Raw genomic sequence first — 113,930 nt, 5'->3', positions numbered from 1 at the left:
CATCCTTTATCCAAAGAAGAGTTCGAAAAGTTTCCACCCAAAGCACTTTTTTATAAACGGAAATTTTTTGAATTTCAGAAAGAATATCGTTTTATTCTTACTCAACCACAAGACAAAGATATATTACTAAACGTAGGGAATATTAGAGATATATCGTATAATTTGGGTGAAATAAAATCTAAGAAATTACCGATTGAATTTAAATATGCACCAGATGTTACTAGTTGATGTCTAAAATAAAAATGGGAGCTCATTTTAGAGCTCCCATTGATAATTTGTTACTTAGCTCTTGCTTTTAAATATGCTTTACCAAGTTCATCATTGTATTTCGTTTCAAGTTGTTTTGCTAACATCATAATAATCAAATTAGAATTGTTAATGACAATTTTTTGAGCTTCAATTGACTCGTCTTGATTTTTGATAATTTTATCTTGTCGTTCAAGGTCAAACTTGCTACCAAGAATATCGTCTTCAAGACAAGTAGCAACTTCTTCAATAAAATTTTCATCAAATATTCCATTGAAATCTCGTTGGATATCAACATTGGCATACGTTCCCATTTCAATTATCCACTCTGATAAATTTTTAATTGATTTTTCACGAGTTTCAAGTTTCGCTTTCAATTCTTCATTTTCCGTTTTAAGTGATACTACCATTTCTTTTGTTGTTTTTTTAATTTTAGTTGTCATAATAAATCAGTCTCCATTTCGTTTTTGTTTTTCATTACACCACTATTATATTGATTGACTTCGTTATGTAAGGAAGCCAAATAGACTTTCTTCATTTTTATTTTTTCTTCATATAATGTATCGTTTAAATGTTTGTTTTTCATTACACCGCTATTATATTGAGACTGATTTAATCGTAAAGTGGAAAATGTGGCGAAATTGTGAATAAGTATGCGCTATTCACTTTGAGACGAGTTTCTTCATATATAAATAAAAAATAAGTATTTTTGAATATTAATATTCAAAAATTAAATTTTTAAAATATCCTTTCGGCAATTGGAAGGTATTGGTTGCTTCGTGTGGTAATAAATAAACATGCCATATAAAGGAGTGATATATATGTTATCCGAAGAGGATTATGAAAATATGAGTATTTCTGAGGGGTTGGAACATTACAGTCGTTTGATGCGAATGTTCAAAAAGAAAGGTGTCATACGAACAAATAATTTTGTTGGTGATGTGGGCGAATATGTCGCAATCGAACATTATAATGCTACGCCACATTTGCCTAATTTACGTTTGGTCGAAATAGGAGCACAGGATATAGATGCCGTTAGTGATACTAATGAACGATATAGCATAAAAGCATCAAGTGGAAGTGCTACGGGAATATTTAGAGGATTAAACCCGCCAAATTCCAATTTGCCTGAAAAAAAGAAATTTGAATATGTAATTGTTGTGCTTTTCAATGATGATATGAAGCTAAGAGCCATGTATGAATTTGATTGGGAATCGTTTTTAGAGGTTAAATTACGGAGTAATACTCATGACGGATGGTATATAAATATAAGTGAAAAATCGAAACGTAAATCCAGAATAATATACGAACGATAACATACATAAAAAAGGTACTCGGTGTTTTACCGAGTACCTATTATTTCATTTCTTTTATCATTTCCAGACGTTCTAGCCGTCGAGTTTCCCGTTCCTGTTCTTGCCTTATCGTTTCATCATCTTTATGAAACAAATCGTCCCACACCGTCATAGCGAACATTAGCATCATTATTATGACCGATACGAATAACAATATCGTTTTCACACGCTCAAAATCTACTCGTTTTTTCACCATTGGTATACCTCTCATTTGGATATTCGTCTAAAGCGTGGTCCAATCTTTCATCATGCAAAAACATATAACATTGCCATTCTGGTTTACTTCGGTTACGTGTGGAATACAGGAATTGACAGTCGTTCTTCACCAAGTATTGAAACAAGCTGTATTTGTATATGACTTTTACAGGCTCTTTTTTCTTCACTTGTATCCCTCCCAAATTGGTAATTTTAATATTCGTATGGGCGGTATTTTTTTCGTAACTCGATGAGTTCTTTTCTTTTAGCGAATAAATCAGATTTTAAAAACAAGCTAACACATCCCAGTTTTTTAACAGGTATTATCTTGCCATTTTTTATCATATGAGAAAGTCTAGCTCGGGATATTCCTAAATATTCAATTGCTTCTGGAGTAGTTAAAACATTATCACGTACCCACTGACGTATGTTTTCAGGCTGTAACATATATAGGCCATTCACATTAACTACTCCTTTTTGAATATTTATTTTCAATCCGCATTTGATACGAATAAGGATATTTATATTCATCGCATAGCGCATACAAAATTTTCGCTACTTTCCAATCAATATTGGAAATCAAATCAATTAAGAATGTAACGCCTCGTTCCATTAACATCTCAGCGGTCATTTCTAAATCGTTTACAAGATTGAATTTTTCGTTTGGGTCTAGATACCATTTTAAGTATGTGTGCACCATTGGTACATTCCGATTACTGTATTCCGCCATTAACATATTTATCATCGTCATTGTTAAACGTCTGTTCATATCAATAGCCCCGTAGAATGCTTTCGATATAATCTGCGGTTGGCATGTCCAATAACTTCAATATATGAATCAAGTCGAAACATCTTTTCTCTTCGATTACTCCCGCTACCAAACTAGCATCCTTTAGCAATCCGATTTCCACATAATATTCAAATGTCATCATTCCTACGTACTGGTCTTTATGTACGTAAAACAAACTTGTTAATACATCAATTGCCGATGATATGTTTTTTTGGTTCATTATCATTAACCTCCTAAATATTGTTAATTTAATTATATTAGCATTAAAAGTTGCTCTCAAACCTTAATAACGCTGAAGGACATATTAATAAATCAACAATACTCACAAGGGGAGCGTTCGCGACATGAAAGTAGCGAATGTAGTGGGCGACACAGCTTGTCTGTATCGTCTGGTTTTTCGTAGCCAATGTAACCATCAACTCGCTTTATGTGTTCAAAAAAATTTTTCAATACATCTTTTGTTATTAGTGCCATGTTTCATTCCTCCATCAAATTATAATTTTTCATTAGTAATTGGAGGTATTATGTAATTTGTCAATTTTTGTAACATTGATTGACGTATCTTTATATTATCAATGAAAGCGAATTATGTCTAGGTATTTTTGTATATTTTACACCTAAACACGAACTTATGGAAGTTATTTATTATTAATGTTCGTTTTTGTTCGAGGGCTAAATGTAGTTTTAGCATGTGTGGCAAATTGATTTGCCGCTATGTAAAAATGACGTTGTTATGATGATTAATGGGAGATACAGGGGAAGGGGTAAAAACGATTGTAGGGGTATGCAAATGCGAATTATAAAATTTGAAAAAATTAAAGTTGAAAAGGTAGTAACTGTATTGCTGCCTTTTATCATTGCTACTGATTATATATTGGTTACTATTGTTACTAAAAACCATGGACGGGACAGGCAAGCTGTCCCGTCACCTTTCGTGCTACGCACTCAGGTATCGCTGTTTTTGCCTTCGGCGCTTTTTGTAAAACTGGCACATTTATATATATTTTGTTTAAAGAGGTACTCGCTCTAACGGTGGTCCTAATGACTTTTCTCACTACGTTCTCACACTTTTTAATGATTTTTGTTAAAACGATATTTTTCATATGGCTTCCTTACAAACCATCTATTTTACCTATAATAGTTGTATAGATATTTGGGAGGTAAATCTTATGCGACAAACAGAAATTTTTGGTATGACTCGTACAATCAATGTAGTAGATGCCATTTGTGGAGCTGGGAAAACATCTTGGGCGATTCAATATATAAATGAAAGCAATAAACGAATGAAGCAATTAGCTTTTGGGGAAGAACATGAAAAGTTTATTTATGTGACACCATTTCTTAATGAAGTTGAACGTGTTAAAGATAGCACCAACATTGGTTTTGTTGACCCTGAAGTTATCAATGGTAAAGGTTCAAAAATGAAACATTTCCGAGCTTTGATAAATGCTGGTCAATCAATCGTAACAACTCATGCGTTGTTCAAAAAACTAGATTTAGATACTTTAGAAATGATTGAAGATGCTGGCTACACATTAATCATGGACGAAGTTGCAAACGTAATGGAACAGTACAACATTGACGACGATGATTTTAAAGTGCTAATACGAGATGGCATGATTAAAGTTGAAGATGATGGTACGGTGGTTTGGCTCGATGATGATTATAATGGAAGTAGATTTTACGATATTAGGATTTTAGCAGAAAGCGAGAATTTAACGTACATTGACGGAGTTGCTTTGTATTGGACGATGAACACAAGAGCTTTTGAAGCTTTTGAAACGGTTTTTGTTTTAACTTATATGTTTGATGGGCAACAACAATGCGGTTACTATAAAGCCAATGACATTAAATTCAAAAAGTTCAGCGTTGATAATCAGGATGGTCGTTATGAACTCGTTGATTATAATCCGAAAGTTGAACCAAGAAAAGAAATGTATGACTTGCTGAACATTTATGAAGATTACCAGAAGGGGAAATCTGTCAGCGTGATGAACAGCAATTTTGATTTTCGAGAAAAATTAACATTACAACAAAACCAAGCTTTGCTTTCATCAGGTTGGTTTGATAAAGCATCTGACGAAGAACTGAAAAAATTAAAAAACAATTTAAACAACTACTTCAGAAATCAGGTGCCAACAGACAACGACAATTTGTATTGGACAACAAAAAAATCAACAGCTTCAACATTGAAAAATCCAAAATGCAAATTCAATAAAAAAGATAACCGAAGCAAAGATAATTATTTGCCATTTAATGCTCGAGCTACAAATGATTATGCGAATTGTACAGCTATGGCATTTGTTTACAATCGTTTTATGAATCCGATGGAGAAACGATTTTTCAAAAATTACGGCGTTGAAATTGATGAAAATGCGTTAGCTGTATCCGATTTAATTCAGTTCATGTTCCGTGGTTGCATTCGCAAAGGCCAACCGATGAATTGTTACATACCATCCGAACGAATGCGAAATCTATTGAAGGATTGGGCGGAATACAAGATTTAGAAGGAGACGGGCTATGTAGCTCGTTATTTTTTTGAAGAAATCGTATCTTTTTCGAGATATTAGTTTACTTCCATACGAGTACTGTATATATATTTTGTAGACAAAAATAGACAAAAGGAGACATTGAAATGGAGAAAAAATATGATAAAAAATCGGTATTACGTTTACCAGAAGACGCCGATAAATATTTTGAAACGCATGCTAAACGCTTAGGAACTAAAGCAAATACATTAAAGACAATTGTGTTAGTTCAGCAAGCTCGAAAGGATGAAAAATTGAATATTAATATTCAATAAATATTGTTGAGTAGTTTTCTTACCAATTAAACATTATCAACTTAACATCTTAAAATTATGCTAAATAAATTAATGGAGGATTAGATTATGGGGTTTAAGGCAAATAGAATATGTGTTTTTTGTGGGCAGTTAGCAAAAAGCAAAGAAAGATGTGTTTGTCAGAAGTATAGAGCTAAGCCCAAAAGTGGATATCATCCAAGTACCACAAGAAAATTTCAGAGGTTACGTAAGCAGATTATATTAAGAGATGATGGACATTGTGTGCGGTGTAGAATTAAATTTGGATTATTTATCACTGATAACCTACAATGCCATCATATCCAGTCCTGGCGTGATTATCCAGAATTAGCTTACGAAGAAAGTAATTTGATTACATTGTGTAAACATTGCAACTTAGAATTAGGAAATAGAAATAAACTGGATTTTAATTATGAAGTCAAAAAAATAACTCCATTCATTGCTTTATAAATGAATTATTGAATAGCAGATTAATAGCCCCCTGTCCAAAAAGAAAAAACAGTAGGCGATGAATGGACATAGCGGTGACAAATAAGGAAAAAATTTTTCCCCATAACTTATTTTTTTGAGTATGTTTAATGCTATCCTGTATAGAAAATTGTGAATAAATGGGGATATTGAAGAGATAAATAAGAAAGGAATACAATACTATGACTAGACCTACTAAATCTGTAAGTCAAATGACAAGGAAAATATCAAAAGCTGAAAAACAGGCACGGGAAGAAATGGAAAGAAAACTTGTAAGAAATCTACAATCAAAACCTGAAGCATGGTTATCTATGAACGAGAAAGAACTAGCAATTTTCAATAAGTTAGCAAAGCTAAATGAAAATTTTACTGAAGCAGATTCTATTAGTTTATCAATGTTAGCAAAGAGTATGTATCGTTATCATTTACTAAATAATAAGTTGGAAGAATTAGATGAGGTACATGAATGTTCAATGGAATTTGAGAAACGCATTCAGGCTTATGAAAAATCAATTACAACACATATGACTGCGTTATGTATTCCACTTAGCCAACGTTTGCGATTAAGTAATGAAATGGCTAAATTAATGATTGAAGAAAAGAAACTAGAACAAATGAATACAAAAAATAAACAGGAAGTCAATCCATTACTGGCTCTATTGGAGGAAGATGATGATGAATAAATCTGTGCAGATTATCGCTTCAAATCAGCTTGAAAAACCTTGCATTAATTTCTTCCATGAGTTCGATGTTTTACAGTATTAAAAAGACTATGGATATATATAGAATTACTAATAAATAAGATAAGTCCTTCTTGAAAATGAGACCTATCTTATTTATTAAGTGAATTTCTGTTTTACAAAGTTTGTTTTAAAATATTAATCTCTTAAGAATATATGATGTTATACAGTTCTCGGATTTCATCTTGTGCAGCTGTGTCATATACCCCATTAATATTTGACTCATCTTGCAATTTAAAAGAATATTCAGGAGTGAAGATATTCCCAGCCAGTCTGTAATCTTGTTTGTAATATTCAATACCTGAATTTCTTCTGAATTTTCCTAAGGAAACAAAAATAACTTTTTTTACTTTTGCATGCATTAACAAATTCCTTATTGTTTCAAATGATGTGCCGTTGTTTAAATAATCATCTAAAATACATACGGTTTTTCCTTTTAGTTTCTTCAAATAATCGGGATTGATATTCATACTTGGGAAATGTCTTTCGCAGTATAATCTGTCATCATTGTTTGTAAAAGAATGACTTTTTTTGATTTTTGTATGCCTAATAAAAAGGGGGTCTGTTAATCTTTTTCCCATTAATATTCGTGCTCGTTCTTTCAATGCCCAAATGTCTTCATTAATATCAGTTCCAGAAGATGGCATGAATGACCAAATATCAACGTCTTTAAATATTGGATTATGTATAATTGATGCTAAAAAATGCAACTGTAATACTTTGAAGTATTTTTTATTACCATGTTTCAGTAGGTTTCTAAAACCATCAACAATTTCTTTTTCTGTCTGTGGTACATTTCCTTTGGAATTGGCACTAGTTAATGAATACACTGTAGCATTTTCATCAATATTTACTTTGTAGAACCAAACTTTTTGATTTTTGATAATTTGAATAACTTTATGCAAAGCTTTAATTGTTGGGATTTCTATGCCGTACTTTACAGCCTTTTCGTCTTGAATATCGGACCATTTAGGAGTAAGAAGTGCAGTTTTGGTGCTAGCGGCTATTTTCAAATCATCATCGTTACTCCCAACTAATATATAAGTGCCATTATTATCATTTTTTAGTAATTCTCTCACTTGCCATCTGTAACAAAACTCTATGAAATCAAATTCTTCTAATAGGTCAGCTACCTTAGCACGGTTATGTGACATTATAATGATTTTATCTCCGGCATTATTTAATTGCAGTATTAGTTCCCTCATACCATCATAAACAAGATTTCTTTTATTTTTTAATGTAGATGTTGGAAAAACAATTGTTTTACTCATAGTTTCTTTCCCCCTCAATATATCTTGTAATTATTTCATTTATTAATTCATCGATTGAAAATCCTGTGATTTTGGACATGTGTTCAAGTTCTTTAAATGATGAAGTTTTTAGATTAATATTTACAGATGATGTTTGAGTTTCAAATGTATGATACATTACATCACTAGAGTTTTTTATAGGATATGCATTCCCAGTTGTAAGCAATTTTTTTACACCAGATGAAAGTTTTTCTGGTTCTTGAATTATATTAGGACAGAATATTTTTTTCCCTTGTTTATATGCAAACCGTGACGTATGCATTGTGCCACTTTTTTCGTCTGCTTCGAATATAATTACTCCTTGTGATAAGGCAGATATAATTCGATTACGGGCTACAAAATTATGTTTTTTTATATTTGTTTCTATGGGATACTCTGATAACAATAGTCCATCATTATTTAAAATTGATTCAGCTAAATCTATATTTCCTTTAGGATAGATTGTATCTAACCCATGAGCTAGAACAGCAATAGTTTTCCCTCTATTATATAAGCAGGATTGATGAGATTCGGTATCAATCCCTTTGGCTAAACCACTGACTATTACCACATTTTCTTTAACAAGTCCTTGAACTATATCATGGACGGCTTCGACAATATGTTTGCTTGGTTTTCTTGTCCCAACACAAGCTATTGATTTTGGAGAATTTAGTAATTCAACATTTCCTTTCGCGTATAGGAATAGAGGTTTTTTATCAAGAGCTTTTAAGCTTGTGGGATATTCACTATCATAATAGGATAGTATCCTTATGTTTTGTTTTTTATTGTTAGTTATAAAAACATCTGTCGACTCTTCAACTTTCTTTATATTATCAATATTGTAAAAAATATCAAGTTCTTTGTCGCTAAAGATGTTGTATTTAAATTGTAATTCGACAACACTACCTTCAAACAATAAAGAAAAATCTTTTTTTGAAAAATTCCTAGCTGCATAATCTATAAAACCACCGTTTATACCAAGCTTTTGTAACATTAATAGATTTTTAAGCATCTTCACTCCCCCATAATGTATTTCATCCTTAAGTTTTAAGCGTTTTAAAGTCAAAAGAAAGTGAAAATCTTCTTTTTACTTTGCAATCTCATAAATTCTGTTAGAAAAAAATATTTATATCAAACAATAGTTCTCATTTTATTATAACCGTTAAATGAAAATAAATAACATATGAATTCTTGTCTTTTTACTCTGTGTTATTTATCTTTTTGAAAATTATTTTGTGAATAAGATAAATGAAGAACAATTATCTTATTATTTTAGTGAATCTTGAGGTGCTCAAATATATTATTATGTAAATCTTACATTTAAATTAAAGTGAGAAAGCCAGTAAAATAGTCATTTTACTGGCTAACACTTATACTCTCAATTGATGATGAGTGTATTTTCTTTTTTTTTCAAAATTCCTTTATAATTGTCTTTATTAATAATAAGAATGGGGGAGTACCATGAGGGTTTATCATGAAGGAGATAATATTTATTTTCATGACCAAGAACAAAACGTTTTTGGGTATACAAATTATGTGGAAGAATTGTGGCATAAAATGCAGTCTGTAAACTGGAAAGTTATATGGGGAAGACCAAATTCAAAAGGGGAAAGAAAAGGATATATTGGTACATATTCAAAAAAGCTTGGGCAATACAATAAGTTACATCAAATTGTAATGATACACTGGTATGGACTTGATGTGCTTAAGGAAGCTTATGAAAAAGATTTTATAGTTGAACATATGGACAATAATTCTTTTGACTGTACTATTGAAAATCTTAGCTTTGCTCCAAATAATGTGAACATTGCCAAGGGACAAACTTATGACATTGAACGAGTTGAGGCAATGCCTATAGCTGCCATAAATATGTACAAAGACTTTGAAACACAGAAATATCAAATTACAGTAGGTTTCAATGAATTTGTGGTCAAGAAAACCGAAGAAGGTTTAATCGGCATAAATGCACTTCGGTTTGTTTACGAAAATGACTATAGGAGAACCTTAATGGACGCGCAAGATATTTTATATGAACTTGTAACTAATGGAATTATAGACCCTAAGAAGCTAAACCATATTTATATGGAAGAAGAGCCAGCTGTATTTTATGAATTAAAAGATGGAGAAGAAAGTCCTGGGGTAGTAGAGATAGATGGTAAAGCACATTTAATATTGAATGAACATACACGTCTTATAAAAGTTGCTCCTAAAAAGGCATTATATAAAAAATAAGATTAATATATTTTCATATCAACTGGTTAAAGAAATGTACAACTATAAGATAAATTAAATAAATCCTACCTTGCTTCATGCAAGGTAGGATTTATTTTAATCCTCATAGTCTTCTTTGCGTGGGGCACCTGGATAGTGTCGTGATTCAAGTGCTTCCCAAAATTTGTTTTCTACCTCAGTACCCATATTGTGAAACCAATCGCTATGCAAAGAATCTTCTAAAGCTTGATAAAGCTTACCGTTAGCTGCAGAAAGCATATAATCTTTGTGTTTTTGTTCTTCCATTTTCTTTTTATTAATTAGGAGAACCCATATAATTGTAAAATTAAAAACACCAATTGCTATGATATCATTCCACATCGAAATGTCATCATCTGACAAGGGTAAAAATTGAAGTGCAGCAAAAATGAAGCCACCTAAAATAATGAGAAGGCTAAGGTATTTTGCATTCCAAGTAGTTACTACAACAAATAAAGCACTTAAAATGGCTAAAGTTGTCATAAAATAACCGTTGGTAGGAGAATAAAATAATTTTAATAATACTATTATTATAGAAATTAAAAAATATAGTCCGATAACACAATATGGATGAAAAATGTCTAAACGTTTGTTTTCTTCCGGATTTTGTTTTTCCATATTTAATTCCTCCTAACTTTTCGAAATCTGGATTATCATACCAAATAATAGATAAGTAGGAAAGAAAAATTTTATTAGAACCCTACATTTCAAAAAATGAGCCATCTGAAAAGGCGGTTAAAGATATTGCGGACTATTTAACAAAAGTTGCTCTGAAAAATGAGTAGCTTTTTTATTTATTAAAGTTTGTCACTAATTTCTTTTCATACAAGGCCTGTATTTTGGGGTGATTTTGAAAATTAAGTATATCTATACAAAATTATGATATCTATTTCAAGGACAGCAGACGGAAATTGTTCGAGTAAGAGTTAATAAGTGTTTGAAATCTATACTGTTTCGTGTCCGACATCATTCAACCAAGCATAAAACAATTGACTCATTGGATTTTCATATGTTTGTGTTCCATTACGGAATGATATGTGTTTGATTATGTTATTAATCGCTCCACGTATGTATGCTCCTATATTACTAATTCCCTTTTTATTTTTCATTTCATCAATTACCTTGAAGAACAACTTTTTACTAATTCCATTTTTACGTGCAAATACATATTCGTCATGTATTACATCATTGTTAACAGTATTGTTTAATGTATTATGTTTATCGTTTTTTATTTCTTTAGAAATAATATTTTGATGTTCAGAAGGATGCTCTACAGGCTGTTCATGTTGTGGTTCGTCGCATTGTTGCTCCACGATATACACATTAGCGGATTGTTGTTCATTTTTTCGTTTCGCTTCGTTGATTGATAACAGACCGATTTTCTTCATTAAAGCGAAGAAACGTCTAACAGTTGATAACGATATTTTCATGCTAAAGCGTTGTGCAAACATCTTTTGAAATGTGCCATATGCGATACTGAACACCCCACAACCTTTCTTTGCTAAGTCGGATATTAAATACACACATCGTATCTGTAAATCACTGTATTCCCATAGTTCATGCGCTTTTTGAATGAATAATTTTGCATCATATTTTAATTTCGAATAACGTGTCAATTCTTCTGGTTTATCATTTAACAACATGGCTCATTCTCCTTTTCATGGAGAAGAAACTTTGCTACAATTAAAATACATAGCAAGTCCTTCACGGATTTGTGGTGAACCGTTTAATCCCAAACTTTGGTCGGTGGGGGAGTAGACGGTTTTATTTTTATTTCCTTCTATTATTTCGTTTACGATTGATTACATTTTCACTTCCAAAAAATCCATGAGTAGCATGTTTTTCTTGAATTGTAGTATCTGCTAAATGGCTATATCTGAGCACTGTTCGTAAGTCAGCATGTCCAAGGATTTTCCTCAACGATTCAACGTCACCAGAAGATGATAAATAATGAGTAGCCGCTGAATGACGTATTAAATGTAAATAAAAGCGTTTTTTAATTTTGGCTTCAATAGCGTATTTACGGAAATCACGTAGGACATTATTTTTGCTTAACATACGTCCGCTCAATGATAGAAAAATTAAATCATCAACATCATCTTCAAATGCTTCATTTTCTTCGAGCAATTGCATAAGCAAACGATATGTTTTGTTGGATAGCGGTACACCACGAGATTTTCTTGATTTGGCATTCTTGGATTGTATAATTACCGCTCGATTCGTATGGTCAATGTCTGATAGTGATAACAATAATGTTTCGGTTATACGAAACATGCCATCAATGAGAAGGTGTAACAATACGTAATCACGAAAATGTTTGAAACTCTTATTAGAATACGATTTCGCCACTTTCAATAAGTTATTTAATTCATCAACTGAGAGAATATCAATTTGCGTGTTATCTTTACGAAATCCCTCGAATTTATTGAATGGAGTTTTGCTGATGATTTCTTGGCGTAAACACCAATTGATGAATGTTTTCAAACGCTTGATTCTACTGGAAATTGTTTCGTCCGCTAATCCAACAGTTTGAGCACTTTCAGGCACGTAAGCATGACCATCAAAGCGTACATATTCATTTTTTAACCAGTAGACCCAGTCAGAAATGAAGTTTGTTGTAATGTCGGTCATATAAAATGTATGAGCATTTTGTGTTTCATGAAATGCTTTAATGCTGTTAAACATAAGAAGGAATTGATTTAATGATTTGGGACGTAAATTCTGTTTTACTTTACTATCAATAAACCTTTCGAATACACGTTCAACAGAATCTTCTTTTGAAATTTTGCTAGTTTTTCGTTTGTGGGGTTGTCGTTTTTTTACGATTTCTTTTTCAGTGAAGTATGTTAAAGACATAAAAAAACCTCCTTCAGTCTCATTTAGAGTTAAAGGAGGAGTTTCAATCAAAACTTGAGCGGTACTCACCGATAGTTTTGGTCAAAATATGAAATTATCAACAGTTGATACAAAAGGATATGACCCCGGAGAGGCTCGAACTCACGACCTCCACCCTGTCAAGGTGGCGCTCTCCCTGCTGAGCTACGGGATCTTCAAAAATGCTTATGTAATAGCATCTTTAATAATTATGCTAAAGCAATTATATATAATTAACTGAAATTTTACAATATTTTTATAGTAATCTGTTAAAGGTAAAGTATTTGGAATCACGCTAGTAGTGTATTAAGGAATATATAAGAGGAGCATTTAATTGAAAGTGGATTTTGAATAAACCGGTTATGTTATGATTTTCGATACCAATCCAAAGGAATTTTATCACTTAAATCAACAAGAAAAGGGAATAAGAAGTGTAAAGGTAAGCTTATAAATTCTGGCATAGCGCTCAATGTTTTCTTTGATAGATATTGCCGCCCGAAACAATACGGACAATCTTTTTCAAATGTCACGAGTATCGACCATATATCTTTTACTTTTCACTTCGTTTTACAATACGTACAACGCGCCATAGAGTTCCTCCTCATGTTATTTTTTCTAGTATATTCCATTTTATTATAAGAAAATCATTTGTATTTGGTGTAATAAAATGTAAATTGTTTTGTTTTTATGTGGATCTATTGAGTAATTTATGATCAATTACATATTGTTTGCTATTTTTGCAGGGTGATAGATTTTCAGTTTCAATATGCAAATTGGCCAATATATCCTTTTTACAATTTACTTAAAATCATGTATAACAGAGATACAAGATTATTTTATAAATATTCAGGAGTAGAGGGAGAAGTATTGTAATGGTAAGGAAAACGTTCAAGATGCGCGTATCTAGAAATAGAACGATTTCGATTAATGGCTCGATTCTTGATGTGGATGTTACACATGATGAGTTTTTACAAGAGTTTGTTGAGTGGGTCGATTCTAAAGGCTGGTCGTTTATGGGGATAACAGATGAGATTACACCTGAGGAAGCTAGTCAAAATTTAATAGATTCATTGATTGATGAGAAGGATAAGAAAGAATAATTCCTTCTTATTTTTTGCTGTATATTTATGTTCTTCATCGTAAAAGTATGATATAGTAAAAAACAGTGAATAATCTTCCAATTTAATACAAATTACATATGGATTGGTAGATTCAGTTTTTAAGCTGTGAGAGTATAGTGAAAAGGGAGAGTCATATGGTAAATTTTAAGAAAATTTTGGCTTTTATTACCGTTATTTGTTTATTTTTTTTGACACCTATGACGTTACGTGCTGAGACGAATGTTGGAGTGAATCCAGAACAAGTGCCACCACCACCTAAGGAAGGGCCAAATGTTTTTAGTCATTTTGCAACTGCGATTGACGCGAAAACAGGAGATGTTTTGTATGACAAAAACGCACATCATCGTGCATTTCCAGCTAGTATGACGAAAGTGTTAACAGCAATTTTACTTATGGAGCATACGAAGCCAGAGGATCAATTTACGTTTTCACAATTAGCATTAGATCAAGAGAAGAGTAATTATCAAATTGAGTTTCAACCTGGTGAGACGATTAATAGAAATACTGCGCTTATGATTTTAATGGTGCTGAGTGCGAATGATGTGTCGTATGCGATTGCGGAGCGGATTGGCGGAAGTGTTGAGAATTTCGCTCATATGATGAATGAGAGAGCGAAGCAATTAGGGGCTACAGAAAGTCACTTTGTCACGCCAAATGGATTGCATGATCCGAACCATTATACAACACCATTTGATATGGCTATGATTACGAGAGGTGTGCAAAAGTATCCTGAAATTTTGCAAGCGATGAATACGAAAAGAACGACAGTTACGACATCTAGACAGACGGTGTCTATTTTTAACAAATCTACTTATTTTGAAAACCCATATAGCATTGGCGGTAAGACGGGTTTTACAAATGAAGCGCGCAATACGCTCGTTTTATTAAATGAGAAGGATGGAAATCGTATTATAAATGTAGTAATGGCTTCTCAAAGACCTGAAATTTATGAAGACTTGAAGCAGATGGCGGAATATTCTTTCGGTCAATTTGTGAAGCAAACTGTACTAGATAAACATAGTTGGCACCAAAAGACAACGTATTTAAATAAAGATATTGATAGCGAACTTGAGCAAAGTGCAGAACTTATGCTTAAGAAAGATGAAGGGAAAAACGTGAGGACGATTTTCCGTGCGGCTGCATTAGATAAAGATTCTTTGTATCATAAAGGAATTCATCGTGGTGAGGTAGTTGGTGCAGTTGATATTACGAAGAATAATCAAACAATTGCGACGATAAATGTTCTTTCTAAAGAAGATGTCACTTTTGCGATGCCTAAAAAAGATACGGCTACGCCTGAAGTAAAGGAATCAAACGTGAAAATAATAAGCATTGGAGTAGGTGCTGCTGTATTATTTGGAGCCATTCTATTTGTAGTGCTACGCCGAAATACAACAGGAATGAAATCAGAAGAAAAATAAATTACTAGTTAAAAGGCTGTGGAGAGACTTTATCGCAGTCTTTTTTATATATTAGAAATAACTAATAATTGTAAATTTTCTTATTGCATTTCCGCTATGTTCGTTATATTATTTACTTGTGTTCTTGTTAAAGAACGATGGTGAATATTGTATACTTCAAATAATATAAAACAACGGAGAGGGAGAGAAACGATGAAATTAATTTGGAAGGTGATTAGCAACGTTATCTCATTTGTTTTATTTGCATTGATGGTTTGTTTAGCTTTTGTAGTTATTTCTTCAAAAGCGAGTGGCGGAGATCCAACAGTGATGGGATATCAATTTAAATCAGTGTTATCAGGATCGATGGAACCGACATTTTTAACAGGATCAATCATTGCGATAGAGCCGACGAAAGATGGTTCTAAATATCAAAAAGGTGATGTTATTACCTTTAAAGAGAAAGATGAAAAAATTATCACTCACCGTATTATCGGTGTGAAAGATACAAATGGAAAAGTAATGTATGAAACAAAAGGGGATAACAACAATGGTGCTGATTTAGAACCAGTACTTGCGGAGAATGTAATTGGAAAATATGCGGATATTACAGTTCCCTATGCAGGGTATGCATTAAATTATGCGAATTCAAAAGCTGGAGCTGCTTTACTTCTTATTGTTCCAGGAATATTTTTACTAGGCTATTCTGCGATTTCTATTTTTAGTGCGATTCGTAGCATTGACGGAGAAAAGAAAGAGAAAAAAGTAGAACAATCCGTCTAGTTCGATTGGTTATACTTTCCGATTAGGAAGTTGACAAATACATAAATTAAGGGGATATGGACATGACTTTAAAGAAAAAATTAGGGATGGGTATCGCATCAGCAGTATTAGGAGCAGCATTAGTTGGTGGAGGAACATTTGCATACTTTAGTGATAAAGAAGTGTCAAATAATACCTTTGCATCTGGAACACTGGATTTAGCACTGAACCCATCAACAATTGTGAAAGTGGATAATTTAAAACCAGGTGATACAATTGAAAAAGAGTTTAAATTAGAGAATAAAGGTACATTAGATATTAAAAAAGTATTATTAAATACAGAGTATGATGTAGAAGATGTGAAGAAGGATAATAAGAAAGACTTTGGCGAAGATATTGAAGTAGTTTTCTTGAAAAATATTGATAAAAAAGATGAAGTAATTAAGAGAACGACATTGAAAGATTTGAAGAGTAAAACAGTGACTGCTGCAGAAAATGATTTAGTAAGTTGGTTATGGCCTGAGAAAGGTATTAAAGCAGGAACTAATGATTCATTTAAAGTGAAATTCCACTTTATTAATAAAAATGAACCTCAAAATGAATTCCAAGGCGACAAACTTCAATTAAAATGGACATTTGAAGCACAACAAGGTGACGGAGTGGAGAAAAAATAAGCAGAAAAAGAGACTATCAAAAATGATAGTCTCCTTTTCTATTAAAAGAGAAATGTAAAAAGAAAGATAATTTTTTATATCATTTTATAATTCACTTTATTATAATAAAGGTATGGTTCTTGATAAAGAACAAGTTGTTCGATAGGAGAGATTAAAATGCTGAAGCCACCTCGCAATTTCAAAAAGATGCTTATATTGCCATGTTTGTGTTCTATTACTTTTTATTTAGGCTCTCAAATAATGACTTATACAGAAGCAGCTTTCATTCATGAAACGAAAGTAGCGGCTACCATTTCTACAGCAAGTGTTTTTCCAAAAACAGTTGATCAGTTAACAGAACAAGCTAAGAAACATAAGGAAGTTATTTTGCATGAGTATGAAGAGATGAAATCAAAAGTAACTGTCACTTCTACTCAAGAGTTAGAGCAGGCGCTTGTTACGTGGAAGCAAGGGCGTGAGAAAATTGTTGCTGAGAGAGAATTGTTACAAAAAGTATTTGTATCAATAGAAAATCCTTTTAATCAAGTACAAGAAGAGTTAAAAGAAAATAAAAGTGAATCGAATAAGCAAGTATTCTCGTATGTGAATGCTGGTTTTCATATAGTGAAAGAAAACTGTGAGTCTGTTGATAAAGAAGTTAATTTACAAGTGATTGATAAACAAATTCAAGATTTTGAGAAGTTATTAGTAGATGAAACAGCAAAACTAGAAGAGGGTAAGAAGCAAGAAGAAGCGAAAAAACTAGAAGAGGATAAGAAGCAAGAAGAAGCGAAAAAGCTAGAAGAGAGTAAGAAACAAGAAGAAGCGAAAAAGCTAGAAGAGAGTAAGAAGCAAGAAGAAGCGAAAAAGCTAGAAGAGAGTAAGAAGCAAGAAGAAGCGAGAAAGCTAGAGGAGAGTAAGAAGCAAGAAGAAGCGAAAAAATTAGAAGAGAGTAAGAAACAGGATGAAGCAAAAAAGCTAGAAGAGAGTAAGAAATAAGAATAGCAAGTAAATACAGCAACATTTCAGAGCGAATAGAGGTTATAAAGCCGAATAGGTGAGAGAGCATTGCGACTCACCTATTCAGCGTGTCTTTTTTATTTTAACAAAACACGTCAATATCTAGCAGATACGAGAAAACTAGTTAGTATAGATAGGGAAAATTAATTGACGTTTTTCTTTATTTCTCAACATTTTTTTGAAAATTTAAAATAATATTGAGAAATGAAAATAACTGAAAATACTAATAAAAAGTTGTTGTATTTATATAGTCATGTTCGTTATAATGAACATAAGGTTTTTAAAAAAGAACAAATATTAGCTAAGCTAATATAGTTTTAGTTACATTTCTTATTTTAAATAAGAGATGGCAATAAAAATATAAAAAACAGCTAGGGGGAATTGATTGTGAGTCTGAAAAAGAAATTAGGTATGGGAGTTGCATCAGCAGCATTGGGGTTATCTTTAATTGGTGGAGGAACATTCGCTTACTTTAGCGATAAAGAAGTATCTAACAATACATTTGCAGCTGGGACGTTAGATCTTACATTAGACCCTAAAACGCTTGTAGATATTAAAGATTTAAAACCAGGGGATTCTATTAAGAAAGAGTTCTTATTAAAGAATAGCGGTACATTAACAATTAAAGACGTTAAACTAGCAACAAAGTATACTGTGAAAGATGCAAAAGGCGATAATGCTGGTGAAGACTTTGGTAAGCACGTTAAAGTGAAATTCCTTTGGAACTGGGATAAACAAAGTGAGCCTGTATATGAAACAACTTTAGCAGATTTACAAAATGCTGATCCAGATCTTTTAGCTAAAGACATCTTTGCTCCTGAGTGGGGAGAAAAGGGTGGATTAGAAGCAGGCACAGAGGATTATCTGTGGGTACAATTTGAATTTGTAGATAATGGGAAAGAACAAAATATCTTCCAAGGTGATTCATTGGATTTAGAATGGACATTCAATGCTAACCAAGAAGCTGGCGAAGAAAAATAATTAAAAAGCGGGGATTCCCCGCTTTTTTTATAAAGAAAAAAGAAGTGCTGGTTGTAAGCACTTCTTTCTATTTATTATTTTTGATCGTGCTTCCATTTTGTAAATTCAAGAAATTCACGAAATTGTTCTTTGGAGACACCTGAGCTCATTGCATCTTTAACGAGTTGTGTCCATTCGGAGTCTAAGTGATTTTCCTTTGCTGTTTCATCATGAAGTAGAGTATCAACTGGAATTTGTAGAACTGCTGCAATTTTTTCAAGAAACTGAATGGAAGGGTTTTTTTGTAAATTTCGTTCTATAGAACTAATGTAAGATTTAGCAACACCAGCTTTTTCGGCAAGTTCAGTTAATGAAATACCTTTTTGTAAGCGAAGGCGTTTTATACGTTCTCCAATCATATTTGCGCACCTTTCTATCAATATGTAGTCGTCTTATGATGTCATTATTATAACATAAACTTCGTTAAAAAGAACAAGCCTATTGAGCCTGACTGGATGGCTTCATACGTTGGAAAAAATGTTCGATATCTTGCAGGGCGATACCAGCATCTAGAGCTTCAAGTATTAAATCAATCCATTCTTGGTCCAGTGCGTCAGTCTTATCTTTGTACAAATGTAATTCCTCCCTAATTATCGGTCATAACTGCTGCTACAGAATATATGATAATGCAATCGCATTTTGTGTTTTATATAGTGAATTATCAAATATTTTGTAGATAAAACAAAGATAAAATCCCCATTAAATTCCCTCTATGGAAATTATAAAGTTTTTGACAAGTATTTTCAATATTTTCAGAAAACATTGTTGAATTGTGATATATTCGTATGCTAACTATGGAATTTTTACAAATATATTAAAAACATTACATAATATGACTAAATATTGAAAAAATATTGAATTTTTAATAAAATTCAATTTGTAATACATATTATTTATTAGGGGAGGAAATAAGGGATGAACAAGAAACCATTCAAAGTTTTGTCATCAATCGCTTTGACAGCTGTATTAGGTCTTTCGTTCGGAGCGGGTGGCCAGTCTGCATATGCTGAAACGCCTGTTAATAAGACAGCTACGAGCCCAGTTGATGATCATTTAATTCCGGAAGAACGTTTAGCAGATGCGCTAAAAAAACGTGGGGTAATTGATTCGAAAGCTTCAGAGAAAGAAACAAAGAAAGCTGTCGAAAAATACGTAGAGAACAAAAAGGGTGAAAATCCTGGGAAAGAAGTAACAAATGGGGACCCACTTACGAAAGAAGCATCTGACTTTTTAAAGAAAGTGAAAGATGCGAAAGCAGATACGAAAGAAAAGTTAGACAAACCAGCAACAGGAACACCTGCAGCGACAGGCCCAGTTAAGGGTGGTCTAAATGGTAAAGTACCAACATCTCCAGCAAAGGGAAAAGAATATAACGGTGAAGTTCGTAAAGATAAAGTACTCGTTTTACTTGTAGAGTACGCTGACTTTAAACATAACAATATCGATAAAGAGCCTGGCTATATGTATTCGGAAGACTTTAACAAAGAACATTATGAAAAAATGTTATTCGGTGATGAGCCATTTGCGTTAGAGGATGGAAGCAAAATCGAAACGTTTAAACAATATTATGAAGAGCAATCTGGTGGTAGTTACACAGTAGACGGAACAGTTACAAAATGGTTAACAGTTCCTGGTAAAGCTGCTGATTACGGTGCGGATGCTGCTACAGGTCATGATAATAAAGGACCAAAAGGACCACGTGATTTAGTAAAAGATGCATTAAAAGCAGCTGTAGATAGCGGCCTTGATTTATCAGAGTTTGACCAATTCGACCAATACGATGTAAATGGTGATGGAAATCAAAAGCAACCGGACGGTTTAATTGATCACTTAATGATTATTCATGCAGGTGTTGGACAAGAAGCGGGCGGTGGTAAATTAGGTGATGATGCAATTTGGTCACATCGCTGGACAGTTGGACCAAAACCATTCCCAATTGAAGGTACACAAGCGAAAGTTCCATATTGGGGCGGAAAGATAGCGGCATTCGACTACACAATTGAGCCAGAAGATGGCGCAGTTGGTGTATTCGCACATGAATATGGTCATGATTTAGGCCTTCCAGATGAGTATGATACAGACTATACTGGTCATGGTGAGCCAATTCAAGCTTGGTCTGTTATGAGTGGCGGAAGCTGGGCTGGTAAGATTGCAGGAACAACGCCAACGAGTTTCTCACCACAAAATAAAGAGTTTTTCCAAAAAACAATTGGTGGTAACTGGGCGAATATCGTAGAAGTAGATTACGAGAAATTAAATAAAGGTATCGGTCTAGCAACATATTTAGATCAAAGTGTTACGAAAACGAACCGTCCAGGTATGATTCGTGTAAACTTACCTGATAAAGATATAAAAACGATTGCTCCAGCATTTGGTAAGCAGTACTACTACAGCACAAAAGGTGACAATCTTCATACAACGTTAGAAACACCATTGTTTGATTTAACGAATGCAACGAATGCGAAATTTGATTTCAAATCGTTATATGAAATCGAAGCAGAGTATGATTTCCTTGAAGTACATGCTGTAACAGAAGATGGGCAAAAAACGCTAATTGAAAAACTTGGTGAGAAAGCAAATAGTGGAAATGCACATTCGACAAATGGAAAATGGGTTGATAAATCATATGATTTAAGCCAATTCAAAGGTAAGAAAGTAAAATTAACATTTGAATACATTACAGATGGTGGTTTAGCATTAAACGGTTTCCTACTTGATAATGCTTCATTAACAGTAGATGGCAAAGTAGTATTCTCTGATGATGCAGAAGGTACACCACAATTTAAATTAGATGGTTTCGCAGTTTCTAACGGAACTGAGAAGAAAAAACATAACTACTATGTAGAGTGGAGAAATCATACTGGATCAGATAGCGCATTGAAATTTGCTCGCGGTCCAGAATATAACTCTGGTATGGTTGTATGGTATGCAGACTCAGCTTACACAGATAACTGGGTTGGTTTACATCCAGGACATGGTTTCCTTGGTGTAGTTGACTCTCATCCAGAAGCAATTGTAGGAACTTTAAATGGTAAACCGACAATTGAGAGTAGTACACGATTCCAAATCGCTGATGCGGCGTTCTCATTCGATAAAACGCCAGCATGGAAAGTTGTATCTCCAACTCGTGGAACGTATACGTATAACGGCTTAGCAGGTGTGTCGAAGTTTGATGATTCGAAAACGTATATTAATAAACAGATTCCAGATGCAGGACGTATTTTACCGAACCTTGGCCTAAAGTTTGAAGTAGTAGGACAAGCTGATGATAATTCTGCAGGTGCTGTTCGCTTATATCGTTAATACAGTAAAACTACCGAGAGAGTTTCTTTCGGTAGTTTTTTTGTGAGCAATGAATTTTATATAAAAGAAGAAATTATATATAATGTAACTTTACAAATAGAAATTTATTATATATGAAGTCTATATAAATAATGAAAGAATTGGATAAAAATAGTGGGAGAAGGTGAATGAATGAGTGTTTCTTCTATTGTAAATAAACAAAAAGTATATTTTTATAATGGCCATACGAGAAGTGTAGAAGTGAGAAAGAATAATTTGAAGAAGCTTTATGAAGGCATTCAGCGTTTTGAAGAAGAAATATTTCAGGCATTGAAATTAGATTTAAATAAGTCAGTTCATGAGTCGTTTACAACGGAAGTTGGATATGTATTAAAAGAAATTTCCTTTCAACTGAAGCATATTTCATCGTGGAGTAAACCGAAGCGTGTTCGAACAGCACTCACTCATTTTGGATCGAAGGGGAAAGTAGTGCCTGAACCGTACGGTGTGACGCTTATTATTGCACCGTGGAACTATCCATTTCAATTAGCAATTGCACCTCTTGTAGGAGCGTTGGCGGCTGGAAATACAATCGTTTTAAAGCCGTCAGAGCTAACGCCAAACGTTTCTAAAGTGCTTACGAGAATGTTAGAGGAATTATTCCAAGAAGAGCTTGTAGCAGTAGTAGAAGGCGGTGTAGAAGAGAGTACGGAATTGTTAAAGGAACCGTTTGATTATATGTTCTTTACAGGTAGTGTCGGTGTTGGAAAAGTTGTCATGGAGGCAGCAGCGAAACGGTTGACACCACTTACGTTAGAACTTGGCGGAAAAAGCCCATGTATTGTACATAAAGATGCAAAAATAGATGTAACAGCAAGAAGAATTGTGTGGGGTAAGTTTTTAAATGCAGGGCAGACGTGTGTAGCGCCTGATTATATGTATGTGCATGCTTCGGTGAAAGAACAGTTAATCGAGGCGATACGACATGAAATTGCGGAGCAGTATGGAAAAGATCCACTGAACAATGACAATTATGTACGAATTGTGACTGAACGTCATTTTGAACGTTTATGTACATTTTTGAAAGATGGTAAAACGGTAATCGGCGGGAACTATAAAAAAGAAACTTTACATATAGAACCAACAGTGTTAACAAATGTTACATGGCAAAGTACGGTTATGGAAGATGAAATTTTTGGTCCGATTTTACCAATTGTAGAATACGACAACATAGAAGAGGTAATTGGCACAATTCAGCAACATCCGAAGCCGTTAGCGTTATATGTATTTTCTGAAGATAAAGAAGTGCAAAAGAAAGTGACGAGTAATATTTCATATGGCGGAGGGTGTATTAATGATGTTGTCTATCATCTTGCAACGCCATATTTACCTTTTGGTGGCGTCGGAAGTAGTGGATTAGGTAGTTATCATGGGGAAGAAAGTTTTCGGACTTTTTCACATTATAAAAGCATTTTAGCCCAATCTACGGCATTCGATATGAAAATTCGTTACTCTTCTACAAAAAGTGCTTTAAAATTCATACGAAAGTTGTTAAAATGATGATGGTGTTTATCAGTAGGCGTAGCCGTATGATAATAACCCCTTCGCAATGGAAGGGGTTTTTCTGTTCGACATATGTATCATGCGAAAATGAATCAAACATACTACATAAAGAATAGAAGAGAACGCTGCTAAACAACCATTTTTGTTTGGATCGAAACAAAAAATAGTCTATAGAACATAAATATTTATTCATGAATATAAAAATTAAAATTTAAGGTAGATAGGACGGGAAAATGAAAAAGATTATTAAAGTTGAAGCAGTAGAAAAACATTTTGGAAATCAAGTGATTATCCCACCTCTTTCTTTAGACATTAAAGAAGGGGAATTTTTAACGATTTTAGGGCCGAGTGGTTGCGGGAAAACAACGTTACTTCGCATGATCGCAGGATTTGAAACGCCAACTAAAGGGAATCTTTTATTAGATGATGAAAAGATTAACGATTTGCCACCATATAAGCGTCATATGAACTTAGTGTTCCAACATTATGCGCTATTCCCACATATGAATGTGGAGAAAAATATTTGTTTCGGTATGAAAATGCAGAAAGTACCGGCAGCAGAGCAGAAAGAGCGTGCTGAAGAGGCAATGCGTTTAACGCAGTTACTTGAGTTCCGTAATCGTAAACCTGCAAAGCTTTCTGGTGGACAGCAGCAGCGTGTAGCAATTGCGAGAGCGATTGTAAATAACCCGCGTGTATTATTACTAGATGAGCCACTTGGGGCGTTAGACTTTAAATTAAGAAAAGATTTGCAACGTGAATTGAAAAACTTACAACGTAATTTAGGAATTACGTTCATCTACGTAACGCACGATCAAGAAGAAGCGATGAGCATGAGTGATCGTATTGTCGTTATGAATAAAGGACATATTGAACAAATTGGAACGCCGAAAGAAATTTACAATAAGCCGAAAACGATGTTCGTTGCGACATTTATCGGTGAAAATAATATTGTGAAAAACGGGGAAGGCTATGTAGCAATTCGCCCTGAAAACGTAAAGGTACGTTCGGTTGAAGAGCCGATTTTAAAAGAATACCATCTTGGACATATTGAAGACGTTGAGTTTGTTGGAAATATGGAAAAGCTGTATGTACGTGACGAGAAAACATCAGAATTACTAATGGCATATCAAACTGCTGAAGAAGCAATGCAGTGGAGCATTGGAGATAATGTATACGTAGGCTGGGAGCAAGAGGACGAGGTGACCTTAAATTGAAAAAAGGGAAATTACTCGCACTACCTACAGTCGCGTGGCTGTTAATCTTCTTCCTAATTCCCCTTCTGTTTGTATTGGCATTTGCCTTCATGCAGCGCGGAGCATACGGAACAGTGGAAATGCAATTTACGTTAGAGAATATAGCTCGTGTGTTTGATCCACTATACATGGGAACGTTATGGGAAACTGTTAAGATTGCAGTTATTACAACAGTAATCTGTTTAGTAATTGGTTATCCATTTGCTTATACAATTACAATTGTTGATCGTAAATACCGTTCCATTCTTTTATTATTGGCAACGATCCCGTTTTGGATTAACTTCCTTGTTCGTTCATACGCATGGATTGTTATTTTACGTTCACAAGGTCTTGTAAACACATTGCTATTGAAACTAGGTATTATTAGTGAACCGTTAAATTTACTATATAACACACCTTCTGTAATACTCGGAATGGTCTATTCTTTATTACCATTTATGATTTTACCGGTGTATGCAGCAATTGAGCAGCTTGATAAGCGTAAGCTAGAAGCAGCTTATGATTTAGGAGCAACACCAGCGAAAGCATTTTGGAATGTAACAGTACCAATGACAATGTCAGGGATTGCTACTGGTTCTATTTTAGTGTTTGTTTCTTCTATCGGAATGTTTGTTGTATCAGACGTTATGGGTGGATCGAAAGTAGCGTTAATCGGAAACGTAATTCAAAATCAATTCTTAGGAGCGCGTGACTGGCCGTTTGGGTCTGCGTTGTCTATGATTGTTGTTCTATTCTCTGTTCTGTTAATTTACTTATATTATCGTGCAACGAAAGTATATAAATATGATGGGAACGGAGGGGAATAGAGAAAGATGAAGAAGTTTTTAGTTTCTTATTCTTGGTTAATTTTATTGTTCTTGTATTTTCCAATGATGGTTTTAATGGTATATTCCTTCAATGATTCTCGCATTAATGCGGAATGGGAAGGTTTTACGCTCCATTGGTATACAGATTTATTTCAAAAGCAAGATGTTATTGATGCGTTTGTAAATAGTATGACGATTGCGATCGTAACGACGATTGTAACGACAGTTCTTGGTGTGATTTTCGCGCTTGCAGTACATCGTTATAAATATCGTTATGAAGGGGCTATTAACGGTCTTGTGTATTTACCAATTTTAATTCCTGATATTTTAATGGGATTATCTTTACTTATCTTATTTAGTCAATTAGGTATGGAACTTGGCAAAACAACAATTATTATCGCACACATTACATTTAGTATTTCATTTGTTGTCGTTATTTTAGCAGCACGTCTTTCTGGTATGGGACGTGATTTAGAAGAGGCTGCGAATGATTTAGGAGCAACGCCGTGGCAAACGTTTCGTTATGTAACGTTCCCGGCAATTGCACCAGGAGTTGTTTCAGCCGCATTATTAACATTCACATTATCAATTGATGATTTTGTAATTAGTTTCTTCGTATCAGGACCAGGATCAACAACATTGCCATTATACATTTACAGTATGGTTAAGCGCGGAGTATCACCAGAAATTAATGCACTTTCTACAATTTTAATTGTAGCTATCGTAGGATTAATGGTTCTATCTGAAATCTTCCGTAACAAAGGTGCAGATGGTGAAGAAAACTCTGGAGGACACCTTCCTTTATAATACGAACGATATAGAAAGTACGAGGGGGTAATAAACCGATGAAATTAATGAAAAGATTAGCCGGCGCAGCGATTAGTTTTAGCCTTGTTGCTGGTGTACTTGCTGGTTGTGGTGAAAAGAAAGAAGAGTTAAACATTTATAGCTGGGCTGACAATTTTGATGAGCAAGTGCTAAGAGATTTTGAAAAGAAATATAACGTGAAAATTAACTATGATAAGTATGCAAGTAATGAAGAAATGCTTGCGAAATTACAAGCTGGTGGCGCGAAGTATGATTTAATTCAGCCGTCTGATTACATGGTTAAAACAATGGCGAAAATGGATTTATTAGCGCCGTTAGACAAAAAGAATATCCCGAATATCGAAAATATGGTTTCTAATTTCAAAACACCGGCTTTTGATCCAGAGAATAAATATTCTTTAGTATACACTTGGGGTGTAACAGGGATTGCATACAATAAAAAGTATGTGAAAGAAGCTCCTACAAGCTGGGCTGACCTATGGAATGAGAAATATAAAGGGCATGTAACTTTATTAAATGATTCTCGTGAAGTATTAGGTATGGGTCTTAAGAAAAACGGCTTCTCAAACAGCACGAAAGAAGATGCACAGTTAAAGACAGCAGCAACTGATTTACAGAAGCTACTTCCAAACTTATTAGCATTTGATACAGATAATATTAAACAAAAATTCATTACAGAAGATGCTTGGATCGGAACAGTTTGGTCTGGAGATGCAGCATTTATCGCAAAAGATAATAAAGATGTAGAGTATGTTGTACCAAAAGAAGGCGGCACAATTTGGGCTGATACGTTAGCAATTCCAAAAGGTGCGAAAAACAAAGAGCTTGCAGAGAAGTTTATGAACTACTTACTAGATGAGAAAGTAAGTGTGAAAAACTACGAGTCAATTGGATACAGTAATCCAAATGAAAAAGCTCATCCTCTTCATAGTAAAGAATATCGTGAAAACCACATGATCTTCTTAACGAAAGAAGAATTAGATCGTACAGAATGGCTTGTTGATGTAGACGATAAGTTAAAAGACTATGATCGTTACTGGACAGAGTTAAAAACAAAAGGTAAATAAGTAAGGAAATGCGGTTTCTAAAGTAGAAATCGCATTTTTTCATAGTAGGAGGAAATAGTTTGAAAAAGAAGTTATATCAATATGAGCTAGTATGTATCGCTTTATTACTTGTTGTATTTGGCATTGTTGCTTGGCGCGTACATGCGGGTGGCGTTACAGTGATGGATACATACGTCCGAGGATTAGTAAAAGGATTACAAACAGAAGATTCGCTTACATTTTTCTCGCACTATACAAAATTAGGGTCTGCCATTGGGGTCGTAACTACTCTCATTGTTAGTTTACTTGTTTTTTGGAGAAAACGTTATTATGCTGCGATGATCGTGTATCCAGTTGGTATTTTAGTAACACATCTTGTAAATAAAGGGATAAAAGAAATTGCGAAAAGAGAACGTCCGTCGTTAAATGAAGCGTTTGATGCACTTGGGTATAGTTTCCCTAGTGGGCATGCAATGTTATCTATTATGACATTCGGGTTTCTTGCTTATATCATTGCCGCTAATTTGAAGAGTGTAACAGGGAAATATGTTATAACGATTTTGATGGGAATAGTCATTGTATCGATTGGGTTAAGTAGAGTTATTTTAAATGTACACTATCCAACTGATATTTTAGCTGGTTATTGCGTAGGTGGTATTTTACTAATTATGGCGATTTACTGTCACCGTTTACTTACAGAGAGATTAGGACTCAATAAAGAGAGATAGAAAAACGTCTGGAAAAACTATCATTATAGTGTTTCCAGACGTTTTTTGTTTGTACGAAGATGTGATACAGTATAAATGATAATTGAATTATTTAAAGTAGGTGAAAATGTGTGAAAACAAATGTACATAAAGTAGATAAGTGGGGGAAGTTAGGCGCTTTTTTGTATCAGTTTCGTTATACGGTAATTGTAGCATTACTATTGCTTGCGATAGGACTCGGTATTTTCGCTCCAAAGCTACCAGGAGTATTAGGTGGTGACGGTTTCCAAACAGAAGGGGACTATCAAAAAACGAAAGAAATTTTAGATAAAGATTTTAAGAGGTCTCAAGATACACTTTTACTCGTTTTTGAAAAAAATAAAGGTGTTTCACATGAGGGATTTCAAAAGCAAGTAGAGGAAATTGTAAAGAATGTACAAGAGAAAGAGACTTATGAATCTTTCCATCACCCAGTGCAAAATAAAGAAATGTTACAAGATGATATCGGCTATGCGACAATTTTATTTTCCGGGAAAACAAATAAGGAACGAATGGAAAAGACATTACAATTTGCTGATAAAGTCGAAAAAGAAAGTAATACAGCGTTAAAAGTAACGCCAACAGGATTTCCAAAAATTAATCAAGAGATTAATGAAAGAACGCAAAATGATTTAAAAGTAGCAGAGATGATTGGCCTGCCAATTGCATTTCTCGTATTACTATTTTCATTTGGTAGCCTTTTGGCATCTATTTTACCAATTGTAAATGGGGCACTTAGTGTTATTAGTACGATGGGTATATTGTACTTTATAGGTGTCGATAAGGAACTATCTATCTTTGTGTTAAATGTTGCACCGATGATTGGACTTGCGTTATCCATTGATTTTGCGCTATTATTTGTAAATCGCTTTCGAGAGGAAGTTGCAAAACGAACGGTAAAAGAAGCGATAGCAATTACATATCAAACAGCAGGGCGTGCAATCGTATTTTCAGGATTATGTGTATTTGTTGGATTGTCCGGCTTGTTTTTCTTTAAAATTGATTATATTCAGTCTGTCGCAATTAGCGGAATGATTGTTGTGATTATGAGTATTTTATTCTCACTCACACTTCTTCCAGCGCTCTTATCATTAATTGGAAAACGGATATTAAAAAAGAATCAAGTAGCACATACACCGGCGAAGGCATGGCGTAAATTTGCACAATTTGTAATGAAACATCCAATTGCGATGATTATTGTTGTTACAACATTTATTGTGATTTGCTTATTGCCATTACGTACAGCTAATTTGCAGTTCCCTGATGTGGAAGCTTTACCTAAACAAAGTGATACAAGAATTGCATATGAGAAGTACGAAGAGGCATTTAATAAAACTGCAAAAAAACATGCTGATGTTACGTTAGTGGTAGAGACGAAAAAAGATATGAAAGAAAAAGAAAGTTTACAAAAGATAGAAGAAGTCGTTCAAAAGTTACAAGATGATAAGAAAGTATATGAAGTTAGAAGCTTATACGACGGGTTAACTGGTATGAAAGCAGATCAAGTTGCTGGAATGTTAGCGTCGCCAGAAGCAGCGAAACTAGCTCCTATATTTGAAGCATATACGAAAGGGAATAAGACGACGATAGAAGTCTTTCTGAAAACAAAACCACGTACTGAAACTGCTAAACAGTGGGTTCGTGATTTTAAACAAAATTATAAAGAAACAGATGTGACGTATTATCTAGGCGGAATGACGACCTTCCAACAAGAGTTAGAAGATGAAATTAAAGATAAAGTTGCAATTGGTATGTCTGTTATATTTGGATCGACCTTTGTTATATTATTATTTGCATTCCGATCTATACTCATTCCGATTAAGGCGATTATTATGAATATACTTAGTTTAAGCGCAACAATCGGAATTGTTGTTTGGTTATTTGAAGGTGGGCATTTTGGTTTAGAAGCGAGTCCTGTTCTATTTGTCTTACCAATCTTCATTTTCGGCCTTGTATTTGGGCTTAGCATGGATTATGAAGTTTTTCTTATTTCACGTATTCATGAGTTATATGAAGAAACAGGAGATAATGATCAAGCGACGTTAGAAGGACTTGTGTCAACAAGTAGGATCATTACATCAGCTGCGTTAATTATGATTGTTGTAACTGGTGCGTTCGCCTTTACTGATATTTTACCAGTACGGCAAATGGGGATTGGCGTTGCATTAGCGATATTCCTTGATGCAACAATTATTCGTCTTATGCTTGTACCGAGTTTAATGAAATTGTTTGGAGACTGGAATTGGTGGTTACCATTTCGAAAGAAAAGAGAAAAATCATCGTAAAAAATACTCATCTATGAGATGAGTATTTTTTTATGAATAGCAAGACCTACATTTTGCAAATAGTATGTGATAAGAACATTACATATAAGTAGGTGAAGGCAATGTTTCGTTATTTTAAGTTTAAGCTAAATGATACAGTACAGTTTGCAGAAAACGATGGGCATATGTATCGCATTGTCGGTTATCGGTTAGAAAAAGGATTTTATCCAAAAGATGAATGGACTCATATCATTTATGAATTGCTTAGAGATTTTGATGGATATACGATGGATGCGGAAGAGGAGGAACTTGTAAAGGTCATTCAAGTAGAGGATGAGTATTACAAAATACAAGAAGTATCGGGTTATCGTTATCCAGTAAAAATGAAGCAAAAACAACACGTGATGAAAGTAGAAAAGATGGATGATTTATTAGATACGTATAATGATTATAAAAGATTGGCGGATTTCTTTAAAGATTTATCGTATGAGCAAAAAGCGGACGAAGTATTGCAGGAAATGAAACGGCGTAGAGCATGAGGGGGGGCAGTCTACTATAAGACTGTCCTCTATTTTTGACGGTGCATCAAATTGTGTTTTCCGTTACAATGAGAGAATCAATAGAAATAAGGTGATACAGTATGGAAACGAAGAAAAAGGGCGAATGGTGCGAAATTACTGTTCCAGCGAAATGGAATGGTATAAGCATTGAGTCATTATTAAAAATAGAATGGGAAATACCGAAAAAGTTGTTACATCAGCTTCGTATGGAAAAAGGTGTTAACGTTAACGGAGACCAGCGAAGATGGAATGAGCTTTTAAAAGAAGGCGATAAGTTACAAGTGCATATGTTTATAGAAGAAGAATACGATGTAGAGCCTGAATATGGTGAATTAGATGTAGTGTATGAAGATGATCACGTACTCATCGTGAATAAGCCTGAGAAGATGGATACGCATCCTGCTGAAAAAGGTGGGATGGGAACACTTGCAAACCTTGTTGCCTTTCATTTTCAAATGCAAGGTTTAGAGACGAAGGTTCGTCATATTCATCGGTTAGATAAAGATACGACAGGTGGTGTCGTGTTTGCTAAGCATAGAATTGCGGGTGCAATTATGGATCGTTTATTAATGGAACGAAAAATTAAAAGAACATACGCGGCGCTTGTGGAAGGAAAAGTGAAAAAGAAACAAGGAACAATTGACGCGGCGATTGGAAGAGATCGCCATCATGCGACGAGACGACGTGTTTCTCCAAATGGAGACCAAGCAATCACATTTTATAAAGTAGAGGAGTATTTTAAGAACCAAAATATTACGCTCGTAACGTTACAATTAGAAACGGGTAGAACTCATCAAATTCGTGTTCATATGAGCTACAATGGTAATCCATTAGTCGGGGATGTATTATATGGTGGACAAACGCAATATATGTCTGGGCAAGCATTGCATGCGATGAAAATAAACTTCTTACATCCAATTACGAAAGAAGAGATTGAAGTGGATGTACCATTTCCTACAAAATTAAATAATACAATGAAAGAATTTCAAAGAATGAATGCGTAAAATATAAGTTTAAATTTGAGAAAAGTAGATTTTTGCAGGAATTTCTCTAAAAGAAGCGAAGCCGTTAAGAGAAAAGAGAGGTGAGAATCACTTGGTCAAATATAAATATATACTAGGAATATTTTTCGCTTGTCTTTTAGTTACTCTATGCCTCTATCCATATTTACCAAACCGTATGGCAGTACATTGGAATGAAAATGGTCGGCCGAACGAGTTTATGAGTAAACAAGTTGTTATAGCATTTATTCCTTGTCTTATTATTTTTTTGCATGGATTCGTGTATATTATTTCACATAATATATATAAGTTGAATGAAGGCGAGCATTTCATTATAAGTGGATTTCTAAAGACGATTACTTTATTTATGTTGTTTATCCATATGCTCATTCTCTTTATTAATTTTGGAAGTGTGATATCCTTTCAGACAGGATTAACAATTGGGATTAGTATGTTTCTCTTTATGCTTAGTAAAGGGTTTAAAGAAGTTAAGAGTAAGGAAAAAGACCCAATTCAATTACAAAAAATTCGTTTAGTGAGCAGGCGGATTTTTCAAGTAATGGCATGTAGTATATTGTTTTCCTTGTTTTTGAACTTGAAATGGGGATTTTATATGTTACTTACTGTAATAAGTTGTGGCTCTATTTTGTTTATGTTCTACATATTGTATTCATACATAATAGAAAGTTATGAAACGTAAAAAAAGAGTCTTCTCATTATGAGAAGACTCTTTTAATCTATTTACTTCGTAATAAATTGTTGTGTCCAGTAGTTGCCGCTTTCTACATAACCAACACCGATGTGAGTGAAGCCGTTATTTAAGATGTTTGCACGGTGTCCAGCGCTGTTCATCCAAGCTTGTACTACTTCTTCAGGTGTACGTTGGCCTTGAGCGATGTTTTCACCTGCAGACTTATAAGAAATACCAAATTTCTTCATCATGTCAAACGGAGACCCGTATGTAGGGCTGTTATGATCAAAGTAGTTGTTTTTTTGCATATCTTCAGACTTGATACGTGCTACTTTGCTTAATTCAGTATCGATTTGTAATGCTGGTAAGCCTTGTTTTGTACGCTCAGCGTTTGTTAATTCAACAACACGTTGTTCGAATTCGCTTAAAGATTTTGCTTCTTCAGCAGGCTTTTGCTCAGCAGGTTTTTGTTCAGCAGGTTTTTGAGTATTGTTGTTTTCAGCAGGCTTTTGAGTTTCTGGTTTTTGAACTTCTTCAGCAGGCTTTTGCTCAGCAGGTTTTTGTTCAACAGGCTTTTGAGTTTCTGGCTTAGCTGTTGGTTGCTCAGTTACAACATTTTCAGTTGGTTGTTGACCAGGAATATAGCAGTTTGGTTGGAAATTTCCTTGTTGCCATTGTGCTAATGACTCAACTCCCATAGATTGTAAGAATGCTTGTAATTCTTGTTGGCTCATTTGCTTCATCATCACTTTTGAATGCTGAATATTTTGAACCTTTATGTTAGATGGTTGTACTGTTGCAGCTTGTGCATCTAAAGATGATACTCCTAGAGTAAGAGCTGTTGCAGCAGCTACAGATAATAAAACACGCTTTTTCATGATGTGTGTCCCCCTATATAAAGTTTTAATTTGTTTTCACACGATTTGTTTTGACAGCCTGTCCGACTGACAAATTCATCGTAGCATACAATTTGCAAGAAAAAAGATGGAAAAAAATTCATAGACTTAAAATTTACCTAATTTATCCTAAGAGGGGAAATGGGGGGAAATAAGAGAAACATAGAGTGTAAAAGGAATTTTCAGCATTTTTATACTTGATTTTAAGAGGGTATTTTTGGATAAATGTACCTATATTGAAAATGAAGAATCCTATTGTATCAATGGTTTGAGCATTTTTTTGAGGAATATACTGGATTGATTTTTACAAAACTGTAATGTTTCTGTTGTTCTTTTTTATAATAAAGTAACATATTTTTAATGTTGTAGCGGACAAAAAAGCGGCTATCTCTTTACGTAGACGAAGGAGATAGCCGTTTTCTTATTATTACGTATGTTACGAGTTATTACGAGTTGGTTTCAATTGCTTCTAATAATAGATCTACAATGTGAATTCCTCTCATTTTATGAGAAAGACCTTCTCGTTCAATCCCTAATTTCATTTGTAATAAACAACCTGGGTTTGCAGTAACAATGGTTGCTGCGTCTGTTTCATGCACACGGTCCATTTTGTAATCTAGAAATTCCATTGATAACTCTGAATGAACAATATTGTAAATACCAGCGGAACCACAGCAACGATCCGCGTCTTTCATCTCACGGTATGTGGCGCCTTGAATTGCTTCTAGTAGCATACGAGGTTCTGAAGATGTTCGCATAACATTGCGTAAATGACAAGAGTCTTGATACGTAATAATTTGCGGTGTGAGTCGTAAGTCCTTTCGTTTATGGAAATCTAGTTCTACTAGAATAGCGGTAATATCTTTAATTTTAGAAACGAACTGCTTTGCGCGTTCAGCCCACTGTGGATCGTCTTTTAAAAGATAATCGTAGTCTACAAGGTAAGCTCCGCAACCACCGGCATTCGTAATAATATAGTTGATGTTTAAATCTTCGAATGCTTTTATATTGCGTTTCGCTAGTTCCTTTGCTCCGCTTTTCTCACCAGCATGTCCATGTAATGCCCCGCAGCAACTTTGTGTTTTCGGAATAACGATATCACAACCAGCTAACTGAAGAAGTTTCATCGTTGCGTTATTTGTTTCTAAAAACATTGTATCCATTAAACAACCTGTGAAGAATGCAACTTGTTTCTTCTTTGTACTTTCAGCGGGTAAAAATTCAGGGCGATCTTTCATTGCTTTCATTTTAGGGACTTTTGGCAAAACAAGATCCATCGTTGCAAGTGTTTCAGGGAATAACTTCATAATCCCTGTTTTATGTGTTAGCGTTTGTAAACCAGAACGTTGGTAAAATCCGATTAATCCTGTTAATGTTCTCATTCGATTTTGATGCGGGAATAGTCCTTCAAACACGACTTTACGAACGGCTCTCACTGGCACCGAGAACTTTTTATTTTGATTTATAATATCACGAGCTTCTTCTAATAAATGTCCATAATTCACACCCGATGGACAAACAGGTTCACAAGCGCGGCAACCCAGGCAAACGTTTAATGTATTTTCAACATCTTCATCTGGCTCAATTAAACCGTCAACGACTGCTTTCATTAATGCGATACGTCCTCGTGGTGAATGTGATTCTTTATATCCAGATTGAATGTAAGTAGGGCAAGTTGGCAAGCAGAAACCGCATCGCATACAGTTTAATAGTTCATCTTCACTTAATCGTTCTTTAAATTCCTTTTGAATGTTTTCTTTATTTAATGTTGTCATCGCTCAACCACCACTCTTTTACGAGTGTCTTTCGCGAACATTTTGCCTGGATTCATAATGTTATTTGGATCGAAGGCTTGTTTAATTCCTTGCATAGCAGCAATACCTTCTTTACCTAATTTCATTTCTAAATACGGAGCTTTCATCGCGCCAACACCATGTTCACCAGTAATCGTGCCGCCAAGTTCAATTGCTTTCGCAAATATTTCAGCAAAAGCTTGTTCAGCTCGGTGCATTTCTTCTTCATTACGAGCATCTGTCATACAAGTTGGATGTAGGTTACCATCACCAGCATGTCCAAACGTACAAATAGAAATATTATATTTTTTTGCAATGGCATTAATTGCTTCAACCATCGGAGCAATTTGTGAGCGTGGTACTGTTGCATCTTCCAGTATTGTTGTAGGTTTTAATCTTGCAAGTGCTGATAGTGCACTACGGCGAGCTGTCCGAAGCGCATCTGCTTCCGCTTCATCTTTTGCAACGCGAACATCGACTGCATTCATAGAGCGGCAAACGTGAGCCATTTTTTCAATATCTCGATCGACAACTTCGGGCGGGCCATCTTGTTCAATTAATAAAATTGCCTTTACGTCAGTTGGTAAACCGATTTGTGCAAACTCTTCTACAACTTCAATTGTCGGCTGGTCTAAAAACTCAAGTGTCGCTGGAATAATTTTATTTGCAATAATAGAAGAAACAGCACGTGCAGCTTCATTTATATCTTCATAGAGCGCAAGCATCGTTTTTTTCGTTTCAGGCATAGGAACGAGTTTTAATATTGCCTCTGTTACGACGCCCAGCGTTCCTTCAGAACCGATAAATAAACGAGTTAAATCGTAACCAGCTACATCTTTTGCTAATTTACCGCCAGTGTGAATAATATCGCCATTTGGTAAGACAAGTTCAAGACCCATCACATAATCACGAGTTACGCCATATTTTAATCCGCGTAATCCACCTGAGTTTTCATTAATATTACCGCCAATTGTAGAAATTTTCATTGAGCTTGGATCTGGCGGATAAAATAAACCTTTTTCCTCTACTGCTTTAATAATATCAAGTGTAATCACACCAGCTTGTACAGTAATTGTTAAATTTTCTTCATCAATTTCTAAAATGTTATTCATATGGCGGAAAATAAGGACGATACCGCCTTCAAGTGGACATGTTCCAGCGCAAAGATTTGTTCCAGAACCACGAACATATACAGGGATTTTGTGAGTGTTACATACTTTTAACACTTCAGCTATTTCATTTGTATTACGAGGAGCAATGACTGCATCAGGCATTGCTTGGAAGTTTGGAGTGGCATCATAACTATACGTTAAACGCCCCATATTGGATGTATCTACATTATCTTCGCCAACAATGGATACGAATGAATCAATAATTTGCTTTTCTAACATTGGAAATCCCCCTCAAACTGTTAACGTAATTCGTAATGATAAAAAACGTTGTCACAGTGCTTTCATTATAATGATAAAAAAGTCGGGGGATTCTTTCTATGTATAATCATCTAAAGATTAATCTATTTTATCATTCTTTTTTGTGTGATTGTCTAATAAGAGGAGCGAGAAGTATAAAATATTTAAATCTTTGAATTGTTTCGGATCAAGTCCTGTATGCTCCTCAATCTTTTTTAGTCTGTAATGCAATGTGTTAATGTGTATATGTAATCTTTCAGCTGTTTGTTTATAAGATTGGTTATAATCGATAAATAAGCGTAAGGTGTGCATAAGCTCGGAAGACGATAATAAATTTTCGATCGTGCGCCTTAGAAACTGTTCCCGCGTTTCAGCAGAAATATCTTGCAAGCACATTTCTAAACGTAAATCCTCATTAAATACAATTTCCTTCGTTTCAAGTGATACGGAAAGAGCTTGTAATGCTTGTTCGTACGATAAGTTCATATTGCTTGGCGTCATGGATTGTCCAATCCCAATATATAAAGGAATAGAAAATAAAGTTTCACAGTCTTGTTTTAATCGTTTTAAAAATTGATATGTTTGCTCTTTAGAGTGTGTGGCTGTAAATAGAATGAATCGATCATTTCCCCAGCGAACAAATAGATGCTCTTTTGTTAATAGATTGCGTACGTGTTGCCAAATCTTACGCTGAAGCATCGTGTCATTTTGATCAATAGAGAACAAAATAAGTTGTTTTTTCTTATATAAATCAATACCGAGTGTTTTGGCGCGATCGAGAAAGCTTGGAGACCAGTCTGTATTTTGAAGCCAATCAAAGACAAATGCTTCATAAGAACGGTGTTCAAGTTCTAGTTGTTCTAAAAAGTAGTTTTCGTGAATGAGTAGTTCGGTCATTTTACGTAATATTTCTCCGTATTGTGAAATATTTTCAGGTTCGCCTGTAATTCCAATGACACCAATTACTTCGTCATGGAATAATAAAGGGAGGTTCATACCCGCCTTTACGCCTTGCAAACGTCGTTCATCTTCTTTTGTAATAATGACAGTTTTCTTTTGCTTCGCACAACGGAGTGCACCTTCATGAAATTGACCGATTCTTTCTATATCTGTGCTTGCGATAATAACGCCTTGTATATTAATGATAATAATATTTTCTTTAATTAGTCTGCGTACTTCTCGTACAATTTTATTCGCTAAATCAGGAAAAAGCATAATTTGCACACCTCAAATTCTATTTGTTGTACATTATATATGTAAATGAAGTAAGAAAGGGAAATTTCACACTTTCCACACATTTATTTGTTATTTTACAATTATAACGAAATCATCCGAAGATGGAGGGAATCTTTTGAGAAAGTATGTTTTTCTTCTCTGTTTTTTATTTCTATTAGTAGGGTGTCAAGGAAGTTCATATACACCGATTGCTAAAGATAAAAGTGTTATTATAACAACGAATATAAAAGAAGGTAGTATTAGTTTTGTTGATAAACAAACTAAAAAGTTAATTACGACATGGGAACTTAATGAACCAATGGCAGGAATTGCACTACTTCCAAACGGTGAGGACATACTTGTATATGGTAAGCAGCTAGAGTACATGTATGTATATTCACTAGCAGAAGGAAGGCAAGTGGAAAAATATAAAACGGGAAAAGGCATTGTAAATGTGGTCGTATCAGAAGATAAAAAGCAATTATTTGCTGCCGATCAAAATGCTCAAAAGGTAAGGTTTTTTACGATAAAAGGGAAAGAGACAGGGAGTGTGTCAACCGGAAAAGGACCAATAACGATGGTAGAGCATGATAACCAGTTATCTGTATTAAACTTTTATGATACGAAGCTAACGATAATTGATACAAAGAAAAAAGAAGTGATCCAATCCTTTATGATTCCCCCAGCGTCAACGGGAGCGACAATTAGTCCGAATGGGAAAGAAATATGGATTGGTGGGCATGGTGATGGAAATCAAGTGAATGAGAAAGTATTAGTGTATTCTTTGCAGAGCGGGGAAATGGTACGTTCTTTACACGCCCCGTTTATGCCTGTGAATATAACGAAGGATAATAAGTATGTATATGCATTGAGTCACGGTTCGAATACGCTTAGAAAGTTTGATGTTGGCACGTATAAAGAGGTTGCTTCTGTAGAAGTAGGATCGAACCCATTTGCATTTTTGAAGAGCGGAGCAGAAGGATACGTAGCAAGCTATGATAGTGATGAATTGTGCGTCATGGATATGAAGAATTTGAAAATAAAACAAACAATTAAAGTCGGAAAAGGGCCGTTTCAACTCATAGAGAGAGAAGGGAAGGACAATGAGTAAATATAGGGTGCTAGTTGTAGATGATGAAAGTGATATGAGGCAGCTCGTTGGCATGTACTTAGATAATTTCGGGTACGAGTGGGGAGAAGCTGAAAATGGAAAAGAAGCTCTACAAAAATTAGAGACGAATCATTATGATTTTGTTGTACTAGATATTATGATGCCAGAGATGGATGGGCTTTCAGTTTGTAAAGAAATTAGAAAGACGTCAGATGTACCAATTATATTTTTAACAGCAAAAGGTGAAGAGTGGAATAGGGTGAACGGCTTACGTATGGGGGCAGATGATTATATTGTAAAGCCATTTAGCCCGGGAGAATTAATTGCTCGTATGGAAGCTGTGTTAAGACGGTATACAAAGCAAGAACAACAAGAGGAGGTTCAGTTTGGACCAATCCTGATTAATGAAAAAAGTAGGAAGATTGAGGCAGACGGTGAGCCGATTTCTCTTACGGTAAAAGAGTTTGATTTACTCTATTTTCTTTGCCAACATACGGGACAAGTATTTAGCAGAGAACAATTGCTGGAAAAGGTATGGGGATATGATTATGCCGGAAGTACAAGAACAGTAGATACGCACGTGAAAACGATGCGTTTGAAACTTGGAGAAAGTGGAAACTACATTCAAACTGTTTGGGGTGTAGGCTATAAATTTGAGGTGTAACGTATGTTTACGATGGTACAGAAGCTTTGGCTGACAGTAGTATGTGCAGTATTTGTAACAGTTTCCTTTCTCTATTTTGTATCTTTATACTCGTACGAAAAACTATACGTTGATAATTTAAAAGATTCATTAGTAACGGAGGGGAAGGGTCTTGCTGCGCAATATGATAAGCGTGAAGGCATATCAACTTTTGAAGAGAAAGTAAGAGCATTTGATCAAATATCTAGTTCAGACGTTCTTTTCGTATCGAACCCACGTGATTTAAGCGCATGTTTACCTTTTGATGTGCATCATCACTCTCTTATAAGTGAAGGGGACAGGCAAGCATTATTAGATGGAAAAACTGTGACAAAGATAGGATATGAGGAGCATTTTGACCGTAATATTATGGGAGTTGTCATCCCTGTTTTAGAAAATAAAAAATTAGTTGGTATTGTATATTCTTATATTCCTTTAAAAAGTATAAAAGACTTAATATATGATATGGGCCTTATTTTGGCACCGTTAGCACTTGCTATAACGTTACTAACAATATGGATTGGTAGAAAGATTATTATTGCTATTACGAGACCACTTTCGCAAATGGAACGAGTTGCGAATCATTTGGCTACGGGAGATTTCTCAGAACGTATTACAATTTCTTCCGAAGATGAAATTGGACGATTAGGAAAAGCATTTAATAAAATGGCAAATTCTTTAGAGACAGAAGACGTAAAGCGTAAGGAATTTTTAGCTAACGTTTCACACGAGCTAAGAACACCACTAAGCTATATAAAAGGATATAGCGAGGCTATTTTAGATGGTGTAGCGAAAGGACCACAGCAGGAAAAAGTAACACAGCTCATTCATAAAGAAGCAGATCGTATGCAGCGCCTCGTTCATGATTTATTAGATTTAGCACAATTAGAAGGGGAACATTTTCCGTTAAAGAAACAACCTATCGTTTTTTCACAATTGATTGAAGATGTGCTGGATACGTATGAGATTAAATTTATAGAAAAGAAAATTCGTATTTCAACAAATTTAAATCCAGAAATCATTGTAATGATTGATGAGGATCGCATGCAACAAGTGCTTCATAACGTGTTAGATAATGCGATACGGTATACAAATCAAAACGGGGATATCAATATAACTTTAGAACAAATCGATGATTACTGTGAATTAAAAATAAAAGATACAGGAATCGGTATTGATACAGAGCATTTAGAAAATCTTGGCGAACGTTTTTATAGAGTGGATAAAGCGAGAAGTCGTCAACATGGTGGAACAGGTCTAGGTCTTGCTATTGTAAGACAAATTGTTCATATCCATGATGGACAGTGGCGAATTGAAAGTGAAAAAGGGAATGGGACGACGGTTATTATTAAATTGAAAGTACAGGATGAGAGGAGCATGTTCTAATTTTTAGGGCATGCTTTTTTATATAGGAGACAATAGTTATACAGAAAGATATAAATTAATATGTAAGAAATATCGAAAATTTGACGATTTTATGAACAAAACATTTGTACTTCTTACCAATTCGTTCTAAAATAGTTATGATGCAAAGTTCTTATAAATCGTTTCAATTGTTGTTTGGAAGATACTGAGGTGATTTAACTGGAGTACAAATCGATTAAACCGAAGAAAATTTACGAAGAAGTATCTGAAGCTATTTTAACAATGATTAAAAATGGTACGTTAAAACCTGGTGACAAACTACTTCCTGTACATCAATTAGCTGAGCAGTTTCAAGTTGGCAGATCTGCTGTTCGTGAAGCGTTAAGTGCGCTAAGAGCGATGGGCTTAATTGAGATGAAACAAGGAGAAGGTACATATGTGAAGAATTTCGATTCTTCTTCATTAACAAAATCATTAAACAATAGATTATTAATGAAGAAAGAAGATATTTTGAATTTATTAGAAGTACGAAAGGTGCTTGAAGTGGGGGCAGTTCGAGCAGCTGCGGCAAAACGTACGGAAGAGAATTTGAAAAATATGAAGCATTGGTTAGATGAAATGGCAAAGAGCATTGGAGATGAAAAAGCTGGTGAAAAAGCAGATTTTCAGTTCCATATGGGAATTGCGGAGTCTTCGCATAACAACATTTTGATTGAACTCATGAATCATGTTTCAGAGATGATTGCTGAAACAATTGGTGAATCAAGACGCATTATTTTATATGGTGAACAAACAACATCAGAACGACTTATAGAAGAGCATCAAGTTATATATGATGCAGTGTTAAAGCAAGATGTAGAATTAGCGCAGCAAGCGATGCTAGATCATTTAACAAATGTAGAACATATTGTCACAGGTAAAACGATATAAATTCGTAATTTAATCTTTTAAAAATCAAATTTTTTGATAAAATAGAGAGAGATTAAGTAAGCGTTTTCTTTAGAAGAGGGAGAGGATAGGCCATGGTTGAGCCTATTTCTTCTTTTCTTAGTCATCTGATGACCATATGTTTGTTGGTGGAGCTGTAAAAAGGGGGAGTAATAATTATGAAAGTTACTTTATTTGTTACTTGTTTAGTCGATATGTTTGAAACAAACGTCGGCAAAGCAACAGTTGAAGTGTTGGAGCGTTTAGGTTGTGAAATTGAATTTCCAGAAGCACAAGTTTGTTGTGGTCAGCCTGCTTATAATAGCGGCCATGTAGAAGCAGCAAAAGAAGCGATGAAACATATGATTGAAACTTTCGAAGATGCAGAATATATCGTTACGCCATCTGGTTCTTGTGCGACAATGTTTCATGAGTATCCGCATGTTTTTAAAGATGATCCGAAGTGGGCTAAACGTGCACAAAAGATTGCTGATAAAACATATGAATTCACACAATTTATTGTAGATGTTTTAAAAGTGACAGATGTTGGGGCAAGTTTACCAGGGATCGCTACTATTCATAAATCGTGTCATATGACACGCCTGCTTGGAGTAAAAGAGGCACCAGGAATTTTATTATCAAACGTAAAAGGATTAATTGTGAGAGAACTGCCAAACGCACAAAATTGTTGCGGGTTTGGGGGAACGTTTTCAGTGAAGATGACTCCAATTTCTGAGCAAATGGTAGATGAAAAGGTAGATAGTGCAATGGAAACAGGTGCGGATTATTTAATCGGTGCAGATTGTGGGTGTTTGTTAAACATTGGCGGACGTATTGAGCGTTTAGGAAAAGAAATAAAAGTAATGCATATTGCTGAGGTACTGAATAGTCGCTCATGAAGGGGGAACATAAGCTATGTCTATGAAAATCAGTGAGAAAAAATTTAATGATCGCGTTGGCGATGGAATTCAAGATTCGTTTATGCGCGGAGCAGTATCTTCTGCACAAACACGATTATATACGAATCGCTTAAAAGCGGCGGATGAATTAGGAAACTGGGAAGAATGGCGTGAACTCGGTGAAGAAATTCGTCAACATACGTTAGAAAATCTTGATTATTACTTAATGCAGTTAAGTGAAAATGTATCAAAAAGAGGCGGATATGTGTACTTTGCGAAAACGAAAGAGGAAGCAGCAAAGTATATTCAAGATGTTGCCAAAAAGAAGCAGGCAAAAAAAGTAGTAAAATCAAAGTCGATGGTAACAGAAGAAATTAGTATGAACCATGCGCTTGAAGAAATCGGTTGTGAAGTGTTAGAAAGTGACTTAGGAGAGTATATTCTGCAAGTAGATAACGATCCACCTTCACATATTATTGCGCCTGCACTTCATAAAAATAGAACGCAAATTCGTGATGTATTTAAAGAAAAGCTTGGTTATGAAAATTCTGACGATCCATACGAAATGACGAAGTTTGTTCGTAAACAACTTCGTGAGAAATTTATGGATGCGGAAATTGGTGTGACAGGTTGTAACTTCGCTGTTGCAAATACTGGTTCTCTTTGTTTAGTAACAAACGAGGGGAATGCCGATCTTGTCATGTCGATTCCGAAAACTCAAATTGCAGTAATGGGTATGGAACGTATGGTTCCGACAATGGAAGAATTAGATGTTTTAGTTGGTTTACTATGTCGTAGTGCAGTAGGGCAAAAATTAACCAGTTATGTAACTGTAGCGGGACCAATTCAAGAAGAGGAAGTAGATGGACCTGAAGAATTCCACTTAGTTGTTGTTGATAATGGCCGCTCTCAAATTCTTGGATCGGAATTCCGCTCAGTATTGCAATGTATTCGTTGTGCTGCTTGTGTGAACGTATGCCCTGTATATCGTCATGTTGGTGGACATTCATATGGCTCTATATACTCAGGGCCAATCGGTGCGGTATTAACACCACTTTTAGGCGGATATGATGATTACAAAGAGCTTCCTTATGCCTCTAGTTTATGCGGAGCGTGTACAGAAGCTTGTCCAGTAAAAATTCCATTACATGATTTATTATTAAAACATCGTCAAGTTATCGTTGAGCAAGAAGGGCGTGCTCCACTTGCCGAAAAATTAGCAATGAAAATGTTTAGTATGGGTGCATCTTCAGCCGCTTTATATAAAATGGGATCAAAAATGGCGCCAGCAGCAATGAGTCCATTTACATCTGGTAACCGTGTATCAAAAGGTGTTGGGCCACTTAAAAACTGGACAGATATTCGTGAATTCCCGGCTCCAAGTAAAGAAAGATTCCGTGATTGGTATAAAGATCATAAGAAAGGCGGGGACAAATAATGACAGGATTAATTCAAAACCGTGAGTCCTTTCTAGAGAATATTGCAAAAGAACTCGGACGCGCGCGTAAAACGGAAGGCGTAAAGCGTCCAGCATGGAAAAGTAATGTGAATGTAGAAACGCTAAAAGATTATTCACAAGAAGAATTGTTACAAGTATTTAAAAATCAATGTACAAACATTCATACAACTGTGGTGGAAACGACAAACGACCGTTTACGTGAAGATATTCAAAAAGTAATCATGGAGAACGGCGGGGGACCTATTATGTTATCGGCAGATGAACGTTTTGATTCTTATGGATTGACTTCTTTATTTAAAGAAGAGATTCCAAAGCAAAATGTTGAAGTGAATGTATGGGATCCTGAGAAAAAAGAAGAGAATATGCGTATCGCAGAAAGAGCGAATATTGGAATTGCCTTTAGTGATTATACTTTAGCTGAATCTGGTACGATCGTTGTACAAAGTCATAAAGGCCAAGGTCGTTCTTTACACTTTTTACCGACTGTATACTTTGCTATTATTCCACGTGAAACACTTGTACCTCGTATTACACAAGCAGTTCAGGATATGAACTCGCGTGTAGAAAATGGTGAGACAGTGGCATCTTGTATTAACTTTATTACAGGACCTAGTAACTCGGCAGATATTGAAATGAATCTTGTTGTCGGCGTACACGGACCATTAAAAGCAGTATATTTCATCGTATAAAAGAGGGGAAAGCAGGCCAGAAAATGGCCTGCTTTTTTAATAGAATAGAGATAATATGAAGTAGAAGTTCTCTCCTTTTTTTGTTATGTTCTTCTGGAAAGGAGAGGAAGGGATGTTCACTTATGTATATGCATTGTTAGTGGGGATGGTGTTTGGTTCCTTTTTTATGGTAATTGCGATGAGAGTTCCACTAGGTGAGTCTATCATTGTCCCTCGCTCACATTGTCATTATTGTAAGTATGTGTTAAAGCCAAAAGAATTGATTCCAATTATTTCTTTTTGTATACAAAGGGGACGTTGTACGAATTGTAAGAGGGAAATTTCAATTTTGTACGTAGTATTTGAACTTGTAACCGGAATGATATTTTTTCTTACGGTATATATAATCGGATTGGAACGAGAGCTTATTATCATTTTATCGCTTTTTTCATTACTTCTTATTATTTCAGTTACAGATTACATATATATGTTAATCCCAAATCGTATTTTAGCTTGGTTCTCTTGTTTACTCATTTTAGAATGTATTTTTGTACCGTTAGTTACTTGGGCAGATAGTATAGTTGGTAGTGGCGTTATATTCATTTTGTTATATTGCATGCAAAAGATATATCCAGAAGGGCTTGGGGGAGGTGATGTAAAATTACTTTCGCTACTTGGATTTATAGTGGGACTGAAAGGGATTTTTATGATTTTATTTTTAGCCTCTTGCTTTAGTCTTTGTTTCTTTGGAGCAGGTATAGTATTAAAACGTATGAAAATGAGGACTCAAATTCCATTTGGCCCCTTTATTAGCCTTGGGGCAATATGTTACATGTTGATCACGTATGCAAAATAGAGAGGGGATAGAACATGAATGTATATATGGATGATCAAAGAAGTTGTCCATATGGGTATGTGCCCGCAACTACAGTAGAATGTGCTTTGCAAATGGTTCGGGATTATGATGTAAATATTCTTTCCCTTGACTTTAACATGGGATGGGGAGAAAAAAGTGGATTAGATTTTGTAGATGCTTTTTGTAAAGAGGGTTTATATGTAAATGAAATGTACTTTCATACGAATGATGTCATCGGTATGCACAAGATGAAACAGAGGATTAATAAGGGGAAGGAAGGAGGGGAAATTAATCCGCACCTTGTTGTTAAATATGTGGGGAGCTAAAAACTCCAAAGTGCCCTTTGGAGTTTTTAGTGTTTCATATGAGCTTGCAGAGGAATAATCTCTTCTTGTTGAGCTGCTATTAATTCAGTTTCTTCTTGTTTCACGTCAGGTACTTTCTTTGTTAAGTAATGGTATACCATACCGACAAATACAGACCCGCCAATAATGTTACCGATTGTAACTGGAATTAAGTTATGGATAGCACCTGTAAAAGAAATTGTCTCTGGATGAGGTGAAACTAAAGATAAAGCAAATAGTGATAAGTTTGCAATGCTATGCTCGTAACCAGATAAAAAGAATGTGAAAACGAGTAGCATCATCATCATAATTTTTGCTGTATCACCTTTCACTTGAGAAGGTAAGAAACAAGCAAGACATACGAGCCAGTTACATAAAATCGCTTTAAAGAATAATTGCATTGTAGGTGTATTCATTTTTCCTTCTACTACTTTATTCATGAAATGACCGTGATCAATTGCTTCGAAAATTCCAGTTGCATAAAATAGTAAGGCAAAGAATAAAGCACCAGCTAAATTTCCTGCATAACAAGCGACCCAGTTACGAAGTGTATCAGAAATCGTTGTTTCTTTTCTTAAAGTCGCTACAGTGAAGTACATTGTATTTCCAGTAAACAATTCAGCACCGCCATATATAATAAGTACGAGGGCAATTCCGAAAAACATAGATGCAGCTAAATAAGTTGCTGGTGAATCTGCAATGTGGAAAAAGTTACCTAATTTAAAACATAGTACAATAATAAAACCGATATAAATACCCGCAAGTGCAGCACGAATGAAATATTGCATCGGGTTTGTATCTAGCATTTGTTTTTTGCTCTTAGCCAGTTTGACAACATATTCTAATCCTTGTTCTAGCATGAGTGATACGCTCCTTTAGTACATCGTCTATAAATACTCCTTATATGAATAAAGTACATGGAATTGTTCTCAGTTTCAATAAGTTTGTGCAATATTTCACAAAAAGGACATACATGCATCAAGAAAACGTTTACAAAAGGTAGTATAATAGAAATTTTTCTGGACATTGAGAGGGAGAAAGAAAAAAGAAAAAGCGCTGTAATTACAGCGCTTTTTCGTCTAAATTTTTGTCTACTTTTACTTCTACTTCTTTTGAGAAGAACCAACCGCCCACTGCGATTCCAACTAATACAATCCAGAATGTAAGTTTCCATGGCGTAGATTCTGGGAATGAATGCGGAATTACATTTAATGCAGGATGTGCTAATGTATAAATTGCTAATTTCACACCAACCCAACCTACAATTAAGAATGCTGCAGTTTCAAGTCCTGGTTTACGTTTTAAGATTTGCACGAAAGCAGTTGCTGCAAATCGCATAATGATTAATCCGATAAGTCCACCTACAAAGATAACAACAAATTGCCCAGTATCAAGACTACCAATTGTACCTAAGCCTGTTTTCGGTAAAGTCATTGCTAATGCAACAGCAGCTAAAATTGAATCAACTGCGAAGGCGATATCAGCAACCTCAACTTTAAATACAGTCCACCAAAAGTTCTCTTGTTTTTTCTTTGCTTCTTTTTCTTCTGTGTCTTCATCTGTATTCTTTTTAACATACGTTTTAAATAAGTGATTACCAGCGATAAACATAAGATAAATGGCACCGATTGCTTGCACTTGCCATACGTCGACTAGGAACGAAATCATAAATAACGATCCGAAACGGAAAACAAATGCCCCCGCTAATCCATAAAATAGTGCTTTCTTTCGTTTTTCTTCTGGTAAATGTTTTACCATAATTGCAAGAACAAGAGCGTTATCAGCAGCTAAAATTCCTTCAAGTGCAATTAGGATGAGTAATACCCAACCATACTCCAATAATAATGATACATCCATGTACATTCTCCTCTCATTTCTATAAGTACTAAATAAGTGAAGAATTTCCCCACTATTTAGTTTCCCCATACTCCTGCCTATTAACTTTGGAAGAATTTGGTAATTAATACAAAAAAGACCCCTGCCGTTAATAGGCAAAGGTCTTGCTAGACATATGTAATGAAAATGCCAACAAAGCCGGAAGAACTAAGTTCTACGTAATGACGACTTTGTTTCCAAGAAATATTCTTGGACGCTACTCCCCTTTGGAGATATGCTATTGTACTCTCATTATATGGATAATTTATACGGTTGTCAACCTGTTAAAATATCTTCATTCGGATATTTTATTTTTCGGTTCTTTTTACGTGCAAATGAAAAAGCCAATGTTAAAGGTCCCATTTTCCCAAAAAACATCATAAAGATGATAATAGCTTTTCCGATCATAGTTAAGTGTGGTGTGAAATTCATACTGAGACCGACAGTCCCAAATGCTGAAAATACTTCGAAAGCACTCATCAATAGAGGAACTCGCTCAGTAATACTTAAAATTAAAATAGCAAAAAAGATAAATGAAATGGAGATAATAGTGATGGTCAATGATTTGACAATGAGAGTATCTTTAATAGATTTTTTAAACACGACAATATCATCTTGTTCTTGTAAAAATTTAAATACCCCAAAAAACATGATTAAAAAGGTTGTTAACTTAATTCCACCACCGGTTGAAGCACTACCAGCTCCAATAAACATTAGAAGCATCATTAATAAAAGAGAAGGCTTTGATAATGCAGAAATATCAACTGTATTAAACCCGGCAGTACGCGTTGAAACCGCCTGGAAATAAGCGGCCATTCCTTCTTCAAATGGGGTAAATCCTCTCATAGAAAGAGAATTGTGGAACTCGAATATAAAAATAAAAACAGTTGCAATAATATTGACGATTAGAGTAGAAGAGAGCATAAGTTTTGAGTGTAATGTAAGGTTTTTAAAGTTTTTCTTTCTTTTTATGTCTATGATTACTGTAAAACCAATCCCACCTAAAATAATGAGGGAGGAAATAACGAGATTGACAAGAATGCTATGAGAATGGGACATTAAATTATCGCTCCACACAGAAAAACCAGCATTGTTAAAAGCGGAGATTGAATGAAAAAAACTATAATAGATCCCTTTAGCAATACCGTATTTTGGTACCCATTCAAAAGAAAGAATCAAAGTAGCGATACATTCGACTGTAAAAGAAAATAAAAATAATGCTTTGGCAAGTCGAATGACGCCTCCAATATTCGTTTGATTTAACGCTTGTTGCAGTAAAATTCGGTTTTGAAGACCAATTTTTCTGCCGAGCATAATCGCAATTAAAACGGCAAAGCTCATAATGCCAAGTCCGCCCACTTGTATAAGCGTTAAAATGACACATTGGCCAAATAAGGTAAATACTTTACCAGTGTCCACAACACCAAGCCCTGTAACCGTACAAGCAGAAACGGTTGTAAATAAAGCATCGAGCCATGAAATAGACGTTGTTGTAGCAATTGGTAGCTTTAATAAGCATGTACCGATAACTGATAACATAATAAAAGACAAAGTAAGAACACGGGGAGGACTCATGCGAATATTAATCCGTTTCATGTCACATATCGTTCCTTTCAGTTTGCTCTTACTAGTATGTGAAAAAGGACGATTATGTATGTTGAAAATAGAAAGAGGCAGAGAATATCTGCCTCTAAGCCATAGCTTATTGTATTATCCGCGTAATTGTTGTTGAGCTAAAGCAACAAGTCGTTTCGTTACTTCACCGCCAACTGAACCGTTAGAACGAGATGCTGTATTAGAACCTAAGCTAACACCGAATTCTTGTGCAATTTCATATTTAAATTGTTCAAGCGCTTGTTCTGCACCTGGAACTAGTAATTTGTTTGTTTTTACCATGTTGATACACATCCTTATGAGTAGTCCAGTTCAGCAAAGTACTTATCTAAACTGGTAACGTTATTTTATGTGGAAACGACGTACTCATACGCGGAAGTAATCGGTGTGATTAGAAGTTATTGGATAGAAAAAAGAGTAGCAAATCTGCTACTCTTTTTTCAGTATTGTCGCTGTACCTTCCACGACAATATCATCTGATTGATTATATATGTTTGTTTGCAACGTAATGATTTTTTTATCGTCACGTTTTTTGATGACTTCTGCCACAACGCGAAGGGTATCGCCAATTTTGACAGGAGCACGGAATGAAACGTTTTGAGATAAATAAATCGTGTTTTTTCCAGGGAGTTTCGTTCCAAGAATCGTCGAAATGAAACTGGAAACGAGCATACCATGAGCAATACGTTCTTTAAACATTGTCGTTTTTGCAAAAGCGTCTAATATATGAATAGGATTCACATCTCCAGTCAATTTTGCAAAATTGATAACGTCCTCATCCGTAATAGTTTTTGTAAGGGATGCTTGATCACCGACTTGAATCTCATCATAACGAAGCTCCGGAACAGTTTGTGCTTCTTGAAATGGATTCATTTTGGCCTCCTTCTTTTCCATATCGAAAAATGCTAGCCATCTTGATGTAGTAGGAGGAAGAAAGAGTTTTGTTTGTGCTGCAGTTAGCTCCCACATTTTTCTTACTTGATGGAAGTAAATAAATTTTTTGAGTTTTCCTCGAACTGCTTTGCGAGTTCTAGTTGTTTGGACTTGAACTCTCCCAAAAAAACGTCTAACTGTTTTTGAACCTCGTCACGTTGTAATTGTTGTTGTTCAATAAATTGTTTTGTTGTTTCTTCAAATTGACCGCTAGTTTGAGTAAGAATAGACAAAGATGTTTTCGTAGGAGAAACAGTAAGTTGGTGCATTTGAGTAGAAAGTTCATTCCATTTCCCTTGCCACTCGTTAATTTGATCATTTAAGGAGTTTCCAGTTAATTGCTTCACGTAATCTGTATATTGGTTATTGAACTGAGCAGTGAATTGTTGTAGTTCTTTTTCTAGTTCATCTACTCCTGATGTTAATTTATGCAAAGCGTCTTGTTGTTGTTTTAACGTTTCTAAAGTAAGTTGCTCTAATTGTTTCCCAGCTGAAGAGAATAGGGAAAGAGATTGAGACCAGTTTTTCCAAAATGCATCGACTAATTCGTATGGCTTAGTTTCCATTGTTTGACCTCCAAATATTTTTTTGCATATTGTGAACGCAGATTATTCTGCTGTACCACCAGGTGAAGATGAAGAATCCTTTTCATCCTTTTCTGGAGAAGTAGAAAATGGAAAGAATGCATTGGTGTATAACGTAAAAAACGTCCGCAACATATTTTGATAATGTTCAAAAGAAGTCGCACATGTTGTTAAATATTGCTCTCCATATTCTGTTAAAGAATAAATTCGTTTCGCTGGCCCGCCTTCGCTTGTATCCCAAGTAGAAGAAATAAGGTTTTCTTTTTCTAATTTGCGTAGTGTTCTATACACATTACCTTGGTCAACAGAAGAAAAGCCGATGTCCATTAGCATTTGAATGAGTTTGTAACCATGAAGACTCCAGTCTTTTAGACAGAGAAGTAAGAAAGGAACTAAGAAGTTTTTTGGCATGGAGTTTGGTTGTTTCGCTTGGTTTTTTTCCAAACTTTCTGGGTGTTCTGGTTCATTATGTAGCATGATTGTACATCACCTCATGAATCAGTTAGATGGAATTTTTTGCTTATAAGTGCAATTTACACCTATCTGTTTTTAATGTCAATACATTTATCGGAAAATAAAGAAAAATAAAATATATACTTGAAGTTTTATTCGGAATATTAGAAAATAGTGAATAGGTTGAATTGTTTCAAAAACGAAAAAGGGAGTGTAGGCGAAGTGATTGATCAAAAATTCGATCCATTGCAAGCATGGAAAAATGCTTATGAACAAACCGAAACATTTTGGGGAAAAGCGCTCAATGAAACAATTAAAACAGAAGAATATTCTGCTTGGATGGGCAGCGTTCTAGACTTGAATTTGTTTTATCAAAAAGCATTAAATGATACAACAAAAAGTTATTTAGAACAGGTGAATGTGCCGACGAGAGAGGATATTGCTAGAGTAGCTACGCTTGTTATCAACTTAGAAAATAAAGTTGATAATATCGAGGAAGTTCTAGAAGAGAAAGTGGATTCATTAGGACAAGCCCCTACATTAAAGCGTGATGTTACGAAAGTAAAACAAGATATGCGCACATTAGAAACGAAGGTTGATCAAATTTTGGAATTGCTAGAAAAGCAAAATGCAGTACTAGCGAAACTACAAGTACCTGCAAAAGAAGAAGTAAAGCCTGCGAATAAGCCGGAAAATAAAAAATGATAATCGCGTTTGTTTATAACGTGTAAAAGGGAAAGGGAGAATCTCTTTTTCATGTATAAACAACGAAACATAATTAATATATGGACTCTATTCATATGAGTACCAAAATGATTCATAACAATCGTTCACAAATTCATTTAAGGGGGAAAAGAAATGGTTCAATTAAATGGCAAAGTAGCAATCGTAACAGGTGGGGCAAAAGGAATTGGAAAAGCAATTACAGTAGCATTAGCACAAGAGGGAGCAAAAGTAGTTATTAACTATAACAGCAGTAAAGAAGCAGCTGAAAACTTAGTAAATGAATTAGGAAAAGAAGGCCATGACGTTTATGCAGTTCAAGCGGATGTTTCGAAAGTAGAAGATGCAAACAGACTTGTAGAAGAAGCTGTGAATCATTTTGGTAAAGTTGATATCCTTGTTAATAATGCTGGTATTACAAGAGATCGTACATTCAAAAAGTTAAATCGTGAAGATTGGGAGCGCGTAATTGACGTGAACTTAAGCAGCGTATTTAATACAACAAGTGCTGTACTTCCATACATAACGGAAGCGGAAGAAGGAAGAATCATTAGTATTTCTTCTATTATTGGTCAAGCTGGTGGATTTGGACAAACAAACTACTCAGCAGCAAAAGCAGGTATGTTAGGATTTACAAAATCATTAGCGTTAGAACTTGCAAGAACAAATGTAACTGTAAATGCAATTTGCCCAGGATTTATTGATACTGAAATGGTAGCAGAAGTACCAGAAGAAGTGCGTCAAAAAATCGTTGCTAAAATCCCGAAAAAACGTTTTGGTCAAGCTGATGAAATTGCAAAAGGTGTAGTATATCTATGCCGTGACGGTGCGTATATCACAGGTCAGCAATTAAACATTAACGGCGGATTATACATGTAATGAAGTAAGAAAAAAGTGCATATCCATAGCAGGAATGCACTTCTTTTTTTAGAAAGAAATCGACCAAAAAGGAGATAGAAAAATGACTACATTCGTAACGGAATGGGAAAAGCAATTGGAGTTGTACCCAGAAGAATATCGTAAAGCATATCGCCGTGTGAAAAGAGCGAGCGAAGTTTTATTACGCGAACCAGAACCACAAGTTGGTTTAACACCGAAAGAGGTTATTTGGACGAAGAATAAAACGAAGTTGTATCGTTACATTCCAAAACAAGAAAAAACACAGAGAGTTCCTATCCTATTGATATACGCGCTTATTAATAAACCGTATATTATGGATTTAACTCCAGGAAATAGTTTAGTGGAATATTTAGTAGATCGTGGTTTTGATGTGTATATGCTTGATTGGGGCACATTTGGTTTAGAAGATAGTCATTTGAAATTTGATGATTTCGTGTTCGACTATATTGCAAAAGCAGTGAAGAAAGTAATGCGAACTGCGAAATCGGACGAGATTTCTTTACTTGGTTATTGCATGGGTGGAACGCTAACTTCTATTTATGCGGCACTTCATCCGCACATGCCAATTCGTAACTTAATCTTTATGACAAGTCCTTTTGATTTCTCTGAAACAGGATTATACGGTCCTTTATTAGATGAAAAATACTTCAATTTAGATAAAGCGGTTGATACATTCGGAAATATTCCGCCAGAAATGATTGATTTCGGAAATAAGATGTTAAAACCAATCACAAACTTTGTAGGTCCATATGTCGCTTTACTCGATCGTTCAGAAAATGAGCGCTTCGTCGAAAGTTGGAAATTAGTTCAAAAGTGGGTTGGTGACGGTATTCCATTCCCGGGTGAATCTTATAGACAATGGATTCGTGATTTTTATCAAAATAATAAATTAGTGAAAGGTGAACTCGTTATTCGCGGACAAAAGGTAGACCTTGCAAATATTAAGGCGAATGTCTTAAATATTTCTGCGAAACGTGATCATATCGCTCTGCCATGCCAAGTAGAAGCGTTGCTAGATCATATTTCTAGCACAGATAAACAATATGTATGTTTACCGACGGGACATATGTCGATCGTTTACGGTGGAACAGCGGTAAAACAAACATATCCGACGGTTGGAAATTGGCTAGAAGAGCGTTCTAATTAAAAATAAAAAATCCAACTAGCACACGTTAGTTGGATTTTTTTATGGGAAATAACAAAACATAGAAAGGAGAAATTTAAATTTTAGGAGTATAATTATGAAACTTATGACTGGTAAATTGTTTTGGAATACAGGAGTTTCTGTACCTTGTTATCCACCATTAGAAAATGATATGATATGTGATGTGCTCGTAGTCGGAAGTGGAGAAGCAGGTGCTCATATAGCGTATTCGTTAGCGAAAATTGGAATGAGTGTTACGCTCATTGAAAAACGAGCAATCGCCTGCGGCAGTACAGCTGCTAATACAGGTTTACTACAATTTTCAAATGATAAATCGTTAACCTCACTTATCCATACATTTGGTGAAGAAAAAGGGATACGAGCATATAAGCTTTGTTATGAAGCGTTACGAACGATGGAGCAAGTTGTACCGACTCTTGATATTGATCCCCATTTTATTCCGCGAAGTAGTTTATATTATGCAAGTAGAAATGAGGACGCTTCATTTTTACAAGAAGAATATAATACGTTACGTCATTATGGATTCCCGGTTGAATATTTTACCGATTTAGATATAAAAAAGAAGTATTCATTTACAAAACAAGCAGCGTTATATACACACGGTGATGCCGAAGTGAACCCGTATTTATTAGCGCATAGCCTTTTGCATAAAGCAAATCAAATGGGAGCTACTATACTTGAGCATACAGAGGCCATACATATAAAAAAACGCCAAAATGATTTAATTTGTTACACGAAAAAAGGAAATCAAATTGTAGCAAAGAATATTATTATGGCGACAGGTTATGAAGCGCTTTTCGGGAAGAAAGAAAAAAATACAACAGTAGAAACATCTTATGCGATTGTGACAAATAAGATAGATTCATTTGAAGGTTGGCATGAACAATCATTAATTTGGGAAACGGCACGGCCTTACTTATATTTTCGAACGTATCAAAACCGTATTATTGTAGGTGGATTAGATGAAGCGATGCAAATTCAAACAATCGGTGATACGAAATTATTGCATAAGCGTGATATCCTTATTAACATTGTAAAAGAGATGTTCCCGCAGTATAAAAATATACAGGCAGAGTACTATTGGGCGGCAGCATTTGGTGGTAGTCATGATGGGCTCCCTATTTTAAAAGAAGACCAAAAGATACATAATTTATTTTACGCATTGCCGTATGGAGGTAATGGAACTGTGTATGGAATGGTATTTGCCAAATTATTTGAGCAGTTATTTACAAATAAAGAAAGTGAAGATTTTTCTTTATTTAATCGATAGAAAAAAGGTAGCGAAGTGATGGAATGAGAGATATAAAAAAGTTTTTACAAAAATTACGTCCTGTACAACTCATTGTTTTGTTTTATTTATTAGCAGTAGTTGTATCCGTGATATTGCTTAGTTTCCCGTTTGTTACGAAGGCTGGTGTGAAATGGACATTTATCGATGCCCTCTTTACATCTGTTAGTGCGGTAAGTGTTACGGGTCTGTCTGTTGTTACGATTTCAGATACATTTACTACGGCAGGAATTATTGTTTTAGCCCTTATTTTACAATTAGGCGGCTTAGGAATTATGGCGCTTGGTACGTTTGTTTGGATTATAACGGGGAAAAAGATCGGTTTGCAGAGAAGAAGACTCATTATGGCAGATCATAATCAAGGGAATTTATCAGGCCTTGTAGAATTGATGCGTTCTATTTTAATTGTAATTATTTCAATAGAACTTATTGGAGCAATACTATTAGGTACAAGATTTCTACTTTATTTTCCAACTTGGCAAGAAGCTTATTTTCACGGTTTCTTTGCCGCTGTTAGTGCAACTACGAACGGAGGATTTGATTTAACGGGACAATCACTAATTCCGTACAAAAAAGATTATATTGTGCAAATGATTCATATGTTACTTATTATTTTAGGGGCGATTGGCTTCCCGGTGTTAATGGAAGTAAAGCAATTCTTTAGTAAAAGACGACAGCAACTATTCCGCTTTTCGTTGTTTACAAAATTGACGACAACGACATTTTTTGCACTCGTTATCGTTGGAACAATTATGATTTTTCTACTAGAACGAAATCAGTTTTTAGCAGGGAAGTCATGGCATGAAACAGTTTTCTATACATTATTCCAATCTGTGACGACGCGAAGTGGTGGACTGGCTACAATGGATATACGTGAATTGTCACAACCGACGCTTTTATTTATGAGTATATTAATGTTTATAGGGGCATCTCCAAGTTCGGTTGGGGGCGGAATACGTACAACAACATTTGCTGTTAGTATATTATCGTTATACACTTTTGCAAGAGGCGGAAGAACGGTTAGAGTCTTCAAACGTCAGCTACATGAAGAGGACGTGCTGAAAGCATCTGTCGTTATGACGATGGGGATTTTATTATGTGCCACAGCACTCTTTATTTTATCTATTACGGAAAATGTACCGCTTATGAGTTTAATTGTTGAAGTGTGTTCTGCTTTCGGGACGACAGGGCTATCGACAGGTATTACGCCAGATTTAACAACTGTTGGTAAACTTGTACTCATTGTACTTATGTTTATCGGGCGTGTCGGTATTTTAACATTTATACTGGCTAGTGGGGGAAGGGAACAGCCACCTCGCTATAAATACCCGAAAGAGCGAATTATTATTGGATAGTATGAAACCATTCTACCTATGTGAGGTAGAATGGTTTTTTAGTCGTTAATGCCAAATTGGGGATGCATAAAAGCGTCATTCTTATTATACACTTCTTTTTTTAGCAACCCTTGATTTTCTTCTGAAATCCACCCAATATCATTTGTAGGATGAATCCATTCTTCTCCAGCCATAATGGCAGGATCTACTTCATCACTCCAATTGTGAAGTGGACTATTCTCGGAATCATATTTACTGTCTCCGATTACGACGTCATATTGATTTATGAAAGGTTGTTGCATCTTCTTTCCTGTTCCTTTAAAAGATGGAAAATTCATTTGATGCGGGAGCGTTTCATCTAAAATTGGTGACTGAATTTTATCTTTCTTCTTCAAAATAATCGCTCCTTTTCTAATGCTTTCTTCATAGGTAGTATTTCCATCTAGGGGCTCTTATGTACTTGTTAACACTTGCCAGTAATAATTATTTCAGCTTGCTTCAAACTAGAATAGAAAGTGAATTCTTGAGAGCAGGTGAATGTATTGGTAAAAAGAAAAGTGAAACAAAATGCGGCAATCAACAATAATAAAACTCCGAAAGAAAGCTTACCAGATGCAGAATTTGCATTAGAGTATGAAGGAGAAAATAGCGCGAAGTATGCAAATCGTAATTCAAAAAAAGGTAAACAAAAATGAGGCGTTTTTACAAACGCCTCATTTTTTTGTGGAATTATAAAGGTTTTTTTAATTATTTGTAAATTTAGCATTCATTATTAGCAGAAAAATGCGAAAAAACATAGAAGTAGCAACGTATTACACAAAAACAAACAACAAACAAAAGATTAATGTTGGTTTAATACTGCTTTTACACTAGTTGTTTATATTTGAGTTGTACATAAGATTTGTAAAAGGAGAGAGAGACAGTGAAAAAAACAATCTTTAAAGCTGTAGCAACTGGAATGGTATTTTCGTTATTAATGGGGTGTGGTGCACAGAAAGAAGAAAGTGCTGGGGCAAAAGTAAAAGATGATAAATTATCTGGATCATTAACTGTTTACACAGCGATTGAAGAAGAACTTGTACCAATTTATCTTGATTCTTTTAAACAGAAGTACCCAGATGTGAAACTGAACATTGTTCGTGATTCAACTGGAGTTATTACAGCGAAATTGCTAGCTGAAGGAAAAAATACACAAGCAGATGTTGTATGGGGAACAGCAGCGTCTAGTCTATTAGCTTTAGATAAAAAAGATATGTTAAAAGGATACTCTCCAAAAGGAGCAGATCGTGTTCTTCCGCAATTTAAAGATGATAAGCAACCAGAAAAATGGGTAGGTAATACGGCGTTTATGACGGGGATTGCTATAAATAAAGAAGAATTGAAGAAGAAAAATTTACCGATGCCAGAATCATACGAAGACTTAACAAAACCTGAATATAAAGGAACGCTTGTGATGCCACATCCGGCTTCTTCTGGAACAGGATTTTTAACAGTTTCTGCATGGTTACAAATTATGGGTGAAGATAAAGGCTGGGATTACATGAAGAAACTTCATGATAATATGGCAACTTATACTCATTCAGGTTCAAAACCAGCGAAATTAGCAGGCGCAGGTGAATATCCAGTTGGTGTATCAATGGTTTATAGTGCTTTAAAAGAGAAACAAAAAGGTGCACCAGTTGAAGTAGTATTGCCGAAAGAAGGATTAGGTTGGGAAGTAGAAGCGAACGCACTTATTAAAAAAGATAATGCAAAAAATGAAAAATTAGCGCAAGCATTTTTAGATTGGGCAATTACTGATGATGTAATGAAGTTATACTTCGAGAAAAATGGATTTGCAACAATTAAAAATGATTATAAACTTCCAGATGGATTCCCTAAAGATGTAACAGAAAAGTTATACAAAAATAATGACTTTAAATGGGCAGCAGAGAATCGTGACAAAATTTTAGAAAAATGGGAAAAAGAGTTTGGTCAAAAAGCAGAACCGAAAAAGTAAGTGAGTGGGAGAGAGAAAAAATGAGCGAATATTTATCAATTCAACACATTCAAAAACAGTTTGATGCATTTACAGCGTTAAAAGATATTTCTTTTACTGTGAAAAAAAATGAGTTTGTATGTTTATTAGGTCCAAGTGGTTGTGGGAAAACAACATTGCTTCGAATTTTAGCAGGGCTAGAAGAGGCAACAACAGGTAGTATAGCTGTGGGTGGAAAAGATATTACAGCATTACCTCCTGGAAAGAGAAATTTCGGAATGGTGTTTCAATCGTATGCATTATTTCCGAATTTAACAGCACTTGAAAATATTGAATACGGCTTAAAGACAAAAAAATATGGAAAAGCAGAAGTAAAAGAGAAAGCGCTAGAGGCGTTAGAACTTGTAGATTTGCTGAATGTAAAAGATAAATATCCTGCTCAAATGTCTGGTGGACAACAGCAGCGAGTAGCACTTGCACGTGCGCTCGCTCTGTCTCCGGATATTTTGTTACTCGATGAGCCATTATCTGCTTTAGATGCAAAAGTACGTGAAAAGTTACGTAGAGAAATGCGTGATTTGCAAGAAAAAGTAGGAGTAACAACTATTATGGTCACGCATGATCAAGAAGAGGCATTAACGATGGCTGATAAAATTGTTGTAATGAATCATGCGGAAATTATGCAGATTGGAACACCAGAGGAGATTTATCAAAGACCAGCCAATCCGTTTGTGGCAGATTTTATTGGTTCTATTAATTTCTTTTCCAAAAATAATGAAGAACATGCAATTCGTCCTGAGCATGTAACAGTTGTACAAAACGATGGTATTAAAACGGTTGTGGAAAGTATGGAATTTCGCGGATCGGTATATCGGACAGAAGTACGAGTCGTAGAAGAAAAAACACATCTTTATAACGAGAAAATTATAGTGGATATATTGGCATCAGAGGTAGAAAAAAATGCTATTAGAAAAGGAAAGCCGATTCACATCTCTTTCTCAGAAAATCATATGTTGTCATATGGAAAGAAGGTCATTGTATAGATGGAGATGTTAGAAAATTTCAAGGTAGAAAGTACGAAAAAAAAGATTAAGAGACGTATCGGTAAAGAAGAGTGGATACAAAGACTATTAATTATTGGTATGCTTCTCGCGTTTTTGATCATGCTTGTATTACCTCTATTACAATTGTTTACACAAGCTTTTTATGATAAAGATGGTGCTTTTATTGGTGTTGCGAATTTCAGTAAATATTTCACAACACCAACGCTAGTTCAATCATTGCAAAATACGATATGGATTTCGGGCGTGACAACAATTATTGCAGTGACACTTGCTTTCGCTTACGCTTATGCGATCGCTCGTACGAATGTGTTTGGGAAGCGTGTATTTCAATATGTTGCGTTGTTACCATTATTCGCACCAACGATGATGCACGGTATCGCACTTACATATTTATTTGGTAATCAAGGGTTAGTAACGAAAGGAATGTTTGGCTTGTTTGAAGGGATACAAATTCCTTTATATGGACCAGTAGGAATTGTAATGGCTGAAGTCATGTATACATTTCCGCAAGCATTTCTTATATTATTAATTGCTTTTCAAGGCTCTGATTATCGTTTATATGAAGCTTCTAATATGTTAGGAGCGAGTAAAACAAAGCAATTTTTCACTGTTACTTTACCTAGTGTAAAGTACGGATTAATTAGTGCGATGTTCGTTGTGTTTACACTTAGTTTCACTGATTTTGGGGCACCAAAAATTGTTGGTGGGCAATATAATGTACTTGCTACTGACGTATATAAGCAAGTAATTGGGCAGCAAAATATGCCGATGGGTGCAACTGTCGGAATGATTTTATTAATCCCAGCTATATTTGCATTTGTAGTTGATCGCATTACGCAAAGAAAGCAGGCGAATCTCTTATCTTCCAAATCAGTACCTTACAGAATAATAAATAATAAGAAAAGAGATGTTATTTCATTCTTATATTGTAGCGTAGTAACGCTTATGATCATTCTATTATTTGTGGCAGTTGGTATTGCTGCTAGTGTGAAAGTATGGCCATATAATATGAGCTTTACATTTGAGCATTTTAATTTTTCTAGTTTAACAGGAGATGGACTTGAAGCGTTTAAAAATAGCGTAATTGTTTCAGCAGTTACAGCGGTTATTGGAGCGGTTTTAACATTTATGTTCGCTTATGCGATTGAGAAAGTAGATCAGCTACAATTTTTCCGAAAAGCAGGTTACTTTTTCTCTATCGTTCCTTTAGCGATACCAGGTTTAGTACTTGGGTTAGGCTACGTCTTCTTCTTTAGTCAACCAACAATACAAATCTTTGGACTTTCCGTAACGAATCCGTTTCATTCTCTATACGGAACAATCGCTGTTCTAGTATTAGTCAATATCATTCATTTTTATTCTGTAACATTTGTTACGGCAACGACAGCTTTAAAGAAACTAGATCGAGAATTTGAACTTGTTTCACAGTCGATGGGCATTCCGTTTTATAAAACATTCTTCCGAGTAACAGTACCGATGTGCCTACCAGCCATTTTAGAAATGGTAATGTACTACTTCGTAAATTCAATGGTAACTGTCTCGGCAGTTGTATTCCTATATGCAGCTGATTTTAAACTAGCTGCCGTATCAATTGTAAATATGGATGATGCAGGAAATGTAGCACCAGCAGCTGCAATGAGTGTACTGATTGTTGTTACAAATATTGTAGTAAGAGTTGTATATGAATGGGGAACGAAAGCACTTCGTAACCGAACGTCACAATGGCAAAAAAGATAAAGTCAAACTTTAATCAGTGGGGGTTTTGTTCTTCCTCACTGATTATTAGCCCGCACCAAGCGGGCGTTTACGGGCAGCACGACTCCCACTTAACTTCTTTGCTCCAGCCGAATTTTGAGGGGAAGTCTTACTGCCCGGCGAATAGCGCGATAAATAAGAAGGGTGATGGATTGAATGAAAATAGAAGCAGTTATTTTTGATTGGGCAGGGACGACAGTTGATTATGGATGTTTTGCACCACTGGAAGTATTTATGGAGATTTTCCATAAACGCGGTGTTGAAATTACAGCAGAAGAAGCTCGTAAGCCAATGGGGTTATTAAAAATAGATCATGTAAGGGCACTTACAGAAATGCCTCGTATTACGAGTGAGTGGAATCGTGTTTTCGGACAATTACCAACAGAAGCAGACATTCATGAGATGTATGAAGAATTTGAAGAGATTCTCTTCGCTATCTTACCACGCTATGCGTCGCCAATTAATGGAGTAATAGAAGTGATTGCTTCTTTACGTGAAAGAGGAATTAAAGTTGGTTCAACGACTGGTTATACGAGAGAAATGATGGACATTGTTGCAAAAGAAGCAAAATTACAAGGGTATAAACCTGATTTTCTTATAACACCAGATGATGTTCCAGCCGGTCGTCCATATCCGTGGATGTGCTATAAAAATGCGATGGAACTTGGTGTATATCCAATGAATCGTATGATAAAAGTTGGGGACACAGTATCAGATATGAAAGAGGGAAGAAATGCTGGGATGTGGACAGTTGGTGTAATTCTTGGCAGTAGCGAGCTCGGCTTAACGGAAGAGGAAGTGGAGAATATGGATCCGTTAGAACTTCGTGAAAAAATAGAAGTAGTTCGCAATCGTTTCGTTGAAAATGGGGCGCACTTTACGATGGAAACGATGCAGGAACTTGAAAGCGTAATGGAACATATCGAAAAACAAGAACTTATTATTTCATAAAAGGGGAATAGGATCATGACTGAAAATCACTACTTATTATTAACGCCAGGGCCATTAACGACAACAAAAACAGTAAAAGAGGTTATGTTATACGATTGGTGTACGTGGGATGCTGAATATAACACAATGGTACAAGAGGTAAGAGCTAAACTTGTATCGTTAGCAACGAAGGAAGAAGAGAAATATACAACGGTTTTAATGCAAGGAAGCGGTACGTTTTCAGTTGAAGCAGTCATTGGTTCTGTCATTCCTAAAAATGGTAAGCTGCTCGTTTGTACAAATGGTGCGTACGGTAAACGAATTGTACAAATGGCAGAGATGTTACATATAGATGTGGTGGTCAGTCAAACAGAAGAGTGGGAGCCTACTAATATTGCAGAAGTAGAAAAGATATTGCAACGAGATAAAGAGATTACACATATTGCAGTTGTTCATTGTGAAACAACAACAGGTATTATCAATCCAATTGTAGATGTATGTAAATTAGGGAAGCAATACGGAAAAGTAACACTAGTTGATGCAATGAGTAGTTTTGGTGGTATTGAAATAGATATCGATGAGTTGCAAATTGACTTTTTAATTAGTAGTGCAAATAAATGTATTCAAGGTGTTCCTGGGTTCGGCTTTGTTATTGCAAAGCGCGCTGAATTGTTGAAATGTAAAGGACAGGCACGTTCATTATCACTAGATTTATACGATCAGTGGGAAACGATGGAAAATCAAAATGGGAAATGGCGTTTTACGTCACCTACACATGTTGTACACGCTTTTTATCAAGCGCTACTTGAATTAGAAAAAGAGGGCGGAGTAGAGGCACGTTACAATCGATATTATAACAATCAAAAACTATTAGTGAATAGAATGAGAGAAATCGGATTTAAGCCACTAGTAGATGAAAAATATCAGTCGCCTATTATCACATCCTTTATTTATCCAGAAGAGTGGTTCGATTTTGAGCAATTATATAATGAATTAAAGCGTGATGGATTTGTTATTTATCCAGGTAAAATTTCAAAAGTAGATACATTCCGCATTGGAAATATCGGTGATGTACATGAGGCAGATATTAATCGCTTAGTTAATAGTATTGCTAAAGGGGGTGTTATAGGATGAAGGTATTTTGCTTAGGTGGAGCAGGTAAAATTTGTCGTGAAGCAATTTTAGATTTAGTACAATTTTCATCTTTTGAGACGATTACAGTAGCGGATTTTAATGAAGAAGAGGGCCTGAAAGTAGTAGAATGGCTCAACGATCCTCGCGTAGATTTTGTGAAAGTAGACGTAACGAATCACGAGGATACGGTTGCAAAAATGAAAGGTTATGACATTGTAATGGACGGTACGACAATTAAGTTAAATGGCTTGTCTACTCGATGTATTGCAGAAGCAGGTTGTCACGGTGTGAATTTGAATGGATTTGGTGAAGAAAATGATTCACATTCTATATTTGTTCAAAATGGAAAAACGTGTTTACCTGGTTTTGGTATGACGCCAGGTGTAACGCAAATGATGGCAATGCATGCAGCAAATCAGCTTGATACTGTAGAGTCAGTTCGTGTCAGTCACGGTTCGTATCGTCCAATTGCTTTTTCTGCATCCATTACAGAAACAACGACATATGAATATGATCCACATTTACCATCGCGTACAGTGTATGAAGATGGTGAGTTTAAGCAAGTACCTCCGTTTGCGCGTCCGAGAGAAATTGAATTACCGGCGCCTTATGGTAAGGCAACGCAGTATATAATCCCGCATTCTGAAACGATTACGTTAGCGAAAGCACTAGAAAATAAAGGCGTCAAACTGATAGAGACGAGAGGAACTTGGCCAAAGCAAAATATGCAGCTCGTACGTGCTTTATATGATTATGGTATATTGCGTAATGATCAAGTTGAAATAAATGGGGAAGCGATCGGCATTATGGATTGTATCTCGAAGTATTTATTGCAATCGAAAGAAGGACAAGAAACGGAAGTTTACGGTTACGCACTTCATGTAGAAGTAATAGGTACGAAAAATAATGAGAAACAAAGGCACGTATTATATCATACCCACCCGTTATCTGATGGAACTGTTGTAGGGTGGGAAAAATTAAGAGCTTATACGAGAAACGTTGGTATTCCATTTGGGATTGCTACAGAGTTAATCGCAAATGGGAATGTAAATCAAGCTGGTGTTGTGACACCTGAGGAAGCTTTTGTAAATCCACAAATTATTTTTGATGAACTAAAAAAACGTGGTATTCATATTCATGAAGAAGTTTTTACTGAAAAAGAAAGTTATAACTTTGTATAAGTAAGGCAGTTTATGAGGTAGAAATCAATGGGGTGAGGCTATGTCTGTAGTAGGTGAAGAAAGAAAGCGAACCATTCTTGAGAAGGTAGAATTTAAAGGGAAAGTAAAAGTTTCAGAGTTAGCGAGAGAGTTTGCTGTATCAACAGAGACGATTCGCCGTTATTTAGAAGAATTGGATCGTGAAAAGAAGTTGAAAAAAGTGTATGGTGGAGCCGTCCAACTTCCGGGAGCTGGAATAGAGGCACCAATGTTAGAGCGAGAGATGCTGCATATAGAAGAGAAGAAGAGAATTGGGTATAAAGCAGCAACGTTTGTGGAAGATGGAGATGTTATTGCGATTGATGACGGAAGTACACCACTCCAAATGGTGCCATATCTTGTCCATCGTAAAAATTTAACGATTGTAACAAGTTCATTTCCAGTAGCGACACAATTAATTTCTTCTATTAATAAAAAAATGTTTCACGGTGAAGTTTTATTTATTGGCGGAAAAGTATCTCCAAAGCATTCACGTGTGTCAGGGTCTATTTCACAGCAAGTAATCCAGCAATTTCATTTTCATAAAGCATTCGTTTCGATTGATGGATTGTTACCTGGTTTTGGGGTTTCTAGTTTTGAATTAGAAAAGGCAAAACTGTCAGAAGCGATGATGAAATTAGCAGAGAAAACATATATTTTATGTGATCATACAAAAGTAGGGGTAAAAGGAAATTACCGAATAGCAGCGTTTTCGCGTATCCAACATGTAATTTGTGATAAGAAAATGCCATATAGTTTTGAAGAGGAAGTCAAAAAGCATAATATTCAATGGACAATTTGCTAAATACATGGAACTCCCACCTGATTGTGAGGTGGGAGTTTTACTGTCTGCAAATAGCGGGATAAAAGATTTGTATTTATGCAAAAAAAGTGGACACATTTTCTCATCTCTTTCATATAATTTACCAATACAAAAAAAGTTGGTCGAAGGAAAGAAGGGGAAGTATGTCAGAACGGGTATATAATAAACTCGTATTGTATGCAAATATTTTGCAAAAAATCGGTGTTATTAATGAAAAAGAAAAAAGTGAAATTCTGCATACGATAGGAAAAAAAGCCCTGTGAATAAAGGGCTTTTTATTTTTTATCTATGAAAATATAAACTTAATGTAATATTACCATTGACAATGATAATGAGATTCATTATCATTTATTTGTAGGTAATTGATAAGAATTATCAATTGTAAAAATTATATATGATAGGGGATATTATTTTGAAAAAAAGTTATATTAAGGCGCTAGTAGTAGCGACAACATTAGCAATTCCATTTGCTACATACTCTACTCCAGCATTAGCAGCACTAAAAGCTGAAGCAAACCAGTCGGTGGCAGCAGCTAGTGAACGTACATACGATACTGAGATTAAAATATATAAGGATCAAAAAGATGAGCCATCTATGGTTTCTCAGTACATAAAAAATCCTAAAGTGGCAATTGAAGATGGGAAAAAAATTGTTACTGTAACAATACAAGATAGCGATTATTTTCAATATCTTAGAATAGAGGATAAAAACCAACCTGGTGTATTTCAAGATGTGAAAGTTTTATCAGAAGATAAGAGGAAAAATGGAACGAAAGTAGTCCAATTTGAAATTGGCGAATTTGAGAAGAAACATAATATGCAAATGCATATACTTATTCCGGCCATCGGATATGATCACAAATATCAAGTTCAATTTGAAATTAAAGATCCAACTGTAGGTGACAAAGAAACAGAGAAACCAGATGATAACTCTAATTCAGGCAATACGGAAACGGATCATCCAGTTGATAGTCAAAATATGATAACAGATAACAAATTAAGAGAACTTGTTAATAAAAAAGTATTTAATAGAAAAGATTTAAATACACCGATTACGAAAGAAGAGTTATTACAAGTAAAGGATTTGTTTTTAAATACGAATGAGATTCTTGATTATAGTGCATTAAAATATATGCCGAATTTAAAATCTTTAACAGTTGCGAATGCGAAGATAACAGATCCGTCGTTCTTTGCGAACTTAAAGCAATTAAATCATTTAGCTTTGCGTGGTAATGAATTTTCAGATGTAACGCCACTTGTTAAGATGAATAATTTAGAATCTCTTGATTTAAGTAATAATAAAATTACAAACGTTGCACCATTAGTTGAAATGAAAAATGTAAAAAGTTTATATCTATCGGGCAACCAAATAGAAGATGTAACAGCATTAGCGAAAATGGAACAACTAGATTACTTGAATTTAGCAAATAATAAAATTACTAATGTTGCTCCATTAAGCGCGTTAAAAAATGTAACATACTTAACTTTAGCTGGTAATCAAATTGAAGATATTAAACCGTTATATTCATTACCTTTAAAAGACTTAGTATTAACACGTAATAAAGTTAAAGATTTATCGGGTATTGATCAAATGAATCAATTAAGTAAATTATTTATTGGGAAAAATCAAATAGAAGATGTGACACCACTTACTAAAATGACTCAACTTACAGAATTAGATTTACCTAACAATGAATTAAAAGATATTACTCCATTATCAAGTCTAGTAAACTTACAAAAACTTGATTTAGAAGCAAATTATATTTCAGACTTATCGCCAGTTAGTAAGTTGAATAAGCTAGTATATTTAAGTTTTGTTGCAAATGAAATCCGTGATGTTAGACCAGTAATAGAACTAAGTAAGAAAGCTTATATTAATGTTCAAAATCAAAAAGTATTTTTAGAGGATACAGAAGTAAATAAAGAAGTGAAAGTACCTGTATACGAAAAAGATGGTAAAATCTCTACAAAAATTCGTTTAAAGAGCGAAGGCGGGACATATAGTAACGATGCAGTTAAGTGGAGTACACCAGGTGAGAAAGTATATGAGTTTGGAGTGAAAGATCCATTTGCGGATACAGGAATCTTCTTTACAGGATCTGTAATTCAAAATGTAGTAGAAAGTAAAGGTGACAACACTTCTAAAGAAGATGAAAAAGTAGAAGTAGTAGAATTTAAAGATGTACCAAAAGGACATTGGTCAGAAGAAGCAATTCATTATTTAGCGAAAGAAAATATTTTCAAGGGATATGGAAATGGACAATTTGGATTTGGGGATAGTATTACTCGTGGACAAGTTGCGTCTTTAGTACAAAGGTACTTGAAATTAGAAAATAAAGTAGATCAGAACGAGAGATTTACAGATACGAAAGGGCATATGTTTGAGCAAGATATTGCTACAGTTGCGCAAGCTGGCATTATGCAAGGAGATGGTACTGGGGAGTTTCGTCCAGAGGGAGTATTAACTCGATACGAAATGTCTGTAGTATTGCATAAAGTATTTCAGTTAAAAGAAGATGGAAATAATAAAGTGAACTTTAAAGATGTACCAACTGGTCATTGGGCAGAAGGTTATGTGAAAACGTTAGCGGATAATAATATATCAAAAGGTGATGGAAAAGGAAACTTTTTAGGTGATGATTTCGTAACACGTGAACAATATGCACAGTTTTTATATAACGCAATAACGAAATAAAAGATGAGAAAATACGTTATTCTTTGATTTAAAAAGAATAACGTATTTTTTATGTATAAAATGAAATAGGCAATAGACAAGAGTATAGACATATGAATGGCCCATTTTAAAGAAGAGCTGTGAAACTATATTGACAAAAAGGCATTCTCATGTGATAATTCAATTAAATTTTTAGAATAATCAAAAAATAATCCTTTTACATAGAAAGGATTTGAACATTATATAAATATTACGCCGGGGGTGACGAAATGTTATTTTTTCTAAAAAAATGGAATGAATTAAAAGATGTGAAGTCTGAATTGGCACTTCGTGATTGGTTTTATGGTACAAAAATTAGTTTATCACTCTGTACGTCAAAAGAGCCGTTAACTTTTTTAGTAAACGTTGAGGGAAGAGATAAAGGGTTATTTTCAGAAGAAGATTTTATTGTTGTCAATTGTATGTGTGAGCCAGTATTTGAAAATGAAGAAAAACCAGCTGCGGAATCATTTATGCATGCGGATATTTATAAAAAAAGTAGTGCAGAATGTATTTTACAAGTGCAGACTGTAGATAGTCATTTAATATCAGAGTTATATGGAGAAGAAGGGGAAGTAACATTCGATAAACGTAGCGTGGAACGTGTTTTTGGAAAAGAAGGTATAACAGAAATGACAATTCCTATTGTAGAAGATGAGAAAAAATTCGCTGATTTATTAGAAAATAAAGTGCCGAATTTCGTTGAAGGTGGAGGAGTAGTTCTTGTTCATAATTATGGCATGATCGTGTGGGGGAAAACTCCAGAAGAAACAAAAAAATGGCTAGAGGGTATAGAATATTTAATGAATTACCATGTAAAGTTGTTAATGATAAAAGGTGCAAAGAGCTCTGTTATATAAAATGTTTGTGATGTTGTTACAAGTCAATAAATAAATGAAAGCGTTTTAAAAATAAATTTACTCATAAAATATAGGTCTCCTTATTATATATAGATTACATGTTGACATGTAAGGAGGAACATATTTTGCGAGTTAAATATCATTTTCTGCCAAAACAGCAAGTAACATTTTGCAAAATGAACGATTCAGGTGAAGAGGCTTTGCAAATTATGAATGAAACGGGATTTCGAGCAATCCCTGTATTAGCAGAAGATGAAAAGAAATTCATGGGGCTTATTTATAAAGTAGATCTTTTAGAAAAGAAGTGTAATAGCGGATTAGAGAAATTAAGTACGGAACATATGCTGGAAGATACCTCTGCATTTATTTTTGAAAAGGATTCTTTTTTCAGAGCATTTTATGTTATTCGTCGTCTTCCATTTTTAGCTGTGCTAAATGACTATAATGAATTTGTCGGTATCTTAACGCATTCCAATATATTTGATGTTATTGAAGATTCATTCGGTATGCGGACGGGTGGTTATATATTAACAATTGCAACACAAGATTGTAAGGGAACGATTAAAGAACTTGGGACATTGTTGAAAACATTTAATATCGGTGGACTATTTACGCTAGATAACGGCGATCAATATATTCGCCGCATTATCGTAAATATAACAGATGAATTAAATGAAAAAAGATTAAAGCAATTAATCGAAAAAATAGAGAAAAAAGGATTCAGGGTTAGTCATGTAGATTATATTTAAGGTGAAAAGGAAAGGGAGCAATTTGCTATATGCAGATTGTTCCCTTTCTTAGTTTGAGTAATGAATTTTATTTTGAAACAAGAGGCGGAGATAACGCTAAATCAGATAAAAAAATAAAATCTGCATGTTCGCGAATTTTAGGAATAGAAGTTTCTATAACATGAGATGTAATTTCACCTGGCGGCCCAACATGTCCAATAACTACCATAATCGGTTTTTCTTGAAGTTTTTTGATGAGTAATTGGGCTTGTTTTGAAATATGTGCCGCTGTATACACATCATCAAAAAATAATTGATTTTCAATAATCGGCACTCCTAATTCTTTCCCGATTTTTGGGACAACACTCTTAGGATTTGTTTTGCTATCTAAATAAAATAAACCGTGTTTTTTACAAGCTGCAAGTATAAGTCGTACAATTCTTTCATCCGCGGTCACTTTTGATCCCATATGATTGTTCATGCCAATTGCATGCGGTACTTCTTGAATCGCTTGTTCGAGTCGGTTATTTATTTCTTCGTCACTTAAATCAGTTGTAATTGCTTTTGGTCCAAGCCATTCTTTTTTTCCTTTAATGGGTTCCATTGGCATATGTATAATAACTTCGTGCCCTTTCTTATGAGCTGCTATCGCATCTTCCTTTGTGGAAGGGAGAAAAGGCATAACGGCAACAGTAAGTGGAATAGGAAGTGATAACATTTTATCAGTCCCTTTCATATTATTGCCGAAGTCATCGATGACAATAGCTACTTTGTTTGTATGTGCCTTTGCTTGAACAGGAAACAAGAAGGATGGTAAGAACATAGTAAACATAAGCAATGCAATCGTATATTTGCGCATATAAATATTTCCTTTCTATATTATCAATCATCATTATAGTTTGCGTTTTTATATAAATTAAACAAAAAATGTCGAAGAAAAGTATATGGAAAATAGAGAATCCGCTATTTAATTGGTATTTGTAAAAAAAGAAGATGAAAAAAATGTCTATTATTGCGAATGTATTTACAAAGATAGAATAATTTGTAATAATTCTCAAAGTGAGGGTAAAGATTTGTAAATTACAGGGAGAAAATGTTAAATTTTCTGATTCTTCAAATTCAAATGTGATTAAGTAGTTAAAAGGCCGATGGAGAAGTGAAGTTGAGAGCATGGAAGTATAATAAGGGGGATATGGATGTTTACTGTAAAAAGGAAGTACACATTAGAAAAGCTTTCACGTGATATTCATATGAAACGTGAAGAGATGATTCAATTAGGTTTAACGAGTGGGTTGAATAGTATGGAGACAATTCAAGTTAGTCAAGAATTGGACAAGCTTATTTTACAGTACCAGTGTTACAAAGAAAAACAAACACCAAAATGGTTATCAATTATAAAGGTACCTATTTTTCAAATTGGGTATGAAGGGAAATCGAGTAATTTTTGGCGAATGCTTGTGGCTGGTTTTATGAAATAAGTATAATTACCCTTTTGGGATAAGGATAATTATACTATGTGTGTAACGGAATTTCGATATGAACTGTCGTTCCTTCGTTTTCTATACTGTCAATAAAAATATGCCCATTGTACATCTCTACAATTCGTTTACATATGACAAGTCCAAGACCTGTTCCAGTATCTTTATTAGTAAAGAACGGATGAAAGAGGTGTTTTTGAATATGTTTTGGAATCCCTTTTCCAGTATCTATAATTTGCAATTGTGCGTGTGTTTCATTGTTTGTTACGAAAATAGTTAGTGTGTCACCAGAAGTCATGGCTTCAATTGCATTTTTTGTAATGTTTAAAACCACTTGTTTCATATGGTCTTTTGAGCAACGGATATGAACAGGATGGTCTGGCAAATGTAAATGGAATACAATGTTATGTAGATTCGCCTCAGATTTAATAATTAACGCTACCTCATTTAGAATGGTTCTCACATCATATGTTTGTTCAATGATAGCTGTTGGCTTTCCAAGAATAAGAAATTCGCTTACAATTTCATTAATCCGTTCTATTTCTTGTTCGATGACGGAAAAATAGAACTGGTCTTGTTCATCTTTATATTTCTCTTTTAATAGAGCGACGAGCCCTTTAATCCCGGTAAGAGGATTACGGATTTCGTGGGCTGTACTAGCTGCAAAAGTTCCAACTAATTCAATTTTTTGTAGTTCATTTTGTTGTCTTTCCAGTTTTGTTTGACGTTTTAACAACATATATTGAACAAGTAAAAATAAAATAGACATTAAAAATAAAGTAGCTATACACTCTATCGAAACCCACTGGTATAAAGTTTTTTGATGGATAGGCAATGGAGAAACAGAGACCTTCCAATCTAATCTTTGGAGTGGAGTAGTAAGCATATTAGAATGCGCATCACTTGTTTCGTTATTGTCATCGGTTAGAAATATTACATCATACTTATCAGTTATTTCAAAATGATATTGTGGCTTAATGGCATTTAAAGATGATGAAATGTAGTCAAAGCGTAAACTTGCTAACAATAAGCCTGAGAGCTCCTTCTGTTTATTGAAAATGGGAGAAGCAATCATAATAGCTTGATGGCCAAGAACACGATCTGTAATGACGGATGATACAGTTGTTTTCTTAGTTTGTAATGCGTTTTGAATATATTTACGATCTGAGACATCAACAGGTGGTCGGTCGCCTTCCGATGCGATTGTAATGATACCTTCTGGTGTAGCATAATATAAACCAGAAAAACGTGCATCGTTGCCATCTGTATCATGTACAATTTCTTTAACTCCATTTATATTTCCGGTCTCGGTTCCTACGACCTTTGAGAGCATTTCTAATGCAGAAATTGCTTCGCCAAGGTGGTGATCTAAATAGTCTCTATATAAAAAGAGAACCGTATGGGCAACTCGTTTGTTTTCCTGTTTCATTTTATACGAATGATATGAATAAAATGTAGCACCAATCCCTATCGTTGGTAGGATAACAAGCAATATATATAAAACTATGCTGTGGAATTTGACTTTCAAATTTGGTACTCCTTCTTTTTTATTATCATTATATATAAACTATGTTAAAATTGTCATGTTTTTATTCAAGAATCATTCATAATATATTTGGGGAGAGGAAATGAATGAGTGAATACTCATTCGGAATTTACATGAAGTACTAAGCTGTTTTTTCTTTTTATTACTGAGAATTTAAGTGAAGGGTTGAAAGTTGTATGACATCAAATAATGAACGAGAAGATATTTCTCAATCTCTAAAAGTATTTATTGCATTATCTCGTGTACATCGTTCTGTTATGGATACTACAAATAAATCTATACAAAGTAACGGGTTAAATCCAACTGAATTTGCTGTATTAGAACTGCTATATCATAAAGGCGGTCAACCACTTCAGCAAATTGGTGAGCGTATTTTGATCGCTAGTGGCAGCATTACATATGTTGTAGATAAGCTAGAGAAAAAGGGATTAGTAAAGAGAATTCCGTGCCCGAATGATAGACGTGTTATTTATGCACAATTAACTGAGTCTGGAGAGAACTTTATTGCTTCTATTTTTCCAGGGCATGAGCAAGTTATACATCAGTCTTTTGAAATGTTAACGAAAGAGGAAAAGGATGAATTACTTGATCTATTAAAAAAGATTGGAAAATATGAAAAATAATAGTATGTTCCAAAGGGGCTTTGGATAAAGAAATCCAAGGCTTTTTGTATACATGTAATTATGACAGCATTTGCCGTATTTTGCTGAAGAAATAAGAGGAGATTTGTAAGTAAGCATTGAATTATAGTAAGGATGCATATAATGGAGAGGAGGCTCGTTCATGTCATTTAAAGACTATGAATATAAACGGCCAAATATTGAAGAATTGAAAGAGAAGTTTACTGTTGCTTTAGAGAAGTTTGATAACGCAAAAACGGTAGAAGAACAAAAACAAGTTATTCATTCAATTAACGAGATTCGCAACGATTTTGGTACAATGGGGAATCTTTGTTACATTCGTCATTCTGTTGATACGACAGATGCTTTTTATAAGGAAGAGCAAGATTTCTTTGATGAATTCTCTCCAGTTGTACAAGGATATGGTACAAAGTATTATAATGCGTTAATCCATTCTCCATTCCGCGAAGAATTAGAAGCGTATTATGGAAAGCAATTATTTGCTTTAGCGGAGTGTGATTTGAAAACATATTCTGATGAAGTCGTGAAAGATTTACAATTAGAGAATAAATTGTCTTCACAGTATACGCAGTTATTAGCATCTGCAAAAATTGACTTTGCAGGAGAAGAAAGAACGTTATCACAGCTTATTCCATTTATGCAAGGGAAAGAAAGAAGTGAACGTAAAGTAGCAAGTGAAGCATATTACGGATTTTTAGCTGAGAATGAGGAAGAGTTAGATCGTATTTATGACGAGCTTGTTAAAGTGAGAACGAAAATCGCCAAATCTTTAGGTTTCAAAAACTTTGTTGAACTTGGATATGCAAGAATGTATCGTACAGATTATAATGCGGAAATGGTGGCGAATTATCGTCAGCAAGTACTTGATTATATCGTTCCGGTTACAACGGAATTAAGAAAACGACAACAAGCACGTATCGGTGTAGAGAAATTAGCGTATTACGATGAAAACTTTGAGTTTGCTACTGGTAATCCAACTCCAAAAGGAGATGCGGATTGGATTGTTAATCATGGGAAAACGATGTATAAAGAGTTATCGGCTGAAACGGACGAATTTTTCAATTTCATGCTAGATAATGATTTATTAGATTTAGTTGCGAAAAAAGGAAAAGCTGGTGGCGGATATTGTACATATATTGAGAATTATAAAGCGCCATTTATTTTCTCAAACTTCAACGGAACATCTGGCGACATTGATGTATTAACACATGAAGCTGGTCATGCTTTCCAAGTATATGAAAGCCGTAAGTTTGAAATTCCAGAATACAATTGGCCAACGTATGAAGCATGTGAAATTCATTCTATGAGTATGGAATTCTTTACATGGCCATGGATGAAGTCATTCTTTGAAGAAGATGCAGATAAATATTATTTCTCTCACTTAAGTTCTGCACTTCTATTTTTACCGTATGGTGTATCTGTTGACGAATATCAACATTATGTATATGAAAATCCAGAAGCATCACCAGAAGAGCGTAAGACAGCATGGCGTAATATAGAGAAAAAGTATTTACCACATCGTGATTATGAAGATAACGATTATTTAGAGCGCGGTGGATTCTGGCACCGTCAAGGACATATTTATAGCTCGCCGTTCTACTATATCGACTACACATTAGCACAAATTTGCGCACTGCAATTTTGGAAACGTGCAAGAGATAATAGACAAGAGGCGTGGGGAGATTATGTAAATCTGTGCCAACAAGGTGGAAGTAAATCATTCTTGGAATTAGTAGAAGTTGCAAATTTAACATCACCATTTGCTGAAGGCTGTGTGAAAAGTGTCATTACAGAAATTGAAGCGTGGCTACATGCGATTGACGACACAAAATTGTAAAAAACATGCGCTTTTTTTCACATGTTTAACATCGACATAACGAGAAAATGATGAGATAATAAAAGAAAATTCAGAATACTAAAGAGGTGTTTCTAATAAGGAGCACCTCTTTTCACCAACAAAAAGGGGGGAAAGAAGTATGCTTCAATCTAATATGGATGTGAGTTTAGAAAGTTTGGTGAACTCATTACAGTCTACTCGAAGCACGCTATTATCAGAAATTGAAATGTTAAATGATACAGAAGTGAATGTAAAGCCACGCCGTGATAAATGGAGTATTATTCAAATTTTGCATCACTTGCATTTAGTTGAACAATCAGTTACGTCTGCCCTTGTATATGCTTTACAAAAAAATGAAAGAAACACGACTCCATTTAAAGACCTCCAACTTACGCTTGATCGCACATATAAACGAGAAGCACCTCAGCAAATGCAACCAACAGAAACGTTAATGAAAAAACAGCAAGGAATTCAATTGCTAGAACATTCACGACAAGAACTATTACACGCGCTTCATAGTGTGATAGATGAAAAAGATCTATTTGAAAATGGATTAAAGCATCCTATTTTTAATGATTTGAATTTGTATCAGTGGGTTCAATTTCTTGATTTGCATGAACAAAGACATCTTACGCAGTTAAAAGAGGCGAAACACGCAATTTTGCAACGATAATTAGAAGGAAGTGGGAGACCACTTCTTTTTTGATACGTGCATAGTTTTCTTTCTTATTTTGGAATACTACATGGAGAAAGAAAAGAAGGAGTTGAAAAGTATGTCCAAGAAAAAGAAAGAAGAAGAGCGCGCGTGGAAAGCACGTAAAGAAAATCAAAAACCACATGGAAAAGTGAAAGCTTTTGCTGAATTAGTTGAAGGAACAGAAAAAACGTGATGAAATACTCATCACGTTTTTTGTATGAGTGGAAAAGTTAATAAGAAGGTTGTACCAGTCCCTTTTTCACTTATAATATCAATTTTTCCATTCATAGCTTGCACAACGCTGAATACGACCATCATTCCAAGACCAGTACCTTTGTCTTTTGTTGAGTAGAAAGGGGATCCAAGGCGTTTTACTTGTTCTTGATCCATGCCAACTCCTGTATCTTTTATATATAATTGAATATGCTTATGATCAGGAACTAATGTGAAATAAAGATCACCGCCTTTTGGCATGGCCTCAATGCAGTTTTTTAAAATATTTAACAAGCATTGATTTAGTTTTTGTTTTTCTCCCGCGATAAAAAAAGAAGTACTTTGCTTTATATAATGAGTACGCACATTTGCTAAATTAGCAAGCGGTGTAATTAGCGATAATGCATGTAATAGTTCGTCTTCTAACTGTAATCTTTGTTCTTTTTCAATACTTGGTTTTGCAAAGGTTAAATAATCTGTAAGAACGTGATTTGCTTGTTCGATTCCGTTGATGGCTATGTCAATATATAATTTTCGCTCTTGCTCAGTGCAGGTATCTGACTGCAAAAGTTGTAAAAATCCTTTCGTTGAAGTTAATGGGTTGCGAATTTCATGAGAGATGGATGCTGCCATTTCACCAATTAAATGAAATTTTTCAGCATTCATAAGTTCGTTTTGTAGACGAACTTGAGTTTGTAATATGTGTAATAAATATAAAATAAGGATGGTACCAAGTATCGTACATAACTCATATACAATAATATGTGGTATATAATCAGCCTTATTTGTAACCTTTGAAAGGAAGAAAGGTATCCAACTAAATCCGTATGTGAGACTGTAGATAATAGCAAGTATTATTTTTATACGATTAGAAGTTCGATTGAAAAATTTGTATGTAAATAGTAGAACAATAAATAGAAGGATAGAACCGATAAGCGATGGGAAAACACCTATTCCTCCTAATAAGAAGCGGTATATATTTAATACCACTAATATTGATCCACCGGCAATAGGACCTCCGGTTAATGTACCGACAACTAATACGATATGACGCATATCAAATTGAAATCCATAATCTGTTTTTGCTGCGAAAGTGATACATAGTATAGTAACGAGGCAACATAATACAATAAATATAGCTGAATTTAATTTAGGAGAGCGTTTCCCTTTTTGATTCCAAAATAAATGGTATACGAGCATTGTAACAAGGATGAATAATATATTTAAAAAGAGATAAATAATAAAGGATTTCAGTGGGATGCCTCCTCTCTTCTCATATTAAATTAATCATACTATAAAATGAAAGAAATGAAATGATAAATAGCGGAAAAATCAGAAATTTTTTCTGGTAGTATACAATATGTTACAATAAGCTTTGTCAATGAAAGAAGGAATTCCGTGCAATGCGCGGGAGAGGTTCGCGAACTCCCTCTATAAAAAACTATGGAAACAACAATATCTTTAGGTATTGTTTTGTTTTTTTATTGTGACAGTTCAAGAACGTTCTTTCTTCTTATTCGTAGTAGAGAAGGAGAATGAGTGAAATGAAAAAAGAGAAGGCAGTTGTTGTTTTTAGTGGAGGACAAGATAGTACGACATGTTTATTTTGGGCAATAGAGCAGTTTGCAGAAGTTGAAGCTGTAACGTTTAATTACAATCAACGTCATAAGTTAGAAATTGATTGTGCGGCGGAAATTGCAAATGAGCTAGGAGTTAAACATACGGTGCTAGATATGAGTCTATTAAATCAACTTGCTCCAAATGCGTTAACGAGAACGGATATGGAGATTACACATGAAGAAGGTGAATTGCCATCGACGTTTGTAGATGGACGAAATTTACTATTCTTATCATTTGCTGCTGTATTAGCAAAACAAGTTGGGGCACGTCATATTGTAACGGGTGTATGTGAAACTGATTTTAGTGGTTATCCAGATTGCCGTGACGTGTTTGTGAAATCGTTAAACGTTACTTTAAATTTATCCATGGATTATCCGTTCGTAATTCATACACCACTTATGTGGATTGATAAAGCGGAAACATGGAAATTATCAGATGAACTTGGAGCATTCGAGTTTGTTCGAGAAAAAACATTAACATGTTATAACGGAATCATTGGTGATGGTTGCGGTGAATGTCCAGCATGTCAGCTTCGTAAAGCAGGATTAGATACGTACCTACAAGAACGCGAAGGAGCGAGTAACTAATGGATAACTTCTTTGGATTTCGCATCGTAGAAAATTTGCAGAAAATGGACAAGGATATTCAGCGTAAACAGCTTAAATATCATAATAAAAGAGTAATGGTCAGCAAGGAATTTACATTTGATGCAGCACACCATTTACACTGTTATGAAGGGAAATGTAAAAACTTACATGGTCACACATATAAAGTTGTATTTGGGATTAGTGGATATGTAAATGAAATAGGTCTTGCGATTGACTTTGGAGATATAAAAGAAATTTGGAAGAATGAAATAGAAATTTATTTAGACCATCGTTATTTAAACGAAACGTTACCGGCGATGAATACGACTGCTGAAAATATGGTTGTTTGGATTTACGAGAAGATGGCAGAAGCATTAACAAAAGATAATCGTGCGAACGAATATAAAGGAGCTCGTGTTGAATTTGTTCGTCTTTTCGAGACGCCAACTAGTTATGCAGAAGTAAGACGGGAGTGGATGCTCGATGAGTAAAATCCCTGTCTTAGAAATATTTGGTCCGACTATTCAAGGTGAAGGAATGGTTGTGGGACAAAAGACAATGTTTATCCGTACAGCAGGTTGTGATTATAGCTGCGCATGGTGTGATTCTGCTTTTACGTGGGATGGATCGGCTAAAGATCAAATTAGACAAATGACAGCGGAAGCCGTTTGGAATGAGCTTGTTGAAATTGGAGGAGAAAATTTTTCTCATGTTACAATTTCAGGTGGAAATCCTGTTCTATTGAAAAATATCGAAGCGCTTCTTTCTATATTAAAAGAGAATGGAATGCGAACGGCGATAGAAACGCAAGGGAGTAAATGGCAAGATTGGTTACTTCAAATTGATGAGATAACGATTTCTCCAAAACCACCAAGTTCGGCAATGAATACTGATTTTCAGAAGTTAGATACTGTTATTCAGAAACTAGCAGGAAAAGATATTAGTTTAAAGGTAGTAGTATTTGACGATTATGACTTTGAGTATGCAGTTAAGATGCACGAACGTTATCCAAATGTACCATTTTTCTTACAAGTAGGGAATGATGATACAAAAACAGTGGATGACGCGATGTTGATTAAAAAATTATTAGATAAGTATGAGTGGCTTATTGAAAAAGCGGTTAACTGTAAAGAAATGAATAATGCAAAAGTATTGCCGCAGCTTCATGCGTTAGTATGGGGCAATAAACGCGGGGTATAATGAGAAGGGATGTTTAAAATGGCAGGAAGATTAGATGAAGATTTAAAAGATGTAACGTTATTAGGAAATCAAAATACAAAATATTTATTTGAATATAGCCCAGAAATTTTAGAGGTATTTGATAACAATCATCCAAACCGTGATTATTTTGTTAAATTCAATTGTCCTGAATTTACAAGCTTATGTCCGAAAACAGGCCAACCAGATTTTGCAACAATTTATATTAGCTACATTCCAGAACAAAGAATGGTAGAGAGTAAATCTTTAAAGCTATATTTATTTAGTTTCCGCAATCACGGTGACTTCCACGAAGATTGCATGAACGTTATTATGAATGACTTAATTAAATTAATGGATCCGCGCTATATTGAGGTATGGGGTAAATTCACGCCACGTGGAGGGATTTCAATTGATCCTTACTGTAACTACGGTCGCCCAGGAACGAAGTATGAACAAATGGCAGACTACCGCATGATGAACCATGATCTATATCCAGAAACAATTGATAATCGTTAATATATAACAGAAAGAAAGGATCTGTATGTCATACAGATCCTTTCTTTCTATTATATTATGCATTTTGATTAATGACAGTATAGTTTTTATGACTTACAACTGTAAGAGGTTCCATATCTAGTTCTCTAAAATTTTCCATAATTGTTATATCTACAATAACGGAGTTTTGATTTACTTTTTGAACACGGCCTTGCATTCCACCTTTAAATTCAATGATATCTCCAGTTTCTGCGATCTGCATAAGCAACTCTCCTTGTTACAGTTTTCCCAAAAAAGAATAATTTTGGTTTTTTTTATTTCTTCTTATTTTGAACCATATTGTCCATTTTGTAAATGTTTCCAAAGTAAAAATTCGAAAAATATTCACTTTTTGTAAGAAAATATGCAAGAACGCCAAGTTATTCGAAGAAAAGAACGGTTTAAATGTAAATATATTTATATATGGGTATAATGAATATTACAATAACCTACTAAAGTGGGAGAAATTAGAGGCGGTAAAATGATGTTTGAGTTTGTGGGGAGTGCTATAGCGTTAACTTTATTTGTATTTTCTTATATAAATTTAAAAAAGATTCGTCATCATGAAACGACTACATATTTTGATGGGATGGATGGTATACATGCTAGGGGCACATATGAGAGTGGCGGGGATATGTAAAGGTGTATAACTTTCTTTTTTTGCGTGGTATGATATGTAAAAATAGTACATAATAGAGTTCGTAAGTGATGAATGGAGAGTGGAAAGAATGAAGATTTCTTTTATTCGTCATGGTCGCTTAGATCGTACTATAGAACCAATGACGGTTACATCCTTTCAGGAATGGATGAAAGGATATGACTTACATACTATAACAGAAAAAGCACCTATACCAATGGAAACAATGGAAGCGATTGAAGCAGCAAAATTGATTGTAACGAGTGATCAAAGGTGTGCTATACAGTCAGCAGCTGAATTAATGGATTCTTTATCTTTTATGCAAAATTCCCTTTTTAGGGAAGCTGAAGTTCCGACGAGTTTTTATGCTCCAAAATGGTTGAAGTGTAAACCTAACATATGGATGTTTATCGGACGAACAGTGTGGATACTTGGTTACCATAAAAATGTTGAGTCTTATAAGGAAGTAAGGGAGAGGGCAAAGCAAGCCGCTTACTTATTACACCGTTACGCTCTCGTACATGGAAGTATTGCTCTTGTAGGACATAATTATGTGAATGTAATGATTGGTGCGGAACTGAGAGCGATGGGATGGTCTGGTACGCCTATTTTGCACAGAGAGCCATGGGGATGTACAACATATACGTTCCACGAAGCGATGAATGGAAATGTATTGAATACGAATTTAACATAAAAGCACACGATTTATATAAATCGTGTGCTTTCTTTTTAAGATATAGAAATTTTGATGTTTAATGGTTTTACGAGATGTGCATAAGGTTCGCCTACGAGCATAACGATTTGATCTTTTTTATAACCTAGTTTTTCGTATAGTGAATAGGCACGTTTGTTTTCTAAATTAACAAGTAATGCGATTTTTTCATGCTCCTTTTCAGTTGCATGGATTTCAGCAGCTTCAATTAATTTAGAACCGATTCCTTTTCCGCCATATGCACTTGAAACTGATAATGTATCAATGTAATATTCATCAAGCTCAGCTTCTTTTTCTAACGTAATCGATTCATCTTTATGTAATTCTCTTAAGTGATGTACAATTGGTGCATCAAGCGTTGTTGCTTCACTACCGTGATAAGCGACAATAACTCCAACTGCAACTCCGTCTTGCTCATATACAAAACAGTTTTCATAGCTCAGTCGATTTCTCTCTTTTGAGAACCATGTTTCAAGTCCTAGTAATACTTCTGTCTCAACTGTGCTACCTGTGATTTTTTCAGCAATTTCGTGCAGAGCGTTATACAATAAAGGCGCAATTGCCATCGCATCTGTCTTTTTTGCTTTCCGAATCATAGTATCCCTCCTAGTTCTATTTATATATTGTAGCATAGTGGTATGGAACTTTGCATAATTGAATGTCGAAATGTTTGATATAGAGAAGTAGCTATGTTAGTATATGATATTTAGTGGACATATAGTAAAGTGATATCGTTTGCGAATAATGAAAATGAAATGAAGGTATAGCACCTGGATAATTTTACAGTTGTTGACCTATAGAATATACGATAAAATAAAATATTGCATAGAGGTGAAATACATGGATGAACAATTAGCAAATACAATTTTAGACCAGCTTAAAAATGGTGAAATAAAGGAGTATGTTGCAACGAAAGATGTATTTTATACGTTTAGGAAAGTTGTAGTAGGGCGTGAAGATTTTAAACATATTATTGGGAACGCGCAGCGCGGCGGACAGGTAATTTATACATATTCAGAAACGCCACGTTCGTAACTAGAAGAATATAGGGGAGGAGAATTATGGGCGATTTTAAGCAAGGCATATTACCGCATTGGGATTATATGTGGAAAGATAGAGCTGGCAATAGGTTTATGGGGATGGTCATGTATCCAGAGAAACGAAAGTGTTCGGCAAAAATGCTTCAGAAAATAAAAAGAGCATATGAAGAGGCTGTAGAAATTAAAGTAACTGTACAGGTTCAACATACATATCAGTACGTAGAAGGAATGATTGTGTACTTTGATGAAGAAGCTCCTGTATGTACAATGATTGATAAAGATGAAAATCCACATCATATATTTGTAAAAGATATTTTGCGTATTGAGCACTCTGCATAATCTATTCATAAATAAGTTAAATTTCCATAATAATAATCTTTTTCTATAATAGTTATCTTTTAGTATGTAACGCGAACTGAAAGTATATGTATAATATTTAATAAAGTAAATTGATAAATGTAATCGTTTTTTAGAACAGATTATCGTTTCATGTCTGTTCTTTTTTGCGTGATGCTGGAGAAATATATTCCTCCAGCATTTGCCGTTTTATGACAAAATATATTGTTAACTTTTTTTAAAATAAGGTTAAATTCGTTGACAACTTTTTTGAAAAGCACTTTATTGACATGAGTTTTAGAATGTTGTTTCATAGTCATTGTATTGAAAAAAAACGACGGTCTTGTCGAAAAGTAAAAGTTAAAAAAAGAAAGAATTTATACATATATCTTGTGTCTTATTTTGAAACGTAATACAATATATAGAGAAATCAAGAAACAACATACAGAGAGTATAGATTGAAAAGGGAGGGTCGGAAATGTTAGTTGCATATGATTCTATGACAGGAAACGTGAAGCGTTTCATTCACAAATTAAATATGCCGGCCGTTCAAATCAATGAAGATCTAGTAATAGATGAAGAATTTATTCTTATTACGTATACAACAGGTTTTGGCAATGTACCAGAACGTGTTTTAGACTTTTTAGAGCGCAATAATGAAAAATTAAAAGGCGTATCTGCAAGCGGCAATCGTAACTGGGGAGACATGTTCGGTGCAAGTGCTGACAAAATTTCTGCTAAATATGAAGTGCCTATTGTATCAAAATTTGAGTTATCAGGAACAAATAACGATGTAGAATATTTTAAGGAAAGGGTGCGGGAGATTGCGACACATTGAACTGAATAATGAAATCACGCAAATGCAGGACGGTTTTTATCAGCTTCATAAAGATAAAGAGGCATTAGAAGTCTTTATGGAAGAAGCTAGAGAGAATACCGTTCCTTTTAATAGCGTGGCAGAGCGAATGGAGTATATGAAAGAACATGATTACTATTACAACGTTCTGGACGAGTATAACTTGGAGGAAGTAGAAGAGGTATATAACATCGCTTATGGTGAAAACTTCGAGTTCCAATCTTATATGGCAGCATCTAAGTTCTACAAAGATTATGCGTTAAAAACAAATGATCAAAAACAATACTTAGAAAGCTATGAAGATCGTGTAGCAATTGTGTCATTATACTTAGGACGCGGTGATGTTGCGAAGGCAAAACAATTCGCAAGCATGATTGTAAAACAAAACTACCAACCAGCGACACCAACCTTTTTAAATGCGGGAAGAAGCAGAAGAGGAGAAATGGTGTCTTGTTTCTTGTTAGAGATGGACGATAGCTTAAATTCAATCGGCTTTAACATTAATACTGCAATGCAATTATCGAAAATCGGCGGTGGAGTAGCCTTAAACTTATCTAAGCTACGCGCACGTGGTGAGCAAATTAAAGGTATCGATAATGCTGCAAGTGGTGTAGTACCTGTTATGAAATTACTTGAAGATTCGTTTTCATATGCGAATCAGCTTGGCCAACGAAAAGGTGCCGGTGCAGTATACTTAAACATTTTCCATTGGGATATTATTGAATTCTTGGATTAATTGGTAGTCCCTCTATACAGTAATGTGTATGAGAAAACCTTGTGAACCTAACCAATAGGGTGTCGCATTAGCGGCTAACGGTATCAGTTGAATAAGGGGTAAAAGAAAAAGAACCCGCGAAGAAGCTGACTAAGAGAGCCTACGGTCCATGTATGTGGATAGCAGGTAATACCGTGCCAAGCTTGAAAGAAATGCTATTTGGGTGAAGTGGAATCTTATATTCACCGGAGGCGAGATTCCATGAATTGTGGAATTTATTTGATAATTAATAAGGAAAATAGGAAGTTTTATATTGGCAGTTCTAATAATTTTAAAGTACGATTTAAAACTCATAGAAATCAATTAAATGCTAATCGGCATCATAGTAAACATTTACAAGCAGCCTGGAATTTATATGGTGAGAATAAATTTGAGTTTAAAGGGATAATCGATTTATCTGAGGATAAGCTTATTCTTCATAAGATTGAGCAAATTTTATTAAGTCAGTATTATGGAAAACCGTATTGCTATAATGGACATCCTATCGCTAGAGGTGGGGCGTTGAGTGGAGAAAAGAACCATATGTATGGGAAAACGCACTCAAAGGAAGTAAAAAAATTCCTTTCTGAAATTAATACTGGCCCTAATAATTATTGGTATGATAAACCTCAACATATGGAGAATATGAGATCTAAGATTACTAAACGATTTCATGGTAGAAAGCATACCGATGAAACAAAAGAAAAAATGTCTAAATCTCGTAAAGGTAAAAAACATACAAAAGAAACATGTATGAAGATAAGTAAAGCTCAAAAACACCAATATAACTCTGGAAGAGAAAAGCAAAAAAAGCCGATTGTTATAAATGACATTTACTATGAGTCTTTAGCGGAGGCAGGACGAGCATTTAATGTGCCTGCTAATACGATAAAATATAGAGTGCTATCAAATAACTTCCCTAATTATCAATACTTTCAAGAAGGTGTAGAGACTATCGAACGCACGTCATTAGACGAAAGCTAGTAGAGTAGGCTGGAAATAGGTACCAGTCGAAGTGCAAGGCAACCAGTTACAGGTTGATGATATAGTCCAACCTTCATAGAAATATGAAGACGAGTTGACCAAAAAAATAAATGCCGATGAGAAGAGCCGTATTCAGTCTCTATCAATCGGAATTATCGTTCCAAGTAAGTTCTTTGAGCTTGCTGAGAAAAACGAACCTTTCCATGTTTTCGCGCCTTATACGGTGTATAAAGAATATGGAAAGCATTTAGATGATATTGATATCGATGAAATGTACGATGAATTAATGAGCAATCCGAAGGTGAAGAAGAAGCCGCTAGATATTAGTGCGCGTGATATGCTTATTAAAATTGCTATGATTCAGCTTGAGTCAGGTTATCCGTACTTAATGTTTAAATCAAATGCAAATAACCAACATCCACTGAAGGATATTGGAACTGTGAAGATGTCGAACTTGTGTACAGAAATCTTCCAGCTTCAAGAAACTTCTGAAATAAATGATTACGGTACAGATGACATTATCCGTCGTGATATTAACTGTAACTTAGGATCATTAAATATTGTAAACGTAATGGAAAATAAAGAAATTCGTGAAGCAGTTCATGCGGGAATGGAAGCTTTAACAGCTGTTTCTGATATGACGATCATTCCGAATGCACCAACTGTGAAAAAAGCTAATGATGAGCTTCATTCAGTTGGACTTGGCGCAATGAACTTACATGGATATTTAGCAAAAAATAAAATCGCTTATGAAAGTGCAGAAGCGAAAGAGTTCGCTCGTACATTCTTTATGATGTTAAATTACTACTCTATTGAGAAGAGTATGGAAATCGCTAAAGAAAAAGGCGAAACATTTAAAGACTTCGATAAGTCTGATTATGCAAATGGCACATACTTTGAAAAATACGAAACGACAGATTACAGCCCAGTAACTGAAAAGGTTCAGCAATTATTTGAAGGAATTCATATTCCAACAAAAGAAGATTGGACAAGTTTAAAAGAGCTAGTGAAGAAGAATGGTTTATACAACTCATATCGTCTTGCCATCGCTCCTACGCAATCGATCAGTTACGTTCAAAATGCAACTTCAAGCGTGATGCCGATCGTAAGTCAAATCGAATCAAGAACGTATGCAAATGCGACAACCTATTATCCAATGCCGTATTTATCAAAAGATACGTTCTGGTACTATAAATCGTCTTACGATATGAATCAGTTTAAATTAATTGATTTGATCGCAGAAGTTCAAGAACATATTGACCAAGGAATTAGTACAATTCTTTACGTTAACAGTGATATTTCAACACGTGAGTTAGCACGTTACTATATCTATGCACATAAAAAAGGCTTAAAGAGTCTGTATTATACGAGAACACGTAAGTTAAGCGTGGAAGAGTGCGTGGCTTGTACCGTTTAATATAAAAAAGTAAGACATGATGAGCAGGGTTTTTTGAACCCTGCTCATGCTTAGTTATTAATTTTTCATGTTTATTTAGAGAAGGGGCGATTGAATGCGTGCGGTAAACTGGAACAAAAAAGAAGATGATTTTAGTTTAATGTTTTGGAAGCAAAACATCGCTCAGTTTTGGACAGAAGAAGAAATCGCGGTGTCTTCTGACAAAAATACTTGGGTGCAATTATCAAAAGAAGAGCAAATTGCGTATAAGCGTGTATTAGGTGGTTTAACACTTTTAGATACGAAACAAGGCGGCGAAGGGATGCCTCTTGTACTTGTTCATCTTGAAAATTTACAAGCAAAAAGTGTATTAGCTTTCATGGGTGCTATGGAAGAAGTACATGCGAAGAGTTACAGTCATATTTTCACAACGTTAGCTACTGAAGAAGAAATCGATGATATTTTTGACTGGGTAGACAATCATCCTTTACTTGAGAAAAAGGCTGGCATTATTACGGGTTACTATCGTCGTTTATTAAAGCCTGAAGTAACGAAAAAAGAATTATACATGGCAATGGTAGCCAGTGTATTCTTAGAAAGTTACCTATTCTATAGTGGATTCTTCTATCCACTTTACTTAGCAGGTCAAGGTAAATTGACGGCAAGTGGTGAGATTATTAACTTAATAATTCGTGATGAGTCAATTCACGGCGTATTCGTCGGTATTTTAGCACAGCAAATCTTCGCGGAACTTTCTGCAGAGGATCAACAAGAAGTGCAAAAAGAAACGCAAGAGTTATTAATGGAACTATATGAAATTGAAATGGCATACACAGAAGAAATTTACACTTCTATCGGTCTTGTAGAGGATGTAAATCGTTTCGTTCGTTACAATGCGAATAAAGGACTTATGAACTTAGGACTTGAGCCGAAGTTTGAAGAAGAAGAAATTAACCCAATCGTTTTAAATGGTTTACGTACAGATACGAAAAATCATGATTTCTTCTCTGTAAAAGGAAATGGTTACGTAAAAGCAACGAACGTTGAAAAGTTATCTGATGATGACTTCGTGTTTAATTTTTAATATATGATCATAAAGAAAAGCTGTCTTATTCATTGATAAGACAGCTTTTCTTTATGAGTTTGTTTACATAACACTATTATTTTTGTATAACGATTTCTATTGAAAAAGTTCTATTCGGCTAATGGATAGAACTTTTTTGTAATTAAATGGGTATTTACAATCCTTTTGTATCGGTGTATTATTTAACTAGTACACCGATACAAAAGGAGGGAAGAAATGAAAATAGAGTTTTCTCCAAATACACCAATTTACATTCAGGTAATGGAATACATAAAAAAAGAAATTGTAACAGGACATTTATTGCCTGGTGACAAAATTCCCTCTGTACGTGAATTAGCGAGTGAATTACAAGTAAATCCAAATACGATTCAGCGTACATTTCAAGAGCTAGAACGGGATGGGGTTGTTGTAACGCGTAGGGGAATGGGACGATATGTAACGAATGAAGGGGAGAAAATTATGGAGCTGCGAAAAGAGATGGCGAAAGAATTACTTCATTCTTTTATAGATGGAATGGACAATTTAGGTTTTTCAGAAGAAGAAATTCTTACAATCCTTCGTTCTTCATTACATGAGAAAAGGGAGGAGAGCGAATGACAGAGTTATTAAAAATAGAAAACTTATGGAAGAGATACGGGTTAAAAGCAGTGATCCGTGAATTAAACATAGAGGTTATGGAAGGGAAAATTATAGGGCTCGTTGGAGATAACGGAAGCGGGAAAACGACGTTATTGAAAATGATTGCCGGTCTGCAGCATCCTTCCGAAGGGAGTATTACAATCGCTGGTAAAAAGGTAGGATTAGAGACGAAAGAAATCGTTTCTTTTATGTCGGATAAACCAGTATTTGATGATTGGATGACGGTAAAAGATTCTTTATTTTTCTATCGAGATTTTTATAAAGACTTCGACATTCAAAAAGCGGTAGATACGATTGCGGAATTTAAAATACCGTTAGAAGAAAGAATTACAGCTTTATCAAAAGGTATGGTTGAAAAGCTACAAATTATTTTAACATTTTCGAGGAAAGCGAAGTTATACGTACTAGATGAACCCCTTGGCGGAATTGATCTCGTTTCTAGAGAGCACGTATTGAATCTCATTCTACAATTTTATAGAGAAGATTGTACGATACTAATCTCGACTCATTTAATAAATGAAGTTGAAAATATTTTTGATGAAGTAATCTTTTTAAAAGATGGAGAAATTGTATTGTATGAAAATGTAGAAGAGTTACGCTTCCAGCGAGGAAAAGCTGTTACAGATGTGTTTAAGGAGGTGTTTAGTAGATGAAGCCGAGCTTAATATATATGTACAATACGAATAAAAAGCAAATTATTATTTCGCTGCTTTTATTTATATTTGTTATCGCTGTAGCCTTCGTAAGTTTAGGGAATTATATTAAGCAAGAATCAGGAGAGGTAAGGCAAACAATTATAATTAGTTTCGTTCTTCTAGTATATATAACCTTTTTAGCGATGATATACATTCAGGCCGTTTCTGCATTTGGAAAAATGACTGATAGCACATTATTTCGTTTAACATCAATATCAGGTAAAAAGATTGTTTTAGCAACATTATTATATACTGCAATTGGTCTATTTATTTTTGAAGTAATCTGTTCTATTTTTTTATATAGTATTTCTATGAAAATAATAAAAGGTACAGAGCTCTACGAAGTGTTGTTTGACCAAAGTGTATTAAATCCATTAAAACACCTATTTAGTACTATTGTGTATATATTTAATTTTTCTAGTATATTGCTTATTTTGCTTTTTGTAGTAGCAAGCGTGAAAGTGTTTGCTTTAAAAAAGAAGAAGGTAGAATATCCAATTGTATTTTTCTTATTTTTACTAGTAACAAAATTATTAGGTACGATATATGACATGCTAGGCGGGCTTGCACCTACTGCGCCTTTAATAACAAAGTTAGTATATATAGATGATTCATCAGGAGCAAATGTGTTGCTCTATCCAGAAAAACTTATGAATGTATATAGTATTGCTTTTTCAATCGGTATATTTGTTTTACTTGTTTATATAACAGGTCGCATAATCGACAAAAAACTAGAAGTCTAAAGGAGGAATGAACATTGGGAAACGTAGTAGTAAAGTTAGAGAATGTTCGAAAAAAGATTGGTGGAACGGAAATTATCCGCGGTTTATCATTTGAAGTTCGCGAAGGGGAAGTGTACGGGTTTCTTGGACCGAACGGTAGTGGTAAAACGACGACAATTCGTATGATGACAGGTCTTATATCAATGACAGAGGGCGATATTACAATTTGCGGTCATAGTATTCGCACGGAGCGTGAAAAGGCGCTAGAGCAAATTGGGGCGATTGTAGAAAATCCTGAACTATATGATTATATGACAGGAATGCAAAACTTAAAGCATTTTGCGAACATGGCAATTACACCAATTAGTAAAGAGCGCATTGCTGAAATTGTAAAGTTAGTTGAATTAGAGCATGCGATTCATAAAAAAGTGAAAACATATTCACTTGGTATGAAACAACGTTTAGGAATTGCGCAGGCATTACTTCATCAGCCGAAAATTTTAATTTTAGATGAGCCGACAAATGGATTAGATCCAGCTGGTATTCGCCAAATTCGTGATTATTTACAACGTTTAGCGAAAGAAGAGAATATTGCTGTAATTGTATCAAGTCACTTATTAAGTGAAATTGAACTTATGTGTGATCGCGTCGTTATTATTAAGCAAGGTGAGTTTGTACAAGAGTACAACTTACATGAACAAGCGAAACATGATGAGACAGTCGTCGTAGCGTTTGAAGTAGATCAAGTACAGAAAGCAAATGAGATCATTAAAGGTAAGTCGCAAGGAAATGTAATTGCAGTATCTGTAACGAAAGAGGAAATCCCGCAACTTGTAAAAAGACTTGTGAATGACGATGTGCTTGTATACGGAGTTACTGTTCAAAATAAAACGTTAGAGGATGAGTTTTTAGCGATTACAGGGGGAGTGAAAGCGTAATGTTTAAATTAATTCAAAATGAATTTTTAAAGTTACATGCGAAAAAGGGTATGTATATTTTAATTGGGGTTATTGCAGTATTGGAGATTTTGGGAGTTTTAGCGATGCTGAAATGGGGAGACGGAAGCGAATTTAAAGGATCATATTTAGATTTTGCAAGTTCAGAGATTGGTTTAATTACTTTACTTGCAACAATTTTTGGTATTACGATTGCTACTCGTATGATTACTGATGAGTTCCAAAAAGGTACAATTAAGCAATTATTAATCCGTCCAAGAAAAAGAATTACCGTTTTATTCTCTAAATATATTACAGTATTACTTACTATAGTATTTATCATATTTGCTAACACGATCATTTCAATGATGATTGGCGGAATTGTAATGGATGGTAGTAAAACAGAATTAACGATAGGAATCGTAATGAAATCTACGTTATATCAAGTACTTTCACCGTTCTTCTTTGCGACGCTTGCATTTTTCTTAGCAAACGTATTTAGAAAGTCTGTATTACCATTAATTATTACGATGTTCCTCTTCTTTTTACAAGGACCAATTAATATGGTACTGATGATGTTTGCAAAAGGTGTAGCGAAGTTTGTAGTGTTTTTCCATTTAAATTTAAGTGTGTACGATAGCAATAAACTAGTAAGCGGCGGAGCGGAACCGACATTTTCAGAGTTTACATTTACAACTTCATTCTTACTTGTAGCTGCATACTTTGTTGTATTACTTGTAGCATCAAGTGCATTATTCCAAAAGCGTGACGTATTATAATAAAAGAAATCCCCGCTTGTAAAAACGGGGATTTCTTCTACATAACTTTCTCGTAGATTTCAATGGAAAGAAAAATGATTACTATGTGTTGTTCGGAATTATTTGAGAAAAATAGGAAGGATTTCAACTATATTCATATTATAATTTAATTATCACACCATTTATTTTACTATCTTTGGGGGTGTTCTATATGCACTATGCATTTTCACGTATAAGGCTACGCAGTTTTTTTGGATGGATGATTATAGGATTGTTCCTTACGATGATCCCATTAAGTCTAGCAAATGTTTCTGAGAATACGATGGAGGTTATTTCACAAATAACTGTATTTTTTGTATTTCCTTTATTTTGGTTATACGTAAAAACAAATAAAAATAATGTTGTATTCAATAGTTTTTTTGATAAACCAGGACGTTTACCGTGGGGATTAATTGTATTAGCAACGATAATGGGAATGATTTTTTCAGTTGGTATATCTCATATTCAATTTTACATATTAGCACATACGTTACCGAATTTCTTAGTTACTATGTTAGAAGACGGAAATGTTATTAACACGAGTAACGTATATATGACGATATTTACTTTCATTTCAGCATGTGTGTTAGCACCTATTATGGAAGAGGTTATTTTTAGGGGATTCTTTTTACAGCGAATGGCTTATAAATGGGGAATTAAAAAAGCTGTAATCATATCTTCACTGATTTTTGGTTTAGGACATTTTGATGTTATTGGCGCGTTCATGTTTGGCGTTGTTATGTGTCTTCTATACATAAAGACGAAAAATATATGGACGAATATCGCTGTACATGCTCTAAATAATTTGATTGCAACAAGTATGCAATTTGTCGGTGGAGAAGAGAGTAGCGCAATTTCAATTCCTGAATTACAAGCGCAAAGTAATTTATGGATTGGTATTGGTCTTACAGTTGTTGGGTTACTTTGGTTAATTCCTTACGTTTGGAAACAATGGCGCAAGGTAAAAGAAGTGGGTGTGCCATCAGTGCGCTTTATAAATGAGGAAAAAGTCGTGAGTGCATTACAAGAAAATGAAGAGTATAGTCAAGTGTTCGTAACAGATAGACTGATGGCTGTAGAGCTGCCAGATGAGGCTGTGAATAAGCTTCGGTTAGAAGAAAATGATTATGTAACAGTATCTCTAGAAGAAGATAAAATCGTTATAAAGAAAGCACATGATAGATAATTAAAAAGTAGCTCTTAGGAGCTACTTTTTAATTTGTAATAATTTCTACACGAAAATTATTACCGTTCTTTACATATTTAATATCTGTAACAGTACGGACTGTTTTTAAAATCTCAACTTTTTCACCAATTCGAGGGATAGTCGGAACATTATCCCAAATGCCAAGCAATTCATCTAATTGTGCCGTTTTTTCATAAAACCAGATTTTCAATGTAAAGCCCCTTTCTAGAACTTTATGTATTTTAATACATAATATATTATTTTTATTCTTATTGTAAGGGGTTTTTTTATATTTTATGAATAAAAATTAATTAATCTTCTGGGAAGATATGTTCAATATCAGGAGTAAGAGATACTTCTGATAATACGATATGAGAAACTGTCGTTGCATATGAAGAAACATCATTGATAAATTCTTCAAGTTCAACGAGTGAAGGAACAGAAATTTTTACAATGTAGCATAAGCTCCCTGTTACGCGGTAACAAAAACTTGCAGATGGATAAGACTGAATAAACTGTTGCATACGTGTTGTATCACCATTTTTTAAAGTGATTTCTAAAATACAATCTAAAACAAGTCCTGCTTTTTTATAATCGATATCAATTGTGTACTTTTGAATCACGCCTTCACTTTCCAGTTTACGAACACGTTCTGCAGTAGATGGAGCAGATAAGTTTACTCGCTTTGCCAATTCACGCATGGACAGGCGACTATCATTATATAATTCATTTAAAATTTTTCGATCAACACGGTCTAGTTGCATTTGTAAATATACCTCCAGTAAAATAATGATTTTTGTAAAGGAAAAACATAAATTAAGATTCATATGAAATGCAAAGTGAACTTTATTTATTTTACAATAAAACAGAAGAAAATAGGAGGGGAAATGATGGAGAGAATTTCATTATCAAATATAGGAGATACAAAGTTTCAAAAGTTATTAGGGCATAATCCAGAGTTATTACATTCATGGAGTATGGTAGAGAATACACTGTATAGTAAAGGAATTCTCTCGGCAGAGATGAAGGAACAAGTAAGAAGAACATTAGCGTACGGGAATGAATGTCCGTATTGTATGGCAAAAGGAAAGCCTGATGATATACAAAAGGTAGAAGAAATAAGTGTAGCTGTTACTTTTGCACATACGTTTGTTCATGATAAACAAGCGATAGATGACAATATGTTTCGTGTATTGAAACAATACTGGACGGAAAAAGAAATTGTAGAACTTTGTGCTTATATTTGTTTTATTACTGCGTCGCAACAACTTGGTTTTCTGTTTCAATTACAGCCGAATGAAGGAGAAAATGATGATGAATAAAATAGCACTTATTATAATTGATGTACAAAAAGCGTTTCAATTACCATACTGGGGTGAGAGAAATAATCTTTTTGCTGAAGAAAACATGAGAATTTTATTAGAACAATGGAGAAAAAGGAAGCGACCAGTTTTTCATATTCAACATGTAAATAAAGAAAATGCCCAGTCGATATTTTATGAGAGAGCGGAAATGGTAAAATTTAAAGAAGAAGTGCAACCACTACCTGGGGAAGTGGTTATTCAGAAATCTGTTAACAGCGCGTTCATTGGGACAAATTTAGAAGAGCAATTAAGAGAGAACAAATGTAATGCAGTAGTGGTTGTAGGATTAACGACAAATCATTGTGTGGAGACTACGACACGAATGGCAGGGAATTTAGGATTTACAACATATTTAGTGAGTGATGCAACGGCTACTTTTAACCGTAAAGGTCTAGATGGTAAAGAGTATAGTGCAGAAGATATTCACAATATGACACTTGTAAATTTACATGAAGAGTTTGCTACGATTTTGACGACAAAAGAAGCATTGAAATTATTTTAAGAAAATAATTGCGAATTATGTAGAAAAAAATAAGAATATTTCGTATAATCTAAGTACAATCATTTTGAAATAGGGGTGGCATCATATGGAGCAAATTCCGGTAAAGAGAATAGAAGAAGTACTTGTTGTAGCAGGGAACGATAAACAGAAGCAAAAGGAATTTTATGAATTGCTCTTATCTACTGAGTTTTATGTTGCTGGTTCACTAGAAGCAGAGGACGGGGCAACAGAAGGAATACTTCGTTTGCGTCATTTCCAAGGAGAGGATAGATGGATCGTTCCGTTCTTTACACAAATGGAATTTGTAAAAGATGTGTTGCCAGAAGGAACGCCCCTTATTACGATACGTGGGAAAGAGTTATTTGGTAGCATTGAGAAAGATGCTACAGCAGTATTAAATGTTGGAACTGATATAAGTAAAACATTTATTCCAGAAGAAATTGCAGATATCGCATCTGGACGAATTTTTAATTATTATAAATAAAAGGAAAAGCGGAATCGCTTTTCCTTTTTAATTTGAAAACTGAGTGGCTACGCCAGAGGAAATAGAGAGTGTTTTATTATTTGTATTTATTGTTGCTGTGGCTCCAAGAGGAATCCCGATGTTTGGGCTTATATGCCCAATCGGTAAACCGAATAGGACAGGTATATGATATGGTGCGAAATATTCATATAGTATTGTTTGCAATGATCGAGATGGTTTAGAAGGAGTGCAGTCGTGACAACTTGTAAAAATAACACCACTACATTTATTGAATTTTCCAGATAAAAGTAGCTGATTTAACATACGGTCAATGCGATACGGTTCTTCCCCAATGTCTTCAAGGAGCAAAAGTTTATTAGCCGTATTTAGCTCATAGGATGAGCCAATTATACTCGTTAATACAGTTAAATTCCCTCCCACCAATGTGCCTGTAACGGTACAGGAAGAGGTAGGTACGATACATTCTGAAGCAGATAAGATGGTGGAATACGGATGGAATAGTTGATTGAAAGAAGATAAAGAAAGAGAATCTACCCCTTTACCTAACTCTTCCACCATTGGGCCATGAAAAGTAACGAGCTTTGCATAACGTGAAAAGGCAGTATGTAAAGCTGTAATATCGCTATATCCCCAAAAGATTTTTGGATTTTGCCGAATGATTTCATATTGAATGTGAGGGAGGAGACGGGCACTTCCGTAACCACCTCGTGCACAGAAAATGGCCGTTATTTTATGATTTGAAAAAGCTTCATGTATATCATCGAGACGAACTTGATCACTTCCAGCTAAATATCCATATTTCTCATAAACACTCTTCCCGATTACGACAGATAATCCCATTTCTTGTAGTACGTTTACACCTTTTAATACATTTTCAATTGTTGGTGGGCCAGACGGTGCAATAATCATTACTGTATCACCTTGTTGTAACGCTTTTGGATTTATCATTGTTTTCAGCCTCCTTCACTTTCAATATATTCGCTTCATAGGAAGTTCAACCCTTGTAAAAGAAGGGGAAAGTTTGTCAAATAAAGAAGATATAAGGGGAATAGGAGGAGAAATAATGTTTACAAGTCGAGTGTTAGATATATTACAAATTAAGTATCCAATCATTCAAGCAGGTATGGCAGGTGCGATTACGACGCCAGAACTTGTTGCAGCTGTAAGTAATAGCGGAGGATTAGGAACGCTTGGAGCAGGCTATATGAGCCCTGAACAGATTCGTGACGCAATTTATAAAATAAGGGAACGAACGGATAAGCCTTTCGGTGTTAACTTACTGTTAACGAAAGAGATACAGATAGAAGAAGAGAAGATAACCTTGGCAAAGGGATTACTTAGCGGAGTGAATAGAGAATTCGGTATAGAGGAAGAAGAGCAGTTAAAGCTTCCGAAAAGTTATAAAGAACAATTACAAGTGTTAGTAGAAGAAAACGTGCCAGTCGTTAGCTTTGCATTTCAAACGTTAGAAAAAGAAGAAATAGATGACTTAAAAAAAAGAGGAATAAAAGTCATCGGAACAGCTACTCATGTGGCAGAGGCGAAAGTGCTTGCTGAATTAGGAGTAGACATTATTGTCGGTCAAGGTAGCGAAGCTGGAGGGCATAGAGGGACATTTATCGGAAAAGAACAGGACGCTATGATTGGGACGTTCGCATTAATTCCGCAGTTAGTAGCAGCAGTCCCGCATATCCCAATTGTTGCAGCAGGTGGTGTAATGAAAGGACAAGGACTTGTTGCGGCATTTACACTGGGGGCAGAAGCTGTTCAAATGGGATCAGCTTTTTTAACGAGTGAAGAAAGTATTACCCATGATGTATATAAGCAAGCGGTTTTACGTAGTACAGATACGAGTACAACTGTGACTCGTGCGTTTTCCGGGAAATATGCACGGGGTATTCGTAATGAATTTATAGAGAAGCATGAAGGGAAAGAAGAAGGGCTTCCGATGTATCCAGTGCAAAATGTATTAACCTCTAAAATACGTCAAGAGGCAGCAAAACATAATAAAGGAGAATATATGTCGCTTTGGGCAGGACAAGCGTCATCATTAGCACGAATAGAATCAGCTCAGAATGTTGTGGAGCGAGTGATGAAAGAAGCAGATAACGTAATCGAACAATTGCAAAATGTATATAGAAAAAGACCACTTGAATAATTCAAGCGGTCTTTTCATTAGTTTGCTTTATAAAATTGTTGGACGGCCTCATCGATATAAACCCAGCCTTTCCAACCTAAGTGCATATGATCTTTTAAGAAGTATTTATCATACTCATGATTTGAGAAGTCGGCAATTGGATATCCAGCTTTCTCAATTTGCTCATGAACTTTCTTATAGTATAATTCGCGGCGTTCTTTCGGGAAGCCAGCGTAATCGTACCAAGGACCTTTTACAGGAACAGAAATGAAGAGTGGTTTTGCACCAGATTGTTTTAATAAATCAAGTACAATTTGTAAATCTTCATATTCTGGCGATTGATCATAAGCATCATTTTTTAAGTAGCCTTCACGTTGCTTTAATTTCTTCTTGATTTTGCTGTTGAAGTAACCATCTTCGATACCATATTCATTAGATCCAGATTCTGCTGCACCTGTTTGATCTGCATGTTTACGAGTTTCATCCCAGTTCATTTGTTTTAATGAAGGGTCAAGTTTTTCTTTATGCGGTTTAATATCAAACATTGCTGTAAATAAATCTTTGCGATCTAAAATGTTACGATAAATATAAGCAAAAGGTTTAGCAGCAAGTGCTTTTACTTTATGCTTTGTATCATCGTAAACGATACCTTCAAGCGAAATTTTAAGTAAAGTTTCTTTCTTAACAATCTCAAAGTTTAATAAACGCTTTGCAATTTGCTTTTTCATTTCAGGTTTTACATCATCGTTGAAAATGAAGTGGTAACCTTGTTGTTTTGAAAAGTTAGGTGCAAAGTGTGTTTCATCAATACCTTGTGGCACAAACCATTGCGGAGAAAGAACGAATACCATTTTCTTATCCTTCAATTGATCCATTGTAGATGCAAAGTTTAATACATGTACAAGGTCTTGTGTTCCACCGCGTCCAAGTAGGAATGGTGTGAATCCTTCAGGCTTTACTTTGAAATAATTTGATGGATGGTAAGCATCCATACGTGCGAATTCCGATGATCCATACATCGGAAGGTATTTTGAGTCTGCTAACATCTTTTGCTGTAAAATCATACTTTGAATCTTTTCTTCTTTTAAAGAAGTGGCAGCTTGTTCTACTTTTTCATCACTTAAAAGTGGAAGTAGGAAGCGCGTTGGAATAAGTAAGAATACAGCAAAAAGGGCCAATGCTAAAAGCATCGGACCAAATTTTGCTTTGTTCATCGGATTTCTTCCAACTTCTTAATAACCATGTTTGGAGTAGCCCACTCGTCACGGTCAAAATCAGAAATAGAAACTTCAATATCTAAACGCTCTTGGAATTCAACTAATAAAGATACTACAGCGAAAGAATCAAGAATACCTTCTTCAAATAATTGAACATCTAAGTTTTCTTTCACAATATCGTTTTCACATACTTCTTCTAAAATATCTAATACTTGCTCTTTGAATTCTGCCATTTTTAAAATCTCCTTTATATCCGAAATATATTATATGTGCAACTTCTTACTAGTTATAAGAAGGGTGCATTAAAAGTATCTGTTAAGGTGTCCAGAGAAAATTAGGAAACCGAAACATACAACGTGGAACGTAATTACAATCGCAAGGACGTGTGTAAATTTATTGTTTGGCCAAAACTTATGCTTCTTGTTTTTTCGTTCGAAAATGTCGAATAAAATGAACAGCGCGGCATGATATAGACCATAAATAATGTATTGATACACATGCTCACCAGTAATATGCCAAATTCCCATGATGAAAAAGTTTAAAAATGCACCGATATACGAAATTGTGTAACGGTTTTTAATTAACTTTTTCTTCGTTGCAAAAAAGACGAAACGCATGTAAATAAAATCACGGAACCAGAATGATAAACTCATGTGCCAGCGGTTCCAGAAGTCTTTAATGTTACGACTAATGAACGGTTTATTAAAGTTTTCTGGTGTTTTAATACCCATCATATAACTTACACCAATTACAAATGAGCTATAACCAGCAAAGTCGAAGAATAAATATAAGCTATAGCTATACATGTAAACCATATTGGATAGGATTGTATCTTGCTGAGCAAATGCCGGGTCCATAAAATATTGCTTTATTAAGTAAGCGATAATAAATTTATACAAGAAACCTTGGAAAATACGGTTTAATCCTGTATATAGTAAATTTTGATATTCTTCGGCGCTAGGTGGCTTTTGAATATCTTTTTGGAATCTGCGGTAGCGATCGATAGGTCCCGTTGAAATCGCAGGGAAGAATAAAACGAATTCCCAAAAATTAAAGAAGGAAAGTTCTTTAATTAAGCCATCACGAACTTCAAATACCATTTGCACTGCTCTAAATGTTACATAGGACATTCCTAAAAAGACAACAAATTTTAGTTCAGGAACAAATGGTGCGACTTTCGCCAAAATAAGTGGCAAAATCGATAAAATAACAGCTATACAAAATGTGAATGTACTATTCTTTTGTTTTCTTAAAAGTAAATAGCCTTTAATTAGGGCATATTGCCAAATAATAAATGCGGCTAACATAATCGCTTGCTTCGGTTTATCCGAGAAGATAATAGCAAGCATGACTAATGTTAAAACGGCATTATATTTACGCAACATTTTACCTTTTAATCCAGCTATGATAGTAGGTATTAATAAAATGCCCACTATAGCGAAAAAATAAAATGATCCATATGCGGTCATGCTGTAACCTCACTCAATAATTTTTTGCGATCTACCTTTCCATTTGGTGTCATTGGAATAGAAGATTGATACATGAATTTACGTGGAATCATGTAGTTTGGTAATCGCTCATTGAGTTCTTTTTTGATTGCAGATGTTAATTTGAATTCTTTTTCAAATGAATGTTCTCCAGGAACAACAACCGCTAATAAATAATCGTATTTCTCACCTTTTTTAATTGGAACGATAACTGCTCCTTCTACGTAAGAACACGCACGAAGGTGATGCTCAATTTCTTCTAATTCCATTCGATAACCATGCAGCTTAATTTGGAAATCAAGACGACCATTATAGAATAGAAGACCATTTTCAACATAGCCAGCATCGCCTGTTTTATAGGCGCGCTCACCGTCAATCATAGTAAATGCTTTTTCTGTTAATTCAGGGCTTCCTAAATATCCAACGCTTACGCTTGGACCGACAATTACGATTTCACCTTTTTCACCATCAGGTGCAATCGTGCCATCTTCTTTCATAATAAGAAGGCGACAGTCTGATTTACAGTATCCAACTGGAAGTGATTTGTATTGATCAAGTACTTCTTCTGTAATGTGAATACCTGTTACAGCGACAGTAGCTTCTGTTGGACCGTACGTATTCATAATTGTTGCTCTCGGGAAACGCTCAATTAATTTTCTAGCTATTTCATTTGGTAATACTTCACCACAGAATAAGAATGTTTTCATGTTTGGAAGCATACTTTCAGAGAAAGATGCTTCCATTAAACACATCTCTGCGAAAGATGGTGTTGAAGTCCATACTTGTATATCCGATTGCTCTAAAGAAGCAAACAAGTCTTTTGGACGTGCAATCATATCTTTATCGATTGCCCAAAGTGTACCACCTGTTACTAATGATGGGTAAATATCCATGACAGATAAATCGAATGAGAAAGGTGCTTGGTTTAAGAATACTTGCCCTGTTTGTAAGTTGAAATCTTCTACAGCCCATTGTGTAAAGCTTACAAGGCAGTTATAAGTAATCTGAACCCCTTTCGGATTACCTGTACTTCCTGATGTGTAAATAATGTAGAAGTTCTCATCACCTTTTACCGCATGTTCAGGATTTGGAATGTTCCCTTTATGAGTAAAGAAAATATCTTTTAAGTTGTTTTCACTTACAATGCGAACTGGTAAATCAGTTACAGTTACTTCTGCTGCTGCTGATAAAAGTAGTTTCGCACCAGAATTTTCAGCGATACGTTGTACACGATCAGCTGGGATAGATAAATCTACAGGAATATAAGCATGTCCAGCTTTTACACAACCTAAAAAGTTAATAATCATGTCAGGTTGCATATGGCCATACACCATAATTGGTGAACGATCATCTGGATACGCAGAAGAAATCCAATGTGCTAACGCATCAGAATCTTCCTTTAATTGTTTGTACGTAATTTTCGCATCTCGCCAAACAAAAGCGGTTTGATCAGGCGTTTCTGCAGCCCACTTTTCAATTTGTTCTAATAACTTCATAACGTTCCCACCCTAGAATTCATTGTAAATAAATGTACTTGTGTTTGTATCATGGAATCCATACAACCAAAGTAATGCAAATAAAATTGCAAGGTAATAAACCGTCTTTGCAACCCATTGTGTGAGTGGTCGAGACCATATCTCTTTTAATCTTTCCATGTCTTTCCCTCTCTTAATGAAATAATAGCTCTTTGTAGGTATCATGTCCTACATTATTGTGAAAAAAACAAAATTCCACATTTTAGGTAAAAATAAGTCAAAAGGCTCTTTTCTGATATTAGCACTAAATACTAAAAAAGAAAATCCCTAACTTAGCAATTATATTACATTCAGCATGAATTTGTAATGGGTTTGATATGTAAATAGGAAGTGGATTGTATGAATGTATAAAATTGGCCTGGAACAATGTATAGAAATGCAATATTTGTTTGTGTTTTTCATAGTCAATGTATGAATTCTTAAAGTTTCTTAAAAGGAGGAATCTCTAATGAAGAGGGTGTGGAAGGATTTTATTTCAGAAGACAACATTATGAAATGGAGACGGTATTTTCATAAACATCCGGAATTATCATTTCATGAAAAAGAAACTTCGCAATTTATATATGATACATTATGCTCATTTTCTTCTTTTGAAGTAACGAGACCGACGAAGTATAGTGTACTAGCAATTAAAAGAGGAACGGAACGAGGGAAAGTAGTTGCGATTCGGGCCGATATAGATGCTTTGCCAATTCAAGAAGAGACAAGGAAATCTTATACGTCTGTGAATAAGGGAGTGATGCATGCATGTGGGCATGATGCTCACGCAGCTATTTTACTAAGTACAGCAGAGGTACTATCAAATATAAAGGAAGATTTTGCAGGTGAGATTCGTCTATTCTTTCAGCACGCAGAAGAAGTGTATCCTGGCGGCGGACAAGAAATGGTTGAGGCAGGCGTGATGGATGGTGTTGATTATGTAATAGGTTTACATGTTATGTCAGGACTTGAGAGCGGGAAGATTGGAATTGCGTATGGGCCGATGATGGCGGCACCAGACGTATTTACAGTTGAAATTCAAGGGAAAGGAGGGCATGCAGCGAGGCCAGAAGAAACGATAGACCCTATTGCTATCGGAGCGCAGATTATTACAAATCTACAACATATCGTATCAAGAAATACAAGTGCTTTCATGCAAAGGGTCGTTTCAGTTACGCAGTTTCATGGGGGAATGGCTGATAATATCATTCCTAGTGTAGCAACTTTAATGGGAACTGTACGTTCATTTAATCAAGAGTTAAGAGTGGAAGCAGAAGAGAAAATTGAGAAAATCGTGAAAGGAATTACAAAAGCACATGGAGCAAATTATACATATACGTATCGATATGGATATGATCCGGTTATTAATGATGAATATATTACAAAAGTAGTAGAAGAAAGTGCACTACATTTGTTTGGGAATGAGTGTGTTGTGAAGCTGGAACCTTCTATGGGAGGAGAAGATTTTTCAGCATATTTAAGAAAAGCACCTGGTTGTTTCATTAAACTAGGAACAGGTAATGAAACGATAAATACTTGCTACCCGCATCATCATCCAAAATTTGATGTAGATGAATCCTCTCTAATTTATGGAGTGGAATTATTTCTAGAGACAGCGATAAGACTACTAAAATCATAAAAAAGTATAAAAAAAGGCAACTGCGCTCTATCGCAGTTGCTTTTATTTCTTTCCGTCAGAGAGGGCTGAGAAAGAACTATGCTCATTTATAGTATATGAATAGCTAACGGACAAGCTTGTACATTTTAATCATTTTTTTTAAAATAGTTATTGACATTGATAATCAATGTCAATTAATCTAAATGTAGTTGAAATTGATAATTATTATCAATAGGATGGATGCGACATGTTAATGAGAAAAAAATTTCACCTTCTGCGGAGGGGATTAAAAGATAAAAATAAAGATGTTGATCAGCATATGGAATGGCAACGAAATGTAATTCGTTCTGAATATGTAGATGAGAAGAAGAGCATTCAAACAGAAAAAGAGATACAAAGTAAAGGGAGAGGTTCAATTGAGTAAGTTAGTAATGATTTTTGCAAGTATGAGTGGAAATACAGAGGAAATGGCTGATCATATTGCCGGTGCAATTCGTGAAACAGAAAATGAAATTGAAGTTATCGATATTATGGATTCACCAGAAGCTTCTATATTAGAACAGTATGATGGAATTATTTTAGGTGCTTACACTTGGGGAGACGGTGACCTTCCTGATGATTTCTTAGATTTTTATGATGCAATGGATTCTATTGATTTAACTGGGAAAAAAGCGGTAGTATTCGGGTCATGTGATTCAGCTTATCCGAAATACGGTTTGGCGGTTGACATTTTAATAGAAAAGCTACAAGAGCGCGGAGCGGCAGTTGTGTTAGAAGGACTAAAAGTAGAATTAACGCCAGAAGATGAAGATGTAGAAAAATGTTTACAGTTTGGAGCTGAATTTGTAAAACACCTTTCTTAATGGCAGAAGGGAGATGAAGAGCAAGTGCACGAGAAAATCGCAATCAAAACGATGACAGATTATCATTTGTATGATTTTATGCGTTGTCCGCATAAATTTTATTTTCGTCATATAAAAAGAAGAGAACCTTCTTCGTTTGAATGGCAACAAATCGCACAAATGATTGTGAATCGAATTATTAACGAATATTACACACTACCTGCGGGCCAACAAACGAAAATCGTACTTTTAATATTAATAGAAAAGTATTGGAAAAAAGTAAGGATTAATATGTTTGCTTCGAAGACGGAGTATTATATTGTGTTAGCAAAGTTAACGGATCACTTATTACAGTTTGTTGAAAGAGATGATAGTCAGACACCGCCGTTATTTTTATATGAAAAATTTCAAACATATATGGAAGAGTTAGGTGTCCACATGTCATTGACATTAGAAGTTGGTGAGTGGAGTACTGAGTCGTTTGTAATTAAAAAGTATGTTGTCGATGCGGATGAGGAAATGCTTGCTCTTTGTCAGAAGCTAATGACAGTATTCAGTTATAAAGCTTTCGGCATTCTTCCAGGCAAAATTGAAGTTATTAATTTAATAGAAGGAACTAAGTATGAGTACATTTCGAAACAGGAAGATATTATAACTGGAATGGCTGATTTATCTAGAATGAAAGAAATGTTGCAGCAACCTGAACACTATACAGAGCGTCATTTTCGTTCTGAGTGTATAAGTTGTGCGTTTCGTAGTGAATGCCAAGGGGAAGAAGCAAAGAAAGAAGCGAAGCAAAAGAAAAATATCGTACATTAAAGGATGCAACTTTGCATCCTTTTTTATTATTGACATGAAAAGCTTTTCATCATTTACCGTATATTTGTAGCAGATTTTTATAAAGGGAGGAATAATCAATGAGAGATGAAACGAAAGTATTTCAATGGTTAAAAGAACAGAATGCTCCTTTTGAGATTCAACTGCAAATTTTACAAGCATTTCAACTGTATCAAGTCATTGTTGAAATGGATAAAAAGTTAATGATGTATGAGGAGAGAGAGTATAGGGAGAGAATGTAATCTCATCCCTGTAGTATTACTTTCAATTGTCCTGTACCCGCTAGGAATGCAAGTTCATTCTTTGTTTCAAAGCTATAAATAATATTATGTAGTAAAGGACTGTACTGATAAAAACTCGTGATGCGGTGAATGAGTAGTGGATCATCGTGTGAAATAAGCGTACTGTATTGTTCATATACAGATGTAGTAAATTCACGTCCGAAATCATAATATAGCCCAGCAAAATCAAAAGCAGGATCGCCAATTTGAGCATCACCAAAATCGATAATCCCTGAAATGTTTTTGTTCTGCTTATTAAATAAAATGTGATGATGTGTAAAATCAGCGTGAATAATTGTATTTTGAAAATTGGTTGTATCGATAAAAGTAAAGAAATTTTCGAATAAACGATTTAAAGATGATTTCTGTAACGAAGTAAGACTATTAGTAACATACTGATTTAACTTAGTTTGTAGCTCTTTCCAGTAGGTAAGTGTTTTTTCAACAGGGAATCCTAACGCTTTCACACGTTTTAAAGGAATACTATGTAGAGCCGCAAGGAAGGTGGCTAATTGTGTAATAAGTACTTTCCGTTCTTGTTTTTCTAGTGTAGTAACTATTTCTGTTTTTAACGGTTCACCATGAATGAGAGTATAGTAACTGCAAAGTGGAATAGTATCAGTATCCTTTTTATAGAATAGGTGATACTTTGGAACCTCAATTTCATGTAGTGAATAAGAGAGCAGTGTGCATAATTCGTTTTCTAACGGAATTCGCATTGCATATTCCTGTTTTCTAGGGAAACGAAACAGTAGCTCATCATTTACTATAACCGCTACATTATCCCATCCTTCTTCATTTTGTTTATATGAATGTATAGAAAGATTAGGCAAAGCATCTTTTATATACTGTTTGTAAGAGTCCATAATTGTTCCTCATTTCTAAGTTCATTTATTCCATTTTATGATATCAGAATTTTCTTTCTATATGTTAAAATATAACTATCATTATGAAGAAGGGCGGGAGTATTACGAAGAAAAGACTATTCATCATTTCTCTATGTATCGCTTTTGGATTGTTTTGGTCATATAAAGAAGAGGTTTTTGCTAGCTTTAAACCGATTGATCAGTACGGATTAAATAATGAATTAAAGAACAAAAGTATAGAAGCTTTAACTCATAATGAAATGAAAAAGGTAGGAGAACATTTTGTGACAGAGCAATTATCAGTGTTTGAGCTTAATAATAAAGAAGATGTGAAACGAAAAGGTGAAGAACTATTTGTAAATAGAGGATATGAACAATTAATAGGAAATTATTATCCAAATCGGTTTCGGGATTTAGAGTATAAATTTATAAACGAGGACATACGTGAAGTGACGGATGAAAGTTTTCGTTATCAAACTGCAGCGTACGTTGCGGGTACTGAAAATGGTAAGAGAAGCGAAATGAAATTGAATTATGAAATGAAAATTGTAAAGGTTAATAATATATTTAAGGTGTTAGAACAAAAGCAGTATGTACAATAAAGTGCCACAAATAGCCGATAAAAAAATCCCCCAGTTCTTTGAGGGATTTTAAAGATTTTCATTTTGTTGACCAAGTTCTTTTTGAGCAATATATAAATTTCCTTGCTCGACTTGTTTCTGCGTAAGAACAGAATCACCTGCATATCCTTTTTCTGTTTTTACAGTTCTTTTTGAACGATTGGAATCTTGTTTCTTCATATAATAAATCACCTTCCATCAAAAATAAACGAAAATGATAAGCACAAGTAATACAGCAGCGAAAATGGTAATACCCATTAAAAACGAAGTGTTTTTATATTTAGGTGGCTTATGTACATCTTGCCGATATCCAGGTGAAATTTCAGGGGCGAATTCTTCATCGAATGATTGCTTTTTTTCTTTTTCGTCCATATGTATCCACCTTTCTTTTTCATTATGTTATACGTTCATAGAAAAAATATGCATAAAGAAAACCACCCTCTATCGTGAGCGGTGGTTTTCTGTTGTATATTGTCTTTGCACTTGAAAGAGACGGACAAGAAGGAAGATAGCGCCAAATGCTAGACCGATAATAAGGCCAATCCAATATCCTTTTGCTGCCCAGTCCGTATACGTTGCTAATATGTAACCGAGAGGGAGACCTATTACCCAATAAGCGATTAATGTCATAATTAAGGCAACATTTACGTCTTTATAACCACGTAGTGCCCCTTGTACAGGCGTTGCAATTGCATCTGAAATTTGAAATAAAATCGCAAATATAAGAAATTCTTTTGCTAAATGATGAACTTGTACATCTGTTGTATAAATAGAAGCAATTTCATCATCAAAGAAGTAAAGAAGAATGGAATATAATAGGGCGAATGCAAGCGCTAAGCCAATCCCGATAAATCCATATTGTTTTGCGTTATCATATCGCTTTGCTCCCACTTCAAATCCAACAGCGATGGTCATTGCCATTGCTAAACTTAAAGGAGTCATATATAACAAGGAAGCGAAGTTCATAGCTGCTTGATGAGCTGCAATTGTTGTCGTGCTAAAATTACTCATCATAAGTGTTACAGCAGCGAAAATACTCGTTTCAAAAAAGATAGCAAATCCGATAGGGACGCCAAGTTTTAAGAATTCTTTCCAACTCGAAAGAGAAGGACGATATAATTGTTTAAAGATATGGAAAGATGCGAAAGGCTCTTTCGTACGAATAATGATAACTGTAATAATTAAAATGCACCAATAGGTTGCTGCAGAAGCAATTGCTGCTCCGACACCACCGAGTTTTGGAAAACCGAAATGACCGAAAATTAATACATAATTTAATACTACGTTAATTGGTAATGATAGTAATGTAATGATCATCGTTGTACGAGTTTTTCCTAATGCATCAATAAATCCGCGTAAAACAGTGTAAGTAAATAAGGGAATAATTCCAATTGCAATAATACTTAAAAACTGTGCTGCAATACGTTCCACAGGTTCTTCTAATCGCATGCCGTTTAAAATAGGTGTAACAGCGAAGAATCCGATAAGGATAACAACAAAACTAGCACAAATTGCTAAATATACTGCTTGTATAACAACGTGAGGAACATCCTCTTTTTTCTTAGATCCAACAAGTTGTGCAACAATTGGAGTAGTGGCCATCAAAATTCCAGTTAATCCCGTACTAACTGGAATCCATATACTCGTTCCGATTGCAACACCTGCTAAATCAATGGGGCTTGCATGTCCTGACATTGTCGTATCGAAAAAACTCATTGCAAATAATGACATTTGCGTAACGAAAATCGGGAAAAATAGCAATACAAATTGCTTTAATTTTTGTGAGAATGAATTAGTTTCTTTCATAAAATCCCCTTTCCGCTAAAAAAACAAACTCTTACTATCATACAATTTAATCAAAAAATAGAAAAGAAATACGCGTATACAACATGTACAATCAATAAAAAAAAGATGCACTTTAAAAGGGGATAAGGTATTATGATAAGGTGTGAAAAATTACATATTCGTTATTAAGGAGGCACTACTTGTGGCTGATTGGTTAATTGGTTTAATCATGGGTGCTGTTGAAGGGTTAACAGAGTTTTTACCAGTATCATCAACAGGGCATATGATTTTAACAGGACATTTACTTGGATTTGACGACGAGAGAGCGAAAGTTTTTGAAGTTGTTATTCAATTGGGATCGATTTTAGCAGTTGTCGTTATATTTTGGAAGAGACTATGGTCTTTAGTCGGTATAGGGAAAGTAACTGACGGACCATCGTTAAATTTATTACATATTATTATCGGGATGATTCCTGCCGGCGTACTTGGCGTATTGTTCCATAGTACAATTAAAGAAGTTTTATTTGGACCAGGACCAGTTGTCATTAGCTTAGTAGCTGGCGGTATTTTAATGATTGTTGCTGAGAAGTTTTCAAAACCAAGTACAGCAAGAACATTAGATGAAATCACATATAAACAAGCATTTACAATCGGAATGTTCCAATGTTTAGCGCTTTGGCCAGGATTTTCTCGTTCTGGTTCTACAATAAGTGGTGGTTTATTAGCTCGCGTGTCACATACAGCGGCGGCTGAATATACATTCATTTTAGCGGTACCAATGATGGTAGCTGCAAGTGGCTTAGATTTAATTAAAAGCTGGGATATATTAAGTGCGGCTGATATACCATTATTTGCAACAGGATTTATTACAGCATTCGTTGTTGCGATGCTTGCAATTGTTTCATTCTTAAAATTATTATCTCGTGTAAAACTAACACCGTTTGCTTATTACCGTTTCATTTTAGCTGCGGTATTCTATTTCTTCATTATGTAATAAAAAAACTGCCGAACTCGGCAGTTTTTTATTTTACTACTTTTTCCATCATATTTTCCATTACATGTTCCCAAAGAGAAGTATCATCAGCTAATGTAGCACGGAAATTAGCGTACATTTCTTTTTGTTTCTCTTCGAATGTTGGATCTTCTTTTTCAGGTAATGTAGCGCGCATTGAAGTTACTAACTCTTGTACTTTTGGAGCGCGTGGTCCCCAAACGGCTTGTTCATTTCCATCTTTATCAATGAAAATAAAGATTGGAATGGCACGTGCTGTTCCATTTGTTAAATATTGATCCATTAATTCTAAGTTTTCATCGCGAATTAATAATGACATTTCAATATTTGCAACTTCAGAAATTCGTTTCATAACAGGTACGCATAAAAGAGCATCACCACACCAATCAGCTGTTAATACGATAACACGCCATCCGTCATTTTGGCGTTCTTCTAATACAGGAAGTAATTCATTTGGAATTAAAAAGTTATTGTAAATGTGCAGTAGCTCGTATTGATTTACTTTCATTTCATTCACATATGTATCAAAGGACATACCTTTATCAGCCCATTGTTGTAAGTTCATAAATAACACCTCTTTAGTATAATTTATTTTCATTGTACCAATTTTTATATAGAAAAGCTTGTATTCTTACTCTTTCTTGTCACTTAATAATTTACTTAATAGGAAAAGGAATAGTACGACACATAATTCAGCAATGTTGGATAGTTGTACGCTCTCTATCCAATCGTCGGCAGTATGAATGACGAACCAATCTAGCGTAATTTCAATGATTGAGAGCAGAGCGATTGAGAGCCAATTGGGTATGCTTGTCATTATTGGATGTAGAAGCACTTTAAAGAAAATGAATATAAAATATGTAATGCCATCTAATAAAAGAATAAGTAAAAAAAAGAGTAGTAGAGCTGTTCTTGATGAATATTCTATACCTGTAATTTGAAAGATCCCTACATATACAAAGAATATAAAGGCAAAAATTATAATGAGAAACAGAATAACAAAACCAATAATCAAAGTCTTATCTTTTAGATTGAGATTAGAAAATTTTTCTTCTTCACTCACTACTCCAACTCCTTTTTCTGGAAAATCAACTTTATTGTACCATGAAATATCTATTAAAAAACTACGAATTATGGGAAAATAAGGTGACAAAAAGTAAGATTTCATGTAAGATTATTAATAAGGTTTTTATTTAACTAAATGAAATAAAAGGGGCTGTCAAAGTTGTCTCAAAATCGAGAGCAATTAATGGAAGAACTATCGACAAATGTTTTTGCTATGTTCCGCACGTTGCGTAATGATATTGGAAAAATATTTGGTGGTTACATACCGTGGAATGAGTTCATCGTCCTTAGAATATTGAATCGTACGAATAAAGAAATGGTATCACGTGTAGCGAATGAGTTAAATGTGTCGAATAGTCATATTACAGCTGTTACAGAAAAATTAATTAATAAAGGTTTTGTAACTCGTTCACGTTCTACGTCAGATCGACGAGTTGTATATTTGGAGATTACAGAACAAGGAAAAGATTTAGTTGCGAAAATGGAAGGTGCGAAAAAACAATATTTACAAGAAAGATTTTCTACGCTTTCAGAAGAAGAAATGAATATAATGATATCTATTTCTAAAAAACTTATTTAAGTCATTATTAGTAAGAAAACGCTTACGAAATAAAGGTGAAGACTTTCCTTATATGAGGAAGGTCTTCTTTCGTATGTAAAAGATTATAAAAAAGAAAATCTGTAACATACTACTAGTAAAGAAAGGGGGCAGAAATATGACAAATCGAAATGGTAGTAAAGGGAGCGGAAATCAAGGCTCACCGAAATCAGGGCAATTTCAGCAAGAGTTTAGTTCTGAATTTGAGACTGGTAATGATAATAAAGGAAAAGAATATCGTTCGAAAAAAGGAAGTAAATCAAAAAAGGAGTGAAATAATTCACTCCTTTTTTGATTTAAGATGCTGCAGATTGATCCGTATTATATTTTTCTTCTGATTTTGCGACAATCATTGCGCAAATTGCATCACCAGAAATATTTACAGCTGTTCTTGACATATCTAGAATGCGGTCAATACCGATAATTAAGGCAATACCTTCTACTGGTAGATTTACTTGATTTAAAACCATTGTCAGCATTACAAGTCCAACACCTGGTACACCAGCAGTGCCGATACTAGCTAGTACAGCAGTTAATACGACCATAGCTAGCTGGGGGAGTGTAAGTTCAACTCCGTATACTTGAGCGATAAATACAGTTGCTACGCCTTGCATAATGGCAGTACCGTCCATATTAATTGTTGCACCTAGTGGTTGTACAAAAGAACTTATCGCTTTTGGAACACCAAGTTTTTCTTGTGCGGTTTTCATTGCAAATGGAAGAGATGCATTAGAGCTAGATGTACTAAACCCAATTGCCATTACTGGCCCGAAATGTTTAAAGAAACGGACAATACTTTCTTTTGCTAATACCTTTAATAATCCGCCATATACGAAGATGCCGTGAATAATAAGTACTAGCATAACGACAATCATATACTTGAACATCGCAGCGACGCCTGCAAGACCCATTTTCCCAACGGATGAAGCGAGCAAGCCAAATGTTCCAATTGGAGCTAATTTCATAACGAGATTAACGAGATACATCATTAATTCGTTGCCCTGTTCAAGTAATGAATGAATACCTTGAACTCGTTTTCCTAAAACAGCTAAACCGAGTCCGATTAATGCGGCAAAGGCAATGATTTGTAACATGTTACCATCAGCCATCGCTTTTGCTGGATTATCTGGCACGATGTTAAGTAGCGTGTCGACGAAAGAAGTTTCAGTTTTTGCACCTTCATAAGTAAGACCTTCTGTTTTGAAATTACCTCCAGTCCCTGGTTTTACAATAAGTGCAAATGTAATTGCAATTGAAATTGCAATTGCTGTTGTTGTAAGAAAGAATGAAATAGATTTTAAACCAATTCTTCCAAGTTGTTTTGGATCGCCAAGACCAGCAGCCCCAAGTACGATGGAAATAAATACAACAGGAACAACTAGCATTTTAATGAGGCGAATAAACAACTGACCGAGTGGATTGAACACATACTCATTTAATGGTTCAAAAATAGACGGTGCAGTTAAATTTAAAGTGAGTCCAACAACTAGGCCAAGAAACAATGCGATTAGGATAGCTTTTGTTTGCTTCAATAAAAATCCCCCTTATCCTTATAAAGTTACTTTATAAGGTGATTATACTGAAAATATAAAGGGATGACAATATATTCTGAAAATTTATAATGGAAAAATATTTTTCTGGAATAGAAATAGGGATGAATAATGTTGTTTTTATAGATTGGTGAAACAAGTATGTATGTTGAAAAATAGCGGCAAGAAATAAAAAATAAGGCCATCATATATGATGGCCTAGGGAAGGGGACAATTTATGTCAATTTAATTAGGGATGGAAAGCTGTTCAAGACACTGGGGAATGTCTTATAAATTAGGGAGGAACAGCTTCGATATATAT

The 113,930-nt window shown here is 34.8% G+C and carries 128 protein-coding genes, 1 tRNA gene, 3 pseudogenes and 2 riboswitches (1 of these 134 running past the window's edge); of the genes and pseudogenes, 86 read left to right on the top strand and 46 right to left on the bottom strand.

Features of this window, described 5'->3' with window-relative positions; translation table 11 throughout:
• A protein-coding gene (locus tag ACTFOB_RS20410; RefSeq protein ID WP_153592756.1) for a hypothetical protein crosses the window boundary here: on the top strand, positions 1–228 show its end. It extends 528 nt beyond the left edge of the window; the window shows 228 of its 756 coding nt (coding positions 529–756); its start codon lies beyond the left edge, outside the window; it ends in the stop codon at positions 226–228.
• A gap of 50 nt (positions 229–278) precedes the next feature.
• On the opposite strand, the gene ACTFOB_RS20405 is transcribed toward ACTFOB_RS20410, so the two are convergent.
• Positions 279–689, bottom strand: a complete 411-nt coding sequence (locus ACTFOB_RS20405; RefSeq protein ID WP_440025400.1) for a hypothetical protein — start codon at positions 687–689, stop codon at positions 279–281.
• Between the two features lie 378 nt (positions 690–1,067).
• Here ACTFOB_RS20405 and ACTFOB_RS20400 point away from each other — a divergent pair, with 378 nt between their 5' ends.
• Positions 1,068–1,562 (top strand): DUF6998 domain-containing protein, encoded by a 495-nt coding sequence (locus tag ACTFOB_RS20400; protein ID WP_440025399.1) that lies wholly within the window; start codon positions 1,068–1,070, stop codon positions 1,560–1,562.
• Between the two features lie 40 nt (positions 1,563–1,602).
• Here ACTFOB_RS20400 and ACTFOB_RS20395 read toward each other — a convergent pair whose 3' ends face one another.
• The 4 genes from ACTFOB_RS20395 to ACTFOB_RS20380 all read right to left on the bottom strand — a co-directional run bounded on the left by ACTFOB_RS20395 (position 1,603) and on the right by ACTFOB_RS20380 (position 2,806).
• A complete protein-coding gene (locus ACTFOB_RS20395) occupies positions 1,603–1,797 on the bottom strand; it encodes a hypothetical protein (protein WP_153592754.1) in 195 nt (64 codons plus the stop codon).
• A gap of 212 nt (positions 1,798–2,009) precedes the next feature.
• Complete coding sequence (locus ACTFOB_RS20390) at positions 2,010–2,243, bottom strand: helix-turn-helix domain-containing protein (RefSeq protein WP_440025398.1); 234 nt, start codon at positions 2,241–2,243, stop codon at positions 2,010–2,012.
• 16 nt (positions 2,244–2,259) lie between these two features.
• Positions 2,260–2,565, bottom strand: a complete 306-nt coding sequence (locus ACTFOB_RS20385; protein ID WP_153592753.1) for a hypothetical protein — start codon at positions 2,563–2,565, stop codon at positions 2,260–2,262.
• A 1-nt stretch (position 2,566) separates the two neighbouring features.
• Complete coding sequence (locus ACTFOB_RS20380) at positions 2,567–2,806, bottom strand: hypothetical protein (RefSeq protein ID WP_153592752.1); 240 nt, start codon at positions 2,804–2,806, stop codon at positions 2,567–2,569.
• Positions 2,807–3,755: 949 nt separating this feature from the next.
• Here ACTFOB_RS20380 and ACTFOB_RS20375 point away from each other — a divergent pair.
• The 4 genes from ACTFOB_RS20375 to ACTFOB_RS20360 all read left to right on the top strand — a co-directional run bounded on the left by ACTFOB_RS20375 (position 3,756) and on the right by ACTFOB_RS20360 (position 6,558).
• On the top strand, positions 3,756–5,093 hold the full coding sequence (locus ACTFOB_RS20375) for a hypothetical protein (protein WP_228496040.1): 1,338 nt from the start codon (positions 3,756–3,758) through the stop codon (positions 5,091–5,093).
• 128 nt (positions 5,094–5,221) lie between these two features.
• Complete coding sequence (locus ACTFOB_RS20370; RefSeq protein WP_153592751.1) at positions 5,222–5,389, top strand: hypothetical protein; 168 nt, start codon at positions 5,222–5,224, stop codon at positions 5,387–5,389.
• An 87-nt stretch (positions 5,390–5,476) separates the two neighbouring features.
• A complete protein-coding gene (locus tag ACTFOB_RS20365) occupies positions 5,477–5,857 on the top strand; it encodes an HNH endonuclease (protein WP_440025395.1) in 381 nt (126 codons plus the stop codon).
• Between the two features lie 200 nt (positions 5,858–6,057).
• Positions 6,058–6,558 carry a hypothetical protein gene (locus ACTFOB_RS20360; protein ID WP_440025393.1) on the top strand — a complete coding sequence of 167 codons (501 nt, stop codon included), beginning with the start codon at positions 6,058–6,060 and terminating at the stop codon, positions 6,556–6,558.
• Positions 6,559–6,761: 203 nt separating this feature from the next.
• Here the strand turns inward: ACTFOB_RS20360 and ACTFOB_RS20355 are convergent, their stop codons facing one another.
• Together ACTFOB_RS20355 and dprA are read right to left on the bottom strand one after the other, a co-directional pair.
• Positions 6,762–7,886: a phosphoribosyltransferase gene (locus tag ACTFOB_RS20355; RefSeq protein ID WP_440025392.1), complete on the bottom strand. Its 1,125-nt coding sequence runs from the start codon at positions 7,884–7,886 to the stop codon at positions 6,762–6,764.
• Positions 7,879–8,916, bottom strand: coding sequence for a DNA-processing protein DprA (gene dprA / locus ACTFOB_RS20350; protein WP_440025390.1), 1,038 nt, complete (start codon positions 8,914–8,916; stop codon positions 7,879–7,881). The genes ACTFOB_RS20355 and dprA overlap by 8 nt, the downstream gene beginning before the upstream one ends.
• Positions 8,917–9,365: 449 nt before the next feature.
• On the opposite strand from dprA, the gene ACTFOB_RS20345 reads away from it, so the two are divergent.
• Positions 9,366–10,136 (top strand): hypothetical protein, encoded by a 771-nt coding sequence (locus ACTFOB_RS20345; protein ID WP_440025388.1) that lies wholly within the window; start codon positions 9,366–9,368, stop codon positions 10,134–10,136.
• Between the two features lie 96 nt (positions 10,137–10,232).
• Here the strand turns inward: ACTFOB_RS20345 and ACTFOB_RS20340 are convergent, their stop codons facing one another.
• The 5 genes from ACTFOB_RS20340 to ACTFOB_RS20320 all read right to left on the bottom strand — a co-directional run bounded on the left by ACTFOB_RS20340 (position 10,233) and on the right by ACTFOB_RS20320 (position 13,573).
• On the bottom strand, positions 10,233–10,772 hold the full coding sequence (locus ACTFOB_RS20340) for a hypothetical protein (protein WP_440025386.1): 540 nt from the start codon (positions 10,770–10,772) through the stop codon (positions 10,233–10,235).
• Between the two features lie 326 nt (positions 10,773–11,098).
• Complete coding sequence (locus tag ACTFOB_RS20335; protein ID WP_440025384.1) at positions 11,099–11,797, bottom strand: hypothetical protein; 699 nt, start codon at positions 11,795–11,797, stop codon at positions 11,099–11,101.
• 127 nt (positions 11,798–11,924) lie between these two features.
• On the bottom strand, positions 11,925–13,010 hold the full coding sequence (locus ACTFOB_RS20330) for a tyrosine-type recombinase/integrase (protein WP_440025382.1): 1,086 nt from the start codon (positions 13,008–13,010) through the stop codon (positions 11,925–11,927).
• A 120-nt stretch (positions 13,011–13,130) separates the two neighbouring features.
• Positions 13,131–13,203: transfer RNA gene (locus ACTFOB_RS20325), tRNA-Val, on the bottom strand.
• Positions 13,204–13,393: 190 nt separating this feature from the next.
• Positions 13,394–13,573, bottom strand: coding sequence for a hypothetical protein (locus ACTFOB_RS20320; protein ID WP_440025430.1), 180 nt, complete (start codon positions 13,571–13,573; stop codon positions 13,394–13,396).
• Positions 13,574–13,900: 327 nt separating this feature from the next.
• Here ACTFOB_RS20320 and ACTFOB_RS20315 point away from each other — a divergent pair, with 327 nt between their 5' ends.
• The 6 genes from ACTFOB_RS20315 (at position 13,901) to calY (ending at position 18,965) form a co-directional block, all read left to right on the top strand.
• Positions 13,901–14,128: a hypothetical protein gene (locus tag ACTFOB_RS20315; RefSeq protein ID WP_440025380.1), complete on the top strand. Its 228-nt coding sequence runs from the start codon at positions 13,901–13,903 to the stop codon at positions 14,126–14,128.
• A gap of 155 nt (positions 14,129–14,283) precedes the next feature.
• A complete protein-coding gene (locus ACTFOB_RS20310; RefSeq protein ID WP_440025378.1) occupies positions 14,284–15,570 on the top strand; it encodes a D-alanyl-D-alanine carboxypeptidase family protein in 1,287 nt (428 codons plus the stop codon).
• A gap of 192 nt (positions 15,571–15,762) precedes the next feature.
• Positions 15,763–16,332 carry a signal peptidase I SipW gene (gene sipW, locus ACTFOB_RS20305; RefSeq protein WP_440025376.1) on the top strand — a complete coding sequence of 190 codons (570 nt, stop codon included), beginning with the start codon at positions 15,763–15,765 and terminating at the stop codon, positions 16,330–16,332.
• Between the two features lie 62 nt (positions 16,333–16,394).
• Positions 16,395–16,985: a TasA family protein gene (locus ACTFOB_RS20300; RefSeq protein WP_440025375.1), complete on the top strand. Its 591-nt coding sequence runs from the start codon at positions 16,395–16,397 to the stop codon at positions 16,983–16,985.
• A 156-nt stretch (positions 16,986–17,141) separates the two neighbouring features.
• Positions 17,142–17,963, top strand: coding sequence for a DUF4047 domain-containing protein (locus ACTFOB_RS20295; protein ID WP_440025373.1), 822 nt, complete (start codon positions 17,142–17,144; stop codon positions 17,961–17,963).
• 408 nt (positions 17,964–18,371) lie between these two features.
• Positions 18,372–18,965, top strand: coding sequence for a biofilm matrix protein CalY (gene calY, locus ACTFOB_RS20290; protein WP_151631218.1), 594 nt, complete (start codon positions 18,372–18,374; stop codon positions 18,963–18,965).
• Between the two features lie 74 nt (positions 18,966–19,039).
• Here calY and ACTFOB_RS20285 read toward each other — a convergent pair whose 3' ends face one another.
• Together ACTFOB_RS20285 and ACTFOB_RS20280 are read right to left on the bottom strand one after the other, a co-directional pair.
• Complete coding sequence (locus tag ACTFOB_RS20285) at positions 19,040–19,363, bottom strand: helix-turn-helix domain-containing protein (RefSeq protein ID WP_000578867.1); 324 nt, start codon at positions 19,361–19,363, stop codon at positions 19,040–19,042.
• A gap of 79 nt (positions 19,364–19,442) precedes the next feature.
• Complete coding sequence (locus ACTFOB_RS20280) at positions 19,443–19,577, bottom strand: anti-repressor SinI family protein (RefSeq protein WP_000276217.1); 135 nt, start codon at positions 19,575–19,577, stop codon at positions 19,443–19,445.
• A 342-nt stretch (positions 19,578–19,919) separates the two neighbouring features.
• On the opposite strand from ACTFOB_RS20280, the gene inhA1 reads away from it, so the two are divergent.
• The 11 genes from inhA1 (at position 19,920) to ACTFOB_RS20225 (ending at position 33,056) form a co-directional block, all read left to right on the top strand.
• Entirely contained in the window at positions 19,920–22,307 is a 2,388-nt protein-coding gene (inhA1, locus tag ACTFOB_RS20275; RefSeq protein WP_440025370.1) for a M6 family metalloprotease immune inhibitor InhA1, read from the top strand.
• Positions 22,308–22,478: 171 nt separating this feature from the next.
• The gene (locus ACTFOB_RS20270) at positions 22,479–23,846 is read left to right on the top strand and encodes an aldehyde dehydrogenase (RefSeq protein WP_440025368.1); all 1,368 of its coding nucleotides are present in this window, start codon (positions 22,479–22,481) and stop codon (positions 23,844–23,846) included.
• 236 nt (positions 23,847–24,082) lie between these two features.
• A complete protein-coding gene (potA, locus tag ACTFOB_RS20265; RefSeq protein ID WP_151631215.1) occupies positions 24,083–25,066 on the top strand; it encodes a spermidine/putrescine ABC transporter ATP-binding protein PotA in 984 nt (327 codons plus the stop codon).
• A complete protein-coding gene (gene potB / locus ACTFOB_RS20260) occupies positions 25,063–25,911 on the top strand; it encodes a spermidine/putrescine ABC transporter permease PotB (protein ID WP_000715495.1) in 849 nt (282 codons plus the stop codon). The genes potA and potB overlap by 4 nt, the downstream gene beginning before the upstream one ends.
• A gap of 6 nt (positions 25,912–25,917) precedes the next feature.
• Positions 25,918–26,718 carry a spermidine/putrescine ABC transporter permease PotC gene (potC, locus tag ACTFOB_RS20255; protein ID WP_048561459.1) on the top strand — a complete coding sequence of 267 codons (801 nt, stop codon included), beginning with the start codon at positions 25,918–25,920 and terminating at the stop codon, positions 26,716–26,718.
• A gap of 38 nt (positions 26,719–26,756) precedes the next feature.
• Positions 26,757–27,806 carry a spermidine/putrescine ABC transporter substrate-binding protein PotD gene (gene potD / locus ACTFOB_RS20250; RefSeq protein ID WP_440025365.1) on the top strand — a complete coding sequence of 350 codons (1,050 nt, stop codon included), beginning with the start codon at positions 26,757–26,759 and terminating at the stop codon, positions 27,804–27,806.
• Positions 27,807–27,865: 59 nt separating this feature from the next.
• A complete protein-coding gene (locus ACTFOB_RS20245; RefSeq protein ID WP_440025364.1) occupies positions 27,866–28,513 on the top strand; it encodes a phosphatase PAP2 family protein in 648 nt (215 codons plus the stop codon).
• A gap of 110 nt (positions 28,514–28,623) precedes the next feature.
• A complete protein-coding gene (locus ACTFOB_RS20240; RefSeq protein WP_440025362.1) occupies positions 28,624–30,816 on the top strand; it encodes an MMPL family transporter in 2,193 nt (730 codons plus the stop codon).
• Positions 30,817–30,917: 101 nt separating this feature from the next.
• The gene (locus tag ACTFOB_RS20235) at positions 30,918–31,334 is read left to right on the top strand and encodes a histidinol dehydrogenase (RefSeq protein WP_087979860.1); all 417 of its coding nucleotides are present in this window, start codon (positions 30,918–30,920) and stop codon (positions 31,332–31,334) included.
• Between the two features lie 101 nt (positions 31,335–31,435).
• The gene (locus ACTFOB_RS20230) at positions 31,436–32,359 is read left to right on the top strand and encodes an RluA family pseudouridine synthase (protein ID WP_440025359.1); all 924 of its coding nucleotides are present in this window, start codon (positions 31,436–31,438) and stop codon (positions 32,357–32,359) included.
• 91 nt (positions 32,360–32,450) lie between these two features.
• Positions 32,451–33,056 carry a DUF1648 domain-containing protein gene (locus ACTFOB_RS20225; RefSeq protein WP_440025357.1) on the top strand — a complete coding sequence of 202 codons (606 nt, stop codon included), beginning with the start codon at positions 32,451–32,453 and terminating at the stop codon, positions 33,054–33,056.
• A 41-nt stretch (positions 33,057–33,097) separates the two neighbouring features.
• Here the strand turns inward: ACTFOB_RS20225 and ACTFOB_RS20220 are convergent, their stop codons facing one another.
• The 4 genes from ACTFOB_RS20220 to ACTFOB_RS20205 form a co-directional block, all read right to left on the bottom strand.
• A complete protein-coding gene (locus ACTFOB_RS20220) occupies positions 33,098–33,925 on the bottom strand; it encodes a CAP domain-containing protein (RefSeq protein ID WP_440025356.1) in 828 nt (275 codons plus the stop codon).
• A 464-nt stretch (positions 33,926–34,389) separates the two neighbouring features.
• Positions 34,390–35,718, bottom strand: coding sequence for a (Fe-S)-binding protein (locus tag ACTFOB_RS20215; RefSeq protein WP_440025355.1), 1,329 nt, complete (start codon positions 35,716–35,718; stop codon positions 34,390–34,392).
• On the bottom strand, positions 35,715–37,127 hold the full coding sequence (gene glcD / locus ACTFOB_RS20210; protein ID WP_440025354.1) for a glycolate oxidase subunit GlcD: 1,413 nt from the start codon (positions 37,125–37,127) through the stop codon (positions 35,715–35,717). The genes ACTFOB_RS20215 and glcD overlap by 4 nt, the downstream gene beginning before the upstream one ends.
• 117 nt (positions 37,128–37,244) lie before the next feature.
• Complete coding sequence (locus ACTFOB_RS20205; protein ID WP_440025353.1) at positions 37,245–38,360, bottom strand: CdaR family transcriptional regulator; 1,116 nt, start codon at positions 38,358–38,360, stop codon at positions 37,245–37,247.
• Positions 38,361–38,496: 136 nt separating this feature from the next.
• Here ACTFOB_RS20205 and ACTFOB_RS20200 point away from each other — a divergent pair, with 136 nt between their 5' ends.
• The 9 genes and pseudogenes from ACTFOB_RS20200 (at position 38,497) to ACTFOB_RS20160 (ending at position 46,653) form a co-directional block, all read left to right on the top strand.
• Entirely contained in the window at positions 38,497–39,471 is a 975-nt protein-coding gene (locus ACTFOB_RS20200; protein WP_440025352.1) for a YncE family protein, read from the top strand.
• Positions 39,464–40,135, top strand: coding sequence for a response regulator transcription factor (locus ACTFOB_RS20195; RefSeq protein WP_000049882.1), 672 nt, complete (start codon positions 39,464–39,466; stop codon positions 40,133–40,135). The genes ACTFOB_RS20200 and ACTFOB_RS20195 overlap by 8 nt, the downstream gene beginning before the upstream one ends.
• A 3-nt stretch (positions 40,136–40,138) precedes the next feature.
• Positions 40,139–41,539, top strand: coding sequence for a sensor histidine kinase (locus ACTFOB_RS20190; protein ID WP_440025351.1), 1,401 nt, complete (start codon positions 40,139–40,141; stop codon positions 41,537–41,539).
• A gap of 261 nt (positions 41,540–41,800) precedes the next feature.
• Positions 41,801–42,456 (top strand): annotated as a pseudogene (locus ACTFOB_RS20185) (FadR/GntR family transcriptional regulator).
• A gap of 168 nt (positions 42,457–42,624) precedes the next feature.
• Positions 42,625–43,344 carry a (Fe-S)-binding protein gene (locus tag ACTFOB_RS20180; RefSeq protein ID WP_440025349.1) on the top strand — a complete coding sequence of 240 codons (720 nt, stop codon included), beginning with the start codon at positions 42,625–42,627 and terminating at the stop codon, positions 43,342–43,344.
• 16 nt (positions 43,345–43,360) lie between these two features.
• Positions 43,361–44,782 (top strand): LutB/LldF family L-lactate oxidation iron-sulfur protein, encoded by a 1,422-nt coding sequence (locus tag ACTFOB_RS20175; protein ID WP_151631204.1) that lies wholly within the window; start codon positions 43,361–43,363, stop codon positions 44,780–44,782.
• Complete coding sequence (locus tag ACTFOB_RS20170; RefSeq protein WP_440025348.1) at positions 44,782–45,492, top strand: LutC/YkgG family protein; 711 nt, start codon at positions 44,782–44,784, stop codon at positions 45,490–45,492. Before ACTFOB_RS20175 ends, ACTFOB_RS20170 begins: the two co-directional genes overlap by 1 nt.
• A 112-nt stretch (positions 45,493–45,604) precedes the next feature.
• Complete coding sequence (locus ACTFOB_RS20165) at positions 45,605–46,327, top strand: prepilin peptidase (protein ID WP_440025346.1); 723 nt, start codon at positions 45,605–45,607, stop codon at positions 46,325–46,327.
• 14 nt (positions 46,328–46,341) lie between these two features.
• The gene (locus ACTFOB_RS20160) at positions 46,342–46,653 is read left to right on the top strand and encodes a cyclic-phosphate processing receiver domain-containing protein (RefSeq protein ID WP_440025344.1); all 312 of its coding nucleotides are present in this window, start codon (positions 46,342–46,344) and stop codon (positions 46,651–46,653) included.
• 26 nt (positions 46,654–46,679) lie between these two features.
• Here ACTFOB_RS20160 and ACTFOB_RS20155 read toward each other — a convergent pair whose 3' ends face one another.
• The 7 genes from ACTFOB_RS20155 to phaQ all read right to left on the bottom strand — a co-directional run bounded on the left by ACTFOB_RS20155 (position 46,680) and on the right by phaQ (position 52,154).
• The gene (locus ACTFOB_RS20155) at positions 46,680–47,531 is read right to left on the bottom strand and encodes a formate/nitrite transporter family protein (RefSeq protein WP_440025342.1); all 852 of its coding nucleotides are present in this window, start codon (positions 47,529–47,531) and stop codon (positions 46,680–46,682) included.
• A 202-nt stretch (positions 47,532–47,733) separates the two neighbouring features.
• Complete coding sequence (locus tag ACTFOB_RS20150; RefSeq protein WP_440025341.1) at positions 47,734–48,528, bottom strand: TerC family protein; 795 nt, start codon at positions 48,526–48,528, stop codon at positions 47,734–47,736.
• A gap of 90 nt (positions 48,529–48,618) precedes the next feature.
• Positions 48,619–48,784: riboswitch (yybP-ykoY riboswitch) on the bottom strand.
• A 38-nt stretch (positions 48,785–48,822) separates the two neighbouring features.
• On the bottom strand, positions 48,823–50,142 hold the full coding sequence (locus ACTFOB_RS20145) for a TrkH family potassium uptake protein (RefSeq protein WP_440025339.1): 1,320 nt from the start codon (positions 50,140–50,142) through the stop codon (positions 48,823–48,825).
• A 114-nt stretch (positions 50,143–50,256) separates the two neighbouring features.
• Positions 50,257–50,442: an alpha/beta-type small acid-soluble spore protein gene (locus ACTFOB_RS20140; RefSeq protein ID WP_000241212.1), complete on the bottom strand. Its 186-nt coding sequence runs from the start codon at positions 50,440–50,442 to the stop codon at positions 50,257–50,259.
• Between the two features lie 147 nt (positions 50,443–50,589).
• Complete coding sequence (locus ACTFOB_RS20135) at positions 50,590–51,033, bottom strand: MaoC family dehydratase (protein WP_440025338.1); 444 nt, start codon at positions 51,031–51,033, stop codon at positions 50,590–50,592.
• A 101-nt stretch (positions 51,034–51,134) separates the two neighbouring features.
• A complete protein-coding gene (gene phaP / locus ACTFOB_RS20130; RefSeq protein WP_000448584.1) occupies positions 51,135–51,659 on the bottom strand; it encodes a polyhydroxyalkanoic acid inclusion protein PhaP in 525 nt (174 codons plus the stop codon).
• Between the two features lie 42 nt (positions 51,660–51,701).
• The gene (gene phaQ / locus ACTFOB_RS20125) at positions 51,702–52,154 is read right to left on the bottom strand and encodes a poly-beta-hydroxybutyrate-responsive repressor (RefSeq protein ID WP_000903018.1); all 453 of its coding nucleotides are present in this window, start codon (positions 52,152–52,154) and stop codon (positions 51,702–51,704) included.
• A 198-nt stretch (positions 52,155–52,352) separates the two neighbouring features.
• On the opposite strand from phaQ, the gene phaR reads away from it, so the two are divergent.
• From phaR to ACTFOB_RS20100, 5 genes are all read left to right on the top strand, one after another.
• Positions 52,353–52,835 carry a polyhydroxyalkanoic acid synthase subunit PhaR gene (gene phaR / locus ACTFOB_RS20120; RefSeq protein ID WP_151631196.1) on the top strand — a complete coding sequence of 161 codons (483 nt, stop codon included), beginning with the start codon at positions 52,353–52,355 and terminating at the stop codon, positions 52,833–52,835.
• A 153-nt stretch (positions 52,836–52,988) separates the two neighbouring features.
• The gene (locus ACTFOB_RS20115) at positions 52,989–53,732 is read left to right on the top strand and encodes an acetoacetyl-CoA reductase (RefSeq protein ID WP_151631195.1); all 744 of its coding nucleotides are present in this window, start codon (positions 52,989–52,991) and stop codon (positions 53,730–53,732) included.
• Positions 53,733–53,814: 82 nt separating this feature from the next.
• Complete coding sequence (phaC, locus tag ACTFOB_RS20110) at positions 53,815–54,900, top strand: class III poly(R)-hydroxyalkanoic acid synthase subunit PhaC (RefSeq protein ID WP_000206842.1); 1,086 nt, start codon at positions 53,815–53,817, stop codon at positions 54,898–54,900.
• A 94-nt stretch (positions 54,901–54,994) separates the two neighbouring features.
• The gene (locus ACTFOB_RS20105; RefSeq protein ID WP_440025335.1) at positions 54,995–56,188 is read left to right on the top strand and encodes an NAD(P)/FAD-dependent oxidoreductase; all 1,194 of its coding nucleotides are present in this window, start codon (positions 54,995–54,997) and stop codon (positions 56,186–56,188) included.
• Between the two features lie 23 nt (positions 56,189–56,211).
• Positions 56,212–57,561 carry a TrkH family potassium uptake protein gene (locus tag ACTFOB_RS20100; RefSeq protein WP_283884757.1) on the top strand — a complete coding sequence of 450 codons (1,350 nt, stop codon included), beginning with the start codon at positions 56,212–56,214 and terminating at the stop codon, positions 57,559–57,561.
• A gap of 38 nt (positions 57,562–57,599) precedes the next feature.
• Here ACTFOB_RS20100 and ACTFOB_RS20095 read toward each other — a convergent pair whose 3' ends face one another.
• Complete coding sequence (locus tag ACTFOB_RS20095; protein ID WP_440025333.1) at positions 57,600–57,935, bottom strand: DUF3905 domain-containing protein; 336 nt, start codon at positions 57,933–57,935, stop codon at positions 57,600–57,602.
• Between the two features lie 147 nt (positions 57,936–58,082).
• Here ACTFOB_RS20095 and ACTFOB_RS20090 point away from each other — a divergent pair, with 147 nt between their 5' ends.
• The 11 genes from ACTFOB_RS20090 to cbpA all read left to right on the top strand — a co-directional run bounded on the left by ACTFOB_RS20090 (position 58,083) and on the right by cbpA (position 70,745).
• Positions 58,083–58,235, top strand: a complete 153-nt coding sequence (locus ACTFOB_RS20090) for a hypothetical protein (protein ID WP_000240799.1) — start codon at positions 58,083–58,085, stop codon at positions 58,233–58,235.
• A 227-nt stretch (positions 58,236–58,462) separates the two neighbouring features.
• Positions 58,463–59,539 carry a putative 2-aminoethylphosphonate ABC transporter substrate-binding protein gene (locus ACTFOB_RS20085; RefSeq protein ID WP_440025332.1) on the top strand — a complete coding sequence of 359 codons (1,077 nt, stop codon included), beginning with the start codon at positions 58,463–58,465 and terminating at the stop codon, positions 59,537–59,539.
• A 20-nt stretch (positions 59,540–59,559) separates the two neighbouring features.
• Positions 59,560–60,561, top strand: coding sequence for a putative 2-aminoethylphosphonate ABC transporter ATP-binding protein (locus tag ACTFOB_RS20080; protein ID WP_440025331.1), 1,002 nt, complete (start codon positions 59,560–59,562; stop codon positions 60,559–60,561).
• Positions 60,562–62,319 (top strand): putative 2-aminoethylphosphonate ABC transporter permease subunit, encoded by a 1,758-nt coding sequence (locus tag ACTFOB_RS20075; protein WP_440025330.1) that lies wholly within the window; start codon positions 60,562–60,564, stop codon positions 62,317–62,319. It begins immediately after the preceding gene.
• 174 nt (positions 62,320–62,493) lie between these two features.
• A complete protein-coding gene (gene phnX / locus ACTFOB_RS20070) occupies positions 62,494–63,288 on the top strand; it encodes a phosphonoacetaldehyde hydrolase (RefSeq protein ID WP_440025329.1) in 795 nt (264 codons plus the stop codon).
• A 15-nt stretch (positions 63,289–63,303) separates the two neighbouring features.
• A complete protein-coding gene (phnW, locus tag ACTFOB_RS20065) occupies positions 63,304–64,401 on the top strand; it encodes a 2-aminoethylphosphonate--pyruvate transaminase (protein WP_440025328.1) in 1,098 nt (365 codons plus the stop codon).
• Positions 64,398–65,582, top strand: a complete 1,185-nt coding sequence (locus ACTFOB_RS20060; RefSeq protein ID WP_440025326.1) for a saccharopine dehydrogenase family protein — start codon at positions 64,398–64,400, stop codon at positions 65,580–65,582. The genes phnW and ACTFOB_RS20060 overlap by 4 nt, the downstream gene beginning before the upstream one ends.
• A 40-nt stretch (positions 65,583–65,622) precedes the next feature.
• Positions 65,623–66,405, top strand: coding sequence for a DeoR/GlpR family DNA-binding transcription regulator (locus ACTFOB_RS20055; protein ID WP_000117661.1), 783 nt, complete (start codon positions 65,623–65,625; stop codon positions 66,403–66,405).
• Between the two features lie 430 nt (positions 66,406–66,835).
• Complete coding sequence (locus tag ACTFOB_RS20050; RefSeq protein ID WP_440025325.1) at positions 66,836–69,118, top strand: NEAT domain-containing leucine-rich repeat protein; 2,283 nt, start codon at positions 66,836–66,838, stop codon at positions 69,116–69,118.
• Between the two features lie 248 nt (positions 69,119–69,366).
• Positions 69,367–69,996, top strand: coding sequence for a class II aldolase/adducin family protein (locus ACTFOB_RS20045; RefSeq protein ID WP_151631182.1), 630 nt, complete (start codon positions 69,367–69,369; stop codon positions 69,994–69,996).
• 125 nt (positions 69,997–70,121) lie between these two features.
• On the top strand, positions 70,122–70,745 hold the full coding sequence (cbpA, locus tag ACTFOB_RS20040; RefSeq protein ID WP_151631181.1) for a cyclic di-AMP binding protein CbpA: 624 nt from the start codon (positions 70,122–70,124) through the stop codon (positions 70,743–70,745).
• Positions 70,746–70,812: 67 nt separating this feature from the next.
• Here cbpA and ACTFOB_RS20035 read toward each other — a convergent pair whose 3' ends face one another.
• A complete protein-coding gene (locus tag ACTFOB_RS20035; RefSeq protein ID WP_440025323.1) occupies positions 70,813–71,583 on the bottom strand; it encodes a divergent polysaccharide deacetylase family protein in 771 nt (256 codons plus the stop codon).
• A 337-nt stretch (positions 71,584–71,920) separates the two neighbouring features.
• Between ACTFOB_RS20035 and ACTFOB_RS20030 the strand changes: the two genes are divergently transcribed.
• Positions 71,921–72,202 (top strand): aspartyl-phosphate phosphatase Spo0E family protein, encoded by a 282-nt coding sequence (locus ACTFOB_RS20030; RefSeq protein ID WP_000495532.1) that lies wholly within the window; start codon positions 71,921–71,923, stop codon positions 72,200–72,202.
• A gap of 34 nt (positions 72,203–72,236) precedes the next feature.
• On the opposite strand, the gene ACTFOB_RS20025 is transcribed toward ACTFOB_RS20030, so the two are convergent.
• Positions 72,237–73,730 carry a DUF3149 domain-containing protein gene (locus ACTFOB_RS20025; protein WP_440025322.1) on the bottom strand — a complete coding sequence of 498 codons (1,494 nt, stop codon included), beginning with the start codon at positions 73,728–73,730 and terminating at the stop codon, positions 72,237–72,239.
• A 194-nt stretch (positions 73,731–73,924) separates the two neighbouring features.
• Between ACTFOB_RS20025 and ACTFOB_RS20020 the strand changes: the two genes are divergently transcribed.
• The 4 genes from ACTFOB_RS20020 (at position 73,925) to ACTFOB_RS20005 (ending at position 77,116) form a co-directional block, all read left to right on the top strand.
• The gene (locus ACTFOB_RS20020) at positions 73,925–74,371 is read left to right on the top strand and encodes a MarR family winged helix-turn-helix transcriptional regulator (protein WP_000203340.1); all 447 of its coding nucleotides are present in this window, start codon (positions 73,925–73,927) and stop codon (positions 74,369–74,371) included.
• A gap of 160 nt (positions 74,372–74,531) precedes the next feature.
• The gene (locus tag ACTFOB_RS20015; protein WP_440025321.1) at positions 74,532–76,226 is read left to right on the top strand and encodes a M3 family oligoendopeptidase; all 1,695 of its coding nucleotides are present in this window, start codon (positions 74,532–74,534) and stop codon (positions 76,224–76,226) included.
• A 139-nt stretch (positions 76,227–76,365) separates the two neighbouring features.
• The gene (locus ACTFOB_RS20010; RefSeq protein WP_087979889.1) at positions 76,366–76,899 is read left to right on the top strand and encodes a DinB family protein; all 534 of its coding nucleotides are present in this window, start codon (positions 76,366–76,368) and stop codon (positions 76,897–76,899) included.
• Between the two features lie 100 nt (positions 76,900–76,999).
• Positions 77,000–77,116 (top strand): DUF6254 family protein, encoded by a 117-nt coding sequence (locus ACTFOB_RS20005; RefSeq protein ID WP_000038254.1) that lies wholly within the window; start codon positions 77,000–77,002, stop codon positions 77,114–77,116.
• 11 nt (positions 77,117–77,127) lie between these two features.
• On the opposite strand, the gene kinB is transcribed toward ACTFOB_RS20005, so the two are convergent.
• The gene (kinB, locus tag ACTFOB_RS20000; protein ID WP_151631177.1) at positions 77,128–78,336 is read right to left on the bottom strand and encodes a sporulation sensor histidine kinase KinB; all 1,209 of its coding nucleotides are present in this window, start codon (positions 78,334–78,336) and stop codon (positions 77,128–77,130) included.
• Between the two features lie 207 nt (positions 78,337–78,543).
• A riboswitch (PreQ1 riboswitch) is annotated at positions 78,544–78,587 on the top strand.
• Positions 78,588–78,680: 93 nt separating this feature from the next.
• Between kinB and queC the strand changes: the two genes are divergently transcribed.
• The 4 genes from queC to queF are packed head-to-tail and all read left to right on the top strand — an operon-like array spanning position 78,681 to position 81,059.
• Entirely contained in the window at positions 78,681–79,343 is a 663-nt protein-coding gene (gene queC, locus ACTFOB_RS19995) for a 7-cyano-7-deazaguanine synthase QueC (protein ID WP_440025320.1), read from the top strand.
• Positions 79,343–79,834 (top strand): 6-carboxytetrahydropterin synthase QueD, encoded by a 492-nt coding sequence (gene queD / locus ACTFOB_RS19990; protein ID WP_000368412.1) that lies wholly within the window; start codon positions 79,343–79,345, stop codon positions 79,832–79,834. The genes queC and queD overlap by 1 nt, the downstream gene beginning before the upstream one ends.
• Positions 79,827–80,543 carry a 7-carboxy-7-deazaguanine synthase QueE gene (gene queE, locus ACTFOB_RS19985; RefSeq protein ID WP_440025318.1) on the top strand — a complete coding sequence of 239 codons (717 nt, stop codon included), beginning with the start codon at positions 79,827–79,829 and terminating at the stop codon, positions 80,541–80,543. The genes queD and queE overlap by 8 nt, the downstream gene beginning before the upstream one ends.
• Before the next feature lie 18 nt (positions 80,544–80,561).
• Entirely contained in the window at positions 80,562–81,059 is a 498-nt protein-coding gene (gene queF / locus ACTFOB_RS19980) for a preQ(1) synthase (protein WP_000918895.1), read from the top strand.
• A 55-nt stretch (positions 81,060–81,114) separates the two neighbouring features.
• Here the strand turns inward: queF and ACTFOB_RS19975 are convergent, their stop codons facing one another.
• Positions 81,115–81,300 (bottom strand): YkvS family protein, encoded by a 186-nt coding sequence (locus tag ACTFOB_RS19975; protein ID WP_001165081.1) that lies wholly within the window; start codon positions 81,298–81,300, stop codon positions 81,115–81,117.
• 234 nt (positions 81,301–81,534) lie between these two features.
• On the opposite strand from ACTFOB_RS19975, the gene ACTFOB_RS19970 reads away from it, so the two are divergent.
• Both ACTFOB_RS19970 and ACTFOB_RS19965 read left to right on the top strand, forming a co-directional pair.
• Positions 81,535–81,717 carry a hypothetical protein gene (locus ACTFOB_RS19970; RefSeq protein WP_440025317.1) on the top strand — a complete coding sequence of 61 codons (183 nt, stop codon included), beginning with the start codon at positions 81,535–81,537 and terminating at the stop codon, positions 81,715–81,717.
• Between the two features lie 88 nt (positions 81,718–81,805).
• The gene (locus ACTFOB_RS19965; RefSeq protein ID WP_440025316.1) at positions 81,806–82,408 is read left to right on the top strand and encodes a histidine phosphatase family protein; all 603 of its coding nucleotides are present in this window, start codon (positions 81,806–81,808) and stop codon (positions 82,406–82,408) included.
• Between the two features lie 35 nt (positions 82,409–82,443).
• On the opposite strand, the gene ACTFOB_RS19960 is transcribed toward ACTFOB_RS19965, so the two are convergent.
• Complete coding sequence (locus tag ACTFOB_RS19960) at positions 82,444–83,022, bottom strand: GNAT family N-acetyltransferase (protein ID WP_440025315.1); 579 nt, start codon at positions 83,020–83,022, stop codon at positions 82,444–82,446.
• Positions 83,023–83,266: 244 nt separating this feature from the next.
• Here ACTFOB_RS19960 and ACTFOB_RS19955 point away from each other — a divergent pair, with 244 nt between their 5' ends.
• The 13 genes and pseudogenes from ACTFOB_RS19955 (at position 83,267) to ACTFOB_RS19895 (ending at position 93,850) form a co-directional block, all read left to right on the top strand.
• Positions 83,267–83,461, top strand: a complete 195-nt coding sequence (locus ACTFOB_RS19955) for a hypothetical protein (protein ID WP_000344283.1) — start codon at positions 83,267–83,269, stop codon at positions 83,459–83,461.
• 26 nt (positions 83,462–83,487) lie between these two features.
• Positions 83,488–83,805, top strand: coding sequence for a hypothetical protein (locus tag ACTFOB_RS19950; protein WP_098344482.1), 318 nt, complete (start codon positions 83,488–83,490; stop codon positions 83,803–83,805).
• Between the two features lie 475 nt (positions 83,806–84,280).
• Positions 84,281–84,640, top strand: coding sequence for a class Ib ribonucleoside-diphosphate reductase assembly flavoprotein NrdI (gene nrdI / locus ACTFOB_RS19945; RefSeq protein WP_440025314.1), 360 nt, complete (start codon positions 84,281–84,283; stop codon positions 84,638–84,640).
• Positions 84,627–85,391 (top strand): annotated as a pseudogene (locus ACTFOB_RS19940) (ribonucleotide reductase N-terminal alpha domain-containing protein); the annotation flags it as partial. The gene nrdI and the pseudogene ACTFOB_RS19940, both read left to right, overlap by 14 nt.
• A gap of 243 nt (positions 85,392–85,634) precedes the next feature.
• Positions 85,635–86,396, top strand: coding sequence for a group I intron GIY-YIG endonuclease (locus ACTFOB_RS19935; RefSeq protein ID WP_440025312.1), 762 nt, complete (start codon positions 85,635–85,637; stop codon positions 86,394–86,396).
• 97 nt (positions 86,397–86,493) lie between these two features.
• Positions 86,494–87,813 (top strand): annotated as a pseudogene (locus ACTFOB_RS19930) (ribonucleoside-diphosphate reductase subunit alpha); the annotation flags it as partial.
• Positions 87,814–87,907: 94 nt separating this feature from the next.
• Positions 87,908–88,876: a class 1b ribonucleoside-diphosphate reductase subunit beta gene (gene nrdF / locus ACTFOB_RS19925; protein WP_440025311.1), complete on the top strand. Its 969-nt coding sequence runs from the start codon at positions 87,908–87,910 to the stop codon at positions 88,874–88,876.
• A 216-nt stretch (positions 88,877–89,092) separates the two neighbouring features.
• On the top strand, positions 89,093–89,473 hold the full coding sequence (locus ACTFOB_RS19920) for a GntR family transcriptional regulator (protein WP_000687513.1): 381 nt from the start codon (positions 89,093–89,095) through the stop codon (positions 89,471–89,473).
• Positions 89,470–90,168, top strand: coding sequence for an ABC transporter ATP-binding protein (locus ACTFOB_RS19915; protein ID WP_440025310.1), 699 nt, complete (start codon positions 89,470–89,472; stop codon positions 90,166–90,168). The genes ACTFOB_RS19920 and ACTFOB_RS19915 overlap by 4 nt, the downstream gene beginning before the upstream one ends.
• Complete coding sequence (locus ACTFOB_RS19910; RefSeq protein ID WP_440025308.1) at positions 90,165–90,953, top strand: ABC transporter permease; 789 nt, start codon at positions 90,165–90,167, stop codon at positions 90,951–90,953. Before ACTFOB_RS19915 ends, ACTFOB_RS19910 begins: the two co-directional genes overlap by 4 nt.
• A gap of 14 nt (positions 90,954–90,967) precedes the next feature.
• On the top strand, positions 90,968–91,870 hold the full coding sequence (locus tag ACTFOB_RS19905; protein WP_087957991.1) for an ABC transporter ATP-binding protein: 903 nt from the start codon (positions 90,968–90,970) through the stop codon (positions 91,868–91,870).
• Positions 91,870–92,646: an ABC transporter permease gene (locus ACTFOB_RS19900; RefSeq protein ID WP_440025306.1), complete on the top strand. Its 777-nt coding sequence runs from the start codon at positions 91,870–91,872 to the stop codon at positions 92,644–92,646. Before ACTFOB_RS19905 ends, ACTFOB_RS19900 begins: the two co-directional genes overlap by 1 nt.
• A 190-nt stretch (positions 92,647–92,836) precedes the next feature.
• On the top strand, positions 92,837–93,850 hold the full coding sequence (locus ACTFOB_RS19895; RefSeq protein ID WP_440025305.1) for a CPBP family glutamic-type intramembrane protease: 1,014 nt from the start codon (positions 92,837–92,839) through the stop codon (positions 93,848–93,850).
• A 28-nt stretch (positions 93,851–93,878) separates the two neighbouring features.
• Here the strand turns inward: ACTFOB_RS19895 and ACTFOB_RS19890 are convergent, their stop codons facing one another.
• Positions 93,879–94,061: a DUF3913 family protein gene (locus tag ACTFOB_RS19890; RefSeq protein WP_030024226.1), complete on the bottom strand. Its 183-nt coding sequence runs from the start codon at positions 94,059–94,061 to the stop codon at positions 93,879–93,881.
• Positions 94,062–94,161: 100 nt separating this feature from the next.
• Positions 94,162–94,614: an Lrp/AsnC family transcriptional regulator gene (locus tag ACTFOB_RS19885; protein WP_001175498.1), complete on the bottom strand. Its 453-nt coding sequence runs from the start codon at positions 94,612–94,614 to the stop codon at positions 94,162–94,164.
• A gap of 63 nt (positions 94,615–94,677) precedes the next feature.
• Here ACTFOB_RS19885 and ACTFOB_RS19880 point away from each other — a divergent pair, with 63 nt between their 5' ends.
• The 3 genes from ACTFOB_RS19880 to ACTFOB_RS19870 all read left to right on the top strand — a co-directional run bounded on the left by ACTFOB_RS19880 (position 94,678) and on the right by ACTFOB_RS19870 (position 96,200).
• Complete coding sequence (locus ACTFOB_RS19880) at positions 94,678–95,172, top strand: carboxymuconolactone decarboxylase family protein (RefSeq protein ID WP_440025304.1); 495 nt, start codon at positions 94,678–94,680, stop codon at positions 95,170–95,172.
• Positions 95,162–95,716 carry a cysteine hydrolase family protein gene (locus tag ACTFOB_RS19875; protein ID WP_440025303.1) on the top strand — a complete coding sequence of 185 codons (555 nt, stop codon included), beginning with the start codon at positions 95,162–95,164 and terminating at the stop codon, positions 95,714–95,716. The genes ACTFOB_RS19880 and ACTFOB_RS19875 overlap by 11 nt, the downstream gene beginning before the upstream one ends.
• An 85-nt stretch (positions 95,717–95,801) precedes the next feature.
• Positions 95,802–96,200 carry an SseB family protein gene (locus ACTFOB_RS19870; protein WP_087958001.1) on the top strand — a complete coding sequence of 133 codons (399 nt, stop codon included), beginning with the start codon at positions 95,802–95,804 and terminating at the stop codon, positions 96,198–96,200.
• A gap of 27 nt (positions 96,201–96,227) precedes the next feature.
• On the opposite strand, the gene ACTFOB_RS19865 is transcribed toward ACTFOB_RS19870, so the two are convergent.
• On the bottom strand, positions 96,228–97,148 hold the full coding sequence (locus ACTFOB_RS19865) for a S66 peptidase family protein (RefSeq protein WP_440025302.1): 921 nt from the start codon (positions 97,146–97,148) through the stop codon (positions 96,228–96,230).
• A gap of 115 nt (positions 97,149–97,263) precedes the next feature.
• Here ACTFOB_RS19865 and ACTFOB_RS19860 point away from each other — a divergent pair, with 115 nt between their 5' ends.
• A complete protein-coding gene (locus ACTFOB_RS19860; RefSeq protein WP_440025301.1) occupies positions 97,264–98,358 on the top strand; it encodes an NAD(P)H-dependent flavin oxidoreductase in 1,095 nt (364 codons plus the stop codon).
• Between the two features lie 17 nt (positions 98,359–98,375).
• On the opposite strand, the gene dltD is transcribed toward ACTFOB_RS19860, so the two are convergent.
• From dltD to ACTFOB_RS19835, 5 genes are all read right to left on the bottom strand, one after another.
• A complete protein-coding gene (gene dltD, locus ACTFOB_RS19855) occupies positions 98,376–99,551 on the bottom strand; it encodes a D-alanyl-lipoteichoic acid biosynthesis protein DltD (protein ID WP_429598895.1) in 1,176 nt (391 codons plus the stop codon).
• Complete coding sequence (dltC, locus tag ACTFOB_RS19850; protein ID WP_000807310.1) at positions 99,548–99,787, bottom strand: D-alanine--poly(phosphoribitol) ligase subunit DltC; 240 nt, start codon at positions 99,785–99,787, stop codon at positions 99,548–99,550. Before dltC ends, dltD begins: the two co-directional genes overlap by 4 nt.
• Positions 99,788–99,856: 69 nt before the next feature.
• Entirely contained in the window at positions 99,857–101,023 is a 1,167-nt protein-coding gene (dltB, locus tag ACTFOB_RS19845; protein WP_440025299.1) for a D-alanyl-lipoteichoic acid biosynthesis protein DltB, read from the bottom strand.
• On the bottom strand, positions 101,020–102,537 hold the full coding sequence (gene dltA, locus ACTFOB_RS19840; RefSeq protein WP_440025297.1) for a D-alanine--poly(phosphoribitol) ligase subunit DltA: 1,518 nt from the start codon (positions 102,535–102,537) through the stop codon (positions 101,020–101,022). The genes dltB and dltA overlap by 4 nt, the downstream gene beginning before the upstream one ends.
• 12 nt (positions 102,538–102,549) lie before the next feature.
• Positions 102,550–102,696 carry a teichoic acid D-Ala incorporation-associated protein DltX gene (locus tag ACTFOB_RS19835; RefSeq protein WP_000440293.1) on the bottom strand — a complete coding sequence of 49 codons (147 nt, stop codon included), beginning with the start codon at positions 102,694–102,696 and terminating at the stop codon, positions 102,550–102,552.
• A 328-nt stretch (positions 102,697–103,024) separates the two neighbouring features.
• Here ACTFOB_RS19835 and amaA point away from each other — a divergent pair, with 328 nt between their 5' ends.
• The 5 genes from amaA (at position 103,025) to ACTFOB_RS19810 (ending at position 106,094) form a co-directional block, all read left to right on the top strand.
• Positions 103,025–104,194 (top strand): N-acyl-aliphatic-L-amino acid amidohydrolase, encoded by a 1,170-nt coding sequence (amaA, locus tag ACTFOB_RS19830; RefSeq protein ID WP_440025295.1) that lies wholly within the window; start codon positions 103,025–103,027, stop codon positions 104,192–104,194.
• 226 nt (positions 104,195–104,420) lie between these two features.
• Complete coding sequence (locus tag ACTFOB_RS19825; RefSeq protein WP_440025294.1) at positions 104,421–104,597, top strand: hypothetical protein; 177 nt, start codon at positions 104,421–104,423, stop codon at positions 104,595–104,597.
• Positions 104,590–105,036, top strand: coding sequence for a flavodoxin (locus tag ACTFOB_RS19820; protein WP_440025293.1), 447 nt, complete (start codon positions 104,590–104,592; stop codon positions 105,034–105,036). Before ACTFOB_RS19825 ends, ACTFOB_RS19820 begins: the two co-directional genes overlap by 8 nt.
• 24 nt (positions 105,037–105,060) lie before the next feature.
• On the top strand, positions 105,061–105,834 hold the full coding sequence (locus ACTFOB_RS19815) for a hypothetical protein (protein WP_440025292.1): 774 nt from the start codon (positions 105,061–105,063) through the stop codon (positions 105,832–105,834).
• Positions 105,835–105,932: 98 nt separating this feature from the next.
• A complete protein-coding gene (locus ACTFOB_RS19810) occupies positions 105,933–106,094 on the top strand; it encodes a hypothetical protein (protein WP_440025291.1) in 162 nt (53 codons plus the stop codon).
• Between the two features lie 2 nt (positions 106,095–106,096).
• Here ACTFOB_RS19810 and ACTFOB_RS19805 read toward each other — a convergent pair whose 3' ends face one another.
• Positions 106,097–106,999, bottom strand: a complete 903-nt coding sequence (locus ACTFOB_RS19805; RefSeq protein ID WP_440025290.1) for an aminoglycoside phosphotransferase family protein — start codon at positions 106,997–106,999, stop codon at positions 106,097–106,099.
• An 83-nt stretch (positions 107,000–107,082) separates the two neighbouring features.
• Between ACTFOB_RS19805 and ACTFOB_RS19800 the strand changes: the two genes are divergently transcribed.
• On the top strand, positions 107,083–107,601 hold the full coding sequence (locus ACTFOB_RS19800) for a biotin transporter BioY (RefSeq protein ID WP_440025289.1): 519 nt from the start codon (positions 107,083–107,085) through the stop codon (positions 107,599–107,601).
• 48 nt (positions 107,602–107,649) lie between these two features.
• Here the strand turns inward: ACTFOB_RS19800 and ACTFOB_RS19795 are convergent, their stop codons facing one another.
• From ACTFOB_RS19795 to ACTFOB_RS19785, 3 genes are all read right to left on the bottom strand, one after another.
• Positions 107,650–107,799: a hypothetical protein gene (locus ACTFOB_RS19795; protein ID WP_000743739.1), complete on the bottom strand. Its 150-nt coding sequence runs from the start codon at positions 107,797–107,799 to the stop codon at positions 107,650–107,652.
• 18 nt (positions 107,800–107,817) lie between these two features.
• Entirely contained in the window at positions 107,818–107,991 is a 174-nt protein-coding gene (locus tag ACTFOB_RS19790) for a hypothetical protein (protein ID WP_000343559.1), read from the bottom strand.
• A gap of 69 nt (positions 107,992–108,060) precedes the next feature.
• Positions 108,061–109,425 (bottom strand): MATE family efflux transporter, encoded by a 1,365-nt coding sequence (locus ACTFOB_RS19785; RefSeq protein WP_440025288.1) that lies wholly within the window; start codon positions 109,423–109,425, stop codon positions 108,061–108,063.
• Positions 109,426–109,606: 181 nt separating this feature from the next.
• On the opposite strand from ACTFOB_RS19785, the gene uppP reads away from it, so the two are divergent.
• Positions 109,607–110,398, top strand: a complete 792-nt coding sequence (uppP, locus tag ACTFOB_RS19780; RefSeq protein ID WP_440025287.1) for a bacitracin resistance undecaprenyl-diphosphatase — start codon at positions 109,607–109,609, stop codon at positions 110,396–110,398.
• 28 nt (positions 110,399–110,426) lie between these two features.
• Here the strand turns inward: uppP and ACTFOB_RS19775 are convergent, their stop codons facing one another.
• Complete coding sequence (locus tag ACTFOB_RS19775) at positions 110,427–111,014, bottom strand: thioredoxin family protein (protein ID WP_440025285.1); 588 nt, start codon at positions 111,012–111,014, stop codon at positions 110,427–110,429.
• A 33-nt stretch (positions 111,015–111,047) separates the two neighbouring features.
• The gene (locus ACTFOB_RS19770) at positions 111,048–111,479 is read right to left on the bottom strand and encodes a YrvL family regulatory protein (RefSeq protein WP_440025284.1); all 432 of its coding nucleotides are present in this window, start codon (positions 111,477–111,479) and stop codon (positions 111,048–111,050) included.
• A gap of 162 nt (positions 111,480–111,641) precedes the next feature.
• Between ACTFOB_RS19770 and ACTFOB_RS19765 the strand changes: the two genes are divergently transcribed.
• Both ACTFOB_RS19765 and ACTFOB_RS19760 read left to right on the top strand, forming a co-directional pair.
• Positions 111,642–112,061 (top strand): MarR family winged helix-turn-helix transcriptional regulator, encoded by a 420-nt coding sequence (locus ACTFOB_RS19765; protein ID WP_000081439.1) that lies wholly within the window; start codon positions 111,642–111,644, stop codon positions 112,059–112,061.
• Between the two features lie 136 nt (positions 112,062–112,197).
• Positions 112,198–112,353: a hypothetical protein gene (locus ACTFOB_RS19760; protein WP_042982698.1), complete on the top strand. Its 156-nt coding sequence runs from the start codon at positions 112,198–112,200 to the stop codon at positions 112,351–112,353.
• A 22-nt stretch (positions 112,354–112,375) separates the two neighbouring features.
• On the opposite strand, the gene ACTFOB_RS19755 is transcribed toward ACTFOB_RS19760, so the two are convergent.
• On the bottom strand, positions 112,376–113,611 hold the full coding sequence (locus ACTFOB_RS19755) for a dicarboxylate/amino acid:cation symporter (RefSeq protein ID WP_440025283.1): 1,236 nt from the start codon (positions 113,609–113,611) through the stop codon (positions 112,376–112,378).
• Between the last annotated feature and the right edge of the window lie 319 nt (positions 113,612–113,930).

The sequence above is a fragment of the Bacillus cereus group sp. MYBK79-1 genome (assembly GCF_051915365.1).
Lineage (GTDB): Bacteria > Bacillota > Bacilli > Bacillales > Bacillaceae_G > Bacillus_A.
The sequence above is the reverse complement of the archived record's forward strand: the minus strand, read 5'-3'. Positions and strand labels throughout refer to the sequence as shown.

What these genes read in the sequence shown, in the direction of transcription:
- ACTFOB_RS20030 (WP_000495532.1), top strand. Translation starts at nt 71,921, where the DNA reads ATGTTTACTGTAAAAAGGAAGTACACATTAGAAAAGCTTTCACGTGAT.
- ACTFOB_RS19790 (WP_000343559.1), bottom strand. Translation starts at nt 107,991, where the DNA reads ATGGACGAAAAAGAAAAAAAGCAATCATTCGATGAAGAATTCGCCCCT.
- ACTFOB_RS19785 (WP_440025288.1), bottom strand. Translation starts at nt 109,425, where the DNA reads ATGAAAGAAACTAATTCATTCTCACAAAAATTAAAGCAATTTGTATTG.
- ACTFOB_RS20075 (WP_440025330.1), top strand. Translation starts at nt 60,562, where the DNA reads ATGGAGATGTTAGAAAATTTCAAGGTAGAAAGTACGAAAAAAAAGATT.
- ACTFOB_RS19760 (WP_042982698.1), top strand. Translation starts at nt 112,198, where the DNA reads ATGACAAATCGAAATGGTAGTAAAGGGAGCGGAAATCAAGGCTCACCG.
- ACTFOB_RS20035 (WP_440025323.1), bottom strand. Translation starts at nt 71,583, where the DNA reads ATGCGCAAATATACGATTGCATTGCTTATGTTTACTATGTTCTTACCA.
- ACTFOB_RS20375 (WP_228496040.1), top strand. Translation starts at nt 3,756, where the DNA reads ATGCGACAAACAGAAATTTTTGGTATGACTCGTACAATCAATGTAGTA.
- ACTFOB_RS20235 (WP_087979860.1), top strand. Translation starts at nt 30,918, where the DNA reads ATGTTTCGTTATTTTAAGTTTAAGCTAAATGATACAGTACAGTTTGCA.
- potC (WP_048561459.1), top strand. Translation starts at nt 25,918, where the DNA reads ATGAAGAAGTTTTTAGTTTCTTATTCTTGGTTAATTTTATTGTTCTTG.
- ACTFOB_RS19915 (WP_440025310.1), top strand. Translation starts at nt 89,470, where the DNA reads ATGACAGAGTTATTAAAAATAGAAAACTTATGGAAGAGATACGGGTTA.
- inhA1 (WP_440025370.1), top strand. Translation starts at nt 19,920, where the DNA reads ATGAACAAGAAACCATTCAAAGTTTTGTCATCAATCGCTTTGACAGCT.
- ACTFOB_RS19885 (WP_001175498.1), bottom strand. Translation starts at nt 94,614, where the DNA reads ATGCAACTAGACCGTGTTGATCGAAAAATTTTAAATGAATTATATAAT.
- ACTFOB_RS19825 (WP_440025294.1), top strand. Translation starts at nt 104,421, where the DNA reads ATGTTAATGAGAAAAAAATTTCACCTTCTGCGGAGGGGATTAAAAGAT.
- ACTFOB_RS19865 (WP_440025302.1), bottom strand. Translation starts at nt 97,148, where the DNA reads ATGATAAATCCAAAAGCGTTACAACAAGGTGATACAGTAATGATTATT.
- nrdF (WP_440025311.1), top strand. Translation starts at nt 87,908, where the DNA reads ATGCGTGCGGTAAACTGGAACAAAAAAGAAGATGATTTTAGTTTAATG.
- ACTFOB_RS19775 (WP_440025285.1), bottom strand. Translation starts at nt 111,014, where the DNA reads ATGAAAATAAATTATACTAAAGAGGTGTTATTTATGAACTTACAACAA.
- ACTFOB_RS20370 (WP_153592751.1), top strand. Translation starts at nt 5,222, where the DNA reads ATGGAGAAAAAATATGATAAAAAATCGGTATTACGTTTACCAGAAGAC.
- dltB (WP_440025299.1), bottom strand. Translation starts at nt 101,023, where the DNA reads ATGACCGCATATGGATCATTTTATTTTTTCGCTATAGTGGGCATTTTA.
- ACTFOB_RS19955 (WP_000344283.1), top strand. Translation starts at nt 83,267, where the DNA reads ATGGATGAACAATTAGCAAATACAATTTTAGACCAGCTTAAAAATGGT.
- ACTFOB_RS20100 (WP_283884757.1), top strand. Translation starts at nt 56,212, where the DNA reads ATGAGAGATATAAAAAAGTTTTTACAAAAATTACGTCCTGTACAACTC.
- ACTFOB_RS19880 (WP_440025304.1), top strand. Translation starts at nt 94,678, where the DNA reads ATGAAATGCAAAGTGAACTTTATTTATTTTACAATAAAACAGAAGAAA.
- ACTFOB_RS20390 (WP_440025398.1), bottom strand. Translation starts at nt 2,243, where the DNA reads ATGTTACAGCCTGAAAACATACGTCAGTGGGTACGTGATAATGTTTTA.
- ACTFOB_RS20015 (WP_440025321.1), top strand. Translation starts at nt 74,532, where the DNA reads ATGTCATTTAAAGACTATGAATATAAACGGCCAAATATTGAAGAATTG.
- potA (WP_151631215.1), top strand. Translation starts at nt 24,083, where the DNA reads ATGAAAAAGATTATTAAAGTTGAAGCAGTAGAAAAACATTTTGGAAAT.
- ACTFOB_RS20190 (WP_440025351.1), top strand. Translation starts at nt 40,139, where the DNA reads ATGTTTACGATGGTACAGAAGCTTTGGCTGACAGTAGTATGTGCAGTA.
- ACTFOB_RS20145 (WP_440025339.1), bottom strand. Translation starts at nt 50,142, where the DNA reads ATGAAACGGATTAATATTCGCATGAGTCCTCCCCGTGTTCTTACTTTG.
- ACTFOB_RS19810 (WP_440025291.1), top strand. Translation starts at nt 105,933, where the DNA reads ATGAGAGATGAAACGAAAGTATTTCAATGGTTAAAAGAACAGAATGCT.
- ACTFOB_RS19895 (WP_440025305.1), top strand. Translation starts at nt 92,837, where the DNA reads ATGCACTATGCATTTTCACGTATAAGGCTACGCAGTTTTTTTGGATGG.
- ACTFOB_RS20150 (WP_440025341.1), bottom strand. Translation starts at nt 48,528, where the DNA reads ATGGATGTATCATTATTATTGGAGTATGGTTGGGTATTACTCATCCTA.
- ACTFOB_RS20140 (WP_000241212.1), bottom strand. Translation starts at nt 50,442, where the DNA reads ATGGTAAAAACAAACAAATTACTAGTTCCAGGTGCAGAACAAGCGCTT.
- ACTFOB_RS20270 (WP_440025368.1), top strand. Translation starts at nt 22,479, where the DNA reads ATGAGTGTTTCTTCTATTGTAAATAAACAAAAAGTATATTTTTATAAT.
- ACTFOB_RS20220 (WP_440025356.1), bottom strand. Translation starts at nt 33,925, where the DNA reads ATGAAAAAGCGTGTTTTATTATCTGTAGCTGCTGCAACAGCTCTTACT.
- amaA (WP_440025295.1), top strand. Translation starts at nt 103,025, where the DNA reads ATGAAGAGGGTGTGGAAGGATTTTATTTCAGAAGACAACATTATGAAA.
- ACTFOB_RS20310 (WP_440025378.1), top strand. Translation starts at nt 14,284, where the DNA reads ATGGTAAATTTTAAGAAAATTTTGGCTTTTATTACCGTTATTTGTTTA.
- queF (WP_000918895.1), top strand. Translation starts at nt 80,562, where the DNA reads ATGGCAGGAAGATTAGATGAAGATTTAAAAGATGTAACGTTATTAGGA.
- ACTFOB_RS19965 (WP_440025316.1), top strand. Translation starts at nt 81,806, where the DNA reads ATGAAGATTTCTTTTATTCGTCATGGTCGCTTAGATCGTACTATAGAA.
- nrdI (WP_440025314.1), top strand. Translation starts at nt 84,281, where the DNA reads ATGTTAGTTGCATATGATTCTATGACAGGAAACGTGAAGCGTTTCATT.
- phnW (WP_440025328.1), top strand. Translation starts at nt 63,304, where the DNA reads ATGACTGAAAATCACTACTTATTATTAACGCCAGGGCCATTAACGACA.
- ACTFOB_RS19975 (WP_001165081.1), bottom strand. Translation starts at nt 81,300, where the DNA reads ATGCAGATCGCAGAAACTGGAGATATCATTGAATTTAAAGGTGGAATG.
- ACTFOB_RS20055 (WP_000117661.1), top strand. Translation starts at nt 65,623, where the DNA reads ATGTCTGTAGTAGGTGAAGAAAGAAAGCGAACCATTCTTGAGAAGGTA.
- dprA (WP_440025390.1), bottom strand. Translation starts at nt 8,916, where the DNA reads ATGCTTAAAAATCTATTAATGTTACAAAAGCTTGGTATAAACGGTGGT.
- ACTFOB_RS20230 (WP_440025359.1), top strand. Translation starts at nt 31,436, where the DNA reads ATGGAAACGAAGAAAAAGGGCGAATGGTGCGAAATTACTGTTCCAGCG.
- ACTFOB_RS19950 (WP_098344482.1), top strand. Translation starts at nt 83,488, where the DNA reads ATGGGCGATTTTAAGCAAGGCATATTACCGCATTGGGATTATATGTGG.
- ACTFOB_RS20345 (WP_440025388.1), top strand. Translation starts at nt 9,366, where the DNA reads ATGAGGGTTTATCATGAAGGAGATAATATTTATTTTCATGACCAAGAA.
- ACTFOB_RS19920 (WP_000687513.1), top strand. Translation starts at nt 89,093, where the DNA reads ATGAAAATAGAGTTTTCTCCAAATACACCAATTTACATTCAGGTAATG.
- ACTFOB_RS20365 (WP_440025395.1), top strand. Translation starts at nt 5,477, where the DNA reads ATGGGGTTTAAGGCAAATAGAATATGTGTTTTTTGTGGGCAGTTAGCA.
- sipW (WP_440025376.1), top strand. Translation starts at nt 15,763, where the DNA reads ATGAAATTAATTTGGAAGGTGATTAGCAACGTTATCTCATTTGTTTTA.
- glcD (WP_440025354.1), bottom strand. Translation starts at nt 37,127, where the DNA reads ATGTTAGAAAAGCAAATTATTGATTCATTCGTATCCATTGTTGGCGAA.
- kinB (WP_151631177.1), bottom strand. Translation starts at nt 78,336, where the DNA reads ATGCTCGTATACCATTTATTTTGGAATCAAAAAGGGAAACGCTCTCCT.
- queD (WP_000368412.1), top strand. Translation starts at nt 79,343, where the DNA reads ATGGATAACTTCTTTGGATTTCGCATCGTAGAAAATTTGCAGAAAATG.
- ACTFOB_RS20045 (WP_151631182.1), top strand. Translation starts at nt 69,367, where the DNA reads ATGTTATTTTTTCTAAAAAAATGGAATGAATTAAAAGATGTGAAGTCT.
- ACTFOB_RS20165 (WP_440025346.1), top strand. Translation starts at nt 45,605, where the DNA reads ATGTTCACTTATGTATATGCATTGTTAGTGGGGATGGTGTTTGGTTCC.
- ACTFOB_RS20355 (WP_440025392.1), bottom strand. Translation starts at nt 7,886, where the DNA reads ATGAGTAAAACAATTGTTTTTCCAACATCTACATTAAAAAATAAAAGA.
- phaQ (WP_000903018.1), bottom strand. Translation starts at nt 52,154, where the DNA reads ATGCTACATAATGAACCAGAACACCCAGAAAGTTTGGAAAAAAACCAA.
- ACTFOB_RS20170 (WP_440025348.1), top strand. Translation starts at nt 44,782, where the DNA reads ATGACAGGATTAATTCAAAACCGTGAGTCCTTTCTAGAGAATATTGCA.
- ACTFOB_RS20010 (WP_087979889.1), top strand. Translation starts at nt 76,366, where the DNA reads ATGCTTCAATCTAATATGGATGTGAGTTTAGAAAGTTTGGTGAACTCA.
- ACTFOB_RS20330 (WP_440025382.1), bottom strand. Translation starts at nt 13,010, where the DNA reads ATGTCTTTAACATACTTCACTGAAAAAGAAATCGTAAAAAAACGACAA.
- dltC (WP_000807310.1), bottom strand. Translation starts at nt 99,787, where the DNA reads ATGGCAGAATTCAAAGAGCAAGTATTAGATATTTTAGAAGAAGTATGT.
- ACTFOB_RS19795 (WP_000743739.1), bottom strand. Translation starts at nt 107,799, where the DNA reads ATGAAGAAACAAGATTCCAATCGTTCAAAAAGAACTGTAAAAACAGAA.
- ACTFOB_RS20175 (WP_151631204.1), top strand. Translation starts at nt 43,361, where the DNA reads ATGTCTATGAAAATCAGTGAGAAAAAATTTAATGATCGCGTTGGCGAT.
- ACTFOB_RS20360 (WP_440025393.1), top strand. Translation starts at nt 6,058, where the DNA reads ATGACTAGACCTACTAAATCTGTAAGTCAAATGACAAGGAAAATATCA.
- ACTFOB_RS19910 (WP_440025308.1), top strand. Translation starts at nt 90,165, where the DNA reads ATGAAGCCGAGCTTAATATATATGTACAATACGAATAAAAAGCAAATT.
- ACTFOB_RS19960 (WP_440025315.1), bottom strand. Translation starts at nt 83,022, where the DNA reads ATGATTCGGAAAGCAAAAAAGACAGATGCGATGGCAATTGCGCCTTTA.
- ACTFOB_RS20315 (WP_440025380.1), top strand. Translation starts at nt 13,901, where the DNA reads ATGGTAAGGAAAACGTTCAAGATGCGCGTATCTAGAAATAGAACGATT.
- ACTFOB_RS20340 (WP_440025386.1), bottom strand. Translation starts at nt 10,772, where the DNA reads ATGGAAAAACAAAATCCGGAAGAAAACAAACGTTTAGACATTTTTCAT.
- dltA (WP_440025297.1), bottom strand. Translation starts at nt 102,537, where the DNA reads ATGAAGTTATTAGAACAAATTGAAAAGTGGGCTGCAGAAACGCCTGAT.
- queE (WP_440025318.1), top strand. Translation starts at nt 79,827, where the DNA reads ATGAGTAAAATCCCTGTCTTAGAAATATTTGGTCCGACTATTCAAGGT.
- ACTFOB_RS20295 (WP_440025373.1), top strand. Translation starts at nt 17,142, where the DNA reads ATGCTGAAGCCACCTCGCAATTTCAAAAAGATGCTTATATTGCCATGT.
- ACTFOB_RS20060 (WP_440025326.1), top strand. Translation starts at nt 64,398, where the DNA reads ATGAAGGTATTTTGCTTAGGTGGAGCAGGTAAAATTTGTCGTGAAGCA.
- ACTFOB_RS19900 (WP_440025306.1), top strand. Translation starts at nt 91,870, where the DNA reads ATGTTTAAATTAATTCAAAATGAATTTTTAAAGTTACATGCGAAAAAG.
- ACTFOB_RS20005 (WP_000038254.1), top strand. Translation starts at nt 77,000, where the DNA reads ATGTCCAAGAAAAAGAAAGAAGAAGAGCGCGCGTGGAAAGCACGTAAA.
- ACTFOB_RS20405 (WP_440025400.1), bottom strand. Translation starts at nt 689, where the DNA reads ATGACAACTAAAATTAAAAAAACAACAAAAGAAATGGTAGTATCACTT.
- ACTFOB_RS20385 (WP_153592753.1), bottom strand. Translation starts at nt 2,565, where the DNA reads ATGAACAGACGTTTAACAATGACGATGATAAATATGTTAATGGCGGAA.
- dltD (WP_429598895.1), bottom strand. Translation starts at nt 99,551, where the DNA reads ATGAACAAAGCAAAATTTGGTCCGATGCTTTTAGCATTGGCCCTTTTT.
- ACTFOB_RS19870 (WP_087958001.1), top strand. Translation starts at nt 95,802, where the DNA reads ATGGAGCAAATTCCGGTAAAGAGAATAGAAGAAGTACTTGTTGTAGCA.
- ACTFOB_RS20300 (WP_440025375.1), top strand. Translation starts at nt 16,395, where the DNA reads ATGACTTTAAAGAAAAAATTAGGGATGGGTATCGCATCAGCAGTATTA.
- ACTFOB_RS20080 (WP_440025331.1), top strand. Translation starts at nt 59,560, where the DNA reads ATGAGCGAATATTTATCAATTCAACACATTCAAAAACAGTTTGATGCA.
- ACTFOB_RS20135 (WP_440025338.1), bottom strand. Translation starts at nt 51,033, where the DNA reads ATGAATCCATTTCAAGAAGCACAAACTGTTCCGGAGCTTCGTTATGAT.
- ACTFOB_RS20215 (WP_440025355.1), bottom strand. Translation starts at nt 35,718, where the DNA reads ATGACAACATTAAATAAAGAAAACATTCAAAAGGAATTTAAAGAACGA.
- queC (WP_440025320.1), top strand. Translation starts at nt 78,681, where the DNA reads ATGAAAAAAGAGAAGGCAGTTGTTGTTTTTAGTGGAGGACAAGATAGT.
- ACTFOB_RS20195 (WP_000049882.1), top strand. Translation starts at nt 39,464, where the DNA reads ATGAGTAAATATAGGGTGCTAGTTGTAGATGATGAAAGTGATATGAGG.
- phnX (WP_440025329.1), top strand. Translation starts at nt 62,494, where the DNA reads ATGAAAATAGAAGCAGTTATTTTTGATTGGGCAGGGACGACAGTTGAT.
- ACTFOB_RS20105 (WP_440025335.1), top strand. Translation starts at nt 54,995, where the DNA reads ATGAAACTTATGACTGGTAAATTGTTTTGGAATACAGGAGTTTCTGTA.
- ACTFOB_RS20160 (WP_440025344.1), top strand. Translation starts at nt 46,342, where the DNA reads ATGAATGTATATATGGATGATCAAAGAAGTTGTCCATATGGGTATGTG.
- ACTFOB_RS19860 (WP_440025301.1), top strand. Translation starts at nt 97,264, where the DNA reads ATGTTTACAAGTCGAGTGTTAGATATATTACAAATTAAGTATCCAATC.
- ACTFOB_RS19835 (WP_000440293.1), bottom strand. Translation starts at nt 102,696, where the DNA reads ATGGAAAGATTAAAAGAGATATGGTCTCGACCACTCACACAATGGGTT.
- ACTFOB_RS20285 (WP_000578867.1), bottom strand. Translation starts at nt 19,363, where the DNA reads ATGATTGGAGAACGTATAAAACGCCTTCGCTTACAAAAAGGTATTTCA.
- ACTFOB_RS20020 (WP_000203340.1), top strand. Translation starts at nt 73,925, where the DNA reads ATGACATCAAATAATGAACGAGAAGATATTTCTCAATCTCTAAAAGTA.
- phaP (WP_000448584.1), bottom strand. Translation starts at nt 51,659, where the DNA reads ATGGAAACTAAGCCATACGAATTAGTCGATGCATTTTGGAAAAACTGG.
- phaC (WP_000206842.1), top strand. Translation starts at nt 53,815, where the DNA reads ATGACTACATTCGTAACGGAATGGGAAAAGCAATTGGAGTTGTACCCA.
- ACTFOB_RS19800 (WP_440025289.1), top strand. Translation starts at nt 107,083, where the DNA reads ATGAAGAAGGGCGGGAGTATTACGAAGAAAAGACTATTCATCATTTCT.
- ACTFOB_RS20335 (WP_440025384.1), bottom strand. Translation starts at nt 11,797, where the DNA reads ATGTTGTTAAATGATAAACCAGAAGAATTGACACGTTATTCGAAATTA.
- ACTFOB_RS20155 (WP_440025342.1), bottom strand. Translation starts at nt 47,531, where the DNA reads ATGCTAGAACAAGGATTAGAATATGTTGTCAAACTGGCTAAGAGCAAA.
- ACTFOB_RS20115 (WP_151631195.1), top strand. Translation starts at nt 52,989, where the DNA reads ATGGTTCAATTAAATGGCAAAGTAGCAATCGTAACAGGTGGGGCAAAA.
- ACTFOB_RS19875 (WP_440025303.1), top strand. Translation starts at nt 95,162, where the DNA reads ATGATGAATAAAATAGCACTTATTATAATTGATGTACAAAAAGCGTTT.
- ACTFOB_RS20180 (WP_440025349.1), top strand. Translation starts at nt 42,625, where the DNA reads ATGAAAGTTACTTTATTTGTTACTTGTTTAGTCGATATGTTTGAAACA.
- ACTFOB_RS20400 (WP_440025399.1), top strand. Translation starts at nt 1,068, where the DNA reads ATGTTATCCGAAGAGGATTATGAAAATATGAGTATTTCTGAGGGGTTG.
- potD (WP_440025365.1), top strand. Translation starts at nt 26,757, where the DNA reads ATGAAATTAATGAAAAGATTAGCCGGCGCAGCGATTAGTTTTAGCCTT.
- ACTFOB_RS20395 (WP_153592754.1), bottom strand. Translation starts at nt 1,797, where the DNA reads ATGGTGAAAAAACGAGTAGATTTTGAGCGTGTGAAAACGATATTGTTA.
- ACTFOB_RS20380 (WP_153592752.1), bottom strand. Translation starts at nt 2,806, where the DNA reads ATGAACCAAAAAAACATATCATCGGCAATTGATGTATTAACAAGTTTG.
- ACTFOB_RS19805 (WP_440025290.1), bottom strand. Translation starts at nt 106,999, where the DNA reads ATGGACTCTTACAAACAGTATATAAAAGATGCTTTGCCTAATCTTTCT.
- ACTFOB_RS19935 (WP_440025312.1), top strand. Translation starts at nt 85,635, where the DNA reads ATGAATTGTGGAATTTATTTGATAATTAATAAGGAAAATAGGAAGTTT.
- ACTFOB_RS20205 (WP_440025353.1), bottom strand. Translation starts at nt 38,360, where the DNA reads ATGCTTTTTCCTGATTTAGCGAATAAAATTGTACGAGAAGTACGCAGA.